This window comes from Subtercola boreus, assembly GCF_003399645.1.
Classification (GTDB): Bacteria; Actinomycetota; Actinomycetes; order Actinomycetales; family Microbacteriaceae; genus Subtercola; species Subtercola boreus_A.
Window position 1 is genome coordinate 1 of sequence record NZ_NBXD01000029.1, and the last position, 104,884, is coordinate 104,884.

Below are 104,884 nucleotides of genomic sequence, written 5' to 3' on the forward strand. Positions count from 1 at the left end.
CCGCCGTCAAGGAAGGCCTCCTCGTCGGCGTCGCAAAAATCACCGTCAACACCAAGTAACACCCCCGCACCACCCACACCACAGCAACCGAAAGCCCCCGACCACACCGGCCGGGGGCTTTCGCCGTCGCTCGAGCGAAAGCCGGGTCAGTAGGCGCGACGGTCCGCCTGGAGGTTCAGGGTGACGGTCTGGCCGGGAGTTACGGTGATGATGCGACCGCCGGGGGTCTCGGGCGAACCGTAGGTACCCGGCTCGTAGGGTTCCTGGCGGGGAAGGTACTCGATCGTGTAGTCGCCCGCCGGCAGGCCGGCGAAGGTGAAGTGGCCCGACGAGTCGACCGTGAGGTTGTAACCACGCTGGGCCAGCTCGGCGTCGACCGGGTGCAGCAGCACGAAGGCATACGGGAACACCGCGCCGGTGTCCTTTGCGCTGACCACCCCGGTGATGACGGCCTGCACGACGAGGGATGCGTTCAGGCCCGGGTAGCTACCACCGTTCGTCACCGGGACCTTTGTGGCAGTGGTGTAGGAGGTTCCGCCCACCCATTGGGAGGCAAGACCCGATCCATTCACCGGTTCGACGAGCAGGGCATAGGTCATCTCCTCGAGGGAGGTGAACTGGAAACGCCCGTCGGCGCCGGTGCGGACGGTCTTCACCCGCTGCACCGTTCCGTAGAGCGGGCCGTACGCGACGACCGCCGCACCGACGACCGGTCTGCCCGTCGCCCGGTCGGTGACGACGCCGCTGACAAGGCCGGCCGGTTTCATGGCGAAGGCGATTCCGGTGACGTCCGTGCCCGGAGCGACCCGGATGGGCGTGGGTGTCTTGCTGAAGCCGGTGGTGTAACTCTGGGTCGAGTAGTGGCTGGTGCCGCTGAAGTCATAGGACTTGAACACCAGTGTGTAGGTGCCGGGGATGAGGTTCTGAATCGTGAAGGTTCCGTCGGCGGCAACTGTCGCATAGGCGGTTGCGGTGGATGACGTCGCATAGACCTCGAAGTCCGTGAACGACTGGGCGGGGCCGCCGAGGGTCAGCGTGCCGGAGAGGCTCCCGAAGTCGGGCAGCGTGAAGTTCCTCGTCGTGGTCTGGGCGCTCCGCACGGTGAGGGGCGGGCTGTCTTCGGCCGCGCCCACACCACCGTAGAACGCCCGGGCACCGGTGGCTGTCGAGGACGCCTGCAGCGCCCACTTGCCCGGCGGCACGGCGCCGAAGGTGTACGACCCGTTGACGATCTCGGTGATCTGCGCGAGGAAGGGCGGGTCGTCTGGCGACTGCTGTGGGGCCCAGAGTTCTGCGTACCCCGCAACGATCGGGGTCTTCGGGTTGCCCGCCTCGTAGACCATGCCCGTGACCACCCCGGTCGTGTAGACCGGGGTCTTCAGCGTGTCGGTGCGGGTCGCGCTGACCGAGCCCGGATGACTGCCGACGACGGTGACCGAGACCGTCTTGCCGAGGTCGGCGACGGTCGGGGTGTAGGTGGTGGTCGTGTTGTCGATGCGTTTGCCGGCAACCGACCACTGGTAGGTGAACGAGACGGGCGCGGGCTGCCAGAATCCCACGACGGCGGTGAGCTGTTCACCGACCATGCCCGACCCGAGGATCAGTACGTTGGTGGCCTTGACGATCGAAGTGCCGGCCGCGACCGGGGCCGTCGGCACGCTCACGCGCACGGTCTGGTCGTACCCGGGGTTGAGGGCCTGCACGGTGAAGGTGATGGTCTTGCCTGCTGTCTCGGGTGCGAGCAGCAGCGTGTAGTCGCCGGCATCCGTGAGGCGTTCACCATTCGCCGACCACCAGTACGAGTAGGTGCTGAGAGCGGGCTTCCAGGTACCGACGGTCGCTGTGAGGGTCTGGCCGACCTTGGCCGTGCCGGTCACGACCGGCTGGGGCGCCGTCGAGTAGGCCGGCAGGGGCGTGCCGGTACCACTCACGGTGGGGGTCGCCTGGCTCGACCTGAACGTCGTCGTGTACCCCGGCCGGGCTGCCGTCACGGTGACGGTGATCTTCTTGCCGCTGTCGGTGGCCCGCACGAGATAGTTCGACGTGATCTCGCTGACGACCTTCACCCCACCCGAGAACCAGGTGTATTTGAAGAAGGGAACCTCGGGAACCCAGGTGCCCGTGGCGGCGGTCAGGGTCGACCCGACGGTGGCCGACCCGGCGATGGTCGGTGAGGGGCTCGAGGTGAAGGGCACGGTGGATGCTGCGGGGGCGCGTTCTGCGGGCGCGGGCGCCGGTGTCGGGGCAGGCGTGGCCGGCTCCGCCGGAGCGGAGGTGGGCGCGGGAGTCGATGTCGGAGCAGGGGTGGGCGTCGGCGCAGAGGTTGGTGTCGGAGCAGGGGTGGGCGCCGGAGCAAGGGTGGGCGTCGGGCCAGGGGTGGGCGCGACCGTGGCCGCGGCTGTTGGCACGGGCGTACCGGCGGCCGCCGATCCGACCCCGATCATCCCGCCCAGCACCAGCGTGGCCGCGGCCACCGCGGCCATTATGACGGCCGCACCTTTCGTTCGCGAGCCATAGCGACCATCACGCGCTGAGAACATCGATGTGCCCTTCAATACCCCGGGCGATCGTCGTCCGGCGCTGCAACTCTGTCAGTCCTCGAAGACAGCGTCAACAGAGCGCCCGACTCACCGGTTCACCGCTGCCGCTCAGCCGCCGATCGCATCGAGTCGTGCGACGGCCGACGTCGGCAGGACGAGGGCGGCGCCCGCAACGTTCTCACGCAGGTGGGCGACCGACGAGGTACCCGGAATGAGAAGGATGTTCGGCGAGCGCTGCAGCAGCCACGCCAGCGCGACAGCCATCGGCGATGCTCCGAGTTCGGCCGCGACCTCGCCGAGGGTGTCGGACTGCAGCGGGGTGAACCCGCCCAGCGGGAAGTACGGCACGTACGCGATGCCCTCGGCCGCCAGCGTGTCGATGAGCGCGTCGTCCTCCCGGTTCGCGATGTTGTAAAAGTTCTGCACCGTCACGACGGGAGCGATCGAGCGCGCTTCGACGATCTGGTCGGTGTCGACCGTGCTCACCCCGAGGTGGCGGATGAGCCCCTCCTGCTGCAGCTCGGCGAGGGCGGTGAAGGGTTCCGCGAGCGAACCGGGGGTCGGGCGGTCGAACCCACCGACGCGCAGGTTGACGACATCGAGCACGTCGAGGCCGAGGCGGCCGAGGTTGTCGTGCACCGCCTTGCGCAGTTGGTCACGCGACCGCGCCTGGGGCCAGCCGCCCTCGGCGTCCCGGAGCGATCCGACCTTGGTGACGAGATGCAGGTCGGCCGGGTACGGGTGCAGGGCCTCGCGGATGATCTCGTTCGTGACGAACGGGCCGTAGAAGTCGGAGGTGTCGATGTGCGTGATGCCCAGCTCGACGACCGTGCGCAACACGGCGACGGCCTCGGCGCGGTCGGCGGGCGGCCCGAAGACGTGCGGGCCGGCGAGCTGCATCGCGCCGTATCCGACGCGAGTGAGGGTGAGATCGTCGGCCAGGGTGACTGTGCCTCCGGCGAGGGGTGCGGATGTCATGGGTTTCCTTTCGTGTGACCGAACGCCGCGTGCGCGCCCGGCGGGGGGTGAATGCTACCGCCTCAGGCCAGGCCGCCTCAGGCCAGGCCGCCTCAGGCGCCGAGGCGCACGTCGGCCGCGAACGCCGACGCGTGCTCCCGGAGCACAGAGATGCGGCGCTCCCTCGCCGCCTCGGCGTCGAAGCCGATGTAGGCCATCGGTGGCAGCTTCCGCACGTTCGCCGAGCATTCGAAGTTCGCGCAGAGGAGCGTGCCGATGGTGTTTCCGTTCCGTCCGGCCGCGCCCGCCCGCTTCGCGCTGTAGAGCACGACGTCGTTGGGCAGGGTGACGTCCTGGCACCAGGCGCACTGCGCGCGGCTGCGCGGCGACGCCTCGGCCTGCTTCAGGATGACGCCGACCGGCTCGCCCTCGACCGGCACGACGAGCAGGCCGCGGCGCGGCATCCTCGGGTCACGCCAGCCGAGGTAGTCGAGCCTGTCGAAGTCGAGGTCGGCGAATCCCGCCGGCAGGGTGACGTCGTTCAGTTCTCGGCGGGACGCGTTCACGAAGGAGGCGCGCAGAATTTCTTCGCTCAGGGGGAGCATGTGATGTTTCGCCAATCGGTCAAGCCCTAGAGTGTACGCCCCAACCACCCTTGCGCGGCGGCCAGCTCGCCTTCGGTTATGCCGTGGCCGCCGGCGCGGGTGACCCGTTCGACGCGCGAACCGTGGGCTTTGAGCTGGGTCTCGAGGCGGTCGACGGATGCTGCGGGCGCCATCTGGTCGTCGCGCCCGTTGAGCAGGAGAACGGATGTCGCAGTCAGGTCGGTCGTGATGTCACGATCGCCGAGTGGGTACATTCCCGAGAAGGCGATGGCGCGGGAGAGCGTCGTGGGGTGCTGGATGGCGAGGGCGAGCGCGATGTTGGCCCCGTTGGAGAACCCGACTGCCGTGAGAGGGCGCTCGAGCAGCCCGTACTCGGTCGCTGCCCAGCCGACGAACCGAGCGAGCTCGGCGGCCCGCACGATCACGTCGTCGACGTCGAAGACGCCCTCGGCACGCCGCCGGAACCAGCGGGTGGCACCGTTCTCGCTGACGCGGCCGCGGGGAGCGAGAACGGCGGCACTCGGGTCGAGCTGTTCAGCGAGCCCGGCGATCTGCGACTCACTGCTCCCGGTGCCGTGCAGCATCAGCAGCACCGGGCCGGAGCCCTCGGAGTAGAGGTGCGGCCAGGCGGCGAGATCGGTGGTGGCCACCGCCTACGCCTCGGCGATCCCGGGGTTGTTCTCGTGCGGCAGTGTCACCGGAACCACGGAACGCTCGATCGCCTCCCGCGAGGGTTCGAGCCACGGTGGCAGGCGGAGGCTCCGACCGAGTTCGAGCAGCGGCTCGTCGATGTCGAAGCCGGGGGTGTCGGTCGCGATCTCGAAGAGCACTCCCCCGGGCTCACGGAAGTAGATCGAGGTGAAGTACTGCCGGTCGAGAATCTCGGTGACCTCGAAGCCGTGGTCGACGAGCTGCGAGCGCCAGAGCTGCTGCGTCTCGCCGTCGGGCACGCGGAACGCGATGTGGTGCACGGTGCCGCCGGCGGTCAGACCCGCCTGGGCGCGGGGGTCGGCGATCACGTCGACGATGTGGCCCGCCGACTCGGTGCCCGCGGCGAAGCGCAGGCGATCGCCCTGCTCGGAGACGAGGGTCAGACCGAGCTCCTCGGTGAGCACCCGGGCCGTACCGGCCGGGTCGTTGACCGTGAGCACCGACGAGTGCTGGCCGCGCACGGCGTACTCGGCGGGAACGGATGCCGAATCCCACGGCGTGCGCGGGTCGGTGACCGACGATGCCACGAGATCGAGTTGCAGGCCGTCGGGGTCGCGCAGGGAGAGCCTCTCCTCCGAGGAGTTCTCCGTGGTGATCGTGGAGCCCACTCCGAGTTCAGCGAAGTGGCTGCTCCACCAGCCCAGGGAGCCTGCGGGAACGGAGAATGCCGTCGTCGTCGACTGACCCGCGCCGATTCGCCCGGGCCGCACACCCTGCCAGGGGAAGAATGTCATCAGCGAACCGGGTGTGCCCGCGTCGTCGCCGTAATAGAGGTGATAGGTGCTGGGTGAGTCGAAGTTGACCGTCTTCTTCACGAGTCGGAGCCCGAGCCCCTGAATGTAGAAGTCGATGTTCTGCTGGGGGTCGCCGCCGATCGCGGTGACGTGGTGCAGACCTGATGTGGTGGCGGGCATCCTGAACTCCTCGTTCTCTGAGCGGCTTGTGTCTGAGCGGTTGCTGTCTGAGCGGTTGCTGTCTGAGCGGTTGCTGTCTGAGCGGTTGCTATTTATGCAAACGCATAGATCCGGAGACTATTCCCGTCGAACTTTTCCGGTGGAATTGAGCGTCATCAGGGTGTTGCCCCTCAACGCTCTGAGGATATGATTTGGCATCGCTTTTTCTCCCTCCTTCACGGCGGAAGATTAAGGCTCGCACCTATGGCTCTGCTCAATGAGGACACCATCACGACCCTCAAGCCCCGAACTCGACCCGTCCGCGAATCCGACGTGACGGAGTTCGCGCTTGCACTCAACCAGCTCGACATCGAGCACCGGAGGCTTCGAACCCGCTTCGCCGACCATTTCGGCCTGACGCACACCGAGTACGACGCGTTCACGTTCGTGGCCGACGAGGGCACGACCACGCCCAAGAACCTGGCGGCGAACCTCCGGTTCACCACCGGTGCAACGACAGCGCTGATCGACCGGCTCGAGAAACTGGAGTTCGTGCACCGCACCCCGAACCCGACAGACCGACGAAGCGTCCACCTGGAGCTCACTCCACACGGAGCGTCGGCCTTCGCCTGGGTCGGCGACCACTACCTCGATCTCGCCCGCACGATCATCACCGCAGGCGACACGAAGGCGCCGAAGATGACCAGCGTGCTCATCCGGGCGACCGAAGCCATCGGCTCGGCGCAACGCGCCCTGGAGTCCCCGGATGAGCGCCGCTAGAGGGGCCTAGGCCGCACTCTCCTCGCGCGCCACCTCGGCGAGGGTCGGGTAGTCGGTGTAGCCGTCGGCAGTGGAACCGTAGAGGGTCGACGGGTCGAGCTCGTTCTCCGGGTGCTCCCCCTGCCAGCGTTCGACGAGGTCGGGATTCGCGATGATCGCGCGCCCGACCGCCACGGCGTCGGCGAAGTCGCCCTCGACCAGCATGGTCGCCTCTTCGCGGGTCGTCATGTGGCTGAAACCGCTGTTCACGATGAAGCCACCGCCGAAACGGGTGCGCAGATCCTGAACGAATTCGCCGGTCGGATCGGCGTGCAGCACGCTGACGAACGCGAGCCCGAGCGGCGCGATGGCCTCGATGAGCCCACGGTAGGTCGAACGCACATCGTCGTCCTCGGTCTCGAGCACGTCCTGGATGTTGTGCGAGGGCGAGAGACGGATGCCGACACGGCCCGCACCGATCGCCTCGGCCACGGCCTCGACCACCGAGACCACGAAACGGATGCGGTTCTCGGGGCTTCCGCCGAACCCGTCTGTGCGCTGGTTGGAGACCGGCGAGAGGAACTGGTGCAGCAGGTACCCGTTCGCGGAGTGCAGTTCGACACCGTCGAGCCCGGCGCGGATCGCGCGGCGTGATGCCTCGACGAACTCGGCACGCACCACGGCGAGCTCGTCGGTCGTCAGGTCGTGCGGAACGGGGAACGGCTTCTTGCCCTCGGGCACGTGAACCTCGCCCTCGATGGCGATCGCGCTCGGGGCGACGATGCGCTCGGTGCCGGTGATGTCGGTGTGCGAGACCCGTCCGCCGTTCATGACCTGCATGACGAGTGTGCCGCCCTTGGCGTGCACGGCCGCGGCGACCCGCTTCCAGCCGGCCTCCTGCTCATCGGTCACGATGCCGGGCTGGCCCGGGTAGGAGCGCGACTCGGCACTGGGGTAGGTGCCCTCGGTGATGATGAGGCCGGCACTCGCCCGCTGGCTGTAGTGCTCCACGTTGAGATCGTTCGGCACACCGGATGCTCCCGACCGGGTGCGCGTGAGCGGCGCCATGACGAGACGGTTGGCGAGCGCGAGGTCGCCGAGTGCGAGAGGGGAGAAGAGATCCACGGGTGTCCTTTCGAGCGGGCTGCCGTTCGCAGCCTCTCAGTCCAACATCACCGCTTCCTGTCCATTCCCGACTCGTGCCGGATTGACAGGTGGGGCGTATGAATCCGCGAGTGCGGAAATATACTGGGCCTCATGACGCAGATTCGGATTCGGGATGCAGCGCTCTACCTCGGGGTCAGCGACGACACGGTGCGGCGGTGGATCGACAACGGCACGCTGGAGAGCAGCCGCGACGACTCCGGCCGCTCGGTGGTCGAGGGGCTTGCGCTGGCACAGCTGGCCGGGCGGAACGCCGTGCTGCCCGATGACCCCTCCGGGATCGGGAGGTCGGCCCGCAATCGCTTCGTGGGCCTCGTCACGGCCATCACCCTGGACACGGTGATGGCCCAGGTCGAGCTGCAGTGCGGCCCGCACCGCGTCGTGTCGCTCATGTCGAGCGAGGCCGTTCGGGAGCTCGGCCTCGAGCTCGGCTCCATTGCCGTCGCCGTCGTGAAAGCCACGACGGTCATCGTCGAGACCCCGCCCGGAAAGGCCTGAAGCCATGAGAACCACTGCTCGCTCGTTCACTCTGCTCCTGGTGGCTGCAGCCGTCGTCACCGGGGCTGCGGCATGCTCGGCCGGAGGCTCCTCGGCACCCGGCCCGCAGGCATCCGGTGCCACCTCGGCCAGCACACCCACCGCCTCCCGGGCCACCGCCCCCGAGGGAACGATCACGGTGTTCGCCGCAGCATCCCTCAAGGCCACCTTCACCCAGCTGGGCACGGAGTTCGAAACCGCCAACCCGGGAACGACCGTCACCTTCAGCTTCGCCGGTTCGTCTGACCTCGTGACGCAGATCACCGGCGGCGCGCCCGCCGACGTCTTCGCCTCGGCCGACACGAAGAACATGACCAAACTCACCGACGCGAGACTCGTCAGCGGCACCCCGGTGAACTTCGCGACGAACGTGCTCGAGATCGCCACCCCTCCCGGCAACCCGGCCGGGGTCACGAGCTTCGCCGACCTCGCGAATCCCGGCGTCAAGACCGTCATCTGTGCGCCGGTCGTGCCCTGCGGCGCCGCCACCGTGACCATCGAGACGGCGACGGGAGTGACCATCCCCGCGGTGAGCGAAGAGTCGGCCGTCACCGATGTGCTCGGCAAGGTGAGTTCGGGCGAGGCGGATGCCGGCCTCGTCTACGTCACCGATGTCCAGGGCGCCGGCGACGCCGTCCAGGGCGTGCCGTTCGACGAATCGGGCACGGCGGTCAACACCTACCCCATCGCAGCGCTCTCGGCGACGAAGAGTGCCGGCCTCGCCCAGGCCTTCGTCGACTACGTGACCGGAACCGAGGGCCAGGCCGTGCTGTCGGCCGCCGGGTTCGGCGCACCCTGATCCACGGAGTCGATCAGCGAATGAAGCATTCCCCGGGTCACGCGCGCGTTCCCCTCTGGGTGCTGGCGATCGCGACCGTCGGCGCCCTCTTCGTGGTGCTGCCGCTGGTGGCGATCGTCGTGCGCGTCAACTGGGGCCAGTTCATCCCGCTCATCACCTCCGAGTCGTCGGTGGATGCTCTGCTGCTCAGTCTTCGCACCTCGGCGGTCGCGACGGTGCTCTGCGTGGTGTTCGGGGTACCGATGGCGCTGGTGCTGGCCCGTACGGCCTTCCCGGGGCAACGGATTCTGCGCGCACTGGTGCTGCTCCCCCTCGTGCTGCCTCCGGTGGTGGGCGGTATCGCACTGCTCTACACCTTCGGACGGCAGGGTCTGCTGAAGGAGCCGATGAACCTGTTCGGCATCCAGATCGCGTTCTCGACCACCGCCGTCATCCTGGCGCAGACCTTCGTGGCGCTCCCGTTCCTCGTGCTGAGCCTCGAGGGCGCGCTCCGAACGGTCGGTACGCGGTACGAGGCGGTCGCGGCCACCCTCGGCGCCGGCCCGACGACCGTGTTGCGCCGCGTCACCCTGCCGCTCGTTCTTCCGGCGCTCGTCTCGGGCGCGGTGCTGTCGTTCGCCCGGGCGCTGGGCGAGTTCGGGGCGACGCTCACCTTCGCCGGCAGTCTGCAGGGAGTCACCCGCACCCTGCCGCTCGAGATCTACCTGCAGCGCGAGAGCGATCCCGATGCGGCGGTCGCACTCGCGCTCGTGCTGGTCGCCGTGGCCATCCTCGTGGTCGGGCTCGCCAATCAGGCCGGCGTGCGCGGGCGATTCAGCGCAGGGTCGCTCTCGTGACCCTCACGTTCAGCGCCGCCCTGCCCCAGCGTCGCTTCGACGTCTCGTTCACGCTCCGGCACGGCGAGACCCTGGCCGTGCTCGGTCCGAACGGCGCCGGAAAGTCGACACTCGTCAACCTCATCGCCGGGCTACTGGCACCGGCCTCGGGGCACGCCGAGCTGGAGGGTGAAGTGCTGTTCGGGCCCGGCGTCTCCACCCCGCCGCATGCCCGGAACGTCGCGCTGCTGGCCCAGGACGCCCTGCTGTTCCCGCACCTCAGCGTGCTCGAGAATGTCGCCTTCGGCCCCCGCAGTTCGGGTGCCTCGCGCAGAACGGCGCGGTCCACCGCGCGCACCTGGCTCGCCGAGGTCGGCGCAGCGGGGTTCGAGCACCGCCGCCCGGGAGAACTCTCGGGCGGGGAGGCCCAGCGCATCGCCGTCGCCCGGGCCCTCGCCGCCGAACCACGCCTGCTGCTGCTCGACGAACCGATGGCGGCCCTCGACGTCGCCGTCGCGCCCGCCCTCCGGTCGATGCTCCGCCGGGTGCTCGCGCACCGCACTGCGATCATCGTCACCCACGACGTGCTCGACGCGTTCTCCCTCGCCGACCGCGTGATCGTCCTCGACGGCGGTCGGATCGTCGACGACGGTCCGACGCGCAGCGTTCTCGAACAGCCGCGCGACCCCTTCACCGCCGGTATCGCCGGGCTGAGCGTGCTGCACGGCATCCGCACCGCAGAAGGCCTGCGCACCACCGACGGCGACGAGCTCCGGATCGCTGGCGGCGAAGACCTCGAGCCGGGCAGTGCGTGCACCCTCGCGATCCGGCCGTCGAGCATCCGCGTGTCGGCGTCACGCCCCGCCGGTGCGGGGAACGCCCTGCGCGTCGGGATCAGCGACGTGGAGCCCCGCGGAGACCTCGTGCGACTCCGGGCCGGAGCGCTGGCCGCCGATGTGACGCCCGCGACCGCCGCCGACCTCGACCTCGGCGCCGGGTCGACCGCGTGGTTCGCTTTCAGGGCCGAGGATGCAGTGCTGTACAGCGCGACCCGCTGAGCGCGGTACAGCACTTCTCGTAGTCGACAGTCACCGGAAGGGACGGAAGAACCTCCGCAGCTCCTCGACGTAGAGCTCGGGCTGCTCGAAGGGGGCGAAGTGCCCGCCGCGCGAGGGCTCTGTGACGCTGACGGCGTTCGCCACCCTGTCGATCCATTCCCTCGGCGGCCTGGAGATGTCGCCGGGAAAGAGCGAGAAGCCCGAGGGCACCTCCACCCGCCGCATGAGCTCGGCGGGTGGGATGGCGCCATTGGCGTTGTACATGCGCATCGACGAACCGATGGTCTCCGTGAGCCAGTAGATGGTGATGTTGGTGAGGATCTCGTCTTTCGTGTAGACCCGGGAGAGGTCGCCGTCGCTCCAGGCGCGGAGCTTCTCGACGATCCACGCGGCGAGCCCCGCCGGGGAGTCGTTCAGAGCGGCCGCGACGGTCTGCGGCTTCGTTCGGTGCAGCGCCCCATAGGCACCCTCGGTGCGAGCCCATTCCGCGGTCGTCTCGAACCACGCCTGCTCGGCGGGAGAGAGCAGTGACCGGTCGCCGTCGAACACCGCCAGTCCGGCATCCATCCTGTGCACGGCCGTGACCCGGTCGGGAGAGTTCAGGGCGAGGTACCGGCTGACGTGGCTGCCGATGTCGCCGCCGGCCGCGACGAAGCGGTCGTAGCCGAGCGTCGTCATCAGCTCGGCCCAGAGGGCGGCGACGTCACGCGAGTCCAGCGGTCGCCCCACCGGCCGGTCGGAGTAGCCGAAGCCGGGCATGTCGGGCACGATGACGTCGAACGCGTCGGCGGGGTCGCCGCCGTGCGCGCCGGGGTCGGCGAGCATCCCGACCACCTTCGATTACCGCCAGAACGAGTCGGGCCAGCCGTGGCAGAGAACCAGGGGCAGGGCCGGATGCTCGGAGCGGACGGCGCGGGCATGCACAACGTGGATGCCCCGACCACCGACCTCGGCCCGAAACCGGGGCAGACGGGCGAGCTCCCGCTCTGCGGCCGGCCAGTCGAACCCGTCGATCCAGTACGCCACGAGTTCGCGCAGGTAGACCGTGTCGGTGCCGAGCGACCACCCCGCGTCATCGGGGGCGTCGGGCCACCGGGTCGCGGCGAGCCGGCGCCGCAGATCATCCAGCTGCTCCGTGGTGGCGCGGGTCTCGAACGGCTGTACCCGTGGTGCGTCTGCTGGCATGACGCCAACGCTACGCCGGCGCCCGGGCCGCTGGGCCCTGCCCGGCGGCCCGCAGTAGAATCAGGGTGTGAGAATCTCGCTGCTGGGCGGACTGCGGGTCGAGCACGATGGCCGCGCCCTCGCGGTGGCGGGAACGATGCAGCTGGCGGTGCTCTTCCGGCTCGCCGTCGATGCGGGCACGGCGGTGAGCTACCGCGCCATCGCCGAAGACGTCTGGGGGCTGGATGCTCCGGAGAACACGAAGGCGGCCCTGCAGTCGATCGTGTCGAGGCTCCGCTCGCAGTTGCCACCCTCCTCGATCGAGTCCACCGTCGGTGGCTACCGGCTGGGTGTGGCGCGAACGGATGTCGACGCACTCGAATTCACCGATCTCGTCGCCTCGGCAGAGCGTACCGGCGAGACATCCACCGCCCGGCGGGCTCTCGACCTGTGGTCGGGTGAGCCATGGATCCCGTCGGAGAACTTCGACTGGTTCGTGCGCGACCTGGCGCGCGACCACGCCACCGCGGCGCGTCTGCGCGACAGCGGCAGCCGCAGCGGCAGCCCGAGCGGCATCGGCGACAGCGACAGCAGCCCGTTTCCGGCCGCGCTGCCCGCCCAGCTCACCACTCTGGTCGGCCGTGAGCTCGAACTCCGCACCATCGCAGACCAGCTCGCGGGTAACCGCCTCGTCACCATCATCGGCACCGGCGGGGCCGGCAAGACCCGGCTGGCCCTCGAGACCGCCGCCCGACAGGGCAGTGCGCTGCTCGTCGAGCTAGCGCCCGTCGGCCCTGACGAGGTCACCGGAGCCGTGCTGACCGCCACCGGCCGTGAGCTCCGCACGGGTGAAACCTCCGGCGAATCCAGCCGCACGCGACTGCTCGAGGCGCTGGCGGGCCGTGAGGTGCTGCTCGTGCTCGACAACTGCGAGCACGTGATCGACAAAGCGGCGGAGTTGACGCAGCAACTGCTCTCGGCGCTGCCCCGACTGCGCATCCTCGCCACGAGCCGCGAGCCCCTGGGGGTGCCCGGCGAGGCGTTCGTCGGGCTCGGGTCGCTCGCCCATCCGAACGACTCCGAGCTCCGAGCGTCGACACCCGCCGAGCTCCGGGCGTTCGCCGCCGTCGAACTCTTCTGCCAGCGCGCCCTCTCGGCGCAGGGTCGCGCGCTCGACGACGCCGGTGTCTCGGTGGCGGCCCGCATCTGCACCCGGCTCGACGGCCTGCCGCTCGCGATCGAGCTGGCCGCCGCAAAGCTCCGCACGATGGAACCTGCCGAGGTGCTCGCCGGCCTGGATGACCGGTTCTCCCTCCTGACGGGGGGCTATCCCACCGCGATGCCCCGACACCAGACCCTGAAGGCGATGATCGACTGGAGCTGGAGCCTGCTCGACGAACCCGAACGGCGCGCGCTGCTCGGTCTCAGCGTCTTTCCCGCCGGCGTCGGTGTCGGCGAGGCCCGCCTGCTCGCGACCGCGCTCGACCTGCCCGGCTCCGCGGTGTTCGATTCGCTCGTCGACCGGTCGCTGCTGCAACGCTCGCGCGGCCGCTTTCGAGAGCTCGAGACGATTCGCGAGTACGGCATCGAGCGCATCGCCTCCCAGGGCGGGCTCGCCGAGGCGAGAACGGCGCAGGCGCGCTACATGGTGGAGCGTGCGGCCGACGTCGACCGGCAGCTCCGCGGGCCCGGCATCATGGCCGCCATCGCCTGGTTCGATGACGAGGAAGACAACCTCGCGAGCGCACTGCGCTTCAGCGGTGGGGTGCCCCTGCCGAACATCGTCGTGCGGCTCACCATCTCGTGTGCGTGGTACTGGATCCTGCGCGATCGCAACGAGGAGGCCGCGACCTGGCTGGGCGTGGCCGCCGCATCTGCGTCGCTCGTGGAGGGCGACGAAGACGGTGACGAGGCGAGGCTGCTGGCCCTCCTGCATCCGCTGCTCGAAGGCTTCTCGGGCCGGGACGGTGACGAGTTCGACATCGCCCTGCTGAGCGAGAGACTGCGGGGGCTGCTCGAACCGCTGCGGTCGGTGAAGCTCGGGGCAGGCAGCCACGAAATGCTGCAGATGTTCACCCCGGCCCTGCTGGCGTTCGCCGAGGTCGCCAGCCAGCCGAACTGGCTCGCCGCCGTGCGGCTGCCCCGCGGCGAAGACCTCGGCCTGGATGCCTGGCCGACCGCGATGCTGCATGTGATGCGCGCCGCCACCGCCCAGAACCGCGGCGATGTGGGCGAGCTGGGCCGCGAATCGGATGTGGCGCTCGAACTGTCGGGCGTCGTCGGTGACCGCTGGGGCACGGCTCTCGCGCAGCGGATGCGCGCGGAGTGGCTCACCCTGCACGGCCGGCTCGAAGAGGCGCTCGACCTGGCCGATTCGTCGACCGCGATAATGCGTGGCATCACCTCGACACCCGACCTCGCCCGGGAACAGGGTCTCAGCATCCAGCTGCTCTGGCGGCTGGGACGAAGCGCCGAGGCCCGGGTTCGCCTCGCGGCGATGCTCGACGAGACGGATGCTGGCGGCGACCATCGGGCCATCCTGAATGTGCAGATCAACGCCCTCGTGCTGGAGGTCGCGCTCGGAGATCTGGAGTCGGCCGGTGCCCGGGTGCCGGTGATCGACGAACTCGTCTCGCTCTCGAAGCCGCCCACTCAGTCGGTGGCCGTGCTCGAGACCACGAAGGCGGCACTCGCCAGGAAGCGCGGCGACATCGACGGCGCCCACCGGCACCTCGGGGCGGCGGCCGAAAGGGCTCTGCAGAGCGGCGACCAGCCCGTCATCGGCGGGGTGGCGATGGGAATCGGGATGCTCGCCCTCGCCACGGGAGACGTCAGAATGGCCGTGCGGGCCGCCGACTACGCGACGGCCATCGTGGGAGCGTGCGACGCGACGCACCCCGATCTCGTTGCGATCAGCCGGGCGGCCGACGACGCGGGAATCGGGCGCCCGGGTACTGTCGTACCCGAACGCCCGCTTCCGCTCGAGGCGCTGAACGAACTGCTCGCCTGACGCCGCCCGCCACCCGCCACCCGCCGCTAGATCTTGCGGCGGTAGGCCCACGTCGCGAGCGGGAAGAACACGCCGACCAGCACGACGCAGGAGGCGAGCACCCACAGCACCTGGCCCGTGACCGTATCTCCGACCACGCCGGTCGATCCGGTCAGCAGCCCACGCATCGACTCGATCACGTGCGTCACAGGGTTGATCGCCACCCAGCCCTGCAGCCACGTCGGAAGGGTGGAGGCCGGAACGAAGGTCGACGATCCGAAGGTGAGCGGAAAGACGATCAGGAACGACAGGCCCTGCACGGCGCCGGAGCTCCTGGCGAGCATCCCGATCAGCACCGAGACCCAGCACAGGCTCACGGCGAAGGTGATGATCAGCAGCACGGCGATCGCCACATGCCACCACGGCGTCGGAAACTCGAACCCGATGATGCGGCCGAACAGCAGCGTCACGGTGATGGCGATCGAGTGACGGACGATGTCGCCGAGAACCGCACCGAAAAGCGGCGAGGAGCGGGCGATCGGCAACGACCGGAAGCGGTCGAAGATGCCCTTCTGAATGTCGGTGTTGAGGTTCACGCCGATGGTGAGCGAGGTGAACATGATGGTCTGCACGATGATGCCGGGCAGCGCGAACTGCACGTATTCACCGGTCGACCCGGCGATCGCGCCACCGAAGATGAACACGAACACCACGGTCAGGATGATCGGCTGCAGGGTGACGTCGATGAACTGTTCGGGGTTGCGCACCATCTTGATGACGGAACGCTTGGCGAGGATGAGAGAGTCGCGGAGCATCAGGCGGCCGCTCCGTTCCGGGTCTGGTCGTTCTGGGTCTGGTCGATCTGGGTCTGGTCGTTCTGGGTCTGGTCGTTCTTCGGTTGCCCGGTGAGCGAGTAGAAGACCTCGTCGAGGCTCGGCAGCCTGAGCGACAGCTCGGAGACCGAGATGCGCTCGGCCGCGAGCGCGGCGACCACGGTCGTCAACGCGGATTCGTCGGTGACCGGCACCGAGAGCAGGTCGGGCGCCGGCTGGTCGGGTTCCCTCGTGCCGTACCTGATGAGCAGTTCGCGAACGCGCGGCAGGGACGCGACATCCGTCGGCCGCACCTCGAGGGTCTGGCCGCCGACCTGGCGCTTCAACCCCCGCGGGGTGTCGTGCGCGATGATCGTGCCGTGGTCGATGACCGTGATCTCGTTGGCGAGCGCATCCGCCTCCTCGAGGTACTGCGTCGTCAACAGGATGGTCGTTCCCTGCCGCACGAGCGCTCGGATCATCTCCCACACGTCATCGCGCTTGGCTGGGTCGAGCCCGGTCGTCGGCTCGTCGAGAAAGACCACACTCGGCCGCCCGATGAGCGACGCCGAGAGGTCGAGCCGGCGGCGCATGCCCCCGGAGTAGGTCTTCGCCAGCCGGCCGGCGGCATCCGTCAGGTCGAACTCGGCGAGAAGTTCGGATGCCCGCGCCCTCGCCTGGCGCGTCGACAGGCCGAGCAGCTGCCCGATCATCACGAGGTTCTGGGTGCCGGTCAGATCTTCGTCGACGCTCGCGAACTGCCCGGTCAGGCCGATCGTGCGCCGCACGGCGGTCGCCTGGTGCACCACATCGAGCCCCGACACCACGGCGGTGCCGCCGTCGGGCTTCAGCAGCGTGGCCAGGATGCGTACCGCCGTGGTCTTGCCTGCTCCGTTCGGGCCGAGCACGCCCAGAACGCGTCCCTCCTGAACCGTCAGGTCGATACCGTTCAGCGCCCTCGTCCTGCCGAAGTGCTTGATGAGGCCGTGGGCCTCGATTGCTGCTGCCATGCGAATTCTCCTCTGCGGGTCGCGCTCTGGCGCCCTCAGTGACGAGTGTGCGGCCCGCCCTCTGTCGCACCGCTGTCAGCCGCTGTCACCCGCTGCCGCGCTGCTCGATTGCTGGTTCGGCACGAGGGTGGGTGTCTTGGGGGGAAGTGCGAATACGGTCGTGAGCATGACCCCGAAACCGCACGATTCCGGCCACACGCATGCGCACGCCGGCCCGCACGGGCCCGACCTCGCGCGACTGCTCGACCTCGACGCGATCGTTCAACGCCCGGCGCTCGAGCAGGCGCTGGCGACGGTCGCCGATCTCGTCGGGACCGACACACCTCGCCGCATCCTCGACATCGGGGCCGGCACCGGCACCGGCTCGGTCGCCCTCGCCCGGCTGTTCCCGACCGCCGAGGTCGTCGCGGTCGACATCGACGAGCGGATGCTCGAGCGGGTTCGCGCCCGGGCCCGCTCCGAGCGGGTCGCCGATCGCGTGAGCACGGTCGCCGCCGATGCCTCCGCAGACGAATGGTCTCTCGGCACCGCCGATCTCATCTGGTCGGCCGTGGCCCTGCACGAGGTCTCCGACGCCCCGAAGGCCCTCGACAACCTGTTCTCGAGCCTCCGGTCGGGCGGGCTGATCGTGATCGTAGAGATGGATGCTCCCCCTCTGGTGATCCCCGACACCGCCGCCGAGTCGGAGCCCGAGCAGGAACAGCACCTCAGGCCCGCGGAGCCCCGACGCTCACCCGCGTTCGATCATCCCGACTGGTCTGCCGGCCTCGCCGCAGCGGGCTTCGAGTCCCTGATCACCCGCACTCTCGTCACCGACCACCGGATGCCCGCAGACGGACCGGCGGGTGAGTACGCGGCGCTCGAACGGCGCCGCACCGGTCAACCCGAACTCGTGGGAGCCGATCAGCTGCACATCCGTGGCACCCGCACCCTCTGGGCGGCCCGCCGGCCCTGAACCTCTCAGCCTGCCGGGCGAAAAGCCGCGCGAAAGATGGCCCGGGCCCGCGCCGCGACGCCGGGCTGCTGGTCGGCATCCGTTCGGGCGAGCAGGAAGGCGAGCATCGAGATCGACAGCAGGATGTCTGCCGACACCACTGTGCGGGCGATCCGGTCGCGCTTCTGGTCGCGCTCGAGCACGGTGTCGATGATGTTCTCGAGCCGTCGGCCGAGGCCGACAGCACGATCGTCGTGGCGTTGGGAGGTGATCAGGTCGATCAGTGCCGTCGAGGCCATCGCCTGGTCGGCGATGCGGTCGAAGAGGTCGACCACCGACCCGTCGGGGTCGGAGACGAGCGAGTCGAGGTCGGCGATGTTCTCGTCGAAGACGGCGAGCGCGAGACTCACCCGGTCGGGAAAGTGCCGGTAGAGGCTGCCCTGGCCGACCCCCGCCCGCCGGGCCACCGCGCTGAGCGGTGCGCTGAGGCCGTGCTCGGCGAAGACATGCCGCGCAGCAGCGATGAGAGCCTCGCGGTTGGCGGGGCCGGCACTCGGTCCCCGGTTGGCCTTCGGCAGGTCTTCACGAGTGGTCGGCATTCGGGTAGCGTACTACCGGACAGAGTTGTCCGGTAGTACATCCCACGAACAGGAGCCCCTCCCCATGAGCAAGAACGAGAAACTCTCCGGCGATTCATCCATTCGCACCTGGCTCGCGGACCCTGCCGGCGGCCCGGTGCTGCGTGAACTACTCGCCGCGGGCGGTCAGGACGAGGGCGTGCTGCGGCCCGTCAGCCGGCTGGCGCTGAAGCGCCTCGTCACGATGAGCAAGGGCGCCTTCACGACCGGGATGATCGACGAACTGGTGCGGAAGGTCGAGGCGGGCGAGGTTCCCGAACCCTCCGAGACGGGCGGGGCGGGAGAGGCGGATGCCGTCGGCTCTGCGAGCGCGTCAGATGGAGCTCCCGAGTTCCCCGCCGCACAAGACGCCCCCGAACCCGAGTCCTGGGTCGAGAAGATCACCCCCGGGCGTTTCGACGGGATGACCGTCATCGTCACCGGAGCCGGTTCCGGCATCGGCCGGGCGACGGCATCCCGTATCGCCCGCGAGGGTGGCCGGGTGATCGCGGTCGACATCTCGCGCGAGCGGCTCGAGGAGTTCAGCTCCGAGCATCCTGAAACCGACGTGGTCACGGTCGAGGCCGACATCACCGACGACGCCGCCATCGCGCGCATCATCGAAGAGGCCGGCGACCGCATCGACGCACTGGCGAACGTCGCGGGCATCATGGACAACATGACGCCGGTGCACGAGCTGAGCGACGCCGTATGGCAGCGCGTCTTCGCCATCAACGTGACCGGAACGATGAAGCTCATGCGCGCCGTGGTGCCCGGGATGCTCGCCCGGGCCAAGGGTTCCATCGTCAACATCGCCTCCGAAGCGGCTCTTCGCGGCTCCGCGGCCGGAGCCGCCTACACCGCCTCGAAGCACGCCGTCGCGGGCCTCACCAAGAGCAGCGCGTTCATGTACGGCGCCACCGGAATCCGCGTCAACGCCGTGGCGCCCGGGGCCACGATCACGAACATCGAGGCGACCTTCGCCTCCGAGCTCGGGGCCCAGCGCGTGCAGATGGCCATGGCCGTGCTGCCCGACGCCGTCGAGGCCGACGCCCTGGCCGCCTCGATCACGTTCCTGCTGAGCGACGATGCCGTCAACCTGAACGGCGTCATCCTGCCCTCCGACGGCGGCTGGTCGGTGGCCTGAGGAGGGATCGCCGACGGCGGGGGTCAGCCCGCCGTCGGCAACCACACCCGCATCGTCGACGGGCCACGGTTCGCCCACGCGTAGTACGGCGTGAGCGCGACACCCTCGAGCACGCGAGCTGCCGCCGGCGCAGGCCGGCCCGACCCGGGACCGGGGCCGTCACCCGTCGGATCGGCCCCACCCGCGTACGGCCAGCCGGGGTCGTCATCCGCCCGCAGCGCCACCGTCGCCGTGACCCGGCCGTCCGCCATCACCGTGAGACCGCTGTCGAGGCAGAGGCCGGCATCCTCCGTCGACCTGCCCGCGGGCAGGTCCGACGACTCGAGCACCATCACGAGGGGACCGCGCTCGACCGCGACGGTTCCACGAACGGCGTCGATGCGGGGGTGCGGATGCACGATCCGCGGCTGCATCGGCAGGCTCAGGACGATCGTGTCACCGGCCGCGAACGCACGATCGACCACGACAGAACCACCGCCGGGCACGACGGTCTCACCTGCGACGGTGACCGTCGCAGCATCCTGTGCCCACTGGGGAACCCGTAGCGTGATCGCTGCATCGACCTCCTCGAGCACCGTCACCGTCACGATGCCCTCGTGCGGGTAGCCGCTCGAGACCTTCAGCGAGACCACCCGGGAGTCAGGCAGGGTCACCCGCACCGAGAGGTCGCCGTACTGGTGCAGCTGCACACCGTTCTGGTCTGCGGTGGCGAAGTACAGGCCTGCGCTCGCGAGCGTGCGCGCCACGTTCGTCGGGCAGCACGAAACCTCGAACCACGGAGCGCGCAGACTCGCTTCGGCCCGTTCGCTCAACTCGCCCTCGGAGGGCTCGGTGCCGGCAGCGCGCTGCTGCAGCGTGTTCGTGTAGAAGAATGCCCGGCCGTCCTGCCGGGGCGAGGCGAGGATGTTGTTCAGCAGGGTGCGCTCGATGAGGTCGGCGTAGGCGGTGTCCCCGGTCTCGAGCAGCAGCCGCCAGCTCAGCATGACGGAGCCGATGCCGGCACAGGTCTCGGAGTAGGCGCGGTCGGCCGGCAGCTCGTAGTCGTCGCCGAACGCTTCGTCCTGGTGGTGCGATCCCATGCCACCGGTGATGTAGGTACGCCTCGCGACGGTGTTGCGCCACTGCAGTGCGACGGCATCGGCGAGCGCACGGTCACCCGTCTCCGTCGCAACATCCAGCGCGCCGCTGGCGAGGTAGAGCGCCCGAACGGCGTGACCGCGCAGCACGGTGGCCGAGCGCACGGGTACGTCGTCCTGAAAGTACTCGTGACCGAAGAGGATCGTGGTGGCGAGCATCCCCCTCCCCCGGCGCTCGACGAACAGCCCGGCGAGCTCGAGGTACCGAGGCTCACCCACTGCCCGCGAGAGCTCGACGAGCGCGACTTCGACCTCGGGATGCCCGCAGATGGCCACGCGCCCGTCTGGTCCGAACTCGCGATACACGTGATCGGCGAGGCGCCGGGCGACCCGCACGAGGTCGTCGTCGGCGTACCCGCCTCGCACCCGCGCCACGGCGGCCTGAAAGAGATGCCCGAAACAGTACAGCTCGTGACCCCATTCGAGGTTCGAGTAACGATCGGGCTGTCCCGGATGCCCGAAGCTGGTGTGCAGGTAGCCGTCCGCCTCCTGCGCGGCGGCCACTCGGTCGACGAGGGCGCGGTAGCGGGCCTCGAGGGCCTGATCGGGCCGACGCGCCAGTTCCCAGGCCATGGCCTCGAGGAGTTTGTAGACCTCGGAGTCGACGAACTCGATACCGGCATGCCGCGACCCGACCGTGCCTGTGGCGACCGCGTCGAAGTTCTGGATCCAGCCGATCCGTTCCATCCACTTCTCGCAGTGCGCGAGGATGACGTCGGCGTTCAGCGCCTGGCGCTCCGCCCAGAAACCGCCATCGATCATGACCTCGTCGGGGCCGAGCGGGCGCAGGCGCGAGGCGCTCGGAGCGACCGGCCCACCCCGCAGGGCCTTCCCGGCGGCGTTCATCTCACGAACGCCAGGGAGCAGCGTGGCGGTTGTGTCAGGGGACAAGGGAGACCTGTGCTTCTTCTCGGAGGAAAACGGGAATGCGTTCAAGAGGTGCCTCGACGGTGATCGTGCGGCCCGCATCGATGAGTTCGGCGGAGTGCGCATCGCGCCAGCGACCAGTGCCGGGCAGGTACACCTGACGTTCGCGCTGGCCGGGTGCGGTGATGGGGCAGACGAGGATGTCGGGGCCGAAGAGAAACTGGTCCTCGATGAGCCACGCCCGCTCGTCGGTCGGGTAGTCGATGAACAGTGGTCGCATCGGCGGTACACCGGTGCGCCGAGCCAGGCTCATCTGCTCGTGGATGTAGGGGCGGAGCCGCTCCCGCAGCTGCAGCACCCCGGTCAGGATGCCCAACGCCTCATCACCGAACGACCACACCTCGTTCGGCCCGCCGGTCATCTCGAACCCGGTCGGCGTTCGCGGCTGGCGGTCGCCGTGCAGCCGGAACAGCGGGCAGAACACGCCGTACTGGAACCAGCGGATGACCAGCTCCCGGTACTCAGGATCTGACGCGTCGCCGCCGTGGAACCCGCCGATGTCGGTCGTCCACCACGGAATGCCCGAGATCGCGATGTTCAGCCCGGCCCGCAGCTGCTGCGCGAGCGACAGCCACGTGGCGGGAATGTCGCCCGACCACACGGCGGCGCCGTACTTCTGCGAGCCGGCCCAGGCCGAGCGGCAGAGCAGCACGGTCGGCTGCTGGTTCGCCTCGGCCATTCCCTCGGCGAAGAGCCGGGCGTTGTCGCGGGGGTAGATGTTCGCGACCTCTGCACCCGGGCCGGCCCAGAGGTGCATGTTCGAGGGGTGCGCGGGGTTCAGTTCGGGCTCGGAGGCGTCGAGCCAGAACACACGGATGCCGTGTGCGAGATAGTTCTGCTCCACCAGCTTCCACACGTACTCCCGGGTCTCGGGGTTCGTCGGGTCGTAGAATCCGACCGGCATCGGCGTGGCCATGCCCTTGTCCTGGATGCTCTGCAGGAACTCGACGCCCTGCTCGGCACCGACCAGCAGCCCTCGGTCGCGGTAGTCGGCGAAGTTCTCCGACAGCGGCGAGATCGTCGGCCAGATCGACACCATGAGTTCCACGCCGAGGGCCTTCAGCTCGGCGACCAGGGCGGGAACATCCGGCCACTCGTTCTCGTCGAAGCGGAAGTCGCCCATGGCCGACCAGTGGAAGAAGTCGGCCACGATGACCGAGAGCGGCAGGCCACGGCTGGTGTGCTCGCGCGCGACGGCGAGCAGTTCATCCTGGGTGCGATAGCGCAGCTTCGACTGCCAGAACCCGCTCGCCCACTCGGGCAGATCGGGCACATGGCCGGTGGCATCGGCAAAGCGCGAGAGGATGCCTGCGGGGGTCGGTGCGGCGGTGATCCAGTAGTCGATCTCCCGCGCCTGGGCGGCCTGCCAGCGGGTCGCGTTGTCGGCGAATTCGACGCGTCCCACGGCGGGTACGTTCCAGAGCAGCCCGTAACCGCGGTCGGAGAGCACGAACGGGATGTTCACCTCGGCGTTGCGTTGCACGAGGTCGAGAGAGAGGCCCTTGATGTTCAACCGCCCGTGGGTGCGTTGACCCAGGCCGAACAGTTTCTCCCCGTCGTAGGCCCGGAACTGCTGGTGGATCTCGGAGGCGCCGGAGCCGTTGCCGAGAAAGACGCGTGCCCCGGGCAGCCAGAAGTGCTCGCGACTCTCGGCCAGAAGTTCGGCGCCGGTCGTGGTGTTCGTGAAGGTGAGCTGGGGTTCGGGGTAGGGCTCCGCAGCGTCGAACGTCACGGTGACGGTGAGTTCACCGTTGACGAGCCGGCCGCCGGTGGCGGTCGCGGTCGCGATGGCTGCAGGCCCCTCGATGTCGCCCGCGGGCGGCACCGGCGCCGTCTCGGCGAGCGCCCCCGCACTCTCGGCGGGTAGCCGATACTGGCTCGCCCGAACGCGGGCGCTGTCGACGCCCCACGCCTCGATGCGCAGTACCTCGTGCCCGTGGCGCACCTCGAGGCAGCCCGAGGCGGCGGTGAAGGTGGCCATCAGTCTTTGACCGCGCCGGCGGTCACGCCGGCCGCGACGTAACGCTGGGCGACGACGAGAAGCACGGCTGCCGGGATGGACGCGACGACGGCTGTTGCCATGATCGAGTTCCACTCCTGGTTGTTGTTGCCGATGTACTTGTAGATGCCGAGCGTGATCGGTTGGATCTTGCCGCCGCCGTCGAGCGTCGACGCGAAGATGAAGTCCGACCAGGCCCAGAGGAAGGCGAACAGCGACACCGTCACGACGGAGTTGCGGCTGATCGGCAGCACCACCGAGCGGAAGGTGCGCCACGACGATGCTCCGTCGATCTTGGCAGCCGACATCAGCTCGTCGGGGATGGCCGACATGAAGGCGGTGAACAGCAGCACACCGAACGGCACGGCGATCGTCGAGTCGGCGAGAATCAGGCCCGGTATCGAATTCAGGATGCCCAGGTTGAGGTAGATCGCATAGAACCCCATCGCCATGATGATGCCCGGGATCATCTGCGCGATCAGGAACACGAAGCTCACGGCTCCGCCGCCGCGCGGCCGGAGTTTCGCCAGCGCGTAGCCGGCCGGGGCGGCGAGCACGAGTGTGAGCACCACCGTTCCGAGGCCGACGATCAGACTCGTACCGAGATAGGGCAACTGCTGGGAGAGCACCGCCTGGTAGCCCGAGAAGGTGGGGTCGAACGGGAACCAGGCGGGCGGGCTCTTCCGCATGTCGGCGGTCTTCGTCAGGGAGACGTTGATCATCCAGTAGATCGGGAACAGCATGAGTGCGGTGAGTACGACGCCGATCACCGTGATCCACCAGGTGGGACGCCGACGGTTCCGCTGGGCGGTCGAAGTGGCTCCGACGGTCGGTGTGGCCAGAGCGGTCATCGCTTGGCCTCCCTTCGCTGCAGGTGGATGTAGACGAGCCCGAAGACGAGCGCGACGATGATGAGGATGTTGCCGACCGCCGCCGCCGGCCCGAAGCGCGGCAGGGTCGAACCGAAGCCGAGCTGGTACGACCACGTCGACAGGGTGGTCGACGAACTGGCCGGCCCACCCTTCGTCATGATCCAGATGATGTCGAAGACCTTCAGCGTGTAGACCAGTCCGAGCAGGATCGTGATGGCCGACACGGGCCGCAGCAGCGGAAAGGTGATCCGCCAGAACTTCTGCCACGCGTTCGCGCCGTCGAGCGATGCGGCCTCATAGAGGTCGGCCGAGATGTTCTGCAGGCCGCTGTAGAGAATGACGAGGTTGAACGGGATGCCGATCCAGATGTTCGCGATCGTCACCGAGACCAGCGCCCACTGCGGCGAGGTCAGCCAGTTGACACTGCCGATGCCGAACGATTCGAGAAAGGAGTTCACGATGCCCGAGTCGCTGTTGAGCATCCACGACCAGGTGGAGGCCGACACGATCAGAGGCAGCAGCCACGGCACCAGGAACAGCGCGCGAAGCGTCGCCGACAGGCGGAACCGGTTGTAGAAGAAGACGGCGAGCGCCATGCCGATGGTGAACTGGAACAGGATCGACACCAGCACGAAGAACCCGGTGTGCAGGACCGCCGGGAGGAACGTGGGGTCGGAGAACACCTTCAGGTAGTTCTCGAGCCCGACGAAAGGTGCATTGCCCTGCACGAACGAGCGCACCGTGTAGTCGCGGATGCTCAGGTCGACGTTCTTGTAGAGCGGTAGCGCATAGAACAGTGCGAGATAGATCACCACCGGAGCAAGGAAGGCCCAGGCGGCCCACTGGGTCGCGTGGGGCCGCCGGGCCCGGCCGGCCGCCCCGGTGGGAGCGACCGGATCGGGCCGACGAGGAACCGCCGCCTCAGCCGTGACGGCGGGCGAGACGGCGGTTCTCTGCGTGACGGTCATGACTACTGGGCGGCCGCGGCCGCGGTCTGGGCGGCCTTCATCGCGTCTGCTGGCGCCTGGCTGCCCGAGAGGGCGTTCTGGAATCCACCCCACATGGCCTGCGAGATGACCGGGTACTTGGTGCCGAGGTTGTCACTCGTGCGACCACGCGCTGCGGCCACCGCAGCGACCCAGGGCGTGAGTTCGGCGTTCGCGGCGACCTGCTGGGTCTGCACGGTGGCGATCGGCGCAACGTACGACAGTGTCGTGTCGGTCGTCAGCAGGTTCGAATCGCTGGTGAGGCAGGAGACGATCTTCTCGGTGGTCGCGTAGCGACCGGTGTCGCTCTGCACGGGCGCCGCGACGAACTCTCCGCCGGTGGGTGCCGCTGCAGCCCCGCCCGCTTTGGCCGGAATCGGCACCACGCCGTAGCTCAGGCCGGATTTGTCGGCGCCGGCGAGCTGCCAGGTGCCGTTCTCGCTGAAAGCGAAGTCGCCGGTGAGAAACTCCTGCCAGCTCGTCGTCTGGGTGTTGTTGATCACGGAGTTGGGGGCGTAGCCCTCCTTCACCCAGTTCGTCCAGAGGGTCGCCGCGTCGACGGCCTGGCTCGAGCTGAGGTCGGTCAGCTCTGCGCCGGCGCCCCAGAACCACGGCAGGAACTGAAAGCTGCCCTCCTCGGTTCCGATGCCCGAGAACGTGATGCCCTGCTTGCCCGACGCCTTCACCTTCGCGAGTGCAGCGTTCAGCGAGTCCCAGTCGGTGACGCTGGCGATATCGACACCGGCGGCCGTGAGCACGTCTTTGTTGTAGTAGAGCGCCAGGGTGTTGGCGCCGATCGGCACACCGAAGGTGTCGCCGTTGCTCTGGCCGGCGGCGAGGATGTTCGCCTCGAAGTTCGTCGTGTCGAGCCCGAGTTCTTTGGTGGTGGTCAGGATGCCGGCGTCTGCCAGAGTGGAGACGACGGGGTTGTCGACGACGAGCACATCGGGCGAGCTGCCCTGCTGGCCCGCCAGAAGGGCCTTGCTGGTGAGGTCGGAGGTATCGTAACCGGTGCGCTCGATCGTCACTCCGGCCTCCGTTCCGCATTTCGCGACGAGCTTCGACCAGTCGGCGGTCTCATCGAACTGGGGGTAGGGATCCCAGAAGGTGTAGGTGCCGCCGGCGGCGGAATCGGTCGAGGCCTGGCCCGTGCCGGTGTCTGAACCGGAGCAGGCAGACAGCGCCGCGAGCGCGGCGATCGAAAGAACGGCTGCCCCGACAAGGCGCCCTCTTCTGGCGGGCTTGATCATCATATTCCTCTCTGAATGTGACGTGCTCATAGGGTACCGGCGGCAGGTCACCGAAATACCGAAAGTACTTTCGGTCACCACCATATGCGCGGTCTTCCCGCTCGTCAAGCAGGAATACGCCCGATAGGGTGAAAGAATCGGTCAAAGTTTCGAAGTCGCGGTTTCGGTGCCGGAACACAACCGGGAGTACAACGAGGGAGGTCGGAGGTGGACGGCAGAAAACGCGGCAAGGGGGCGCCGACGCTGACCGATGTCGCTGAGCTCGCGGGTGTCTCCCTCGCGACGGCGTCGAAGGCGATGAACAACGTGAGCCAGGTGCGCGCCGAGACGCGGCAGCGGGTTCTCGACGCCGCGGCCACCCTCTCGTTCACCCCGAACCCGTTCGCCAAAGCACTCAATTCGGCCACCACCGGAACGATCGGGATGCTCACGCAAGACCTCGACAACCGGTTCGTACTGCCGGTGCTGCTGGGGGCCGAAGACGCGTTCGGCGCCGGGTCGACCTCGGTGCTGCTGGCCGACGCGCGAAGCGACTCCGTGCGCGAGAGGCACCAGCTCAGCATGCTGCTCGCGAAACGGGTGGATGGGCTGCTCGTCGTGGGGCGCACGACGAACCCCCGGGCATCCCTCACTGCCGCGTTGACGGTACCGGTCGTCTACGTCTACGCGCCCTCCGTCGACCCAGCCGACCTCTCGTTCACTCCGGACAACTTCGACGCGGGGCGCCAGGCGGTCGAACACCTGCTCTCCCGTGGGCGGCGCCGCATCGCGTTCATCAATGGCGACCCCTCGTACACGGCCGCACAGGACCGCGTAGCCGGGGCATCCGCCCGGCTGGCCGAGGCCGGTCTCGAGCTCGTCGGCGGCAATGACCTCTTCGGCCCCTGGGGTGAACGCTGGGGCCGAAGGTGCACCGAGTCACTCGTCGATTCGGGGGTGGCCTTCGACGCCCTGCTCTGCGGCAGTGACCAGCTCGCGCGGGGTGCCCTCGACCAGCTGCGCGAGAGCCGCCTCTCGGTGCCCGACGATGTCGCAGTGATGGGTTTCGACAACTGGGATGTGCTCGCCGAGGAGGCCCGGCCGCCGCTCACCAGCGTGGAGATGAACCTGCAGGAGCTCGGTCGGGCCGCAGCCCAGGAGCTCGTCTCCGCCATCGGCGGAGGGAGCGCCCGGGGTGTGCGGCGCGGCTCGGTGCGCGTGGTGCCGAGGGAGTCCACGGCATCCTGGTCGCACCGCTGAGCCGCGCCCCACGGTCTACTTCGTGTAGGTCAGCGTGTTCGACACCGCCACGACCGTCACGACCGCGGCCATGATGAAGCCCCCGATATAGGGATTGTTCGTCGCCCGGTAGATCTTTCGCGTCACCACTGCGGCCACCGGCAGGATGATCAGGATCGGGAACAGCCAGATGCTGTTGATGCCCCCGAACCCGGGAATCAGGTCGCCCGTGACGAAGAAGTGGGAGTACTGCGCGACAACCAGGATCAGCGGAGCGATCGCGTTCGCGAGGGCCAGAACCGCCGTGTTGCCCCACTCGCGACCGAAGATCGTGAAGCGGTTGAAGGCGTTGATCGCCACTGAGTTCGCCAGGAAGTAGACCAGGAAGAACGGCAGGTAGATCAGTGCGATGGCGAGCTTGTTCGGAGTGAACGTCGGAATCGCCAGCACCCAGAGCCGGAAGTCGGTGGTGAAGAAGTACGCGAAGACGAACACCAGCACGAACGCCGACGCGACCACGATGAGGCCGAGAAGAATTCCCTGGCCGAACTTCTTCCAGCCGGGCAGCACACCGATCTCGCGGAGGTCCAACCCGTTCTTCCGCCCGAACGCGAGGTACGAGACGGCCATGATCACCACGGCGACCACGCCGTTGACGGAGGCCCAGAGGGCGATGATCCAGACGGCGCCCTGGGGGTTCAGCGGCGGGTCGCCGAGAAAGCTGACGGCTCCGACCGACTTGTCGGCGCTGATGATCCAGTAGCTGACACCCGACACGATGGCCGAGATGACGAGCCCGCCCCAGAACCAGAGGAGACCGCCGCGGCTGTTCGGCTGCAGCGCCGCCGTTCTCGTCGTGCGAAGACCGGCGAAGGCGCGGGTGCCGAGCAGGGCGATCGCGAAAGCGACCAGGAACATCCCGAAGCCGACGAGGCCGAGCGCGTTGAAACCCTCCTTGACCTGCCAGATCTGGGAGCCGGGCGCGATCGGATCGGGGGTACCGAGCGATTTGTCGAAGAACGTCAGCAGCGAGGTGACCTCCTGCTTCGAGAAGGGGCCCCAGGGGTGGGTCTGGGCGGGATTGTCGATCTCACGGATGGCGTCTGTGCCATCGACGGTCTGGGTGTACGTGGTGTACGACTCCTTCGCCGGCGTCCCCGAGGCGTCCGCTCCGAAGTTCAGGAACGACTGCGCGTTCGGCGTGCCGATGTACTCCCGCGGGGGTGTGAGTTCGGCACCGCTCTTGTCATAGCTCCGAAAGAAGAATTCGTCGTACTGGTCGGCCATCACGCCGACATCGCGGTTGCCGTAGTAGTTCGTGTAGGCGCCGGCCGAATCGACGTAGATCGGGTCGTTGTCGACGAGGTAGACCGACCTGATGAGAGGCGTCGCGGCCGCATCGTCGAGCGGGATGGCCCAGTTCGCGGCACGGGCACCGTTCGAATGGCCGCTGATACCGATCTTCGTCGTGTCGACGTACGGCAGGCTCGCGATCTCCTTCACTCCGTCGTACATGCCGGTTGCGGCATCCATCTCGTGGCCCTCCTGCAGCGGGTCGGAGGAGGCATGGCCGTACATGTCGATCGAGAGCACCACGTAGCCGCGGCGAGCCAGCTCGACGTAGTTGGAGTCCTGCATCTCCTTGTTGTTCCACCAGCCGTGCGCCAGCACGATCGCCGGGCGCTTGTCGGTCTCGCTGGCGCCGTCGGGAACCAGCAGGAGTGCGCTCATCGTCTTGCCCGAGCCGGTCACCCACGACATGTCGTGGATCGTGGCCGTGCCGCCCGAGGACTGCACGATCGAGGCTCCGATGGAGGAGACCAGCATGAGCACCAGCGAGAGCACGAGCCAGAACGCTGGCCTTCGCACATTCTTCTTCACGTCTTGTTACCTGCTTCATTGGGGGTGTGTGAGGGCGCGCTGAGACGGGGCGGATGCCCGTGCCGAGCGCAGCTCCCACCGTAGAAGACGGGCGGCCGCCCAGGGTCGCCCTCTCAGTGCCCCCCACACCCTCCCCCGCGGCGGAGGGCCCGGGCAGACCGGGGAGGAACGTAGGATCGACGGGTGGAACACGGGGACAACGCACTGGGAGAGTTTCTGCGGGCACGGCGGAGCCTTCTCGACCCGGCCGACTTCGCGGTTCTCGACCACGGGCAGCGCCGCGTCGAGGGGCTGCGCCGGGAGGAGCTCGCCTTTCTCGCCGGCGTGAGCACGCACTACTACGCCCGGCTCGAACAGGGGCGGGCGAGGCATCCCTCCCGGGCCGTTCTCGACTCCCTCGCGCGCGCCCTCGAGCTCGGCGACGAGGCGAAGAAGCACCTGCACGCCCTCGCTGAAGACCTGCCACTGGTGAAGGTGGCGGCCCGACGGAACGAGCGGGTCAGCCCCGAGCTGCTGCGCCTGCTCGACCGCTGGAGCGACCAGCCGGTGGCGGTGATCGGCCGTTACCGCGATGTGCTTACGTCGACGCCTCTGGCCCAGGCCCTGAACCCGGGTTTCGCGCCGGGGCACAACCTGCTGTACGAAGCGTTTCTGTCGCCCGCCGGCGAAGGCTTCTACGTCGACTGGGAGATCGTCGCCGCCGGGGCCGTCGCGGGACTGCGCAGCTCGGCGGGCTCCGACCTCGCCGACCCGCAGCTGAAGGAACTCGTCGACGAGCTCTCCCGCCGCTCCCCCGAATTCCGCCGTATCTGGGCACGCCACGACGTTCAGGAGCGCACCAGCGGCACGAAGCGCTACCTCAATCCGCTGGTCGGCCCGCTCACGCTCGAGTATCAGACCTTCCGCGTGAACGAGGCCCCCGACCAGACGCTCTTCGTGTTCTTCGCCGAGACCGGCTCTGTGAGCGAACAGGCTCTCGTGCTGCTCGCGTCGTGCGCAGAACTGAGCGACGCGAACCGGGGCTGACACCGGCTCACGAGGCGCCATGACGCGAGTGTCGGCCGTCGACTTGTAAGGTGACAGAGGGGAACGAAAGCGCCGCCCGGCGCTGTTCCGCCCGATGGAGGGACGATGGCTCGATCGGCGCGTGGGGCTGCCACGATGCAGGATGTCGCGGCTCTCGCCGGAGTGTCGGTGAAGACCGTCTCGAACGTGCTGTCGGGGTACGAGCACGTCTCGGCGAAGATGCGTGAGCGGGTCATGGGCGCGGTGGGCGAACTGGACTACGAGATCAACGTCTCGGCCCGCAACCTGCGGGTCGGCAGCACCCGGGTACTCGGGCTCGCTGTGCCAGAGCTCAGCCAGGCCTACTTCGCCGAACTCGCCGACGCGGTCATCCGGGCGGCAGGGGCCCGCGGGTACACGGTTCTCATCGAGCAGACGATCGTCGACCGGTCGCTCGAGATCAGCGCGGTGGCCGCCATGCGCCGGCACTCGATCGACGGCCTGATCTACAGCCCGCTGGCCATCGGGCCGGGCGATGTCGAGCAGCTCGACGTCGACTTTCCGCTGGTGGTGCTGGGCGAACGCGTCGAGGGCAGCCGCGCAGACCATGTCACGATGTCCAACGTGCAGGCGATGAAGGCCGCAACCCTGCACGTGCTCTCGCTCGGTCGGCGACGGGTCGCCGTGATCGGGGCGCAGCCCGACGGGCCTGTCGGAACGGCCGCCTCCCGGTTACGGGGCTACACCGAGGCGCTGGCCGACTACGGCATCGAACAGGACCCCGACCTCATCATCACCGCCGCTCTCTGGCACCGCACCTACGGCGTCGAGGCCATGGAGCGGCTGCTCGCCAGCGGCGTTCCGTTCGATGCGGTCGTCTGCTTCAACGACGCCCTCGCGCTCGGCGCGCTGCGGGCGCTGCACAAGCACGGCCGTCGTATCCCCGAAGACGTCGCGGTCGTCGGCTTCGACGACATCGAAGACTCGGCGTACTCGACCCCGTCGCTCACCACCGTCTCTCCCCGGCGCGATGAGATCGCGCAGAAGGCGATAGACATCCTGATCGATCGCATCGAGGGGCCCGACACACGACTGGCCCCGCTGCACGTCGAGACCGGATATGAGCTCATCGAACGGGAGTCCTCGGCCGGCGTGCGCGTCGAGCGCGAGGCTGCCGGGATTTCTTCCTAGGTCGAGTTGACAGTGGTGCCGACGTCGCCTACTGTCTCATTTACATCGATGTAAATTTGATGCCCACCACTCAAGAGAGTTCCCACACAGAGACGTTGGGAGCAGTAAGTAGGTACTCAGTGAAGAAGCTGATCGGAGTCGTCGCAGCAGCCGGATTGGTTGCCGCGGGGCTCTCAGGATGCGCCGGCTCCTCGAGCGACCAGGCCAGCGGCCCGGTCGCACTCACCTTCTGGCACGGCTACACCGAAGCCGACGGAGGTGTGCTCGACGACATCGTCAAGAACTTCAACGCTTCGCAGAGCGACATCACCATCACGACCCAGACGAAGACCTGGGCCGTCATCGACGACACACTGCTTCCGGCGCTGTCGTCGAAGAACGGGCCCGACATCGTCGCGATGACCTCCGACCGCCTGCCGGTCTATGCTCAGAAGAAGGCGCTCGTCGACCTCGACGACTTCTACGGCCAGTCCTCGAGCAATACCTCGGCACTCAAGGCCGAGGCCGTCGCGATGGAGACCGTCGACGGCAAGAAGTACGGCGTGCCGAGCGGGTTCGTTCCGCTCTCGGTCATCTACAACAAGACCCTCTTCGCCGCGGCTGGTATCACGGCCTTCCCGACGACCTGGGACGAATGGGTCGCCGACGCGAAGAAGCTCACCGTGGACTCCAATGGCGACGGCACCCCCGAGCAGTACGGTCTGGCCCTGCCCGACCACGCCACCGTCGGCAACGGCGTCTGGCCGAGCCTGTTCGAGGGCAACGGCGGCTCGATCACGAGTGACGACGGCACCGAGTCGACCATCGACTCCCCCGAGAACGTCGAGACGCTGACCTACTGGTCCACGGCGATCCAGAACGACAAGATCTCCCCGACCGGACTCGACGGCATTGCCTCCGACAACCTCTTCAAGGCCGGCAAGGCCGCGATGGAGGTCGGTGGCCCGTGGATGGCCGGGGTCGCGACATCCTCGAACATCGACTACGGACTTGCTGCCATCCCGGCGGGCCCGAAGGCCCAGGCCGCTTCGGCCATCGGCATCTCGCTCGGCATCACGGCGCAGACCGACGCGAGGAGCCAGCAGGCGGCAGAGAAGTTCCTCGCCTACTTCAACGACAAGACCACGGCCACGAAGTGGTCGCTCGGTTCGGGCTGGCCGCCGCTTCGCACAGACGTCAGTGCCGCCGACGTGTCGGCGAACGCCACCGTCGCGAGCCTGACCGAGATCGCTCCCAACACCGTCGCACTGCTTCCCGGCGTGGTCAACAGCACCGACGTGCTGACGGCCATCGACACCGCCACGCAGAAGGCCGTCGCCGGTGGCGACCCGAAGCAGTTGCTGAGTGACGCTTCGACGAGCATCCAGCAAGCCCTCACCAACTAGCTCGACCGACGACGTGGGGCGGGCGCGGAACACCACAGCCGCCCGCCCCACCCAGGAGCACCCATGACCACCCAGAATCTCGCGCCGTCCAGGCCATACCGACCGCCCGCCCAACTCGGCGGCCGCACCCCGCTGAACGGAACGTTCAAGCGGCGGGCCACGATCGTCGGCTTCCTCGCTCCGGCCCTCATCATCCTCGCCGCCTTCGTGGGCTGGCCGATGATCTCGGCCCTTCAGCTGTCGTTCACGGATGCGAGTGGGTTCGGCACCCCGGAGTTCGTCGGCCTCGACAACTACCTGAGGGTGTTCAGCGACACGGAGATCCTCCAGGCCATGGGCAACACCGCCCTGTACTCGGTGTTGTTCACCCCTACAGCCATCGTCGTGGCCCTGGTGCTCGCTCTCGCGATCAACAGCCCCCGCCTGCCGTTCCGCGGTTTCTTCCGCTCCACCCTCTTTCTGCCGTTCATCGTCTCGCTCGCTGTGGCCGCCTTCGCGTGGTCGTACCTGCTCGACCCGCAGATCGGTCTGCTGAACTACTGGCTGCAGGCCGTCGGCATCCGTATCGGCAACGTGCTGCAAGACCCGAACCTCGCGATGCCCACCGTGGTACTCGTCGCGGTCTGGAAGAACTTCGGCTTCTACATGGTGATCTTCCTCGCCGGTCTGCAGGACATCCCGACCAGCCTCTACGAGGCCGCACAGCTCGACGGCGCCAGCGTCTGGAAGCGGTTCACCAACGTCACCTTCCCCATGCTCAGCAACACGATGGCGTTCGTTGTGATCGTGGCGCTGATAGCCGCGCTGCAGGCGTTCGACCAGATCTACGTGCTCACCGGCGGGGGGCCGTACCGCAGTACCGAGACGATCGTCATGCAGATCTACCAGTCGGGATTCAAAGACCTCGACCTCGGCTTCGCCTCTGCCCTGTCGTATGTGCTGCTCATCGTCACACTGCTGCTCAGTCTCGCGCAGTTCCTCTTCTTCGGTCGTCGCTCAAAGGACATCAACTCGTGACCGCTCTCGCCCGCTCCGGTGTTCTGCCGGTCACCCGCACCCACTCCAGGCACCGGGGCGACCCGATGCGCTGGGTCTTCTTCGCCGTGCTGCTGGCCGTCACCTTCGCCATCATGCTGCCGGTGCTCATCATCGTCTTCACGGCCTTCAAACCCGCCTCCGAGGTGAATGCCTTCCCGCCGACGCTCTTTCCGCACCAGTGGACCCTCGCCAACTTCGAGGCGATCTTCTCCGAACTGCCCTTCGGCCGGCTGATCCTCAACAGTTTCGGTTTCGCCGGCGGCGTGACGGTCTTCGCCCTGGTCTTCGACTCCCTCGCGGCCTACGCGCTGGCCCGGCTCGATTTTCGCGGCTCCCGCATCCTGCTGATCGTCATCATCGCCAGCCTGATGATCCCGTTCCAGGCGACCCTCATCCCGATCTACCAGTTGGTGTCGCAGCTCGGCTGGGTGAACACCTTCGCCGGCCTGATCGCCCCACGGGCGGCCGATGCCTTCGGCATCTTCTTCCTCCGCCAGTTCTTCCTCTCCCTCCCCCGCGACCTCGACAACGCGGCCCGCATCGACGGCGCCTCGGAGTGGCGGGTGTTCCGAAGTGTCGTGCTGCCGAATGCGGTTCCGGCCCTTCTCACGCTCGGCATCTTTCTCTTCGTGAACAACTGGAACGACCTGCTCTGGCCCCTGGTCTTCACCACAGACCAGAACATGGGAACGATCACCTCGGGCCTCACCCTGCTCACCGGCCCGGGCGGCATCATCCCGCAGGGAGTGATGATGGCGGGCGCCCTGATGGCCGTGCTGCCGCTGGCCATCCTGTTCCTGCTCGTGCAGCGCCGCTTCATCGAGTCCGTCGCGACCTCGGGGCTCAAATGACACGCCAGACGGGCCAGTCGATGAAATGGTTCGACGACGGAGAGCTGCACTTCGCCCTGGGCATCGAAGACACCTTCGTGCCGCAGAGCCGCCCGGGTGAGCGCGCGATCGACGAATACGAACTCACCGACCACTACGCGCAGGTCGAGACAGACCTCGCGCTGGCCAAGGGTGTCGGCGCCGATCTCCTCCGCTGGGGCGTGCCGTGGTACCGCATCGCGCCCGAGCAGGGGCGATGGGACTGGTCGTGGATCGACAGGGCGATGGCCGAGTTCGAGCGCCTCGAGCTGCGGCCGATCGTCGACCTGCTGCACTACGGCACCCCGCTCTGGCTCGAGAACCAGTTCGCGAACCCCGACTATCCGCAGCACATCGCGGAGTTCGGTGCCCGCTTCGCCGACCGCTTCGCCGCCGTCGCCACGGACTATACGCCCGTGAACGAGCCGATGATCCACGCCCTCTTCTCGGGCGAGTACGCCTACTGGCCGCCCTACCTCGAGGGCCCGCGCGGCCTGGCGAGCATTGCGACGAGCCTCGCCAAGGGCTTCGTGCTGACCCAGCAGGGTATCGCCGACGTTCTTGGCGAGCGCGCGAGCTTCGTGCACGTCGACGCCGGCATGCGCTACGTCGGCGATGTGGATGCCGCGGAGCACCGGCAGACCGTCGAACGGCTCCGGCACCAGAGTTATCTCGTCGAAGACCTCGTCACCGGTAATGTGGGCCCCGATCATCCGCTGCTCGCGCAGCTGCTGAGCGGCGGAGTCACCGACACCGACCTCGACTGGTTCGCCCGCAATGCGGTTCGCCCCGACGTGATGGGGGTCAACTACTATCCCCGTCACTCGACGGAGGTCTTCGAAGCGGGGGTGCACCACGGCGGCGGTTTCGCCGATCCGAGGCCGTTCTTCGACGCCGGATGCGACGGGTTGGCCGAGGTGCTCACCCGGTACGCCGAGCGATACGGTGCGCCGGTCATGCTCACCGAGACCTGCGTCACCGGCACGGTCGACGAGCGCCTGGCCTGGCTGGACGACTCGGTGGCCACACTGCACCGGCTCCGCGGCGAGGGTCTTCCCGTCGTCGGAATGACCTGGTGGCCGCTCTTCGACATGTACGAATGGACATACCGGCACAGCACCGCCCCGCGAAAGGATCACCTGCTGACCATGGGGCTGTACGACCTCGTGGAGTCCCCCGGCGGCACCCTCGAGCGGCACCGCAACCCGGTCGCCGACCGGTTCCAGCAGCACGCAACCGCCGCCCTCGCCCCCTCATCCGCTTCAGCCTGAAAGAGACCTGCATGCTCCGCGCCCGCGTCACCGTCGATACGCACTCCGTGATCGGCCCCATCAATCCGCGCCTGTATGGCTCCTTCATCGAACACCTCGGCCGCGCGGTCTACGACGGAATCTACGAGCCCGGTCACGAGCTCGCCGACGAAGACGGTTTTAGAAGCGACGTGATCGATCTCGTGAAAGAGCTGGGCGTGACCACGATCCGCTACCCCGGCGGCAATTTCGTCTCGGGGTTCCGCTGGGAAGACAGCGTGGGTGCGGTCTCATCCCGGCCGCGGCGCCTCGACCTCGCCTGGCACTCCACCGAGACGAACGAGGTGGGGCTCGCCGAGTTCGAACAGTGGCTCACCAAGGTGGGCAGCGACCTGATGCTCGCGGTCAACCTCGGCACGCGCGGAGTGCAGGAGGCGCTCGACCTGCTCGAGTACGCGAACCTCCGGCAGGGCACCGCCCTCGCCGAGAAACGCATCGCCGACGGGCATCCGGAGCCCTACGACGTGCAGATGTGGTGCCTCGGCAACGAGATGGACGGGCCGTGGCAGCTCGGCCACCGCTCGGCCGACGACTACGGAAAACTCGCGGCACAGACCGCCCGGGCCATGCGATCGTTCGACCCGGGGCTCGAACTGGTGGTCTGCGGGTCGTCGAGCGCCTCGATGCCCACCTTCGGCGAGTGGGAGCGCACGGTGCTCAGCCACACGTACGACGAGGTCGACTACATCTCGTGCCACGCCTACTACGAAGACCGCGGCGACCGGGCGGAGTTTCTCGCCTCGGGCGTCGACATGGACCGGTTCATCGAGGCGGTCGTCGCGACGGCAGACCACGTCAAGGCCGTGCGCGGCAGCTCGAAGACGATCGACATCTCGTTCGACGAGTGGAACATCTGGTACAACGAGCGGTTCGAGAAGGTCGACAAGATCACCGGCGTCGACAACTGGCCGATCGCCCCGCGGCTGCTGGAGGACAGCTACACCGTCACCGATGCGGTCGTGTTCGGGAGCCTGCTGATCTCGCTGCTGAAACACGCCGACCGGGTGACCAGCGCCTCCCTGGCCCAGCTGGTGAACGTGATCGCCCCCATCATGACCGAGCCCGGCGGGCCGGCCTGGCGGCAGACGACCTTCTTCCCGTTCGCCGAGACCTCGGCCAACGCCCGCGGCCAGGCCCTTCGGGTGAACGTGCAGTGCGACAGCTACGCCACCGCCTCCTACGGAGACGTTCCGCTGGTCGACTCCGTGGCGGCATTCGATGCGGCGACAGGGCGCGGTGCGGTGTACCTCGTGAACCGGTCGGAGAACGAATCGGTCGAGGTGACGCTCTCCCTCGGGTCGCTGGCCAGTGCCGGGCTCTCGGCCCAGAGCCTTTGGGCCGATGACTTTTCAGCCGCCAACACGCTCAGCGACCCGTCACGGGTGGGGCTGATCGTGAACGCGACCCTGCGGGTCGAGGGCGACGAGGCGACGATCGTGCTGCCGCCGGTCTCGTGGACCCAGATCGCCGTCGCCGCGGTGCCCGCGGAGGCGTGAGGCGGCGGGGTGATGCGGCCGCGTGACTCGGCCGGCTGCGTGGCGCGGCCGCCGGGTCAGGCGGTGGCCGTCTGGGAGGCCTGGGGGTTCTGCGTGTCGATGCACGACTGCGTCACCGAGGAGGAGTCCTCGAGGCCCCGGTAGCTGACGAACGTGTCGAGCGTCGCGAACCATTCGCGGATGCGGGCAAAGATCTTCACGATCTCGCTCCTCTCTTCACACGGTGCTGCGGGTCCGTGCGGCCCACACCCACCACTCTATCGAGAAGCGTCCCCCAAATGGGTGACATTTCTGGCCGACCCCCGCAGTGAGCTGTTCCGCCTGGCCTCCCCGCGAACGCAGAAACCCCCTGCCACGCCCGGGGGGCGGTGAGCAGGGGGTCGGATTCTGGCGGTACCGGTGGGATTTGAACCCACGGTGCTCTTTCAAGCACACAACTTTTCGAGAGTTGCACCTTCGGCCGCTCGGACACGGTACCGGGGGATACTTTACGGCACCCCCGGGCGCCGCGCCAGTCGATGGCGCCGGGCACCCCCCGCTCCCCCGGGGTGTCGGCGGGCCCGGGCGTCAGCGCTCGGCGGTGGCGCCCTGCTCGCCCCGGCGCTCGGCCTCGGCCCGCGCCTTCTGCCCGGCGCGCTCCCGCTCAGCGGCGTCGACACGCGAGGCGTCGCCCGAACGCTCCATCGCCTGGGCGTGCTCGGTCTTGCCCTCGGCGATCAGGTCGTCGTCGCCGCGCGCAACCCCGACCGCTTCCGTGATCCGGCCCTTCACGGCGGCCACGGCATCCGGAATCGACACCGGAGGAAGGGTGTCGGGAATGTCGTCGGCCGACGTGTCGTAGTGCTGCAACTCGTCGTCGTCGCCGGGCGCCGAGTCGCTGGTGGCCTGTTCGGCGTGCTCGACGCAGAGCAGCGCGACCTCTTCCGCATGGGCGTGCATCACGGAGTGTGCGGCTCCCGGCATCTCCCAGAGGCGCGAGAGCGGAAGCAGGCGGCCGACCTCCTCGACCCACTCCCGCGGCGCAACCGCATCGAATTCACCCCTGATGACAAGCGTGTGGGCCCGGATGTTCGGCAGCGCCTTTTCGATCGGGTACTGCATCATCTCGGGCAGCACGCGTGAGAACCACTTGAACCCGCACACCAGGTAGGCGCTCACCGCCAGGAACTTCACCTTGAACGGCTCGTGCCAGGCCGCCTGGAGGAAGCGCAGCGCCTGCCGGGCGACCCACCTCTCCCGAGGATTCACGACCGGGCCGATGAGCACCACCGTCGAGATCTCGGGCCGGCGCGACACCAGGTCGCTGACGATCTGCGTGCCCATCGAGTGCCCCACGATGATCGGATCGTCGAGCTCCAGATCGTCGATCACCCGGCCGACGAGGTCGGCGTACTGGCGGATCGTCATTGCGCTGTCGGGATGTGGCACCCCGCCGAAGCCCGGCAGGTCGAGGGCGTGCACCGGCCCGAATTCGTTCAGGTTCGGCGCCAGGCGCTCGAAGTACGTCGACGATACCCCTATGCCGGGAACGAGCACGAAGGGCCGCACCCCGGTCGTTCCGATCGTGTTGATGCGTGCGTAGGTGTCGCCGCGCTCGGTGTAGACACGGCTCACGTCGACAGCGGTACGAGAAGCCATGCCCTCCATCGTAGGCCCGGGCTCTCGTTGACGCGGCTGGCCCCGGCGTGTAACGTCGCTCGGTTGCGCCGGCCCCGGCGCCGGGGCAGAGCCGACAGCGGCCCGGCCCCTCTGCTGCCCGATACCCACCTCGGGCTCGGCGCAACGGTGGGGTCGGTCATCCCCACCCTCGGAGCCGTCATGCCGGCAGCCGTGGGAGTCGACATCGGCTGCGGAATGATCGCGGTGAAGACGCAGTTCACGGCAACAGACATCGCGGCCCGGGGCGGCGAGCTGCGCGAATTGCGCGAACAGATCGAACGCGCCATCCCACTCTCGGCAGCGGCAACCACTTCATAGAGGTCTCGCTCGACGAGACCGGTGCGGTGTGGCTGTTCCTGCACTCGGGCAGCCGGGGAATCGGCAACCGCATCGCGCAGCACCACATCACGGTCGCACAGGCCCTGATGAAGAAGTGGTGGATCGACCTGCCCGACCGTGACCTCGCCTACCTCGTCGAGGGCACTGACGAGTTCGACCGGTACATCGCCGAGCTGCGCTGGGCCCAGCAGTTCGCCCTGCTCAACCGGGAGGAGATGATGGATCGGGTCATCCGCCAGCTCTCCGACTTCATGGGCGCGCCCGTTGCCGAGATCGAACGCATCAACTGCCACCACAACTTCACCCAGAAGGAGACGCACTTCGGTAAGAGCGTCTGGCTCTCCCGGAAGGGAGCCATCTCGGCGCGGAAAGAGCAGCTCGGACTGATCCCCGGATCGATGGGAACCGCGTCGTATGTGGTGTCGGGGCGCGGAAGCGCGCTTGCGCTCGAGTCGTCTCCGCACGGCGCAGGGCGCACGCACTCCCGCAGCGCGGCCCGGCGTGAGTTCACGCACGAGCAGCTGCGGGAGGCGATGGTCGGCATCGAGTTCCGCGACACGGCGGCGTTCATCGATGAGATTCCTGCGGCCTACAAGCCGATCGACCAGGTGATGGCCGATGCCGCCGACCTCGTCGAGGTACGGCACACGCTGCGCCAGATCCTGAACGTCAAGGGGGACTGAGCCGGGCGGGGACTGAGGCGGGGGCGGGTGCGACGAGTTCGCGGCCGCCCCCGGCAGCAATACTCTGGGTGGATGCTTTTCTTCGAACTCGACGGGCAGCCGGGTGCCGCTGTGCTGCTCCTTCACGCGCACCCCGATGATGAGACGCTCGCCACGGGCGGGCTGATGGCCACGCTCGCACGGCGGGGGTATCGCGTCGTGCTCGTCACGGGAACCCGCGGCGAGCGCGGCGAGGTCGTTCCGGGACCGCTTAAACACCTCGAAGGAACGGATGATCTGGCCGCCGTCCGCGTGGAGGAACTGCGGCGTGCGATGCTGGCGCTCGGTGTCACCGACCACCGCCTGCTCGGCGAGGCGAGCGCTCGCGCGGCCGGGCTTGCGCCTCGGACATATTCCGATTCGGGCATGCAGTGGGGTCCGCACGGCTCCGCGATCGCTGCGGATGACGCACCCGCCGACGCCCTGAGCCGCGCTCCACTCGAGGAGATCGCGGCCGACGTGCTCGCCGTGGTTCTCGAGGTCGCGCCGCTCGTCATCGTCTCGTATGACGAAAGAGGGGGGTACGGGCATCCGGATCATGTCCGCATGCACGACGTGGCCGTCGAGGTCGCCGGCTTCACGGGCATCCCGCTCTACACGATCGTCGCGGAGTGGGACGGCGGGGCGCCTCTCGAGCGAGACGCCTTTGCGATTCCCCTCGGACCGTACCGAGCACTGAAGTTCGCCGCGTTGCGGGAGCACGCGACGCAACTCACCGTCAAGGGTCCCGATGTCGTGCTGTCGGGCGGACAGCGACACACGATCGCCGACGACGAGGTGTTCCGCCTCTACGAACCTCCCGTGCTGAGGCCAGTCGCCCGGATCACAGCTCGCTGAGCATCCTGCCGGTCCGTAACGGCGAGTGTTAGGCTCGCCTTACCAGACCGGTGGACGCACCTGGTCGCCGTTTAGAAGGGTTCACTTCTCCCGATGAGCTTCATCACCTCTCCGGCGTTCGCGGAAAAAGGCTACGTCGTGCTCGACGCCTACGACCAGGCGGCCGATCCGAAAGAGTGGCTCGATCTGGAGTTCGTCGACTGGAAGTCGTCGGGCGATACTCGGTTCGCCCCTCTGGCCAGCGCTTTCGGCGAAATGGAGTGCAACGGCTTCTGGAACCACACCCCGCCCCGCACCGACAAAGACGGCGTCTGGGTGAGGGCGAACGTGGATGTCGCGCCCATCCTGAAGGCTCGCGCAGAAGAGCCCGGGGCGAACATCGGCCGCTGCCGAGTGATCGAACTGCAGCCGAACGACTACACGAATGCCATCTACAACCTGCACCAGGATGACAACAACCGTCTCAATCCCGACGGCACCGGTTGGATCGTGCGCGGCTTCTTCAATCTCTCCGACGACCCCGAGTCCGCCCTGATCCTGCGGTCGGACCGGTTCGACCCCGACACCGAGGTGCGCATCCCGCTCCCCGCCGGCGCGCAGGTCATCGTCGACACCCAGCGGTTCTGGCACGCGGTGTGGCAGAAGGGCCCCGACCCGCGCTACTGCCTCATCACCTCGTGGGAGTCGGGCCCCGAGCTCGACGCCTACATCGAGAAGTACCACGGCACCTCGAACGTCGCGAGCCTGCCCCTAGACCCCGCCGTGATCGACGGCGCGCAGGCCGAGGTGCGGCGCCTGCTCGCCGAGCGCTCGGCCCAGCTCGCGACCCAGGGTCGCAAAGACACCGGTCCGCGCGACCCGGAGGCGTAGGGCGCGCTGCGCTTGTCTGACCGCTCCTCCACACCTCAGGCCTGAGGCAGCGCACGATACTCGCCCGCCAGCCTGAGCGTCGTGCTGATCTCGCTCAGCCACGCCGCGAGATCGCTACTGACGAATCCCGAGATGCGCAGTATCGAGGCGTGGGCTTCGGTGAGACTCAGGCGCCGAGAAGTTCCCGCGCTGCTGTCGATCTGACCGGGCAGCGATACGCCCCAGAGGACTGGCTCATGGTGTGCCGCGCGGTGCCTGCTGGTTCGGCTGACAGCGTTCGACCGCGTGCCGCTCCCAGACCGAGGAGTGAGTTCGCTGGCTCCTCCACACCGGGGATGGGCGCCGAGTTCTGCACAGGGTGCGGGGCCAGCCGGTGGGTGTCGGTGGGCGCGCCTAGGGTGAAGGCATGCCAACAAAGCCGCTCAGCAATTTCAAGTGCACCGAGTGCGGGTGGAAGACCCCGCGCTGGGCCGGCCGCTGCGGTGAATGCCAGTCGTGGGGCACGGTCGTGTCGGCCGCCGAGTCGACGGGGCTGCAGGGCCAGGTGCGCGCCGTCAGCGTCGACGAGGCCAGTATCGCCCGCCCCATCACCGAGATCGAGACCGACGCCGCCATGCACTGGGCGACCGGAATCACGGAGTTCGACCGTGTGCTGGGTGGCGGCCTGGTACCGGGTGTGGCCATCCTCCTCTCCGGCGAACCCGGTGTGGGCAAGTCCACTCTGTTGCTCGAGGTCGCGGCCCGCGCCGCACAGGAGCACCTCCGCGTGCTCTACGTCAGCGCAGAGGAGTCCGTCGGACAGATCAAGATGCGGGCCGAGAGAACCCGATCGTTGTCTCCCACGCTCATGCTCGCCGCCGAGACCGATCTGGCGACCATACTCGGGCAGATCGATGCGGTCATGCCGCACCTGGTCATCGTCGACTCCGTGCAGACCGTGAGCAGCTCCCAGATCGAGGGGGCGGCCGGCGGGCCCACGCAGGTGCGGGCCGTCGCGTCGGCGCTGATCCGCGTCGCGAAGGAGCGGTCACTGCCCGTGCTGCTCGTCGGGCATGTCACGAAAGACGGTTCGATAGCGGGTCCCCGGGTTCTGGAGCACCTGGTGGATGTCGTCTGCCAGTTCGAGGGCGACCGCCAGACCTCACTGCGGTTCGTTCGTACGCTGAAGAACCGGTTCGGCCCGACCGACGAGGTCGGTTGCTTCGAGATGACGGGTGAGGGCATCCGGGAGGTCCCCGACCCGAGCGGGCTGTTCCTCAGCCGTGGGCAGGAGGCGGTCAGCGGCACCTGCGTCACCGTCGCACTCGAGGGCCGGCGGGCGCTGCCCGTCGAGGTGCAGGCTCTGGTCGTGTCCACCACGGCACCCAACCCACGGCGGGTCACGAATGGGGTCGATGCGTCACGGGTGTCGATGCTCCTGGCGGTGCTCGAGAGGCGGCTGCAGGTGAAGCTCTCCGACAAAGACGTCTACGTGTCGACCGTGGGCGGGGTCAAGCTCACCGAGCCGGCCGCCGACCTCGCCATCGCGCTGGCCATCGCGTCGGCCAACAACGACAGACCGCTCCCCCACGACTTCGTCGCGTTCGGCGAGATCAGTCTGGCGGGTGAGGTACGCCCGGTGACGTCGAGCGACCTCCGCGCGACGGAGGCCCGGCGCCTCGGGTTCTCGAAGGTGCTCGGGCCGGGGCAGACGGGGATCAGGTTGGCGTTCCACAAGGCGTTCGAGGCGACGTGAGCGGGGGCGGGTTGCGAGCACGGTGAGCCGCGATCAGGCGCCTGAGACGCGCGCCCGGCTAGACGTGCGGCACGAACGCCTGCCACGCGAGCCGCCGTGAGCTGCGCGGGTCGCTCTCGACACGGTCGGTGCCGTCGAAGATGAGGGTACGGCGCGTCTTGGCGGAATACCTCGGCCACGGAATGGTCGCCGAACCCTTTCCCGAACCCCGAGCATCCTCACCCTCCGCACCCACCGGGTTCACCGAGCCCGTGTAGGCGAACCACACCCAGTACTCCCGCATGCGCCCGCCCGCGGCGAGGAACGAACCCCGCCCGCCCAGCAGCGTCATCGTTCGCCCGAACGACCCACCCATCCGGTCGAACAGCGCGAACAGTTCGAGCCCGTGCGTCGCATCGAAGCCGGCGAGGCGCACGAGCCGCGGCGCGATGTCGAAACGGTAGAAGTAGACCGGTGCGTAGCGCGCGTGCCGCTCCGCGACCTTCACCGTGGGGTACCAGAACGCGTAGTCGCCGCCGAAATCCGCCGCAGGACGCTTCGCTGGCAACCCGGGATACTCCGCCTTGATCGCCTTGCGCGCCTTCTTCTTCGTCTTCGCGAAGATAGCCCTGATGCGCTTCGGCGTCGTCGCCAGAATGTCGAGCCGCCCGGTGAACAGGGAACCCTCCCTGTCATTCGTGCCGATGATGAGCGGAACGGGATGCGCACGCCCGGCTTTGAACGCATCCAGCGGCCGTTCGGGCAGAAAGTCGCCGTCGATGACCGGGCAGAGCGCGATCGTTCCCGGATCGGTGTCGGGCGCACGCATCGTGAGCACGTCGGTCGCCCGGATGAGATCGCGCCAGTCCGCTGTCGCCAGCAGCTCCCCCGCGTCTTCGGCCGAGGTGTTCTCGACGCTGTCGTTCGCAACCCGTTCGCTCAGCAATTCGACGTACTCGGCAGCCCATTCGCGTGTGAGGGTCGGCGGGTAGACCGCATTGGTCGGCGAACTCTGCGCAATCGCCCGCGCGAAGAGACCGGACGCCCGCGGCACCGTCATCAGCGTCGTGACAGCGTTCGCCCCGGCAGACTCGCCGAACAGCGTCACCCGCTCAGGGTCACCGCCGAACGAACGGATGTTCGCCTGCACCCATTCGAGCGCTGCAACACAGTCCCGCAGGCCCAGGTTGTTCTCGATCACCCGTTCCGGTGTCGAATACGCCGTGAAGTCCAGAAACCCGAGCGCCCCGAGCCGGTAGTTGAGGCTCACGTAGACCACTTGTCCATCGCGCGCCAGCGTGTCGCCGTTCCGCGGCACCTCCGATGACGACCCCACGCTGTAGGCGCCCCCGTGGATGAACACCATCACCGGCAACAGTGCAGCAGACTCCGGATCGCCCGAACCCGCCGGACGCACCACGTTCAGCGTCAGGCAGTCCTCGCCCATCGGAGCGTTCTTGGCCGCCCCGATGAAGTTGCCCTCACGGGACTGCGGCGCGACGGCACCGAACCGGCTCGCGTCGCGCACCCCCTCCCACCCCCGCGGAGGCTGTGGAGCCCGAAACCGCCATCCTCCGACCGGCGGCAGCGCATACGGCAGCCCCCGCCATGTCTCGATCCCCCGCTCGCGCACCCCGCGCGCCACCCCCTGCTGCGTGACGACGTCGAGCCTATACACCTCTTTCGATCCCTCGGCCCGGCGGGAGGTGAAGCGCGGTGACGACATACCGCGATGCTATCCCCGCCGCATGAACGCCGCCCGCCGCCGCCCACCCCCGAATGCGCCCGCAGCCCACGACCGCCGTCCGCGCCGCCGCTCACCCCCGATCAGGTGGCAGACCGCAGGGGCCCGGTAGTGGATGATAAGTGTTTTACAGCAACTACACAGGGGGAACCATGTCTACACAAAGTCCAGCACCGCAGCCCTACGCAGCGCCTATCGAAGCGAAGAAGGGAAATGGGTTCGGCCTGACGGCTTTGATTCTGGGGATCGTCGCATTCGTTGGATCATTCATTCCATTTCTCAACTTCGCTACGGGTTTCGTCGCCTTCATAGGAATCGTTTTTGGCATCATTGGACTGGTCGTCAAGCACCGGCCGAGGAAAGTGGCGATAGCCGGTCTCATCATCTCGGTCATCGCGCTGATCCTTTCGATTATTCTGGCTATCGCCTACACAGCGGCGTTCGCCAGTGGTGTGAGCAGTGCTATCGCAACAGCGAGCGCCGAAGCCAACATTGATGTACCGATCGTCTACGCGGTCACCGGGGATGGCACAGCCCAGATCAACTACTCGACGTACTCGAATGGAACATCGGGTTCGGAGAGCGCGAACGGTCAGACGCTGCCTTTCGAGAAGGACGTCATCGCGAAAACCGGAGGCACGTTTAACTACAGCAGCTTCAATCTCTCTGCCATCGGTGACGCCAACACCACCACAATCACCTGCACCATCACGGTGAACGGCAAGGTCGTCTCAACCCAGACAGGATCGGGTGCGTACGCGAACGCGAGCTGCAACGTTTCGGGGTCAGACCTCACCAAGTAGCGGAATCGGACGATGGAGGCCCCGGCCGGTGCTTAGCACTGCCGGGGCCTCTTCCATTCAGCCGGGCACGGGCACGAGTCAGTTCAGGATGAACTGGGTGGTGTCGGCCGAAGCGATTCCGTCGACCGAGACCTTCAGGTGGTACGACGCACCGCCCGCGGGCACAGCGGTCTGGGTGCCCCCGCAGGTGGAGGGTGACGAGCGAACCCGGTTCCACGCGAAGGGGGTCGAGGTCACAGCGACGCCCGGGGCGAGCATCGCGGGCGTATCGGACGGATCGGTCTGGCAGTCGGTCGACACCCAGTACGTCTCAGATCCGCTGGTGATCGTGTAGACCTGCTTCGAGGTGCCGGCGTTGATGGTGCAGGGGGTCGACCCGGTGTTCAGGATGCTGAACGACAGCTGCGGGGCCGCTCCAGCCGCATAACTGTTCGTGTCGGTCACAGCCGTGACGGTGATGTTGCCGGCGGTGCAGGCGGCCGAGCCGTCGGATGCCGCTGGTGCCGCTGATGCTGAGGGAGTCGCGGGGGTTGCCGAGCCGGTCGGTTGGGTCGACGACCCGGTCGCGCCGGGAGTCGCCGCGACATCCGGAGGCCCCGAGCTCGTCGGAGTCGGTGAGCCGGTCTGCGGGCTGCCTGCCGGAGTCGCTGCTCCGCCGGAACCCGGCCTCAGGATGACCAGCAGTACCACCACGACGGCCGCGACGAGCACGAGCAGGGCGACAGCGCGTCGCCGCCGGTACACCCTCGGCGAGGGTCGGCGGGGCCGGGCGGTGGACATGGTGTCAGGGTACCCGCCGAGGCTGGCAGCATCCGCGACATCGCTCGAGGTGTCGCGAGCGGGCTCCGCTGGCCGCGCCCTACCCGACCGCGTTCGCCGCCGCGAGCCTCGTGACGGCGGTGCGCGCACGCGCCGCCGAGGTCGCAGAGACCGCCGCGCGCGCCAGCGCCTGCGCTTCGGGGAGGGTGTGCAGCGCGAGTTCGGCACGAACATCCGCGATCGCTGCCGGAGTCATCGAGAGCGTCGTGATTCCGAGCCCGACAAGCACGACCGCGAGCAGCGGATCGGCCGCGGCCTCGCCGCACACCCCCACGGGCTTGTTCGCCTCGCGACCGGCCCTGCCGAGCATCCCGACCAGCCTGAGAACGGCCGGATGCCACGGATCCTGCAGGTGGGCGACCGACCCGAGCAGGCGGTCGGCTGCGAGGGTGTACTGGGTGAGGTCGTTGGTGCCGATGCTCACGAAGTCGGCGATCTCGAAGACCTGGTCGGCGAGCACGGCGAGGGAGGGCACCTCGGCCATCACCCCGGCCACCCGGATTCCGAGCTCGCGGGCGATGCTTGTGAAGTATTCGGCGTCGTCGGCGTCGGCGATCATGGGCGCCATCACCCAGAGGTCGACCCGCTCTGCGCCGGGGGTGGCGGATGCCCCGCTCGGCTGGCTCGGCCCGCCCGTCTCGGTCGCTTCACCGGCGTGCCGCCCGCGGTGGGCCGTGTCGCCCGATGCGGCGGCGCCCGCGGCACCCGTGGCACCCCCGGCGCCCCCGGCGCCCGCGGCGCTCCCGTTCACGCGAGCCTCCGCCTCTGCCAACGCCGTCAGCTGGTCGAGCAGCACCTGCTCGCTCGCCTTCAGGGCTCGGATGCCCCGCAGCCCGAGAGCCGGGTTCTCCTCGTGTGCATCGTTCAGAAAGGCGAGCGGTTTGTCGGCGCCGGCGTCGAGCACCCGCACGACGACCTTCTTGCCCACGAAGGCCCGCAGCATCCGTTCGTACTCGACGACCTGCTGCTCGACGGTCGGCGCCGAGGTGGAGTCGAGAAAGAGGAACTCGGTGCGGAAGAGCCCCACCCCCTCCGCCCCCAGCGCGAGCGCCTCCGCGGCACCGTCGGCCGAGCCGAGGTTCGCGAGCAGGGGTATCGGCGTTCCGTCGGCGAGCGCACCGGGGCTGAGGGGCGCTGCCGCGAGCGCCGCGCGCTCGGCGATGCGCGCCCGGGCATCCGCCACGTCATCGTCGGACGGCTCGGTGTCGACCGTTCCGGCGACGGCGTCGAGAACGACGAACATTCCGTCTGCCAGGTTCTCGGCACCCTGCACACCCACGATCGCGGGAATCGACTTCGACCGGGCGAGGATCGCGGTGTGCGACGTGGGCCCGCCCTCGCGGGTGATCAACCCGATCACCCTGTCGAGGTCGAGCAGGGCCGTGTCGGCGGGTGCGAGGTCGTGGGCGACGAGGATGAACGGGGTTGGCGACTCTGGCACGCCCGGCGCCGGCACGCCGCGGAGGTTCGCGATGACCCGGCGCGACACGTCATCGAGGTCGGTCGCCCGCTCGGCCATATAGCCACCCATCTGCACGAGCAGGTCGCGAAAGCCCGCATATGCCTCGAACACGGCGCGGTCGGCGGTTCGGCCCTCGCCGAGCCGGGCCTGGATGTCGTCGACGATCGTCGGATCGGCCGCCATCAGAGACTGCGCCTGCAGCACGTTCTGCGCCTCCCCGCCAGCGAGCTCCCCGCGTGCCTCGAGGTCGGCCGCGACGGCGGCAAGGGCGGCCTCGACCCGCGCGAAGGCTGATGCCACCGGCTCCACGCTCACCTCGTCGATGGGTTCATCGAGTGGTTCGGGCATCCGGAGCGTGGGCCCGACGGCAACACCACGACCGACTCCGACACCCTTCAACAGCATGGTTCTCTCCCTCGGTCGCCGCACGCGTGGGTTCAAGAATAGTGCCGCGGATGATCGGCCACCCGGGCGCCAGGAGCACCCTCGGCGGCTCCGGGCGTGTGACGATGTCTCAGTTTAGGGGACGAAAGTGCAGTAGACTGGCCTCGGGGATGATCGACCGCAGCATCCCGGGAGGAGTCCGCTTGTCCGCGCCGAACTCCGCCGAGCGGTCCTCCGCTCTGCCCCCTCACTCCCCCGCGCGAGCAGACTCTCCCGCGCCCCGGCGTTCGTCGCGGCCGCGCTACACGCGTCCCGGCAGGCTCGCCCGGCAGGCCGTGCTGCGCATCTCGACCGCGATCGTCACCGCGTTCTATGGCGTCTACCGTCTGCACCCCGTGCTCTGGCGATTCACGGCGCGGCACTATCACCCGTCGTTCGAACACTTCGCCCGGTGGAACGCCTGGGCCATCTGCCAGCAGGCCTACCTCGACGTTCCCGCCTATCGCCGTTACCTCGACGAGCACGACTTTGTCTTCGACTGGTGGAACCTCTCGTCGTACCAGCCCACGTCGAAGAAGGCGTACGTCGACCGGTACTCGGAGGAGGATCGCTGCTGGAACGGTGAAATCACGACGATCGGCACCGTGGTCGACGAGTCCAGCGGTTCGAGCGGCAAACCGTACAACTGGATGCGGTCGAAAGACGAGCTCGACACGGTGCACAAGAACGTCGCGGGCTACATCACCCTGCTGTTCGGCAGCCGCAGGCTCTTCTGCATCAACGCCTTCTCCATGGGCGCGTGGGCGACCGGCACGAACACCGGCCAGGCGATGTCGAAGGTCGCAATGGTGAAGAACACCGGGCCCGACATCGACAAGATCGTCGATACACTCGCGCATTTCGGGCCGGGCTACACCTACCTGATCAGCGCCTACCCGCCGTTCCTGAAGCACCTGCGCGACCGGCTCGACTCCGACGGCTTCGACTGGGACGCCTACGAGCTCAATGGCTTCGTGGGCGGCGAGGCGCTCACCGAGGGGCTTCGCGACTACATCGAGAAGCGGTTCGTGCGCGTGTACTCGGGGTACGGCGCATCCGATCTCACCATCGGGATGGCCGGCGAGAGCGACCTCTCGGTGTGGTTGCGGCGGAGCCTGGTCGCGAATCCGGCGCTGCGGGCGGCTGTGCTGGGGCCGGATGAAGACCGCACGCCGATGATCTTCCAGTACAACCCGCTCGAGACGTACCTCGAGACCACCGCCGACGGCGAGCTCCTCGTCACGCTCAACTCGACGGCGATCATGAGCCCGAAGGTGCGCTACAACATCGGCGACGAGGCGAAGATCGTCACCTTTCCGCAGATGGAGGCACACGTCGCGGGCTTTCCGCGGCTGGCGCTGGCGTTCGAGAGGGCATTCTCGTCGCAACGCATGAAGCTGCCGTTCGTACTTCTGTTCGGGCGAAAAGACTCGACGATCTCGTACATGGGCGCCAACATCTACCCACTCGACGTCGAGAACGGGCTCTACCTCGACAATCCGCACGCGGCCGCCATCGAGTCGTTCAAGCTCAGCCTGCTCGACATCGGCAACCTCGAGCAGCGGCCGGTCATCCACCTGCAGTTGCGCGAAGATGCCTCACTGGCTCCGGATGACCGGCAGGAGCTCCGCGCGGCATCGGCGTCGGGCGTGCTCAGGCACCTGTCGAGCGTCTCACGCGACATCGCCCAGTCGCTCGACGAAGACCCGACCGCATCGGATGTGCGCATCGAGATCCACGACCACGGCACCGGGGTCTTCGCACAGGGCTCAAGCAAGATCAAGAACGTCTACCTCGTGGACGAGGGTGATCGCGCCGGCGCCGGCGCGGGCGGAGCGGATGCGGGCGCGGGCGCGGGTGGAGCGGATGCGCACCACTGACTTCAGGGCGGCCCCCGTGAAGGCCCGCGCAGAGGCGATGGTCATCGCAGAGTTCTCCTTTCGACCATCGAGCCCCGAACTCCGTTCGCCGCACGTCGTCCGGGGCTTCGCCGGCTATGTCTGGCACAGGTCGTTCCGACGGGCCGGCGTGCGGGGTATTGTCGTGCTCTTCGACACGGGTGATCACGCCCAGGTGTACCGCAGCGCCCTTCGCCGCACTCCGGCTCGAACACGCCTCATGATCGCGGAACCGGGCGGGTACAGTAACGGGGTCTGGCGCGCGGAGGGGCACGTCATGGCGCACATCCCCACTTTCACGCCCACCTCGGTCGAGGCCGCCCGCGGTGCGACCGGGCCCCCCGTCACCGAGCCGGCTGGCGCGGAAGACGGCCCCGATCGACGTCCCGCACGCGGGCGGCGGAGGCGCCCTCGGTTCTCACCCACAGGCAGGTCGGACCGGTCGCCGGAGCGGCCCGTCGAGCGGCCTGTGACAGATGCGGGGGCAATGTTCGTCGGGGCGACGAAGTACCGCGGGCCGACAGCGCTCCTGCAGTTGTCGCGCACGTGGTACCCGATGGTGGCGCGAATGCAGACGCTGCGGGGCTACGTGTGGCACACGATCTACTGGGAGCCCCCATTCACGCTCGGAACGCTCGCATTCTTCGCTTCGCGCGACGATCTGCTGTCATTCGCCAGGCTCCCCGCCCACCGCGCTCTCATGCAGTGGATCACTCGCGGCACCCGCAACGGAACGGGCGGTTACATCCGTCTGCACCTCGCACCGGAGACTGCGGCGGAGGCGCGCGGGCCGCGTCCCGGGGGTGCGCCGTGACCGGCGGCATCACCGTCGAGCGGGTCGCCTCCGCGCACGCACTCCGCGAGTTCATCGCGATGCCGCTTCGGCTGCAGCCGCCTGACCTCGCCGTTCCGCTGGTCGAGGCCAGCATCCGGTCGTGGTTCGACGGGCGCAGCCCGCATCCCGAGCCGATCGAGCTGCTGGTCGCGCGTGACGCCGGCGGCCAGGTCACCGGACGCACGACCGCCCATACCGACCGCCGCCTCGACGCGAAGCTCGGCGAGGAGCTGCAGCTGTTCGGTGCGACCGAGTTTTGCGACCGAGAGACGGCCGCGGCACTCTTCGAGGCGCTCGATCGTCGGGCACGGGCATCCGGAGCCGCCGCACTCTTCGGGCCCGTCTCGCTGCTGCCCAACCAGGCCGGCGGCGTCATCACCTCGGGGTTCGCCGAACGCGGCTTCGTCGACTCGGCGTGGAACGACGAACAGACGCCGACCGTCTACGAGTCCGAAGGGTTTGCTCGCTGGGGGGAGGCCGACACCTGGGCCGTGGAGGTGGGCACTGTCGAGGTCACGGCCCCCACAGCCGAGGAACTCGAAGAGGCCGGGCTGCTGCTGGAGTACGGATCGAAACGCGGCATGAAGCGACTGATCCCCGAACTGCTCGGGCTTCTCAACGCGTCGTTCGCCCAGCTGCCCTACTACACCGAGATCAGCCCGGCCGAGATGGAAGCGGCGACCGCCGGCCTGGCGTTCCTCCTCGATGAGCGGCTGCTGCTGCTTGCCCGCGAGCGGGCGACGGGCCGGGCGCTGGCGTTCGTACTGGTCATCCCCGATATCACGGAATTCGTGCAGAAGGCCGGCGGGCGGCTCTCACCGCTCCGGCAGCTACAGTTGCTCCTGGCGCGGGGGCGGTATCGCGAGGAGGCAGTGCTGGTGATTCAGGGAACCGATCCGTTGCGGCAGGGGCAGGGCATCCTGAGCCTGCTGAGCAGGCAGCTGCAGGTGAACCTGCGCGACGGGGGGTATCGGATGCTCCGCAGCACCTATGTCGCCCGCGACAACCCCGGGTCGACGGCGCAGTTCGCGCGGTTCGGTGGGCGGCCGCTGCACGGGTACACGTTCTACCGCCGGCCGGTCGGGCCGACGACGGGGCCGGGAGTCGGATCGGCCGGGAGCCCGCAGAGCGGGCCGGCGACGACCGCGGGAGGCACAGCGTGAACGACGAGACCACCGAACGGCTGCTCGACGGGCTCATCCTGCTCGCGAGCCGCTCCCCCTCCCCGCACAACACGCAGCCCTGGTCGCCGCACATCGTTCGCGACGGGGCCGACCCGGTGCCCACCGTCGAGGTGTGCGTCGTGCCGAGTCGAACGCTGCCCGCGGGCGATCCGAGCTTTCGCGATGTGGTGCTCGCGCTGGGAGGCTGGGTCGAGAGCTTCGCTATCGGCGCGGCCGAGGCGGGGTACGACGCTGAGGTCGAGGCGCTGCCGCAGCTGTCGCGGCTCGAGGAGCTTCCGCTGACGGGGCCGGCCGACGCCGCGATGCCGGTGCTGCGGCTGCGGCTGGTACCGCGGCTCGCGGCGAAGGCCGGGGGTGGCCACTCCAGCCAGGGCGCCCGGGCGGGCACGGATGCGACCCGCGGCGACGCGGCGGCGCACCCTGTCGACGAGAGTGCCGCCCCGCGCCCCTTCACAGCCGACGATGTGCGTGAGCGGGCGGTGTACCGGGGGCGGCTGATCGGGCATCCGGCGACCTGGGACGACCTCTCCGATGTCGACCTGCCGCCGTGGCTGACGCTCCGCCGCCTCGACGATCGGGCGATGGCGTACCTCAGCCGCCTCGGCATCGCGTTCACAGCGTCGCGGCCGAGCATCGCGAAGGAGCTGCTGCACTGGCTGCGACTCGACCCCGCGCATCCGAACTACACGAAAGACGGGATGACCGACACGATGCTCGGCGTGCCGGCCCCGCTTGCGCGGCTTGCCGCTCCGGCGACGCGCTGGCGCAGCATCCGGAACCCGCTGCTGGGCGTCGCCGGGGTCGTGGGGCGCACCGCGGAGTCGCTCGAACGCGCGCGCACGCTGCGACCCCTCGCCCTCTCGCTCGCCGAGAGCCAGGATGAATCGCCCACCCACCTCGTTCTCGTCGCCAATGCCCGGCTCGCGGCGCTCGACGACGGCCCGCGCATCACCGCGGCGATGGACAGTCGCATCGGCGTCGCAGAACCCGACGCTCTCGAGGCCGGGCGCGCTCTGCAGCGCCTGTGGCTGCATGCGCACACGCGCGGGCTGGTCGTGTCGCCGCACTCCGAGCTCATCGATTCGCCGCTCGCGCACGGCCTGCTGCGCAAACGGCTCTCGCTGGGGCGCAGCGACGTCGCGCTCTCGGTCTTCAGCGCAGGCGTCGCCGCGGGGGCGGTGCAACGCTCCCCACGGCTGACGGATGCCCGCCCGGCGCGGGCGCGCACAGCCACCCCGCGCCCCACTGCGGCACCCCGATGACCGCGATACCGCGCCGCGTGCGCGCCTGGGGCTGGTTCATGAACCGCTTCGACTCCATGCACGTCGCCACCATGAGCCCGAGCGACATCGCCCACAACCAGACGATGCAGCACGTGCCGGCACCCGTTCGCCGGCTGCTGTTCGGTGCGCGGCACCGCGGAGTGTCGACGGATGACCGTTCCTTCCCCTCTGCGAACGGCGACGTGCCCGTGCGCATCTACCGCCCCCGCGTGACGTCCAGTGCCACCACCCTCCGTCTGGCCACGAGTCCGAGCGCAGTGAAGACCTCCGCCCGATCGTGCTCTACTTCCACGGCGGCGGTTGGACGCTGTTCGGCGGCCTCGACATGTGCGAATGGCTGCCGAGCCGCGTCGCCGCCGAACCCGGCGCCATCGTGGTCGCTGTCGACTACCGGCTCGCCCCCGAGCATCCGTTCCCGGCAGCCGTCGACGACTGCTACGCCGCACTCGAATGGGCCGCTGCCAACGCCACCGGCCTCGGAGCCGACCCACACCGCCTCGCCGTGATCGGCGACAGCGCCGGAGGCAACCTCTCGGCCGTCGTCAGCCTGCTCGCCCGCGACCGCGGCGGCCCGCACATCGCAGCCCAGGGCCTGATCTACCCGGTCACCGACACCGTTCTCGATGACCGCTCCATGCGCCTGAGTGCCACCAACCCCGTGCTGCACCGGGCCGACATGCGCGCCTTCCTCGACCACTATCTGGGCACCGACCCGGAGGCTCCGGAGCGAACGGATGCCCGGGCCGCCCCGACCCTGGCCGAGAACCTCAGCGGGCTGCCTCCGGCACTCGTGCAGGTCGCGGCGCACGACGTGCTGCGAGACCAGGCCGTGCTCTATGCGGAGCGCCTCATCGCGGCAGGCACCCGCACCGATGTGAGCATCTACGCCGATGCCGCGCACGGCTGGGTCACCTACCCGACCATCATGCGCGTCTCGAAGCGTGCGACCGCCGAGCTCATCGCCTTCCTCCGCAAAGCACTCGCACTCGGCGCATGACGCGAGGGGAGAAGCACGACGGCGAGGAACAGGGTTTCGATGCCGACCGCTGGCTCCTCATCGACGGCCGCCGCTGGCGCCGCACCGAACCGTCTCTTCCCGACGACATTGTGGCGGCGCTGAAGTCGCACCTCGGGCGCGGGCGCTCCGGCGTGCGCACCGCCAGGAGAGCCGGCGACGAAGCCGGCACAGCCGCCGCCCGCCGCCGCAACGGCCTGGCCAAGCTCGGCCTCGGCGAGCGCGGCCCGTACTGGTGGGAGGTGCCCGAGAAGGAGCGACTCGCCCAGGCCCGGCAGGCGCTTCGCGATCTCGACGACATGGATATGTCCGAAGACACTTGACAAGCAGACACAAACGGCGGTAAAACAAACAAAGCAAATACTGTATTTGTTTGTTTCACCTCGAACGCCCGACAACGGAGTCTGCTGTGTACGCCACCGAACGCCACCAAGCCATCCTCGACCAGGCCCGTCGAGACGGCCGTGTCGACGTTCGTGAACTCAGCGAGAACCTCGCCGTCACACCGGAGACCATCCGCCGCGACCTCACCACCCTCGAACGCCGGGGACTCGTGCAACGGGCCCACGGCGGCGCCATCCCCGTCGACCGGCTGGGCATCGAGCCCGGTGTCTCCGACCGCGAGGGCCGTCTGTCGACCGAGAAGAGCGCCATCGCGCGCGCCGCCCTCAGCGAGGTGCCCGACGGCGGTTCCATCATCATCGACGCCGGCACCACCACAGTCCGTCTCGCTGAACTGCTCCCCGTCGACCGTGAGCTCACCGTCGTGACGCACTCGCTGCCGGTGGCCATGCTGCTCTCGACGAAGCCGAACATCGACCTGCACTTTCTCGGCGGCCACATCCGCGGCCGAACCCTCGCCGCCGTCGGTCCCTGGATCCAGAACGCCATCGCCTCCGTCTCGGTGGATGTCGCGTTCATCGGCATCAACGGGATCACCGTCGAGCGCGGCCTCACCACCCCGGACCTCGACGAGGCTGTGGTGAAGTCGACTCTCGTCGCTGCCGCCCGCCGCGTCGTCGTGCTGGCCGACCACAGCAAGTTCGGCCGCCAGGACTTCGGCCTCGTCGCCCCGCTGAGCGCGATCGACACCGTCATCACCGACGCCGGCCTCGACGGCGAGTTCTACGACGAGATCGTGGTCTCGGGAACCGACGTGGTGCGCGCATGATCGTCACCGTCACCGCCAATCCGAGCATCGATGTGACCCTCACGGTCGACACTCTCGTCGTGGGCGAGGTGAATCGCGCGACCTCGGTGCGCCGCGACCCCGCCGGTAAGGGCGTGAACGTCTCCCGCGCACTCGCCCAGAACGGCATCGCCACCCGCGCCGTGCTACCCGCCGACGCGGTGAACGGCTACGAACTCGAACGGATGCTCGCCGCCCGGTCGATTCCGAGCGTGAGCACCATCATCTCCCAGGCCATCCGCACCAACGTCACGGTTGTCGACAGCACCGGAACCACGAAGCTGAACGAGCCCGGCCCCGAGGTCAGCACCGCAGAGCTCGCCCGCCTGATGACGCTCATCACCGAGCAACTGACCCTCGGCCCCGCCTGGCTGGTCGGTTCGGGCAGCCTGCCCCCGGGCATCCCGAACCGCTTCTACTGCGACCTCGCAGAACTCGCTGCGAGCTTCGGCGTTCCGTTCGCCGTCGACACCTCGGGCGCGGCCCTGGCCGAGACCGCTCGGAGCGGCACGGCCAGCTTGCTGAAGCCGAACCTCGAAGAGCTCGAGGAGCTCGTGGGCCGGGAGCTCGCCACCATCGGCGACGTCGTCGACGCGGCCCGCCCCTTTCTCACGATGCCCGGATCGGCCATGCTCGTCAGCCTCGACGCCGACGGCGCCCTGCTCGTGAGCGACACAGATCTCTGGTGGGCGGGCTCCCGGCCCGTGGCACCGGTCAGCACGGTCGGCGCCGGTGACAGTGCCCTGGCCGGCTATCTCAGCGTGACCGACGGCGCGTTCGCTGCACGCCTCGGCGCCGCCGTCGCCTGGGGAACTGCCGCCGTGCAGCTGCCCGGGAGCCAGGCGCCCTCACCCGCCGACATCCGCCCCGAAGATGTTCGGCTCATCGAAAACCCACCCCCCACCACACCGCTAGGAGAACTCACACTATGGCTTCAACCACGCCCCTGACCGAGGCCGGACTGGTCATCGTCGACCTCGCTGCCCCGACCAAAGACGAGGCGACGCGCCAGCTGGCGCAGACGCTCTTCGACCAAGGCCGAGTCTCCGATCTCGACGGATTCCTCGCCGACGTCCGAGCGCGCGAAGCACAGATGGCGACGGGCCTGCCCGGCGGCATCGGCATCCCGCACGCCCGCTCGTCGCACGTCACCGTCGCCAGCGTCGCTGTCGGCGTCAGCCCCGCGGGTGTCGACTTCGGAGCCGAAGACGGCCCCGCGCACCTCATCTTCCTGATCGCTGCGCCCGACGGCGCCGACCAGAACCACTTGGTCATTCTCGCCCAGCTCGCCCGCAAGCTCGTGCACGATGACTTCCGCCAGTCCCTCCGCGACGCGGGCACGCCCGAAGCCGTCGCCGAGATCGTCACCAGAGAGGTCGTTCTCCCGTGAGAATCGTCGCCGTCACCTCCTGCATCGCAGGAATCGCACACACCTACATGGCCGCCGAGGCCCTCGAACAGTCCGCCAAGAAGTCGGGCTACGACATCCAGGTCGAGACCCAGGGCGCAGCCGGCTCGAACCCGCTGTCGGCCGCCACCATCGCCGCCGCCGACGTCGTCATCTTCGCCGCCGACCTCGAGGTGAAGGACAAGGCCCGCTTCGCCGGAAAACCCACCGTCACGGTCGGCGTCAGCAAGGCGCTGGCGGATGCTCCCACCGTCATCCAGCAGGCCGTCGACCTCTACGAGTCCACGCCGGCAACCCCTGCGGGCACCGCTGCCGCGCCGGCCGCAACAGTCGGTGCGGCGGCAGCGGCGGCATCCGGACCCTCCCTGGCGACCAAGGTGCCCAAGGGTGCCGGCGTCGGCACGCGGATCCGCCAGTACCTGATGACCGGTGTCTCGTACATGATCCCGTTCGTCGCCGCCGGTGGCCTGCTGATCGCGCTGAGCTTCATCATCGGCGGCTACGAGATCGTGAGCGTGAAGCCCGCCGACATCATCGGCAACTTCAACGCGTTCTCGTCGCACGACTGGGCCGCCCTGATGTTCCTCGTCGGGGCTGCGACCTTCGGGTTCCTGGTGCCGGTGCTCTCGGGGTTCATCGCCTTCGCGATCGCCGACCGCCCGGGTATCGCGCCCGGCATCGTCGGCGGCGCCATCGCGCTGACCGTCGGCGCCGGCTTCCTCGGCGGGCTCGTGTCGGGATTCGTCGCCGGTTTCATCGCGCTCGGCATCAGCCGGATCAAGCTGCCGGCCGCCTTCCGATCGCTGATGCCGGTGATCATCATCCCGCTGCTCGCCACCTTCGCGACAGGGCTGATCATGTTCGTCATCCTCGGTGCGCCCCTCAAGGCGGTCAGCACCGGCCTGAGTGACTGGCTGAACAGCCTCTCGGGCGGCAACCTGATCCTGCTGGGCATCCTGCTCGGCCTGATGATGGCGTTCGACATGGGCGGGCCCGTCAACAAGGTCGCCTACGCCTTCGCCACCACGGGCCTCGCCTCGGTCGCCCTCGACGGCGACCCCAACTCGGTGCAGTTCAAGATCATGGCGATCGTCATGGCCGCCGGCATGACGCCGCCGCTCGGGCTCGCCCTCGCCACCGTCATCCGCAGAAAGCTATTCACGGTGGCCGAGCGGGAGAACGGCAAGGCCGCGTGGGTGCTCGGTGCGTCGTTCATCACCGAGGGCGCCATCCCGTTCGCCGCGGTCGACCCGCTGCGCGTCATCCCGTCACTGATGGTCGGATCGGGGGTCACCGGCGGTCTCGTCGCCGCGTTCGGCTCGACCCTGCGCGCCCCGCACGGCGGAATCTGGGTGACCCCGCTCGTCGGCCAGCCGTTCCTGTACGTGCTGGCTATCCTGATCGGCACCGTCGTGACGGCGCTGCTGGTGATCGTGGCGAAGAACCTCAAGCGCTCGGCCGTTCCCCTGACCGACCCGCTCGAAGAGAGCTACGCGCGGGAGACCGCCATCGCCTGACCCGCCCGCCGAATCGGGTTCGAATGGACACGGTTCCGGCCATCCGCCGCAGATCGCGGAGAGGATGCCCGGGATCGTGTCCATTCACGTTTCGCGGTCACTCGAGCGGAAGGTCGCTCTCGGCCACGGTCGCATTGTCGGCCCGGAACGAGAACCGCGCGCGCACCTGCTCACCGTTGAGAACGCGCGGCAGCCAGTACTTCGCATCGTCCCACATCAGGTCGAACGGAATGTCGTCGAGCGCGAACCACCGCGGCGCCAGCTCTTCTGAAGGCTCCGGATGCCCGTGCCAGACGGTCGCGACGAACACGGTCGACTCCTGGCTCCACGCGGGCCTGTGCGGAAAGGCGTAGCTCAGAAAACCGGCCTCGCGGAGGTCGGACGGCGCCACGCGGATGCTCGTCTCCTCCTCCACCTCCCGCACGATGGCCTCGAGCGCACTCTCGCCGGGCTCGATCTTGCCGCCCGGGCCGACCATCTTGCCGACGCCCAGCCCGGTGAGCTTCTGGCCGAGCAGAACCTCGGTCCCGCCATCCGGGGCCGTGCGCAGCAGGTAGCAGACGCAGACCTGGTACGGGGTGGCCGGCACGGCGGGCTCGGCATGCTCGGCGGCGGTCATGGCTCGGTGTTCCGGCAACTCAGAGGTGCTTCAGCATGCGGGTGTTGCCGAGCGTGTTCGGCTTCACCCGAGCGAGGTCGAGGAACTCGGCGACACCTTCGTCGGGCGATCGCACCAGCTCCATGTACACCTCCGGCGCGACGAGCGAGAGCGGGGAGGCCGTGAAGTCGTGCCGCTCGAAGAACGACACCTCGAACGTGAGGCAGAAGAGGCGACTGAGCCCGAGCTCGCGGGCGTCCTCCTCGATGCGTTCGAGCAGGGCGTGGCCGACCCCCCTGCCGAGATGCTCGCGATCGACGGCGAGCGTGCGAACCTCACCGAGATCTTCCCAGAACACATGCAGCGCACCGCACCCGATGGGGGTGCCCTGCTCATCGACCGCGATGCGGAACTCCTGCACGGCCTCGTAGAGCACCACCGAGTCCTTGCCGAGCAGCACCCGCTCCTGCACCAGGGGCTCGGTCAACTTCTGGATCCACGGCACATCGCTCGTGCGCGCCCGTCGCACCGTGACGCCCGGGCGCTTCGCGGTGCCCCGCTCGGCGCCCCGGGGCCCGCGCTCCGCGCCGCCCCCGCTCTCAGCGCCGCCACCGCTCTCAGCGCCGCCCCCGCTCTCAGCGCCGCCCCCGCTCCCAGCGCCGCCCCCGCTCCCAGCGCCGCCCCCGCTCTCAGCGCCTTCGCCTGGTCGTTGAGCGCCGACATCCGTACCCATGGCATGTGCGGGTGTGGCGTCTGCAGGCATCTTCTCGGGCATCCTCCATCTTCCCGCACCCACCCCCATCCACGAAAACGCCCCCTCCCCGCTTCGTGAGACAGGTGCGCGCTTGTGAGACCGGCGGGCGCGTCTCACAAGCGCGTACCTGTCTCACAGACGGCCTTGGCGGCGGGGCGGGCGCGGGGCAGCGGGCGGGAGGGGGCGCGAGGGCGGCGGGGGACGACGAAGGGGCCGCCCACGTCAGTGGACGGCCCCTTCGGGAGGTGCGGCTAGACCTTGTCGATCGAGATCGCGTCGGCTGCGGTGATCTCCGCGAGCGGCTCGGGCGATGTCGTCAGGAAGGTGAACTCACCCTCGACGAAGTCGACGAAGATGTGGTCGCCCGCATTGAGTTCACCCTGCAGGATGCGCTCGGAGAGCCGGTCCTCGACCTCGTTCTGCATCGCGCGGCGCAGCGGCCGGGCACCGAGCGACGGGTCGAACCCGACCTCGATGAGGCGCTCCTTGCTCGAGAGCGACAGCTCTATGGTGAGGTCGCGGTCGAGCAGACGATCGCGCAGGCGGCCGATGAACAGGTCGACGATCTGCAGCAGCTCCTCTTTCGACAGCTGCGGGAACACGATCGTGTCGTCGACGCGGTTCAGGAACTCGGGCTTGAAGTGCTTCTTCAGCTCTTCGTTGACCTTGCCCTTCATTCGGTCGTAAGACGTCGAGACGTTCGTGGTCGACTGGAAACCGATCGGCGAACCCGTGATGTCTTTCGTACCGAGGTTGGTGGTCATGATGATCACGGTGTTCTTGAAGTCGACGACGCGGCCCTGGCCATCGGTCAACCGACCCTCTTCCAGAATCTGGAGGAGGGAGTTGAAGATGTCGGGGTGCGCCTTCTCGATCTCGTCGAACAGCACCACGGAGAACGGCTTGCGGCGCACCTTCTCGGTGAGCTGTCCACCCTCTTCGAAGCCGACGAACCCGGGAGGGGCACCGAACAGCCGCGAAACGGTGTGCTTCTCGCCGTACTCGCTCATGTCGAGCGAGATGAGGGCGTTCTCGTCGTCGAACAGGAACTCGGCCAACGCCTTGGCGAGCTCGGTCTTACCGACACCCGTGGGGCCGGCGAAGATGAACGATCCCGAGGGGCGCTTCGGGTCTTTCAGGCCCGAGCGGGTGCGGCGGATGGTGCGCGACAGGGCCGCGATCGCCTCCTCCTGGCCGATGACCCGCTGGTGCAGGGCCTTCTCCATGAACATGAGCCGCGAGGACTCCTCCTCGGTGAGCTTGAAGACCGGGATGCCGGTGGCCTGCGCCAGCACCTCGGCGATCAGCCCCTCGTCGACGATGCCCGACGCCTTGACGTCGCCCGACTTCCACTTCTTCTCGAGGCGCAGACGCTCACCGAGGAGGTTCTTCTCCTCGTCGCGGAGCGCGGCGGCCTTCTCGAAGTCCTGCTCCTCGATCGCCGCCTCCTTGCGACCGCGGACGGTCGAGATGCGGTCGTCGAACTCGCGGAGCTCCGGCGGGGCCGAGAGGATCGAGAGGCGCAGGCGCGCGCCGGCCTCGTCGATCAGGTCGATGGCCTTGTCGGGCAGGAAGCGGTCGGCGACATAGCGGTCGGCGAGGTTCGCCGCAGCCACGATGGCGCCATCCGTGATAGAGACCTTGTGGAAGGCCTCGTACTTGTCGCGCAGCCCCTTGAGGATGTTGATCGTGTGGGGCAGGTTCGGCTCGGCGACCTGGATGGGCTGGAACCGGCGCTCGAGCGCCGCATCCTTCTCGAAGTGCTTGCGGTACTCGTCCAGCGTGGTCGCGCCAATGGTCTGCAGCTCACCGCGGGCAAGCAGCGGCTTCAGGATGCTCGCCGCGTCGATCGCGCCTTCTGCGGCACCCGCACCGACCAGGGTGTGGATCTCGTCGATGAAGGTGATGATGTCACCGCGGGTGCGGATCTCCTTCGTGACCTTCTTCAGACGCTCTTCGAAGTCACCGCGGTAGCGGCTGCCGGCGATGAGCGAACCGAGGTCGAGCGTGTAGAGCTGCTTGTCTTTCAGCGTCTCGGGAACGTCGCCGCGAACGATCGCCTGGGCGAGGCCCTCGACCACCGCGGTCTTGCCGACGCCGGGCTCACCGATGAGAACGGGGTTGTTCTTCGAACGGCGAGACAGGATCTGCATGACCCGCTCGATCTCTTTCTCACGCCCGATGACCGGGTCGAGCTTGTTGTCGCGCGCGGCCTGCGTCAGGTTGCGCCCGAACTGGTCGAGGATCTGCGAGCCCTTGTCGGGAGCCTGGTCGTTGCCGCCCACTGCCACCGCCTCCTTGCCCTGGTACCCGCTCAGCAGCTGGATGACCTGCTGGCGAACTCGGTTCAGGTCGGCGCCGAGCTTGACGAGCACCTGCGCGGCGACGCCCTCGCCCTCGCGGATGAGGCCGAGCAGGATGTGCTCGGTACCGATGTAGTTGTGGCCCAGCTGCAGCGCCTCGCGAAGCGACAGCTCGAGCACCTTCTTCGCACGCGGCGTGAAGGGAATGTGGCCGGTGGGCTGCTGCTGGCCCTGGCCGATGATGTCTTGCACCTGCTCGCGCACGGCGTCGAGCGAGATACCGAGGGACTCGAGCGCCTTGGCAGCGACGCCCTCACCCTCGTGGATCAGCCCGAGCAGGATGTGCTCGGTACCGATGTAGTTGTGGTTGAGCATCTTGGCCTCTTCTTGGGCCAAAACGACGACGCGACGGGCACGGTCGGTAAATCTCTCAAACATGCTGACTCCTTGGGTACCGGGGCAGAGACGGTATCCGGTACATAAATGTTAACGAGAGGGGGCTGTTCCTGCTGCCCTGTTCGCCGTGGGCAGATAAATGCGTCGGATGCGGACGGATACACTGATTTTCGTCGCGCTGAGGCGGCGCCTGCCCCCGGGGCAGATCATTGGGGGAAAACACCATGCCGATCGTCACGCCTGCGCGCCTTCGGGCCGCGACCGCTTCTCTTGTGGCCCTGGCCGTGGTGGCCCTGGTCACGGTCTCCGCTGTCCCGGCCGCGCACGCCGACACCGACAAGTACGGCAATACGATCCTGACGCCGATCTCGGAACACCTCGACCAGACCGGGGTGGTGCAGCTGCACTACCCGACATCGTTGGCCGGCTACACGATCGATGCGTCTGCGAGCGACCCCGCCGACGTCGAGGTGCCCGCACTGCAGAGCACCGTGATCGCTCTGGACGGCTCGGCCGAGATCCGCAACTTCGCCGGGGCGATGCGCGTCAGAATCCTCTCCTACACCCCTCCCGCCCCTCCCGCCACCTGGCCGCCGACACCCCAGCCCCTCGTCGACAAGAGCGTGGGCGTCTACCGCGACCAGACCGTCTCGTACAGCTATGTTCCCGAGACCGACAGCTATGCCCCGGATGCCGCACTGCCCGGCCCCGTCATCCCGACGACGGCGACAGAGGCCCAGCACCTCATCCCGGTCACGAACTCGGTGGTCACACCCACGTCAGACGGGCCCGGCAGCGACCTCACCCTGGCCTTCAGCCGGATCACCCAGAACGGCGTGGGCAACTACACCGGCTACAGCAATGCAGTGACGAACTACGTGTACGACAGCACTCGCGAGCTTCTCGGCACCTCCCTCATCGCCCAGAGCCAGTATTCGATCACCGTTCCGGGGTCACACACCACCGGCGGGCAGTTCGTCGCCTCGTTCGACAGGTACGGGCTGCTCGTCACGTCGTACGGCATCCCGGCGACAGCGACCCCGACGCCTGTTCCCACGCCGACCATCACTCCGGCGCCGCCCCTCAGCACGGTCGACCAGCATCCGCTCGACACCGGCGTCATCACAATCGAGTTCGGCGCAGCCTTCGCCGGGTACACGATCGTGTCGACGACCGAAGACCCGACCGGGCAGGATGACCGGAGCATCGTGAGCGCGGTCGCCGACGCCGACGGAACGGTGTCGCTCACGCTCTTCGCCGGGTACGCCGACATTGACCTCTTCGCACCCGGCACGCAGGTGAGCGTCGACACCGGCCCTCTGAACGGGCGGCTCAAGCGGTATGACGTGGGGGTGTACCGGGCGCAGACCGTGGTCTATTCGTACAACCCGATCTACGGCGGTCAGTACGCCTTCGTCACGCAGCCGGGTGCTGCAGTCATCCCGGAGTCCTCGGATGTCGCTGGAGTGCTGTTGACGAACTCGACCTTCACCGTCAGCCCTGACCAGTGGAACCCCGGAGACGACGTCACGCTGCAGTTCAGCAATGCAGTGCCGACCGGAGTCGGGTACCCGACCGACGGCGTGCAGCTCGCGCACTACGTCTACGACTTCTCGGGGCCCGTGCCGCTCGGGCAGTCGTTCGAGTACTTCCCCGATGGCACGTACTCGTTCACCGTGCCGGGCGCCTACACCGTCGGCGACACGTATGCCGCCTCGTTCGACCGCTTCGGGCGGCTGTATTCGTACCTGCCGCTCAAGCGCGTCGGGCCCGCGCCGACGGCTACGCCCACGCCGACCGCGACCCCCACCCCGACAGCGACGCCGACACCCACGGCCACGCCGACGCCGACGGCCTCGCCGACACCGACACCCACCGTGACGCCCACTCCCGACCCGACCGTCACTCCGACACCCGACCCGACGGCCACTCCTGACCCGACCGTCACGCCCACCCCCGACCCGACTGTCACTCCGACGCCCGGCCCGACGGTGACTCCGACACCCACCGTGACGCCGACACCCGACCCCACCGTGACGCCGACACCCGACCCGACGGTCACGCCCGAGCCCACGGCCACGCCGACGCCCGACCCGACGGTGGCGCCGACCCCGGGCCCGACCGACCCGCAGCCCACCGCGACCGCCGGCCCGACAGTTACGCCGACGGTGACCCCGACGGCGACAGCCACACCCACCGGGACGGCCACACCGTCTCCGACCTCGACCGCTGTCGCACCCGTCCCGCCGGGCACCGACCCCGGAACACCGCCGGCCTCGGGCACAGCCGCGCTGCCGGGATCCTCACCGAGCGACCCGAGCGACCCGTCCTCGACGAGCGCCCGGGATGCCGCGGGACTCGCCTCCACCGGCCAGGCCGGGTTGCTCGGCGCAGCGCTGACCGGGCTGTCGATCCTGCTGCTCGGTATCGTGGCCGCACTCGTCACCCGGCGCCGACTGAACACCCCGCGGGGCTGACGCTCCCACAGGCAGAACCGCACGAACGAGAAAAGGGCTGGGCCGGCATCCGCCGGGCCCAGCCCTTTCGTCTCACACCGTCTGCCGGCTAGACCTCCGAGTAGCGGTACTGCGCTCTGATGAAGTACTCCTGGTTGCTCGTCAGCCCCGAGCGGAGGCCCGAGTCACCGATCGCCAGCGCCACGTTCACCCAGTGCTGCAGGCCCTCAGCGTCAGGCGTGCGCCCGAGGTACTTCTCGTACATCAGCGTCACCCGCTCGCCGATGGTCTCGCGCTCGTTCCAGAACTGCTTGATGACCCAGTCGCGGCCGCGCGTGGCGGCGAGGTTGCCCCAGAACGCCCAGTCCGACGGTGACCCGTCACGGTGCAGCAGGTCTTTGTAGAGCGCTGCGGCGAACGACGTGTTCGTTCCACCGTGGTTGGTCAGGTACTCCTGCGAGGCGTAGAACGACGTCTCGATGTCGTCGGTCGTGATGCGCCCGGCCTTCATGTTGTTCAGCCAGTCGGCGCGGCCCTTCGCATCGGCTCCGCGGCCCAGGATGTTCTTGTACGCCGCATCGATACGGATCAGGCGGTACTCGTCACTGTTCACGAACCCGTCTGCGACCGCCGAGGGCGGTGTGCCGTTGTAGAGCAACCGTACCCAGCCTGTCGCCTCGCCGACCGACGGGAGTCGGTTCAGAAAGTCGTAGTAGAGCGCGTTGACGACCGAGTTGTCGGCCACACCGTACTCGTCGCCGAAGCCGGGGATCGGGTTGATCAGGTGGCTGATCAGAACGTTCGACGTGACCTTTCCGTTGCCGGTGACAACGAACGGGTCACCGAACGAGACCGGCGAGTGCACCGAAGACCCGTCGTTGAAAGCGAACGTCAGGTACCGGGGGTACGACGGAGTGTTCGCGAAGATGACGTACGAGATGTAGTTGCCGTCACCGTCGATCGGCAGCTCGGCGACGCGGTTCCAGTGGTTGGCCTGGTTCGGGTCGGGCACATCGATCGACACCGAGGTGTGGGCCGGATCCGGAGCACCGGTGCACTGCTCGCAGGTCACCGTACCCTGCACGACGCCCGACGGCGACATGGTCCAGTCGGCCGTACGCGCCTGTCCGTCGGCGACGGCGACCGATGTACCGTACGGGTTCAGGATGGTCGCGCCCCACCACTGCAGGCCGAGAGACCCTTTGACGTCGGCGAACTGCAGCCAGTACGTGTCGGCCGTGAGGCCGGGTACCGTGTAGCGGCCGTCGCCGTCGGCGGTGACGGTGTCGAAAAAGGCTACGTCGCCGTCTGCGGTGAACGTCAGCACTGCGACGTCGGCCCCGGAGACGGGACTCCCTGAGACGCTCGAGACCACCCGGCCCGTGATACTGCCGGTGCCGACCGCGTCGGTGGAGCCGTTCGGGCTGGCCGCCTGCTTCGCTGCAGCGGCATCCGTCGCACCCTTCGGCAGATCGAGCGGATGCGTGGCCGGCGTGATGGTCTCGGTGTAGCCGGCGGCGGGCCGGTCGCTCTGTGCCGAGAGGGGCACAGGCTGCCCCACCGGCTCGGTTGCGAACGCGGGTGTTGCCGAAAAACCGGCTCCCACGATGACGATGGCGGCGATGGCCGCAGTGAACTTCTTCACGATCCCCCTCATACGGTGCCGAATACCCCACCCGGCAGTGCTCGAAACCTATCAGAAGCCTGAGTACGGGAATCGAACACCACAGTGACGGTTCGGTCACGATCGCAGTGCGTCAGAGGCCGCGCTTGGCCCGCTCTTCGGCCTCGATGCGGGCGAGAACCTTACGTTCGGACTTGTCGGAGCGCATGATGGCGCGCATCACGAACCAGAACAGCAGCCCGATCGCCAGGGTCGGGAGAAGGGCACCGAGGGCCGCGAGCACGTCATTCATCGTGCGTCAACACTACCCCGGGCATCCTGAACGATCACTTGACAAGCGGGAACAGGATGGTCTCACGGATGCCGAGGCCAGTGAGGGCCATCAGCAGGCGGTCGATGCCCATGCCGAGGCCACCCGAGGGCGGCATGCCGAACTCGAGAGCGCGCAGAAAGTCTTCATCAAGTCGCATCGCTTCGTCGTCGCCGGCAGCGCCCAGGCGGGCCTGCTCGATGAAGCGTTCGCGCTGGATCACGGGGTCGACCAGCTCGGAGTAGGCCGTGGCGAGTTCGAAGCCGCGGATGTAGAGGTCCCATTTCTCGACGACACCCGGGATGCTGCGGTGCGCGCGGGTGAGTGGACTGGTCTCGAGCGGGAAGTCCATGACAAAGGTGGGGCGCACCAGAGAACCCTTGACGAAATGCTCCCAGAGCTCTTCGACGTACTTGCCGTGGTTCGGCAGGTGGATCTCGATGCCTTCCCGGTCGGCGAGCGCCCGGAGGTCGTCGGTCGTGGTCGCCGGCGTGATCAGGATGCCAGCTGCCTCGCTCAGAGACTCGTACATGCTGATGCGATCCCAGTTGCCGCCGAGGTCGTACTCTGTGCCGTCGGCCCAGGTGACGGTCGTACCACCGGAGACCGCGATCGCGGCGTTCTGGATGAGCGTCTGCGTCAGCTCGGCCATGGTGTTGTAGTCGCCGTAGGCTTCGTAAGCTTCGAGCATCGCGAACTCGGGGCTGTGCGTCGAGTCGGCGCCCTCGTTCCTGAAGTTGCGGTTGATCTCGAAGACCCGGTCGATTCCGCCGACGACGGCCCGCTTCAGAAAGAGCTCGGGTGCGATCCGGAGGTACAGCTCGGTGTCGAAGGCATTGCTGTGGGTCGAGAACGGGCGGGCCGCCGCTCCCCCGTGCATGGTCTGCAGCATCGGAGTCTCGACCTCGATGAAGGCACGGTCGTCGAACGTCTTGCGCATACTGGCGACGGCGAGCGCGCGGGTACGCACCATCTTGCGCGCGTCGTCGCGCACGATGAGGTCAAGGTAACGGTTGCGCGCCCGCGTCTCCTCGTTGAGTTCGCCGTGCATGTTGGGCAGCGGCTGCAGCGACTTCGAGGCGATGCTCCACTCGGCGACCATCACGCTGAGCTCGCCCGTTCGGCTCGAGATCACCTCGCCACTCATGAACAGGTGATCGCCCAGGTCGACGAACTCCTTGAAGGCAGCCAGGGACTCGTCGCCGACGATCGCCAGCGAGAACATGCCCTGGATGCGTGCGCCGTCGCCCGACTGCAGGCTCACGAAGCAGAGCTTGCCCTTGTTGCGCAGATGAACGACGCGGCCCGCGACGCCGACGGTCTCGCCTGTGGTCTCGTCGGCGGTGAGCTCGCCGTACTTCGCGCGCACGGCCGGAATCGTCGTGGTCACAGCGACCGCGACGGGGTAAGGGTCCACGCCGGTGTCGAGCATCCGCTCGCGCTTCGCCATACGGATGATCTGCTGCTCGCTCGCGGCGGCCTCGGCTGCGGCGGCCTCAGCATCCTGCTCCTCGGCGGCCTTGACGGCGTCGAGGTCGATGCCGTCGGCGGGCTCGGGCTGGGCGTGCTTGGGGTGTGCGGTCATGCGGCGGCGGCTCCTTGAAAGTCGCACCCAGTTTACGGTGGCGCCGAGGACCCCGGGTGCGAGCGGCCTCTGCGCCAGCCGAGCGGGGGCGACGGGGCCAGCCGAGCGAGCGGCGTCAGCCGAGGTAGATGGACTCGTTGTCGATGAGGCGGGTGGCGCCGACCCGAGCGGCGACCAGCACGATCGCCCTGCCGCGGTAGTTGTCGTCGACCGGTCGGAAGGTGGCGGGGTTCACGACGCTGAAGTACTCCAGCTGGACGAGTGGCTCGCCCATTCCCGCCGACTGGGCGGCCGCGATGACCGCGTCGATTCCGCTGACCGCGGCAGACTCTGCCGCTTCGAGTGTTCGCGAGAGCACCCGTGCCGCGAGCCGTTCGCGCTCATCGAGGAAACGGTTGCGGCTCGAGAGGGCGAGCCCGTCGTCTTCACGCACCGTCTCGACGACCTCGACCGTTACCGGAATGTTCAGGTCGCGAACCATGCGGCTGACGACGAACACCTGCTGGGCATCCTTCTGCCCGAAGAGCACTGCGTGGGGCTGCACGATGTTCAGCAGCTTGTCGACCACCACGAGCACGCCGTCGAAGTGCCCGGCTCGGCTCCGGCCCTCGAACCGATTGCCGACATCGCCGGCGGAGATCTTCGTCTGGGTCTTGCCGTCGGGGTACATCTCCGAAGCGGTCGGGGCGAAGACGATCGACGCCCTGCCCTCCCGGTCGACGCCGGCGAGCGTGTCGAGGTCGGCGTCGAGGTCGCGCGGGTACCGGTCGAGGTCTTCTGTCTCGCTGAACTGCAAAGGGTTCACGAAGACCGAGACGACCACCACGTCTGCGACATCCTGCGCCCGGGCGACGAGCGCGAGGTGCCCGTCGTGCAGGGCACCCATGGTGGGAACCAGAGCCACGCGGGGTTCCGCGACTCCTCGGCCCCGGGCATCCTGAACCGCGGCAGCGACCGCAGCGCGCACCTCGACAATGGTGGCGGCGAGTGTCGGCACGGTATCTCCTTTACTGCACGGGCGAGATCGCTCCGCTGGGCCCGATGGGCGGGCCGGATGCTCGTGCACCCGCCCCGCGCCCCGCAATCGTCTGATCGCCGGCCGTGAGGCGACACCCGACGCCGCGCAGACGAACCGCCGCGGCCCCCGAAGTGACGCCCCCAGAATGTTACCCGGGTTGCCGCACCCCGCCGTACCCGTGGAGCGGGTCCCGCTCGGGGCCGCCTTCACACCGCCCGCCGTCACGAACCAAGCGGTAGGCCCAGTGCGTCTTCGGGGCCGACCGCACGCTGCAGTGCGTTCTCGACCGATGACCGCACCAGGGGAGCAAGAAACCGGCCCGGTGAACCGATGCCGATGCCGCTCAGGATGCCGGTGGCCTGGTTCACGATGGAACTCGAGAAGGTGGTCGCCGTCTCGATCGCATCGGCGTAGGCGGTGCGATCCTGCTCCGCCACGACGATCGGCTCCCCGCCCATCTCGACGACGAGCGCCTGACCGATCGGCAGCACGGGCGCTGGTGCGGTCACGGCGAAGTAGGCCCCTGCGAGCCGGGCGATATCGATGCTCGACCCGGTGAAACTCATCGCGGGGTGCAGCGCGAGCGGAATGGCGCCGGCCGAGAGCGCCGGTGCCAGCACTCCGATGCCGAACTGCGCGGCCGTGTGGATGACCAGCTGACCCGGCTGCCACGCCCCCGCCGCCGCGAGCCCTGCAACGAGCGACTCGAGCTGGTCGGAGGGAACCGCCAGCAGCACGAGTTCACTCCGCTCGATGAGCTGCGGGATCTCGAGGATCGGAGCGCCGGGCAACATCACCTCGGCCCGGTCGCGGCTCGCCTCGGAGACCGCGGCCACCCCGACGATCGCGTGCCCCGCACCGGCCAGGGCTGCGCCCAGAACCGGCCCGACGCGTCCGGCCCCGATGATGCCGATGCCGAGACGTCCGGAGCGCTGCTGGGGTGGGGCCATGCGTTCCAGTGTCACACAGCGGCCGCGCTCACACAGCCCAGCGGTGGGTAACGTCGGCGCGGAGGGCCTCGACGGCGGCCTCGGAGACATCCGTGAATGCTGTGAGAGCGGAGGCGCGGTCGATCACGCCGAGCTCGGCTCGCACCGGCCCCGAGATCGTGGTGAAGTGCAGCTCGGCGAGGTCGAGCATGCGGCGCACCGGGCCCTGCGACACCCGCACGCTCTGCAACCGGGCCAGGGGCAGCACGGTCAGTCGCCGCCAGAAGAAGCCGGTGCGCAGCAGTACGGCATCGCCGGAGCGGGCGAACCCGGTGCGCCGCCAGGAGAACGGTCTCAACCACTGCGCCCGCCGCGGCGTCGACGAGAACGCGGATGCTGCGACCGACGCCGCACCCGGCCCCGCGGAATCCGCAGCCGCGCCCGGCCCCGCCGCACCCGGCCCCGCGGAATCCGCAGCCGCGCCCGGCCCCGCCGCACCTCCGCCGCGCGCCGTCAGTCCCGCCAGAACCAGGCCCTGCGTCTCAACACTCGCCAGCCCCGGCAGCAGCAGCGCCAGCACTTTCTCGACGTCGGCGATGCGCCCGACCGGCAGCAGCAGAGTGTGGGGCGCCGACGACGACCCGCGGCCCGACGCGTGTCCCGCCCTGTTGATGCGGATCACCCACCAGCCCATCGGCCGCCACAGAATGGGCTGCGTCACCTCGATCGCGTGGATTCGCCCCGGCGGCAGCGTGTCGTTGCTGGTGGTGAAGAGTCCGAAGCCGACCCGTACGCCGTCGGGGGTCGCCGCAATCGAGTAGCGCACCGACTTCGAGAACCGCCGAACGTAGTACCCGAGCGAGCCGAGCACGCTGGGAAGCAGAAGGAACAGCAGGAAGTATCGGTGCCAGACGACGGTCGAAACGAAGAGTGCAGCGATGACGAGCAGCAGCACGACGGTGAACTCGCTCACGACGAGCGATCCGAGCAGGCGAAGCGGCGAGATCTTCACGACCGACTCGGGTGGCGCCATGGCAGGGTCGAGCTCCGGCCCGAGCAATTCGTTCACGCGACGGTTCAGGATGCCGGCTTCGCCGGTCGACACCGCGCTCCCGCTCACCGCGCTCCCGCTCACCACTCCCCGCGCCTCCGCACTCACGGCAGCCTCTGCGCGCTGCACCCCCGACGCGCGCCGCAGGATCTCACGGCGCAGCTCGTCGACCTGGCTCGATCCGAGGTAGGAGAGCTCGACCTTGGCATCCTGCCCGGCGACGTTCAGCTCGATGCGGGCCGCGCCGAACAGCCGAGCGAGCAGCGGGCGGGTGATGTGGATCCCCTGGATGCGGTCGAGTCGGGCCTGACGGTTGTGACGAAAGAGCACCCCGCTGCGCACCTCGACGGCATCCTCGCCGATGCGGAAGGTGTGCATCCGCCAGGCGAGGGCGAATGCAGCGATCGCGAGCAGCAGCACTCCGATCACGATGAGGATCGCGACACCGGTCTGCCCGGTCTCGTAGATGGCGGTGATCGGGTCGCCGCCGAAGGTGCGACCGGAGTCGCCCGAACCCTCGCCGCCGCCCCCGCCCGGCCCGGTCGGCCCGCCCGTCTGGCCGATGACCAGCTCGACGAGGCGCTCGCGCAGGTTGCCGATGACGAACGCCAGAATGGCGACGAACGCGATACCGCCCTTCAGGAGCGGCGACGCCCAGTGCAGCCGGTGCCACTCCCCGTCGGTCAGGAGTTCGACGGCCCGCCGCACGACGTCGCTCACAGGCCCGACCGGCGTGACTCTGCCAGTGCGACCAACCGGTCGCGCAACTCGTCGGCCTCGGCCTCGGGCAGCCCCGGAATCACGACCCCGGTCGCAGCCGCGGCCGTCACGAACTTGAGGTCGCTCAGCCCGAGGGCGCGCCCGAGCGGTCCGCGGTTGACGTCGATCAGCTGCATGCGCCCGTACGGAACCGCGACGATGCGAAAGAACATGATCCCGCGACGAAAGAGCAGATCGTCTTCTCGCAACTGGAATCCGATCGCACGGGCCCGGCGGGGAGCCACCACGAGCAGCACCAGCATTATCGCGAGCGAGACCCCGAGCATCCACCACCCGAACCACGCCCCGAAGACGTAGACGAAGAACAGGCTGATCGCGGCGAGCACAACACCGGTCACGAACGAGCCGGCGATCTCGATGCCCACATACCTCGGACTGACTCGCCGCCACTCACCGTCGTGGGCCAGCCGGCGCGACCCGCGCACCCGACGCGCCCTGCGCGTGGGACCCGCTTCGTCGGACACGCCCGAGCCGCCCCCCTCGGCGTCGCTCACGGCTCAGCCCAGCCGGCGGTCGGGTACCGCTTCAGGATGATCGGGGTCACGGTCGTCCGGTGGCAGCGTGCAGAGCTTCTCGGCCACCAGGCCGCACACGAGGAAGACGACACCGGCGATTGCGGCACCGATGCTCAACCAGAGCGAGGCGACGGCCGGCACGACCGCCCGCGACAGCAGGTAGACGACCACGCCGAACCCCACGCCCGCGATGAGGGAACCGACCATGCTCGACGCCTTCGCCAGCACGACGACCCTCATCGCGCGGAACGGATCGATCGGGCGCTGGTTCGTTCCCCTGATCGCCCGGCCGATGGGCAGGGCCAGCGCGAGCACGATCGCCCCGGCCGCGACGAGGGTGATCGACAGCGACAGGGGCAGCGCAATGATCGGCCGGCCCGTCGATGCAAGCGCGATCTCGACGACGAACCCCACGAAACCCCCGAAAATGGCGAGCAGAACGAGGGTGAGCGGCCGGGTGCGCCTCACGGGGTCCACCGGGCGATGAGTCGCGGACTCTCGTACGTCGCCGCCAGGAGCGGCCCGATCGCACCGCGCCCCGGCAGATCGGCCCCGGGCTGGATCTCGTACCAGGGGGCCAGAACGAACGCCCGCTCGAAGGCGCGAGGATGCGGCAGGGTCAGGGTGTCGTCGTGCTGCTCGAGCCCGGCGAACGTGACGATGTCGAGGTCGAGGGTGCGGTCGCCCCACCGTTCCAGCCGCACCCGGTCGTGCGCCTGCTCGATGACCTGCAGCGCATCGAGCAACTCGTGCGGTTTCAGTGCCGAACGCACGAGGATGACCGCGTTGATGTACGACGGAGCGTCGAGGTCGACTCCTTCGGGCTTCAGAGCATCGGTCTCGTAGAAGCTCGACACCTCGTCGACGACCACACCGTCCAGCTGGTTGATCTCGGCGATCGCCTGCCGGAGTGTCGCCTCGCGGTCACCGAGGTTGCTGCCCAGCGCGATGACCGCCGGCAGGGTCACCCGCAGCTTCTCGCGCCTCACGCCCGGCTCCGGGTGATGGTGATCGCGACGTCGTCGAACGGCAGACCGATCGGCGCCTCGGGCTTGTGCACGGTCACGCGCGTGACGGTGACCCGCGCAAACGCCAGCGCAACGACGGCGATGCGCTCCGCGAGGGTCTCCAGTAGGTCGACGGGGTTCTGGGCCACCGCATCGTGGACAGCGTGCGCGAAGACGCCGTAGTTGACCGTCTGGCCGAGGTCGTCGGCCGCCGCCGCAGCGCGGGTGTCCAGCCACACCGTGACGTCGACGACGAAAGGCTGGCCGTCACGGCGTTCGTGGTCGTACACACCGTGGTTCGCCTGCACGGCGAGGCCGGTCAGCGTGATCGAGTCGAGTTCATCAGGCACTCTGGCGAGAATAGTGGATGCCGCACCCCCGTCACTCATGCGGCACCCCGTTTCCACGCCTCAGCGACACCGAGGGCGGCCTTCGTCGTCTCGACATCGTGCACCCGCACGGCCCATGCGCCCTGCTGGGCAGCCAGGGCGGCGACGACGGCAGAGGGGAAGTCCCGCGCCTGCATCGGCGCGCCCTCCTCGACGAGTTCACCGATAAAGCCCTTGCGGGAGGCGCCGACGACGACAGGCAACCCGAAGGCCGTGAGACGGTCGAGGTGACCCAGAACCTTCCAGTTGTGCTCCGACAGCTTCGCGAACCCCAGACCCGGGTCTACCAGGAGGCGTGCCGGGCTGACCCCGCGAACGATCAGCTCGGCGACGCGGTACTCCAGCTCCGCCGCGACCTCGGCCACCACGTCGCCGTAGACAGCCTTCGAGTTCATGATGGCGCTGTGGCCGCGCCAGTGCGAGACGATCAGCGGAACGTCGAGGCTGATCACGGCCTCCGTCATCGCCTCATCGGCGAGGCCGCCCGACACGTCGTTCACGATCAGGGCACCGGCCTCGACGGCGAGCCGCGCGGTCGAAGCATTCATCGTGTCGACACTCACTGCCAGACCCTGTTCGGCGAGGTTCCGGATGACCGGCAGCACCCTCGCCTGTTCCTCCGCCACAGCGATCCGCTCGGCCCCGGGTCTGGTCGACTCACCGCCGACGTCGATGATGTCGGCTCCGGCGGCCGCCAGCTCGAGCCCGTGCGCCACGGCGGCTTCGGCGCGCAGCCAGCGCCCCCCGTCGCTGAACGAGTCGCTCGTGACGTTCAGGATGGCCATGATGAGGGTGCGGCCCTCTGGCAGGCCGGCGTAGGTGGCGCGGGGCAGCTGCCCCGCCGAACCCTGCCTGCGGCGGGAGAAGGCTGCCCCGACCTCGCTCACAGCGAGACCTCTCGGCCCGCGCGGCCGGCCGCCGCCGTGACGGCAGCGGCAGAGCCAGCGGCAGCGGCCATACCCGCACCCGCACGCGCACCGAAGGCACTTGCCCCGATCAACCCCATCAGCTCCGCCCGGGCGGCGGGCTCCGAGAGCGTGCCACGCGACGCGACCGTCACCGTGGTGCTGCCGGCCTGCTGGGGCCCGCGCATCGTGACACAGCCGTGCGACGCCTCAAGGACGACGAGTACTCCCGCAGCATCCAGCGCTTCAGAGAGGGTGGACGCGATCTCCTCGCCCAGTCGCTCCTGCAGCTGCGGGCGGTTCGCCAGCACCTCGATCACAGCGGGGATGCGACCGAGACCGATCAGCCGGTCATCCGGAACATAGGCTACGTGGGCGACCCCCCGGAACGGCAGCAGGTGGTGTTCGCACACCGAACGGAACGCGAGGCCCCGCACCAGTACGGGCTCTGGCGGAGCGCTTCCGTCGAACGGGTACGTCTCGCCGAGCGCCTGCCGAGCATCGGCACCCACACCGGCGAAGAACTCGGAATACGCCTCGGCGACCCGCCGGGGTGTGTTCACGAGCCCTTCGCGCTGGGGGTCTTCGCCGATGGCTTCGATCAGCTCGAGCACCGCCGCCTCGATCCGCTGCCTGTTCACCGCCACCGAACCGCGGGCCGGCTGCTACGCCGTGGCCGGGCGGGGCGGCGCCTGAGGCGCACGCTTCGGCTTCAGCTCGACCTCGGGCTCGCTGGTGATGCCTCCGTCGACGGCGCCCAGGTCGATCGGAGCCTTCGCGGCCCGGAAGTCGATCGGAGGGATCGTCGACACGGGGCGTCGCTCGCTCGAGAGCCACTGCGGCCGAGGCGGAAGGTGCCGAACATCCTTGAAGATGTCGGCCAGCTGGTGCTGGTCGAGCGTCTCGTGCTCGAGCAGCTGGGTTGCGAGGTGATCCAGGATGTCGCGGTTGTCGTTCAACACCTGCCACGCTTCGTCGTGCGCAGCTTCGATGAGCTGGCGCACTTCGGCGTCGACCTGCTGGGCGAGGTTGTCGCTGTAGTCGCGCTCGTGGCCCATGTTGCGACCGAGGAACATCTCACCGGAGGCGCTGCCGAGCTTGACGGCACCGACGTTCGACGACATTCCGTAGTCGGTGACCATCTTGCGGGCGGTGTCTGTCGCCTTCTCGATGTCGTTCGACGCGCCGGTGGTCGGGTCGTGGAAGACCACCTCTTCGGCGACACGACCGCCCATGGCGTAGGCCAGCTGGTCGAGCAGCTCGTTGCGCGAGACCGAGTAGCGGTCTTCGAGCGGCAGCACCATGGTGTAGCCGAGCGCCCGGCCGCGGGGCAGGATCGTGATCTTGGTCACCGGGTCGGTGTTGTTCATGGCCGTGGCCACCAGAGCGTGACCGCCCTCGTGGTACGCCGTGATCAGCTTCTCTTTGTCGCGCATGATGCGCGTGCGACGCTGGGGGCCGGCCATGACCCGGTCGACGGCCTCGTCGAGGGCGCGGTTGTCGATGAGCTGCGCGTTCGAGCGAGCCGTCAGCAGGGCAGCTTCGTTGAGCACGTTCGCCAGGTCGGCTCCGGTGAAACCGGGCGTCTTGCGGGCGAGCACCTCGAGGTCGACCCCGGCGGCCAGGGGCTTGCCGCGGCCGTGCACCTCGAGGATCTGCTTGCGACCCATGAGGTCGGGTGCGTCGACGCCGATCTGGCGGTCGAAGCGGCCCGGACGGAGGAGCGCGGGGTCGAGGATGTCGGGGCGGTTCGTCGCGGCGATGAGGATGACGTTCGTCTTGACGTCGAAGCCGTCCATCTCGACGAGCAGCTGGTTGAGCGTCTGCTCCCGCTCGTCGTGCCCGCCGCCCATACCGGCGCCGCGGTGGCGACCCACCGCGTCGATCTCGTCGATGAAGATGATCGCGGGCGAGTTCTGCTTGGCCTGCTCGAAGAGGTCGCGAACGCGACTCGCACCGACACCCACGAACATCTCGACGAAGTCGGAGCCCGAGATGGAGTAGAACGGTACGCCGGCCTCGCCGGCGACAGCACGCGCGAGGAGCGTCTTACCCGTTCCGGGCGCGCCGTAGAGCAGCACACCCTTGGGGATGCGCGCTCCGACCGCGAGGAACTTCGACGGGTCCTTCAGGAAGTCCTTGATCTCTTCGAGCTCTTCGATGGCCTCGTCGTTGCCCGCAACATCCTGGAACGTCACCTTGGGTGTGTCTTTGGAGACCAGCTTGGCCTTCGACTTGCCGAACTGCATGACCTTGTTGCCGCCGCCCTGCATGCCCGAGAGCATCAGCCAGAAGAAGGCGCCGATGAGGAGCACCGGGAGCAGGATGCCGAGCAGCGAGAGGAACCAGTTCGTCTGCGGAACCTGGTCGTTGAAGCCGTCGGTGGGGGCTGCGGCCGTGACGGCGTCGATCACCTCTGATCCGCGAGGCGCCACGTAGTAGAACTGCACCTTCGAGCCGTACTTCGCGTCGGCCGATGCCAGAGTCAGGTCGACCCGCTGCTCACCGTCGATGATGAGGGCTTCGGAGACCTTGCCGTCTTTCAGGAACTGCAGGCCCTGCTGGGTCGAGACCTGCTGGAAACCCGACCCGGTGATCAGGCCGAAGCCGATCCAGAGCGCAATGGCGCCGAGCACGACGTAGGGAATCGGAGACCGGAGAACGCGTCTGAGGCTCATATCTTTCTTCGGTTCTTGAGGCAAAACCGGCACCTTTCTGGTCACCAAGTACTCGGCAAGGCTACCCGTGCCGGGCTGAACGGGGCCTGCGTGTTCCCCGTGGGCTTAACTTGCGAGGGCTTTGTCGCGGGCGCCTGCGCCGAGCCCCAGTGCGGGCAGCACCACGCCGTCGATCAGAGCGACGAGAAAGGCCCGGTCGACCGGCTTCTTCAGCACGAGGGAGCGATAGGTGGCCATGGACGGGCTGATCATCGAGATCGTCTCGATGTCGCACTCCCCCGAGATCTCGCCCCGCTCGACCGCCCGGTTGATGAGCAGCCTGTTGACGGCGGCGCGTGGCTCGACGATCGCAGCGTTCGCGGCGTCGGCGAGCTCGGGGGCCCGGGCGATCATCGACATCATGCCGGCCATGATCTGCATCTTGCGCTCGCTCTCCTCGATGGAGTGCGGGCGGATCAGTGCGATGAGGTCACCCCGCAGCGTTCCGGTGTCGGGCAGCGACGACGGGTCGAGGTCGACCTTCTTCATGCAGGCGACAGCGTCGATCACGAGTTCGGCCTTCGACGGCCAACGACGGTAGAGCGTCGCTTTGCCGGCCTTGGCCCGGGCGGCGACCATGTCGATCGTCATGCCGTCGTAGCCTGTTTCGGCGAGCACCTCGAGTGCGGCATCCAGAATCTCGGGGTCTCGGGTGTGGTCGCGCTTGCGGCCGAGCCGCGGCGCTTCGTCGGCGACCGCTCCCGGGGTCTCGGGGTCGAGCTGCGTCATTGCGGCACCCACCTTTCTTCGTACTGACGACATAGAGGTTACGCGAGTATTAATTCAGGAACTCACTGGTTCCGATACTTGACAGTACCGTATATAGTTCCAAACATGTCCCAGACTTCTGCAACCGCGCCGGCCGCGGTCTCCTCCCGCCGCTGGTGGACGCTGACCGTCGTCGCGCTCGCCCAACTCATGGTGGTGCTCGACTCCACCGTCGTCAACATCGCCCTCCCGGCCGCCCAGGCCGACCTCCAGTTCAGCAACGGCGACCGCCAGTGGATCGTCACCGCCTACTCCCTCGCCTTCGGCAGCCTGTTGCTGCTGGGCGGTCGCGTCTCCGACCTCATCGGCCGCAAGCGCACCTTCATCATCGGGCTCATCGGGTTCGCGGCGGCCTCCGCCCTCGGTGGCGCGGCCGACAGCTTCGGGATGCTCGTCTTCGCCCGCGCGCTGCAGGGTGCTTTCGGCGCTCTGCTCGCTCCCACGGCCCTCGCCGTGCTCACCACCACGTTCACCATTCCGAAGGAGCGTTCGCGCGCTTTCGGAATCTTCGGGGCCATCGCCGGCGCCGGCGGAGCCATCGGCCTGCTGCTCGGCGGATTTCTCACCGAGAAGTTCGACTGGCGCTGGAACCTCTACATCAACGTCTTCATCGCCGTCATCGCGGTCATCGGTGCGGTCATCTTCGTGGCGAACGCCAAGCGCGAGGGCGCCCGGCCGAAGCTCGACATCCCCGGCACGATCCTGGTCTCGGCGGCACTGTTCAGCCTCGTCTACGGGTTCTCCAATGCCGAGACAGACGGCTGGGACTCCCCGCTGACCTGGGGCTTCCTCACCGCCGCCGGCGTTCTGCTGGTCGCGTTCGTGCTCTGGCAGCGCCGGGCGGCACATCCGCTGCTGCCGCTGTCGATCATCCTGGACCGCAACCGCGGTGCGGCCTACAGCTCGGTTCTCATCGCGGGGGCGGGGATGTTCGGCATCTTCCTCTTCGTCACCTACTACCTGCAGGCCTCGCTCGGGTACTCGCCCATTCAGACGGGGCTGTCGTTCCTACCGATGATCCTGATGCTCGTGCTGGCCGCCCAGCTCGGCAACAACATCTTCCTGCCGCGCTTCGGTCCGAAGGTGCTGGTTCCGATCGGCATGCTGCTCGGCATGACAGGCATGATCTACCTCACTCACCTCACGACGTCGAGCAGCTACGCGGCCGACATTCTGCCGCCGCTGATGATCCTCGGGTTCGGTATGGGCACGATCATGCCCGCGTCGATCCAGACCGCGACGCTGGGTGTCGACCGCCGGTTCGCCGGTGTCGCCTCGGCGATGGTGAACACGAGCCAGCAGGTCGGCGGCTCCATCGGCACCGCGCTGCTCAACACCCTGGCCGCGACGGCCGCGACGAACTACGTGGCGTCGCACCTTCCGGCCTCGGCCGCTGTCGCTGCGGATGCCGCCGTCGCGAGCTACGCGACGGCCTACTGGTGGGGTGCCGGCTTCTTCGCCGTCGGCTTCGTGCTCTCGGCGCTCCTGTTCCGCCGCAAGCCGCGCCCCACGGCCGACGGCACCGGCGCAACATCCGGAACAGCCGCCTCCCCGTCCACCTCCCCCGACTCGGCCCCGGAGCCCGTCGTCGCCCACTGACCCGTCCCGGCAGTTTCATCGATAGGTCGAAATCTCTCCGAAAACGCAGGTTTTGGGAGAGATTTCGACCTCTCGTTCGTCTAGCTGTAGATGTGGGGGGCGAGGACGGCTATGTCTTTGAGGTTTCTGTACTTCTCGGCGTAGTCGAGGCCGTAGCCGATGACGAAGTCGTTCGGAATGTCGAAGCCCACGTACTTCACATCGAGCTCGATGCGCACAGCGTCGGGCTTTCGCAGCAGTGCGCACACCTCGACGGATGCCGGCCCGCGCGAGCGCAGGTTGGCGAGCAGCCATGAGAGAGTCAGCCCCGAGTCGATGATGTCCTCGACGATCAGAACGGTGCGGCCCTCGAGCTCGGAGTCGAGGTCTTTCAGGATGCGTACCACCCCGCTCGACTGGGTGCTGGTGCCGTAGGAGCTGACGGCCATCCAGTCCATCGTGATCGGGAGGCGGAGCTCCCTGGCGAGGTCGGCCATCACCATGACAGCGCCCTTGAGCACACCGACCAGCAGAACGTCCTGCCCGGCATAGTCGGCCTCGATGCGGCGGGCCAGCTCGGCGATCTTCGCGTGGATCTCGGCTTCGGTGATGAGAACGTTCGTGAGGTCGCCTGAGACGTCGCTGGAATCCATGGGGAGAGCCTAGCGAACGCGGGTCGAGGGGTGGGGTGGGTTGGCCTCAGTGGCGGGTGAACACGAGGCTGCCCGCAACGCGGGTGACGCGGATGCCCGGTAGGTCGACCCCGCTCTGACCGTGCCACTGCGTCACGAGGCGAAGCGCACTGAGGGTCTGGGCCCGGCTCAGGCTCACTCCGAACTCACTCGCCACGACGAAGCGCACGACACGCTGAGCGAGGGCCGGCGGATTCGACGCGAGACCATGCACATCGACCGCGATGCCGGCCTCGGCGTGCTCGACGATCTCGGCGGCCCATTCGGCGGCCAGGGCATCCAGAGCCTCGTCGTCTTCGCGCAACTGGTCGGCGGTTCGGGCAAGCGCCTCCGCAATGCCTGGCCCGAGCTCGGTTTCGAGCATCGGAAGCACGGTCTGACGCACCCGCACGCGAGTGTAGGCCGGGTCGAGGTTCTGTGGATCGTGCCAGGGTTCGAGGCCCAGGTCGACGATCGACTGGTGTACGAGCTGTCTCCGGATGCCCAGCAGGGGTCTGCCGTACGCCCCGTTGACCGCGCTCATGCCCGACAGGCTCGACGGTCCCGAGCCGCGGGCGAGCCCGAGCAGCACCGTCTCGGCCTGGTCGTCGAGGGTGTGTCCGAGCAGGATCTGTGTCGCCCCGGTGGCCTCGCGGGCGGCGCCCAGGGCGACGTACCGCGCCGCACGTGCGGCGGCCTCGGGGCCATCGGGGCCCGCCGGGTCGACGTGGACGCGGGTGACGATGACGGGGTCGAGACCCAGGGCGCGGGCGTGTGCGGCCGCTGCCGCGGAGACCTCCGCCGAGCCGGGCTGCAGGGCATGGTCGACGATGACGGCTCCGGCGCGGAGCCCCGCGCGCGGCGCCTCGAACGCTGTCGCTGCGGCGAGCGCGAGCGAGTCGGGCCCCCCGCTGAGCGCCACGAGCACCAACGGGGCGGCGGCGGCCTCGGCGGGCAGGGGCTGCCGAGCATCCGGAGCCTGCGCGTGAAGCGCACCGAGCGCCTCGCGAACGGCCCGCCGCACGTCTGCCATCGCCGGGGTCAGGCGGGGGCGGCGGTCGGGCGGGCGCATCCAGTAACGTTATTGCAGTTTCGCCAACACAGAAGGAGCAGCTGCCATGGGCACCTACGACGCCGTCATCGAGATTCCCAAGGGAAGCCGCAACAAGTACGAGGTCGACCACGTGACCGGCCGGGTGTACCTCGACCGCGTGCTGTTCACGAGCTTCGTCTACCCCACCGACTACGGGTTCTTCGAGAACACGCTCGGGCTCGACGGCGATCCGGTCGACGTTCTCGTGCTACTGGAGTACCCGGTGTACCCGGGCGTGGGCATCAAGGTGCGCCCCGTCGGCGTGTTCAACATGTCCGATGAGGCGGGAATCGACTCCAAGGTCATCGCTGTGCCCGCAAAAGACCCCCGCTGGGCGCACATCACCGACGTCGACAGCATCCCGTCGCAACTGCGCAGCGAGATCGAGCACTTCTTCGAGCACTACAAAGACCTCGAACCCGGCAAATGGGTCAAGACCGAGGGCTGGGGTTCGGCCGAAGACGCTGAGCAGATCATCCAGAACGGCATCACCAAGCTCGCCGAAGAGGGCTCTCACTAGCCCCCCACTGTGCGGGCTAGAAGCCGGCGCCGTACTGGCCCAAGACCTGGCGGGGGTTCTGCGCGGTGCCGTTGAGGCGGGTCTCGAAGTGCACGTGGCAGCCGGTCGATGCGCCCGTCGTGCCCGCCTTGGCGATGAGCTGGCCCTCGACCACGCTCCAGCCCGAGCGCACCACGAGTGAGGTGTTGTGCCCGTAGACCGTCGTACGTCCGCCACCGTGGTTGATCGTGACCGCGTTGCCGAGGCCGCCGTTCGGGCCGGCGAACGTGACGGTGCCGGCGGATGCCGCGTAGACGTTGGCCCCGCAGGTTCCGCCCGGACTCACCAGGTCGATACCCGCGTGCAGGCGCCACACCGCGTCGATCGGGTGGAAACGGTTGCCGTACTCGCTGGTCACCCTGGCACTCGGCAGGGGGCTGCTCCAGCCCTGGCCACCCGGCCCGATGATGATGGGGGCCGAGGCGCCGCCACTGCCGTCGCCACCGCCACCGCCCCCGCCGCCGCTGCCGCGCTGGCGCTCCGCCGCCTCCCGCGCCTCGCGCTCCGCCCGCGCCCGCTCCTCCGCGATGCGCGCGCGCTCGAGCACGCCCGCCCGGAAGTCGGCCTCCGTCACCGCGCGGTTCTGGGTGAGAACGTCGAGCTGCGTGGCGAGTTCGACCCGGCGGCTCTGCTCCTCGGCGAGCATGGTCTCGACGGCGAGCTGGGCGGCCGACGCCTCGGCCAGAGCCTGCTCGGCGGCGAGGCGCAGAGCGGAAAGCGCCGCCTCGGCCACCGCCGCCTGGCTCGCGATCGCTGCCGCGCTGTTGCGGCTCTGGGCCGCTGCCTCGTAGATCTGTGACGTCTGTTCGGTGAGTTTGCTGAGGGCTCCGAGCTGGTAGAGCAGAGCATCCGCATCGCCGCTGCTCTTGCTGCCCAAGAGCGCGAGTGACAGGTTCGAGCTGCCGGAACGGGCCAGTTGTGCGGCCAGAGCCCCGGCTCGCCGACTGGATGCCTCCGCCTCCTCAGCGGCCGCGCCCGCCCTCTCGTCGAGTTCGTCGCTCAGTCGCACCCCCTCGTCGAACGCGATCTGGGCCGTCTCGTACTCGGCTCCACGCTGTTCGGAGAGGGCCCGCGTCGCAACCGTCTCAGCCTCGAGCCCCGCGATCAGGCCCCGGATGCGCGTGATTTCGCCCTGCTTCGACGCTTCGTTCGAGCGGGCCGCGAGATCATCCTCCCAGCTAGGGTAATCGGCGGCACCGGCCGGCTCGGGGGCCAGCCCGTCGCCGAGCACGAGTGCAAAGCTGACGATGGCGGCCTGGAGCAGGCGGCGCAGGGGGCGGGTGGAGCCGGGCCGGCGAGCCGGAGAGCGATTACGGCTGCTCGCTTCGGTGGGGGCGGGATGATCGGTCACAACCTGGTCCTGTCGAATCGGTGGGGCCGGGCATCCGTCGCCCGCGGGGGTTTCGGCCACAGTAAACGCCCCGGCTGGGAACGTCGCCCACCGCGCCGGTGTGTTCGAAGTGCGCAGAACCCGCACAGTTTCGGTGGCCCTCACGGCGGATTGGCGGGGAGCCCTCACGGTGTGGCATACTCGTTGAGTTGTCAAAGCGGCCCCATCGTTTAGCGGCCTAGGACGCTGCCCTTTCACGGCAGTAGCACGGGTTCGAATCCCGTTGGGGTCACGCGTACTGGCTGGAGATCTCGGCTAGTATGACTCCGGTGCTGTTTTGCAACACGAAAAATTTCACACGTTTGGCCCTGTAGCGCAGTTGGTTAGCGCGCCGCCCTGTCACGGCGGAGGTCGCCGGTTCAAGTCCGGTCAGGGTCGCAAAGGTCGACAAGCCCTTCCCTCGGGAAGGGTTTTTCGCACCTCGGAGGGGTTTCACCTCTTCGGCTCTGTAGCTCAGTTGGTAGAGCGTTCGACTGAAAATCGAAAGGTCACCGGATCGATGCCGGTCGGAGCCACTGAACCCCCGCTGAGGCTTCTACTCACGGGGGTTCTTTTCGTCTGACCCGCCGGCCGGTCTGAACGGGAGTCGGGAGCGGGAATGGTCGAGTGCGAAGTCGCGATCGTCGGTGCGGGGCCGGTGGGGTTGATGCTCGCGGGCGAGCTGGCGCTGGCCGGGGCCTCGGTCGCGCTGCTCGAGCGACGGCCCAGCCAACACCTCGCTGGGTCGCGGGCGGGCGGGCTGCAGTCCCGAACGATCGAGGTGTTCGATCAGCGTGGCATCGCCGAACGATTTCTCTCAGAGGGCACGACCGCGCAAGTGCAACGTTTTGCCGAGGTGGCGCTCGACATCGGCGACTTTCCGACGCGGCATCCTTACGGCCTCGCGCTGTGGCAGAACCGTATCGAGGGCATCCTCGCGGAGTGGATCGCCGAGCTCGGGGTGGCGACGGAGTACGGCTCGGAGATCACGTCGGTCGAGCCCGGTGAGGCGGGGGTTCTCCTGCGGCGTGACGGCGGGCATCCGATTCGGGCACAGTATCTCGTCGGCTGCGATGGCGGGCGCAGCATCGTGCGGAAGGCGACGGGAATCGAATTCGCCGGGTGGGATGCCACGGTGAGCAACCTCGTCGCTGAGGTCGAGTACTCCGGCCAGCCCGAGTGGGGCATGCGGCGGGATGAGCGGGGCACTCACGGCATCGGGCCGCTGGTGCCCGGCGGCAGCACGATCCGGGTCGTCGTCACCGAAGACGGGCTACGACCGGGTGCCGGCCGGCCGACGCTCGCCGACCTGAGCGCGGCGATGCGGGCGGTCTGGGGGTCGGACTTCGGGGTGCACAGCCCCACATGGATCTCGCGGTTCACGGATGCCGCGCGCCAGGCGACGGCGTACCGGGCGGGGCGCATCCTGGTCGCGGGCGACGCTGCGCACGTGCACTACCCCGCTGGCGGGCAGGGGCTCAACATCGGCGTGCAGGATGCGGTGAACCTCGGCTGGAAGCTCGGGCTCGTCGTGCGGGGGCTGGCGCCCGAAGCACTGCTCGATACGTACGGGGCCGAACGCCATCCGGTCGCGGCGCAGGTGCTGCGCGATTCGCTCGCACAGGTGGGGCTGCGGCGCTCAGACGAGAGGTCGCGGGCGGCTGCGGAGGCCGTGGCCGAGCTGCTGTCGCTCGACGGGGGCCGCAGGCGGTTCGCCGCGCGGCTGTCGGGGCTGGGGGTGCAGTACGGAGCGGGTGCCGCGGGCGCTGGCGCTGGCGCGGGTGCCGGAGCCGGTGCCGGTGCCGTCGGGCATCCGCTCGTCGGGCGACGGATGCCCGATCTCCCCCTGCTCGTCGACGAAGAGCCCCGGCAGACATACGAGCTGCTGCACACGGCACGGCCCCTGCTGTTGATGTTCACCGCACACATCGAACCGCCCGCCCTCGGCCCGCGACCCGACCTCGTAACGGCCGTGGCGGCGGAGTACACAGGCCCGTGGGAGCTGCCCGAGATCGGCGAGGTGCCGGCGCCCGCCGCGGTGCTCGTACGGCCTGACGGCTACGTGGCCTGGGTCGGATCCGGCACCGATGATTCCCTCACCGCAACCCTCCGGGCGTGGTTCGGGAAGAGTCAGACGGTGGCGAGGAGGCCCGCGGCCGAGTCGAGAGCCCCCGGAACGAGTCCGTAGTAGTGCCAGGTGCCGCGCTTCTGAACAGAGAGGTAGCCGGCGTCGACGAGCACCTTGAGGTGGTGCGAGACGGTGGGCTGCGAAAGACCGAGCGGGTCGGTGAGGTCGCAGACGCACGCCTCGCCGCCTTCGTGCGCCGCGACCAGGGACAGCAGGCGCAGGCGCGACGGGTCGGCGAGCGCCTTGAGCGACCGGGCGAGCGACTCGGCATTCCCCGACGAGATGGCCTCGCGCGTGAGCGGCGCGCAGCAGGACTGTAGATCGCGAACGGGGATGAGCTGGGCTGCGGGCATGCACCCGATCCTGCCACATACATTGACAAACATCGATGTATAGACGCAGACTGACTGCATCGACACTCGTCGATGTTCGAAGGAGGTTTGTGATGGATGATTGTTGCGACCCGTCTGTGTGCCCGCCGGAGTGTCTAGCCGGCTGCACAGGTGGCTGCTGCTGAATATTCGGCCGCCACGCCCGCTCCGGTGGCGGCCGAACCCCTCCTCCCTCCACTCGCCGAAGGACACGCCATGACCCAACCGACCGTACTGTTCGTCTGCGTGCACAACGCCGGAAGATCGCAGATGGCCGCAGGGTATATGCGGCAGCTCAGCGGCGGAAAGGTGCGGGTGCTTTCAGGCGGATCCGAGCCGGGCACGTCGATCAACCCCGTCGCGGTGGCGGCAATGGCCGAAGAGGGCATCGACATCGCGGGTGAGGTGCCGAGCATCCTGCAGACCGCAGACGTTCAGGTGTCTGACGTCGTGATCACGATGGGCTGCGGGGATGTCTGCCCCATTTTTCCCGGCAAACGGTACGAGGATTGGGCGCTCACCGACCCGGCCGGCCGGGCGATCGACGAAGTACGACCCATTCGTGACGACATTCGTCGGCGCATCGAGGTGCTGCTGGGCGAGCTCGACCTGGAGGGCTAGGAAGGCAGCGACATCCGCGCCGCCCTCCCCCGCCCACCCGGGGCCGGTCAGCCGGCCGTCGCCGCCGCGTAGGGAGCCGCGAAGGTGCGCTGTCCAGCGGGCGATGTCACGACGACCGTCGCCGAACCAGACGCGATCTTCGTCAGCCGTGTCGGGAAGGCCTGCGTCACGGTGGCACCCGGCGCCACCTTGACCTGAGTCTTCGTTCCGTAGGCGGTCTTGAGCTGGATCGTGACCGGCACCGCCGAGGTGTTCGTCGCCGACACGGTGAGGGTCACCTTCTGGTCGACGCTCGACGTCGCTGCCGTCACCGTCGCCGTCACGGAGGCCGCTGATTTCACGACGGTGATGACCGGCAGGCTGACCGTCGAGGAACCACCGCGCACAGCCGAAACGACCACGCGGCCCACGTTGCCGGCGGCGATGGTCGGCGTGAGAGCGACGCCGTCTGCCCCCGTCACGACGTTCGCCGCCAGCGCTCCGCCGGCGAACGTCGCGGGCCCGGTGATCCTGAACGTGATGCGCTCGCCGCCGGCCGGGGTTCCGGCCCTGTCGACGAGCTTCGCCCCCAGCCCGGTCACGGTGCCCCCCGGCGCGATGGTGCTCGCTACTCCCAGCGGCTTGAGGCTCAGGACGCCCACCGGCACGGTCTGCACGGGAAGCGGAGTGCAGGCGATCGTTCCGCTGCGCAGGGCATTGCCGTCGTCGTTCGTGTCGTCGGACCAGTAGACGGGCTTGAGACCCGAGACGCACTGGGTCTGCGGGGCGATGGCGAAGCCCTCGTTGTTGTAGTTCGGCATGCCCGTCGGGCGCTCGTACACGTGGGTCACGGCGAAGCGCCCCTGGGTCGCGCCACTGTCGGCGATCGCGAGTGTCGCCGACCGGCCGTTGCAGGTGTCGTCGCACTCGGCCCAGAAGTTTCCCGTCTCGGGCTCGAACTCCAGGTCCATCACACCGGTGAAGCCGCTGGCGATCGTTGCGACCCGGGTGTAGCCGCCCGTCACCTGGTTGAGGGCGTACGCATAGATGGTCCCGTTGGCCTCGAGTCCGACGAAGAACAGGCCGTCTCCGTGGTCGGCATACGTCGACGGGGAGTAGGCGGCGCCGGTCTTCTCGTCGATGAAGCCCTTCGAGACGAGAAACGCGTCGGAGATCCAGGAGATGGCTTCGAGACCGCTGTTCGGGGCGACCGCCGGCAGGTCGGCCGTGAGGTTCCACTCCATCGTCGCCGAGAGGGTGGTGCCTGTGGCGGCGGTGTCGAACTTGAGCACCTCCGGGCGGCTGACGGTGTTCGCACTGTTGTTGCGCTCGGTCGAGACGTAGGCTCCGCCGTCCGGGCCGGCTGCGGTGAACGTCACGCCCTCGGTGTCGGGGTCGCCTGTGCCGTCGGGGTAGCGCAGGGCCTTGCCGCCCGCCCAGTCGGACGAAGCATCCGGAGCCCACGTCGTCCCGTTGTACGTCAGTTTGTAGAGGGTGCTCGGCCCGTTCTTGACAGCCCAGAGCGTTCCGGGTGCTGCGGTGCCCGAGGGGTCGTAGGCAAGCCCGCTCAGGTTGCCCCCGAGCACGCCGTTCGGGTCGGCGGTGGCGACGGATGCCCCGCCCGGCCATGCCTCGGCCGCCGGCCCGGTGGGCGGTGCGGTCGTGCCGCAGTCGTTGACCGCGCCCTTCGTCGAGGAGGAGGTCGTGGTGAAGGCTCCGGTGCCGTCGGGGCAGCGACCGTACGTCGTTGCGGCGTGGGACGTCCAGGAGTACGAATCGACGAGGGTTGTGCCATCCGGGGTGAACAGCCGGGCCGAGTCGGATGATCCCAGCCCGAACGACGGGTCGACATCGGCGGCGTAGTACCCGCCGGGCGCGATCGAGGTGCCCCCGGCGATCACGAACGAGTGCGTGTCATCGCTGTCTTTCACGATGAAACCCGACACGTCGGCATCGACGGGGCCGGTGTTCGTGAGCTCGACCCAGTCGCCCGGCGTACCGCCACTGGACTCGACCTCGTTGATCTTCACGACCGCTGCGGCCTGCGGTTCGATGGCGGCGGGCGCACCGGCCGCAGTGGCCGCCTGCGGTGCGATGAACGATGCCGTGAGCACGGCGGCGGCGAGAACGGCCCCCGCGGGAAGGCGCCAGGTGACAGCCACGATGATTCCCCCTAGATTGTGCGCCGACCGAACGTCGTCGCCTCCAGAATTCTCACCGGCGCCCGCGTCGCCGATCTGGACGCCAGGTGAACAACCGGGGTCAGAGCCGGGTGCGCTGGAGCGAGTGGATCGCCCGGTCGAGCCACTCCGCGAGCATCATCCGCTCGACCTCGCTGAGCGCATCGAGCTCCGGGGAGATGGCGCGCGCCCCGACGAGGGCTGCCAGCGGCGCGGAGCCGAGATGCTCCTCCCCCGGCACTACCTCGGCCAGGATCTGCGCGAGAACCGCCTCGTACATACTGTCGGCGAGCCCAGCATCCCGGAGCCCCGGCGCTGTCGCAAGAAGCGTCTGAATGCATCCGATGCCGGCCGCCTGCACGAGGTCGACGGCACGGGACTCCGCGACGCGGAGCCGACCGGCGACCGCGACGCGGTGGATGCGCGCTTCGAGCACACGCTTGCCCGACTCGGCGGCGGGCGAACTCCGGCCACGCGCCGGGTCGCTCAGGAGCCGGAACAGTTCGGGGTTAGCGACGCCGAACTCGATCTGTGCTCTCCAGCCCGCCCGCAGGTCGTCGAGCGGGTCGACGTCGTCGGCCGACGCCGCCTCGACGATTGCGGCCTTCGTCGACACGAACGTGGCCAGCACGAATTCGGCCACAGCGTCGAGCAGTCCGTCTTTGTCACCGAAGAGGCGATAGATCGTCGGGGCCTGCACCCCGGCGGCCTCGGCCACTCTGCGGGTGGTGACGCCGGCCGGTCCCTGCTCTCGCAGGAGCTGGGCGGCGACCTCCACGATGCGCGACCGGGTATCGCTGCGGGTGCCGGTCTCGATGCTCACGTAGCAACGGTAACAGGATGTTGCTTCCGCCGTGTTATCAGTGTTAGCATTTTCATGTTTTCACTGATAACAGAAAAGGCACACCATGATCATCGTCACTGGCGCCACGGGCGCCCTCAACGGCGCCACCGTCGACCACCTGCTCGAACGGATGCCCGCGAGCGATATCGCCGTGGCCGTTCGCGACACCGGGAAAGCCGGCCGGTTCGCCGACCTCGGAGTGAGGGTGAGACAGGGCGACTACGCCGACCCGGCCTCCCTGCCCGGGGCATTCGCGGGGGCCGACCAGTTGCTGCTCGTGTCGTCGAGCGACCCCAGAGCCGATGCGGTGAGCCTGCACCGGGCCGCCATCGAGGCAGCAGCCGCGGTGGGGGTGGGGCGCATCCTGTACACGAGCCACCAGGGCGCAGCGCCAGACACACCCTTCGGTCCGGGCCGCGACCATGCAGCGACCGAGCAGCTGCTCGAGGACTCCGGAGTCGCCTGGACGTCGCTCCGCAACGGGTTCTACGCCCACAGCCTCAGCTGGCTGCTCGGCCCGTGGCGGGAGACCGGCGTGATCGCCGTCCCCGTCGACGGCGCGGTCTCCTGGACAGCACGCGAAGATGCTGCTGAGGCCGCCGCCGTGATCATCGCCGCCGACGGCGCACAGGACGGCCCCGTCACACTCACCGCACGCGCGGCACCGACGTTCGAACAGATCGCCGATACTGCCTCGGAGCTGGCGGGGCAGACGGTTCGCCTCGAGGTGCTGGGCGAGAACGAGTGGGTCGCCGCTCAGGTGGAGGCTGGCCAGCCGGAATTCGTGGCTCGCTTCATGCTGGGCATGTTCCAGGCGGCTGAACGGGGATTCTTCGCCGGTACCGATCCCCTGCTCGCCGACCTGCTCGGCCGGGAGCCGATGACCGTGCGCGAGGTGCTGGGCCAGGGGCCCGCAGCGCACTGAAACAGGGTCGGCCCCGACGTGCTCGACGGCGTCGGCGGCTCGTCAGCGCTCCAGCAGCGCAGACCGCTCCGGGTGCTCGTCGAACCACTGCCCGACGTACTGGCACATCGGCACGATGCGCAGCGCAGTGTTCTGCTCGACGTCGTCGACCGCGAAGGTGACGACCTCGTTCGCGTATCCCTGGCCGCGCAGCTTGGGGTCGGTGAAGGTGTGGGTGAACGAGATGCTCGTGTCACTCTCGACGTAGTCGGCGGCACTCACCAGCGCTCCGTCGATGCGCAGCAGATAGCGATGACGGTCGGTGTCGTGGAGGATTTCGCGGGCCATGCTGCAACCCTACGCCGCGACAACGACGAAGCCCCCTGGCTCTCTGGGAGAGGCAGGGGGCTCTGACGCGCGTGACGCGTGCGAGCGTCTTCGGGGACGCTCGCGGTAGCTAGGTATTTCCTACTCTATGCAAACGCACGCGTCGCCCCCAGACCCAGAATGGGTGCCCCCCGAGGTGGGAGGGGCTCGCCCAGGCACCGACTCAGGATGCTGCGGGGTGGTGCTCGGCGAACATCCAGTCGTCTCATCGGCCCTCCATAGCCTGCCGGGCCATGCTCGAAGAAGCGGAGCACACGGTGCCCGCCACCCGACGAAAGGAGAGAGAGCGATGTCACGGTACCTGACCGGAATCCGACCGGTGCTGAGCGTGCTCGGAATCGTGCTGTCGGTGGTCGTGGGTTACAACACGTGGGCGCAGATCGACGCCACCAACCCCGAGACCGCCACACACGAGACCGCCTCCTAGAGCACCGCGGTGCCCCGCCTCAGCCGCGCGGCTGGAACGCCGACAGCGGGGCGCTCGGACCCTGGCCCTGTGACTCCGTCATGTCGACGGTCGAACCGTCGGGTGCGAAACGCCATCCGAGCACGCGCCAGCCCTGCACGCTGACCGCGATCTTCTCTCCGTCGACCGTTGCCGAACCCGGCAGATCGAGGGGTCCCTCGAAGAACCAGTACTCGGCCGCAGCCAGCTCCTCCGGCGTCTCGATGAGGCGTCGGCCCACCGTCGTGTACAGAAAGTCGGGGGCCGGATGGTCGTCGAAGACGGCGAGCCTGTCACCGGTCAGCAGGGCTCGGTAGGGCGCCCGCTCGTCTGACTCGTTCTGCCCAGCGCACGAGATGCGCACAGCGGCGGCGGCGAAGATCGCCTCCACGCGGGACCGGAGCTCACCGATGGTCGTCGGAACGGTGTTCACATCGACGGGGTGGTCGTCGGGCACCGCCGCCGCCGCGTCTGCCAGTGCCCGGTAACCGGCCCTCTCGGCGAGCACGGCCTCGGCCCCCAGCACCTGAGCATTGTCGAACGGACCGAGGGTGCCCACCAGATCGTGCTCCCAGGTGGCGATGAGCCGCTCCGCCCGGTCGAGGAGGGCCCGGAACGACGCTGCAGTCTCATCGCCGGGAACATCGCCGGCCGCACGGGCGTCTGCGGCCGCCCCGGCAGCCCGAAGCCGGTACACATCATCGACGGTCGCCCCGTGCGCCGCAGGAGGGTCGCCCGCGGAGAACGTACGAGTGCCGGGCAGACTGCCCGTCTGCCCTGCTGTGGAGCCGAACGCGTCGGCGACCAGCACTGCACCGACCGCGGGGTCGAGTTCCACGCGGCCGGTCGCAACCAGGCGGCCGGCCGCCACCTCGAACGGAACCACGAGAATGACCCGCGAGGCGCACAGCACCTTCACCTCGTAGTGGCCGTCGTTCGCGTCGAGCAGGTGCCAGTCGCCACCCCAACCGGAACCGCTGAGGTTGTTCCATCCCCGCACACCGTCGAATGAGATCGCCAACTCGTAGCCGAGAACAGATCCGTCATTCGCGGTGAAGGCGTAGCGGCTCTCGATACCCGACGCCCGGGCAAGGCGCGCTCCCTCCCTGAAGAGATGGGCCTCGTACTGGTGCGCCTCGGCGTCTGTGAGCGTGAAGATCGTCGTCACCAGGGCGGGTGCGTCGGGCTCGTCGATTGTGTCGAGGGCCAGCAGGGCGACCCCGTGCATCCATTCGTTGTCCACAGCGAACCGCTGGTCGTCGTCGAGGGAGACGATCGACAGGACTCCGTCGTGCAACAGTTCATCGACCCCGTCGAGTTCGGAGACGACGCGCACGGTGAAGCGCGTCGCTCCGGCGTCGGGGCTGTCGACTCCGTCGACCCAGTGCTGCAGGTCGACGGAGGCGAAGCTGTCGGCGGCGAGCTCATCGAGAGGCTGGCGATGCTCGAACCAGAGCGCACCGCCCGGCCGATTCATGACCCACACCAGTTCGGCTCCGGCGGGAACCGGGCCCAGCAGGACGAAACGCAGAAGCGGGTTCCAGCCTTCCGGCCGGAACCCGCTGAATGCACCCGCACGAGCGCGGAGGGTGTGATGAACAATCGAGGCCATTGAGAAATAGTCACCTATTTCTCCCGACGATGCAACCGCCTGAACACCCTTTTGTCGAACGCCATGCGTCAGGGCGTCGCCATGCGTCAGGGCGACGGCATGCGTCAGGGCGTCGGCATGCCACCGTTCACGTGCAGCGTCTCACCGATCACGTAGCTCGACTCGGGCGACGCCAGGAAGACGTAGGCGGGCGCGAGCTCTGCGGGCTGGCCCCAGCGGCCGAGAGGTGTCTCTTCGCCGACCGTCGGCAGCGCCTCGGTGGGCTGGCCGCCCGCCGTCTGCAGCGGGGTCCAGATCGGGCCGGGCGCGACCACGTTCACTCGCACGCCCTTCGGCGCGAGCTGCTGCGAGAGCGCCTTGGAGAACGTGTTGATCGCGGCTTTGGTCGAGGCGTAGTCGACAAGCGTCTCCGACGGCGAGTAGGCCTGGATCGACGAGGTGTTGATGATGGTCGAACCGGCGCCGAGGTGCGGAAGGGCTGCCTTCGTGATCCAGAACATGGCATAGACGTTGGTCTTGTACGTCTCGTCGAACTGCTCGTCGGTGATGTCGGCGAGCGCCTCAGCGAACTGCTGCTTGCCCGCGTTGTTCACGAGGATGTCGAGTCCGCCGAGCCCTTCGACGGCGTCGGCCACGAGGCTGCGGCAGAACTCGGGGCTCGTGATGTCACCGGGGAAGCCGATGCCCTTCTGGCCGGCCTCCTCGATCAGCTTCAACACCACTGCGGCATCCCCCTGCTCCTCGGGCAGGAACGAGATCGCCACATCGGCGCCCTCTCGCGCATAGGCGATGGCGACGGCCGCGCCGATGCCCGAGTCGCCACCCGTGACGAGAGCCTTGCGCCCGATCAGACGACCGCTGCCCCGGTAGGTCTTCTCGCCGCGGTCGGCCTTGTCGTCGAGCTTGGAGTCGAGCCCCGAGCCCTCCTGGTACTGGGCCGACTGGTCGATGTCGGCGAACATCTTGGCGGGATCCTGAGACGTGTACTGGTCATCGGTCATGCTTCGACGTTACGGGCGGTCACGGTTCGCCGGGGAGGGGTTGCGATTTTCGTGCCGAGGCGGCACGGTGCGCGGCGGCCTATCATTGGGGCTCATGGGCGACACCGATTTCGACCCCGACCTCGACACCGACACCGACACTGGCGGCGACACTGGCGGCGGCATCGCCTCGCGGCTCGGGCTGGGCCTTGCGGCGATCGGCCGCCCCGCGTACATCACGGTCGGGCGTGACAGCGATCTCGGCTCGGCCGACGACCGCTCGATCGACGCGATGCAAGACCGGGCGCACCGCCTGCTCGAGGAGGCCTGGCTGCTCGGCGTCCGCTACTTCGATGCCGCCAGGTCGTACGGGCACGCCGAACGGTTTCTCGGATCGTGGCTCGCCGAGCATCCGGCCCGTCGTGACGCGCTCACGATCGGATCGAAGTGGGGCTACGAGTACGTCGGCGACTGGCGACTCGATGCTGACGTTCAGGAGCGCAAAGACCACGGGCTCCGGATGCTCGAACAGCAGTGGCCCGAGACGCTGGAGGCGCTCGGCGGAGCGCCTGACGTGTACCTCATCCACTCACTCACGCCCGAAAGCCCCGCGCTCGACGACCCTGCGCTGCTCGACCGACTGCGCGAGATCGCGGCGAGCGGGGTGCGGGTGGGGTTCTCGACGAGCGGACCGGAGCAGGCTGCGGTGATCGACCGCGTGCTGGCGCTGGCCGACTCGCCGTTCACGGCGGTGCAGAGCACCTGGAACCTGCTCGAGCCCTCGGCCGGGCCGGCGCTCGCGCGCGCGAACGACGCGCGGTGGCTGGTGGTCGTGAAGGAGGTTCTGGCGAACGGCCGCCTGACGGCGCGGGGGGCGGAGGTCGCTCAGAGCGCTGGGCTGCCCGCGGGCGGCACCGGCGGCGGGGTCGCGGCGCGCGGGGCGGAGGTCGCGGCAGCGGCCCTCGCGGCGGCCTCCGGGCAGCCGCTCGCGGGGCTCGCCATCGGCGCGGCGGTCGCGCATCCGTGGGCCGACATCGTGCTGAGCGGCGCCGTCACCGGGGAACAGCTGCGCGAGAATCTCGCGGCCCGGCCGCCGGGCGTCGACCTCGACGAAGACGCCCTCGCGGCCCTCGCCGAACCGCCCGGGCAGTACTGGGCTGCGCGCAGCGCCCGCCCCTGGACCTGACCGAGCACCCGGCCATCCCGCGAAGCACGCCCCCTTCGTCGATCGAAAATCACCGGCGCGATTCTCGCGGTCGACGGCGGAACGAGCGCATCGACAGGCCAGACGCACGTCGCGTGACACGATTCGCTCGACGGGGGGGATGACGCGGGGCCCGCAGAGGACTAGCGTCGGCACAGAGGAGAGCCCGGGCCCGGGCATCCTCCCAACACCGTCGTTGTGGCCCCGGGGGGCGGCGCGACCGGCAGGAGGACACGTGTTCACGTTCCCGGGAAAGCGACAGGGACGCACCCGCCGTCCGAGGCCGGCCCTCGCACTCGCACTGGCGGCCCTCGTGATAGCCGTCACGCTCGCACCGGCCGTCGGCCAGGGGCATCCGGAGTCTGCCGCTGCAGCAGCAGCCGGCGCCCGCATCGTCAGCGTTCCCTCGGGACGATGCCTCGACGTGACCGGCAACACCGCCACCCCGGGCACGGTGATGAACATCTACGACTGCAACAACCAGGCGAACCAGTCCTTCACCCGCAGCACCGCAGGGGAGCTGAAGACCTTCGCCGACACCCGCTGCCTCGACGTCTCCGGCCAGGTCACGACATCCCCCGCCCGCGCGCAGATCTGGACCTGCAACGGCGGTTCGAACCAGAAGTGGACCCTGAACGCGAACGGCACGATCACCGGAGTGCAGTCCGGGCTCTGCCTCGACGTCACCGGTGGCAAGACCGCCAACAGCACCCTCGTCGGCATGCTCACCTGCAATGGATCCGCCGGCCAGAAGTGGTCGACGACCCTCGCCCCCGACACCACCCCGCCGAGTGTGCCCCAGGATCCGCACATCGGTGTGCTCACCTGCGACACCGCGACCTTCGGCTGGACCGTGTCGACCGACAATGTGGGAGTGACCTTCTACGACGTCTACCATGACGGCCAGTTGATGACATCCGTCGCCGCACCCGAGCGCCGAACGACCCTGACTGTCGTCGGCGGCGTCACCTGGGGTCTGTATGTGAACGCGCGGGACGCGGCGGGAAACGTCTCGCAGGCCAGCGCGACCGTGCGCATCACCCCGCCGAACTGCCAGGCCGACACCCAGCCGCCGACCGCACCGACGGGGCTCACGGGGTCGGCCTCCGGCACCACGGTCACGCTGAAGTGGACCGCCGCCATCGACAACATCGGCGTGCGCGCCTACGACCTCTACCGCAATGGCGCCAAAGTCGGCTCCGTGACCGGTACGGCATCCGTCGCCCCCGGCACCACCTTCGTCGACAGTGCCCTCGCCCCGAACACGAAATACACCTACTCGGTGGTCGCGAGAGACGGGCAGGCCAATGTCTCGCCGAACAGCACCGCTGTGGCTGTCACGACGGGCACCGGATGCGCCCAGGCCGTGTGCGCCGTGACCCAGATCGCGACGGACACCGACATCCCCTGGGGCCTCGTGACCCTCGCCGACGAAACGATACTCTACGGCCGCCGCGACGCGCACGACATCGTGCACCTCGACCCGGCGACCGGAGCGAAGACCACCGTGGGCACCGTGCCGAACGTCGAGAACACCGACGGCGAGGGCGGCCTGCTCGGGCTGGCGATCGCGCCCGATTTCGCGACCACGCACTGGCTGTACATCATGCACACCTCCCCCACCGACAACCGCATCGTGCGCATCAGGGTCGAGAGCGACAAGCTGGTGCTCTCGAGCGAGCAAGTGCTGCTCAGCGGCATCCTGCGCAACAAGTTCCACGACGGCGGTCGGCTGCGCTTCGGCCCCGACGGCATGCTCTATGCGAGCACCGGGGATGCCCAGAACGGCGACAACGCACAGAACCTCGCCTCGCTGAACGGCAAAGTGCTGCGGATGAACGCCGACGGCTCGGTCCCTGCAGACAACCCCTTCGGCACCTACGTCTGGAGCTACGGCCACCGCAACCCGCAGGGTCTCGCGTTCGATTCGCAGGGCCGGCTGTGGGAGCAGGAGTTCGGCAACAGCGTGATGGACGAGACGAACCTCATCGTGAAGGGCGGCAACTACGGCTGGCCCGCCTGCGAGGGAACGACCGGCACCTGTGGCACCGCCGGCTTCATTGCGCCGAAGCAGACGTATCCGACCTCTGAGGGGTCCTGCTCGGGCATCACGGTGGTGCGGAACATTCTGTACGTGGCCTGCGAGCGCGGAACGCGGCTGTACCGCGAGGTGATCTCGGGATCGTCCCTCACGAACGTGACGGTTCTCTTCAACGGCACCTACGGTCGGCTGCGCACGGTCGAGCCTTCGCCCGACGGCGGGCTCTGGCTCACCACCAGCAACCTCGGCAACAAAGACAGCGTTCCGAACAACAGCGATGAGAAGTTGCTGCGCGTGACGCTGGGCGGGTGAACCGCCTAGGTTGGAAGGGTGCCCCGCCGATTCCGGTTCCGACGACAGAAGAGTGTCGTCGAGGTGCCCGAATACGCGGCCACGATCATCCTGAACCAGGCGATCTCCAAGCTCGACACGCTGGCGGTGATCTCGCTTGCCGTCGATCGGCCGGTCGAGAATGCCAAACAGGGGCGTCCGCTCATTCCGCTCGTCGAGGGAGCATGGGTCGAGGTCGAACTGCCGAAACTGGGCGAACCTCCGCCCCTCGCCATCGACGTCTACAGCACCGTGGGCACTGACCACGCGAGGTTCGAGGCGCTGAGACTGGTCGCGACGCTGCGTCGGCAGACGGCGTGGGATGTTCGGCCTGACTTCGGCCCGAGCGACGACGACTGACCCGGCGGGTGGGTCGCGGCATCCGGAGACCGGCCGCCGCCTCCACCCGGCGTGCTCTCAGGCCTGCAGCACCCCGTCGATGAAGCCGGTCACGACCGCCAGCACCTCGTCCCTGTTCGTCTCCTTGAAGACCTCGTGGCGGGCGCCGGGGAAGATGTGTTCGGTGAGGGCGGATCCGGCGATGACCTCGATACCCGCCCTGCTGTCGGCCAGGGCGACGAGCTGGTCGTCCTCGCCCTGCACCCAGAGTGTCGGCAGCGCGCCGAGGTCACCCGATCGGGCGATCAGCGCCAGGCTCGCGTTCAGCGCCTGCAGAGTCGGGCGCTGGAACGCCCCGTGCCACACCAGGGGGTCGGCGACGTAGGCCTCGCCGACGGAGGGATCGCGCGACAGGGTCGACGGGTCGATGGGGGTGTCGGGAATCGGGTCGAGCGGCAGCAGATCGTCCACCACCTGCCAGCGGCCGAGCACGGGGCCGGAGAGCACCAGCGCGGCGAGCTGCTCTCCGTAGCGCTGCGCGTACCGCGCGCCGATCATGCCGCCCATCGAGTGCCCGATGAGCACGACCGGCAGGCCGGGGGTGTCGGCGCGGGCGCGCTCTGCGAGGGTGTTCACATCGGTCACGACGTCTTCGAAGTCGCGCACCACCACCCGGTCGCCCGCGCTCTTGCCGTGGCCGACGTGATCGACGCCGTACACGATGCCACCGTGCTCGACCAGCACATCGGCGACATACTCGTAGCGACCGATGTGTTCGCCGTAACCGTGCACCAGCAGGGCGATGTAGCGGGGCGGAGCAGCGCTGCCCGGTGCCGCGCGCCACGTTCGGGCGACGCGTTCTCCGTCGAGAGCGTCGAAGGTCCATTCGTTCGAGGTTGCCATGAGACGAATGTACGCTCGGCTCTCCCGTTCGCGAAAGGGTCGGGCGGGTCCGCGGGACGCGGCATCCGGATGCTCGGCGGTCGCCGGGCGCGGGTCGCCGGGCGCGGGTCGCCGGGCGCGGTGGCAGGGTGCACGCGTCGGCGTCGAGCCCGCGCACCTGCCGCCACAGCGCCCTGCGCCACGGCGCCCCGTCGCCACGTCGCTATCGCGCGCGGAGGTGGTCGAAGCTCAACGGCGCAACGGCGCTACAGGCCCTACGGGCGCTACAGCGCCCGGAGGTGGTCGAACCGCTGCAGGATGAGCCCCTCCCGCAGCGCCCACGGGCAGATCTGGGCGGCGTCGAGGCCGAGCCCGCTGAGCGCCGCCTCTGCCACCAGGGCCGCAGCGAGCATCTGGCGGGCGCGAATCTCTGAAACCCCCGGCAGCTCTGCCCGGTCGGCGGCCGACATCGCCGCGAGCCGGTTGGCCCAGAGCGTGAGGTCGGAGAGGCGCAGCTCGCGCTTGACGTAGGGTCCGGCTGCGCGTGGTGCGGCGCCGGTGATGCGCGCCAGCGACCGGAACGACTTCGACGTCGCCGCCACCAGCGTCGCGGGGTCGAGCCGGGTGAAAGCGGCGATCGGCTCGGCGAGCGTGGCACGGATGTACTTACGCGCCGCCTTGACGCTCTTCGCGCTCGGCGGGTCGCCCTCGAGGAGGTCCCACGTGAGCCGTCCGGCCCCGAGGGGCACCGACAGCGCCAGCTCCGGATGCTCGTCGGCACCCATCGCGAGCTCGAACGAACCGCCCCCGATGTCGAGGTTCAGGATGTTGCCCGCACCCCAGCCGTACCACCGCCGCACCGCGAGGAACGTCGCAGCCGCTTCATCCGGCCCGCTCAGTTCGGCGAGACGTATGCCCGTTTCGGCATACACGCGGGCGAGCACCTCCTGGCCGTTCGCCGACTCGCGGATGGCCGATGTGGCGAACGCCAGCAGGTCTTCGGCGTCGTTCGTGCGAGCGAACTCGGCCGCCTCGCCGATGAAGTCGAGCAGCTCGCGCTGCCCCTCTTCGCTGATCGCGCCGCGCTCATCGAGGTACGCCACCAGCTGCAGGGACCGTTTGTGCGAGCCGAACGGTAGCGGACGGGCACCCGGATGCGCGTCGATGAGAAGGAGGTGAACAGTGTTCGATCCGATGTCGAGAACGCCAAGCCGCATCCCTCGAACCTATCGCCTCCTCCGTACCAACCTCACTTTGCGCAAAGGCACCCAAACCCTGCGGGTTGGGTGCCTTTGCGCAAAATGGACGGGCGTGACGCCCGATCAGGCCAGGCCGAGCTGCTCGAGCATGCCCTTCTGGTCGCTGCTGCCCCAGCGCTCGACGAGCTTGCCGTCTTCGAACCGGCTCAGCTGCATGCCGCGCACACTGATCGACTTGCCGGTGGCCGCGTTTCCCATCAGCGGACCCTGGTGGGTGCCGGTGAGGGTGTAGGCGAAGGCCACGTCGGTGTCGTTCGCGACGAGCCGCTCGACTTCGATGTGCAGGTCGGGGAACGCCGTGATCATCTCGCCGAAGAACGCCTTGTACCCAGCCGGGCCGGGCTCCTGGCCGGGCGCCGGGTCGTTGTCCACGGCATCCACAGCGACGAGATCGTCGAGCAGGTCGAGCTGGTTGCTGTTCACTGCTTCGCCGAACTTCTGCTGGGCTTGGATGTTGGTCTCTTGGCTCATGGCTTCACTCTTCTCGTGTGTGTTTCGTCAGATGTGATGGGGAAGCCCTGCGTGACCACTCCCCTGTCATTCGACCCCAGATCCGACCGGCCCACCAGACGCTTGCGTTCAGGCCGCGCCCGTGCGAGACGCCGCCCGTCAGGCGACCATTTGCCCTCACCGCCCGGCACTGGCAGGCTCAGCGGTGTGAGTGATCCCCTCGACAACAGCGTCTCCCCGTCTCTGGCCGCGCCAGGCTGGTATCCGACAGCCCCCGGCTCGCCGACCTTCCGGTGGTGGGATGGCGTTCAGTGGACCGAACACCTTCAGAACCTCAGCCAGCTCACCCCGCAGCCGACGAGCACGGTCACCAAGGCGACGCCGGTGTACAACGTGTTCATCTGGCTCTTCGTGCTGCCTCTTCTCAGCGTGATCGCGCTGCTCTTCGTCGACTTCGGCTCGCTGATGGCGGACTCCATGCGGCAGTCGCTCGCGAACCGCGGCACGTCGAACCCCTTCTCGAACCCCACGATGACCAGCCCGGTGTATCTGCTCGTGCAGGGCCTGAGTTGGGTGATCTTCGCAGCCAGCGTCGTGCTGGCCGCATTCGATTTCAAACGCCTCGGCCAAGTCGGTTTCGCCCGCCGTTTTCATTGGGCCTGGGCATTCCTCGGCATCTTCTAGACCATCGGGCGCACGGTGATCGTGCGGCGGGAATCCGGCCGGGGCATGGCCGTCGTCTGGGTCTTCATCGCCGTCACCGTGCTGAACCTCGTCGTGGTGGTCGCGAAGTTCGTCGCCGCGGTGCCTGCGGTGAATGCGGTCGTCAACCAGTACCGGTGACAGCCGCAGGCAACGCGACCTGCGCCGGCCGGGAATGGCGAGCGTGAGCGACCCTTTCACCGGATCGGCGGCGGCGGCGGTCTGGCTGGGCCCGGGCTCGGCGGCAGCTGTTCAGCCTCTGGGCCCGGGTACCCGGTAGCGCAGAAACACGACGCCGTTCGCGAAGGGGCGCTGCTCCTTCAGCTCGAGCGCCAGCCGCAGCCCGTCGGGAAGAAACCGTTTGCCCCCGCCCACGATCACGGGCGAGACGAACTGCTGCACCTCGTCGACGAGCCCCGCGGCGAGCGCCTGGGCTGCGAGCGCCGGCCCACCGATGACCAGGTCTGCGGATGCCTCCTGCTTGAGTTCGGCAACCGCGTCGGTGTCGAAGCGGGGCTCGATACGCGTCCGCGCTGAATAGACGCTCGTGAGGGTGCTGGAGTACACCACCTTCTCGGCGGCCCGCCACAGCGCGGCGTAGTCGACCATCACCGGCGGCTCACCCTCGAGCGACATCGTCTCCCACACCCGCATCGTCTCATACAGACGTCGGCCGTACAGGTGGGTGCCGATGGTGCGCTGCGTATCGTTGACGAACGCATGCACTTCTTCGTCAGGTGCGCTCCATGCGAAGGAGCCGCTCTCGTCTTCGATGTACCCGTCGAGCGAGGTGATGCTCGAGTAGATCAACCTGGCCATGGCCGAGCATAACCCCGAGCATCCGCCGCCCGCCAGCGCGCCTGCGCGGTTTCCACAGCGGGGCCGACTGGCCGGTTGTGCACGGATCGTAGCACGGGGGCCCACCCCCTTCCCCCGACACGGCACGGTGGACCATGACCTCCACACCCGACCTGCCCCTCATCACCACCGGCGCTCTCGAACACGCCGGCGGCGACCGACGGAGCATTGCACGCGCCTCGACGCGTGGTTCGGTTCACCGTGTTCGGCGCGGCGTGTACGTTCCGGCCGAGGCCTGGCGCGAGCTCGACGCGGTCGGTCGCTATCGCGCGCTCTGCCAATCGGTCTCCCTGGTCGGGCGGGCCCGCCCCGTGCTGTCGCACTGGTCAGCCGCCGCGGTGCACGGACTGCCGATCGTCGGGGAGTGGCCGAGAGAGGTACACCGCTTGATCGAGCGAACGTCGGGCGGGCGGTCCACGGCCGAGACGATCGCACACCCCACCCGGCTCGACTGTGCGGATGTCGTCGAGATGAAGGGGATGCTCGTGACCTCCGTCGCGCGTACGGTCGTCGATCTCGCAGCAACGTCGAGTTTCGCCTCCGCCGTGACGACTGCGGACTTCTCCCTGCACCGCAAGCGCCCGGCCCGCGTCATGAAGGCCGACCTGTATGCCGCCTTCGAGCAGGCGCGGGTGACCCGGTTTCAGCGCCGGATCGAGAGCGTGCTGCAGTTCTCGACCAGTCTGGCCGACTCGCCGGCGGAGTCCGCCAGCCGCGCCAACCTCCACCTCGGCGGTTTCGAGGTTCCGGAGCTTCAGAGAGAGTACTTCGATGCAGACGGCTTCATCGGGGCGACGGATTTCGCCTGGCCGGGTTACCGTCTGGTGGGCGAAGTCGACGGTCGACAGAAGTACCTCAAACCGGAGTACCTGAAGGGCCGCACGCCCGGCGAAGTCGTCTACGAGGAGAAGGTGCGCGAAGACCGACTCCGCGCGCTGTCGCTCGGAGTGGTGCGCTGGGACTGGTGGCGGGCCATCGACCCCGCTCGGCTGCACCCGTTCCTGCGCGCCGCCGGAGTACCGCTCCGCGCCGCACGCGGCCGCTGACGCGGCGCGGGCTCGCGGTGCGGGTAGCGGCGCGGGGCTCGCGGCGGGGGGCTCGCGGTGCGTGGCCCCCGGGTGCGGGTAGCGGCGCGGGGCTCGCGGTGCGCGGCCCCCGGGTGCGGGTAGCGGCGCGGGGCTCGCGGTGCGCGGCCCCC

94 protein-coding genes, 4 tRNA genes and 2 pseudogenes are annotated in these 104,884 nt (G+C 68.6%); 47 read left to right on the top strand and 53 right to left on the bottom strand.

Annotated features, from left to right (window positions below; translation table 11 throughout):
- Positions 1-146: 146 nt before the first annotated feature.
- The 5 genes from B7R24_RS14185 to B7R24_RS14210 all read right to left on the bottom strand — a co-directional run bounded on the left by B7R24_RS14185 (position 147) and on the right by B7R24_RS14210 (position 5,727).
- Positions 147-2,483, bottom strand: a complete 2,337-nt coding sequence (locus tag B7R24_RS14185) for a carboxypeptidase-like regulatory domain-containing protein (protein WP_216364030.1) — start codon at positions 2,481-2,483, stop codon at positions 147-149.
- A 165-nt stretch (positions 2,484-2,648) separates the two neighbouring features.
- Positions 2,649-3,518: an oxidoreductase gene (locus B7R24_RS14195; RefSeq protein WP_116419641.1), complete on the bottom strand. Its 870-nt coding sequence runs from the start codon at positions 3,516-3,518 to the stop codon at positions 2,649-2,651.
- A gap of 92 nt (positions 3,519-3,610) precedes the next feature.
- On the bottom strand, positions 3,611-4,102 hold the full coding sequence (locus B7R24_RS14200) for an FBP domain-containing protein (RefSeq protein ID WP_116419642.1): 492 nt from the start codon (positions 4,100-4,102) through the stop codon (positions 3,611-3,613).
- Between the two features lie 26 nt (positions 4,103-4,128).
- The gene (locus B7R24_RS14205) at positions 4,129-4,752 is read right to left on the bottom strand and encodes an alpha/beta hydrolase (RefSeq protein ID WP_253259517.1); all 624 of its coding nucleotides are present in this window, start codon (positions 4,750-4,752) and stop codon (positions 4,129-4,131) included.
- Positions 4,753-4,755: 3 nt separating this feature from the next.
- Entirely contained in the window at positions 4,756-5,727 is a 972-nt protein-coding gene (locus B7R24_RS14210) for a ring-cleaving dioxygenase (RefSeq protein ID WP_116419643.1), read from the bottom strand.
- A 17-nt stretch (positions 5,728-5,744) separates the two neighbouring features.
- Here B7R24_RS14210 and B7R24_RS18460 point away from each other — a divergent pair, with 17 nt between their 5' ends.
- Together B7R24_RS18460 and B7R24_RS14220 are read left to right on the top strand one after the other, a co-directional pair.
- Positions 5,745-5,876, top strand: a complete 132-nt coding sequence (locus B7R24_RS18460) for a pentapeptide repeat-containing protein (RefSeq protein WP_116419644.1) — start codon at positions 5,745-5,747, stop codon at positions 5,874-5,876.
- 94 nt (positions 5,877-5,970) lie between these two features.
- Entirely contained in the window at positions 5,971-6,486 is a 516-nt protein-coding gene (locus tag B7R24_RS14220; protein ID WP_172582876.1) for a MarR family winged helix-turn-helix transcriptional regulator, read from the top strand.
- A 6-nt stretch (positions 6,487-6,492) separates the two neighbouring features.
- On the opposite strand, the gene B7R24_RS14225 is transcribed toward B7R24_RS14220, so the two are convergent.
- Entirely contained in the window at positions 6,493-7,590 is a 1,098-nt protein-coding gene (locus B7R24_RS14225; protein ID WP_116419646.1) for an alkene reductase, read from the bottom strand.
- 132 nt (positions 7,591-7,722) lie between these two features.
- Here B7R24_RS14225 and B7R24_RS14230 point away from each other — a divergent pair, with 132 nt between their 5' ends.
- Genes B7R24_RS14230 through B7R24_RS14245 form a run of 4 tightly spaced genes read left to right on the top strand, consistent with a single transcriptional unit; the run spans position 7,723 to position 10,838 of the window.
- Entirely contained in the window at positions 7,723-8,127 is a 405-nt protein-coding gene (locus tag B7R24_RS14230) for a TOBE domain-containing protein (protein ID WP_116419647.1), read from the top strand.
- A 4-nt stretch (positions 8,128-8,131) separates the two neighbouring features.
- The gene (gene modA / locus B7R24_RS14235; protein WP_116419648.1) at positions 8,132-8,965 is read left to right on the top strand and encodes a molybdate ABC transporter substrate-binding protein; all 834 of its coding nucleotides are present in this window, start codon (positions 8,132-8,134) and stop codon (positions 8,963-8,965) included.
- 20 nt (positions 8,966-8,985) lie between these two features.
- On the top strand, positions 8,986-9,801 hold the full coding sequence (locus B7R24_RS14240) for an ABC transporter permease (RefSeq protein WP_116419649.1): 816 nt from the start codon (positions 8,986-8,988) through the stop codon (positions 9,799-9,801).
- Positions 9,798-10,838: a sulfate/molybdate ABC transporter ATP-binding protein gene (locus B7R24_RS14245; protein ID WP_116419650.1), complete on the top strand. Its 1,041-nt coding sequence runs from the start codon at positions 9,798-9,800 to the stop codon at positions 10,836-10,838. The genes B7R24_RS14240 and B7R24_RS14245 overlap by 4 nt, the downstream gene beginning before the upstream one ends.
- A 30-nt stretch (positions 10,839-10,868) precedes the next feature.
- On the opposite strand, the gene B7R24_RS14250 is transcribed toward B7R24_RS14245, so the two are convergent.
- Entirely contained in the window at positions 10,869-11,663 is a 795-nt protein-coding gene (locus B7R24_RS14250; protein WP_253259515.1) for an alpha/beta fold hydrolase, read from the bottom strand.
- 15 nt (positions 11,664-11,678) lie between these two features.
- Positions 11,679-12,023 carry an epoxide hydrolase N-terminal domain-containing protein gene (locus tag B7R24_RS18165; RefSeq protein WP_253259514.1) on the bottom strand — a complete coding sequence of 115 codons (345 nt, stop codon included), beginning with the start codon at positions 12,021-12,023 and terminating at the stop codon, positions 11,679-11,681.
- 67 nt (positions 12,024-12,090) lie between these two features.
- On the opposite strand from B7R24_RS18165, the gene B7R24_RS14255 reads away from it, so the two are divergent.
- The gene (locus tag B7R24_RS14255) at positions 12,091-15,012 is read left to right on the top strand and encodes an AfsR/SARP family transcriptional regulator (protein ID WP_116419651.1); all 2,922 of its coding nucleotides are present in this window, start codon (positions 12,091-12,093) and stop codon (positions 15,010-15,012) included.
- 26 nt (positions 15,013-15,038) lie between these two features.
- Here the strand turns inward: B7R24_RS14255 and B7R24_RS14260 are convergent, their stop codons facing one another.
- Both B7R24_RS14260 and B7R24_RS14265 read right to left on the bottom strand, forming a co-directional pair.
- Entirely contained in the window at positions 15,039-15,806 is a 768-nt protein-coding gene (locus B7R24_RS14260; protein WP_116419652.1) for an ABC transporter permease, read from the bottom strand.
- Complete coding sequence (locus tag B7R24_RS14265; protein WP_116419653.1) at positions 15,806-16,813, bottom strand: ATP-binding cassette domain-containing protein; 1,008 nt, start codon at positions 16,811-16,813, stop codon at positions 15,806-15,808. The genes B7R24_RS14260 and B7R24_RS14265 overlap by 1 nt, the downstream gene beginning before the upstream one ends.
- Positions 16,814-16,979: 166 nt before the next feature.
- Here B7R24_RS14265 and B7R24_RS14270 point away from each other — a divergent pair, with 166 nt between their 5' ends.
- A complete protein-coding gene (locus tag B7R24_RS14270) occupies positions 16,980-17,768 on the top strand; it encodes a class I SAM-dependent methyltransferase (protein ID WP_172582842.1) in 789 nt (262 codons plus the stop codon).
- Between the two features lie 5 nt (positions 17,769-17,773).
- On the opposite strand, the gene B7R24_RS14275 is transcribed toward B7R24_RS14270, so the two are convergent.
- The gene (locus B7R24_RS14275; RefSeq protein WP_116419654.1) at positions 17,774-18,346 is read right to left on the bottom strand and encodes a TetR/AcrR family transcriptional regulator; all 573 of its coding nucleotides are present in this window, start codon (positions 18,344-18,346) and stop codon (positions 17,774-17,776) included.
- Between the two features lie 64 nt (positions 18,347-18,410).
- Between B7R24_RS14275 and B7R24_RS14280 the strand changes: the two genes are divergently transcribed.
- Positions 18,411-19,511: an SDR family NAD(P)-dependent oxidoreductase gene (locus B7R24_RS14280; protein ID WP_116419655.1), complete on the top strand. Its 1,101-nt coding sequence runs from the start codon at positions 18,411-18,413 to the stop codon at positions 19,509-19,511.
- A gap of 23 nt (positions 19,512-19,534) precedes the next feature.
- Here the strand turns inward: B7R24_RS14280 and B7R24_RS14285 are convergent, their stop codons facing one another.
- Genes B7R24_RS14285 through B7R24_RS14305 form a run of 5 tightly spaced genes read right to left on the bottom strand, consistent with a single transcriptional unit; the run spans position 19,535 to position 26,681 of the window.
- A complete protein-coding gene (locus B7R24_RS14285; RefSeq protein WP_116419656.1) occupies positions 19,535-21,493 on the bottom strand; it encodes a glycoside hydrolase family 127 protein in 1,959 nt (652 codons plus the stop codon).
- Between the two features lie 34 nt (positions 21,494-21,527).
- Positions 21,528-23,555, bottom strand: a complete 2,028-nt coding sequence (locus B7R24_RS14290) for a glycoside hydrolase family 31 protein (protein WP_116419657.1) — start codon at positions 23,553-23,555, stop codon at positions 21,528-21,530.
- On the bottom strand, positions 23,555-24,424 hold the full coding sequence (locus B7R24_RS14295) for a carbohydrate ABC transporter permease (RefSeq protein ID WP_116419658.1): 870 nt from the start codon (positions 24,422-24,424) through the stop codon (positions 23,555-23,557). The genes B7R24_RS14290 and B7R24_RS14295 overlap by 1 nt, the downstream gene beginning before the upstream one ends.
- Positions 24,421-25,413, bottom strand: coding sequence for a carbohydrate ABC transporter permease (locus tag B7R24_RS14300; RefSeq protein ID WP_116419659.1), 993 nt, complete (start codon positions 25,411-25,413; stop codon positions 24,421-24,423). The genes B7R24_RS14295 and B7R24_RS14300 overlap by 4 nt, the downstream gene beginning before the upstream one ends.
- 2 nt (positions 25,414-25,415) lie before the next feature.
- A complete protein-coding gene (locus tag B7R24_RS14305; RefSeq protein ID WP_253259475.1) occupies positions 25,416-26,681 on the bottom strand; it encodes a sugar ABC transporter substrate-binding protein in 1,266 nt (421 codons plus the stop codon).
- 207 nt (positions 26,682-26,888) lie between these two features.
- Between B7R24_RS14305 and B7R24_RS14310 the strand changes: the two genes are divergently transcribed.
- Positions 26,889-27,920 carry a LacI family DNA-binding transcriptional regulator gene (locus B7R24_RS14310; protein ID WP_253259476.1) on the top strand — a complete coding sequence of 344 codons (1,032 nt, stop codon included), beginning with the start codon at positions 26,889-26,891 and terminating at the stop codon, positions 27,918-27,920.
- Between the two features lie 15 nt (positions 27,921-27,935).
- Here the strand turns inward: B7R24_RS14310 and B7R24_RS14315 are convergent, their stop codons facing one another.
- Positions 27,936-29,780, bottom strand: coding sequence for a dienelactone hydrolase family protein (locus B7R24_RS14315; RefSeq protein ID WP_253259477.1), 1,845 nt, complete (start codon positions 29,778-29,780; stop codon positions 27,936-27,938).
- A gap of 183 nt (positions 29,781-29,963) precedes the next feature.
- Between B7R24_RS14315 and B7R24_RS14320 the strand changes: the two genes are divergently transcribed.
- From B7R24_RS14320 to B7R24_RS14350, 7 genes are all read left to right on the top strand, one after another.
- A complete protein-coding gene (locus tag B7R24_RS14320) occupies positions 29,964-30,806 on the top strand; it encodes a helix-turn-helix domain-containing protein (RefSeq protein ID WP_116419661.1) in 843 nt (280 codons plus the stop codon).
- A gap of 105 nt (positions 30,807-30,911) precedes the next feature.
- Positions 30,912-31,976, top strand: a complete 1,065-nt coding sequence (locus tag B7R24_RS14325; RefSeq protein WP_253259478.1) for a LacI family DNA-binding transcriptional regulator — start codon at positions 30,912-30,914, stop codon at positions 31,974-31,976.
- A gap of 119 nt (positions 31,977-32,095) precedes the next feature.
- The gene (locus B7R24_RS14330; protein ID WP_116419663.1) at positions 32,096-33,361 is read left to right on the top strand and encodes an ABC transporter substrate-binding protein; all 1,266 of its coding nucleotides are present in this window, start codon (positions 32,096-32,098) and stop codon (positions 33,359-33,361) included.
- A gap of 63 nt (positions 33,362-33,424) precedes the next feature.
- Positions 33,425-34,378, top strand: coding sequence for a carbohydrate ABC transporter permease (locus B7R24_RS14335; protein ID WP_116419664.1), 954 nt, complete (start codon positions 33,425-33,427; stop codon positions 34,376-34,378).
- Entirely contained in the window at positions 34,375-35,250 is an 876-nt protein-coding gene (locus B7R24_RS14340; RefSeq protein WP_253259479.1) for a carbohydrate ABC transporter permease, read from the top strand. Before B7R24_RS14335 ends, B7R24_RS14340 begins: the two co-directional genes overlap by 4 nt.
- Positions 35,247-36,539, top strand: a complete 1,293-nt coding sequence (locus B7R24_RS14345) for a family 1 glycosylhydrolase (protein ID WP_116419665.1) — start codon at positions 35,247-35,249, stop codon at positions 36,537-36,539. Before B7R24_RS14340 ends, B7R24_RS14345 begins: the two co-directional genes overlap by 4 nt.
- Positions 36,540-36,550: 11 nt before the next feature.
- On the top strand, positions 36,551-38,074 hold the full coding sequence (locus B7R24_RS14350) for an arabinosylfuranosidase ArfA (RefSeq protein ID WP_116419666.1): 1,524 nt from the start codon (positions 36,551-36,553) through the stop codon (positions 38,072-38,074).
- 56 nt (positions 38,075-38,130) lie between these two features.
- On the opposite strand, the gene B7R24_RS17655 is transcribed toward B7R24_RS14350, so the two are convergent.
- From B7R24_RS17655 to B7R24_RS14360, 3 genes are all read right to left on the bottom strand, one after another.
- Positions 38,131-38,274, bottom strand: a complete 144-nt coding sequence (locus B7R24_RS17655) for a hypothetical protein (protein ID WP_172582843.1) — start codon at positions 38,272-38,274, stop codon at positions 38,131-38,133.
- A 188-nt stretch (positions 38,275-38,462) separates the two neighbouring features.
- Positions 38,463-38,552, bottom strand: a tRNA-Ser gene (locus B7R24_RS14355).
- A gap of 89 nt (positions 38,553-38,641) precedes the next feature.
- On the bottom strand, positions 38,642-39,712 hold the full coding sequence (locus B7R24_RS14360) for an alpha/beta fold hydrolase (protein ID WP_253259480.1): 1,071 nt from the start codon (positions 39,710-39,712) through the stop codon (positions 38,642-38,644).
- Between the two features lie 111 nt (positions 39,713-39,823).
- Here B7R24_RS14360 and B7R24_RS14365 point away from each other — a divergent pair.
- The 4 genes and pseudogenes from B7R24_RS14365 to radA all read left to right on the top strand — a co-directional run bounded on the left by B7R24_RS14365 (position 39,824) and on the right by radA (position 44,236).
- Positions 39,824-40,755: pseudogene (locus tag B7R24_RS14365) on the top strand (RtcB family protein).
- A gap of 72 nt (positions 40,756-40,827) precedes the next feature.
- Positions 40,828-41,631, top strand: coding sequence for a PIG-L family deacetylase (locus B7R24_RS14370; RefSeq protein WP_116419668.1), 804 nt, complete (start codon positions 40,828-40,830; stop codon positions 41,629-41,631).
- 93 nt (positions 41,632-41,724) lie between these two features.
- Entirely contained in the window at positions 41,725-42,501 is a 777-nt protein-coding gene (locus tag B7R24_RS14375; protein WP_116419669.1) for a hypothetical protein, read from the top strand.
- Between the two features lie 406 nt (positions 42,502-42,907).
- Positions 42,908-44,236, top strand: a complete 1,329-nt coding sequence (gene radA, locus B7R24_RS14380) for a DNA repair protein RadA (RefSeq protein ID WP_116419670.1) — start codon at positions 42,908-42,910, stop codon at positions 44,234-44,236.
- Positions 44,237-44,294: 58 nt separating this feature from the next.
- Here the strand turns inward: radA and B7R24_RS14385 are convergent, their stop codons facing one another.
- On the bottom strand, positions 44,295-45,941 hold the full coding sequence (locus tag B7R24_RS14385) for a carboxylesterase/lipase family protein (RefSeq protein WP_116419671.1): 1,647 nt from the start codon (positions 45,939-45,941) through the stop codon (positions 44,295-44,297).
- Positions 45,942-46,081: 140 nt separating this feature from the next.
- Between B7R24_RS14385 and B7R24_RS14390 the strand changes: the two genes are divergently transcribed.
- Complete coding sequence (locus tag B7R24_RS14390) at positions 46,082-46,762, top strand: DUF4190 domain-containing protein (RefSeq protein WP_147304056.1); 681 nt, start codon at positions 46,082-46,084, stop codon at positions 46,760-46,762.
- Positions 46,763-46,840: 78 nt separating this feature from the next.
- Here B7R24_RS14390 and B7R24_RS14395 read toward each other — a convergent pair whose 3' ends face one another.
- Together B7R24_RS14395 and B7R24_RS14400 are read right to left on the bottom strand one after the other, a co-directional pair.
- Positions 46,841-47,542, bottom strand: a complete 702-nt coding sequence (locus tag B7R24_RS14395; protein ID WP_116419673.1) for a hypothetical protein — start codon at positions 47,540-47,542, stop codon at positions 46,841-46,843.
- A gap of 79 nt (positions 47,543-47,621) precedes the next feature.
- Positions 47,622-49,448 carry a phosphoenolpyruvate--protein phosphotransferase gene (locus B7R24_RS14400; protein WP_116419674.1) on the bottom strand — a complete coding sequence of 609 codons (1,827 nt, stop codon included), beginning with the start codon at positions 49,446-49,448 and terminating at the stop codon, positions 47,622-47,624.
- 149 nt (positions 49,449-49,597) lie between these two features.
- Between B7R24_RS14400 and B7R24_RS14405 the strand changes: the two genes are divergently transcribed.
- The 10 genes and pseudogenes from B7R24_RS14405 (at position 49,598) to B7R24_RS14450 (ending at position 59,795) form a co-directional block, all read left to right on the top strand.
- Entirely contained in the window at positions 49,598-51,346 is a 1,749-nt protein-coding gene (locus tag B7R24_RS14405) for a phenylacetate--CoA ligase family protein (RefSeq protein ID WP_216364031.1), read from the top strand.
- Positions 51,333-52,178, top strand: coding sequence for a hypothetical protein (locus tag B7R24_RS14410; RefSeq protein ID WP_147304057.1), 846 nt, complete (start codon positions 51,333-51,335; stop codon positions 52,176-52,178). The genes B7R24_RS14405 and B7R24_RS14410 overlap by 14 nt, the downstream gene beginning before the upstream one ends.
- Positions 52,175-53,362 carry a hypothetical protein gene (locus B7R24_RS14415; protein ID WP_216363710.1) on the top strand — a complete coding sequence of 396 codons (1,188 nt, stop codon included), beginning with the start codon at positions 52,175-52,177 and terminating at the stop codon, positions 53,360-53,362. The genes B7R24_RS14410 and B7R24_RS14415 overlap by 4 nt, the downstream gene beginning before the upstream one ends.
- Positions 53,359-54,645 (top strand): hypothetical protein, encoded by a 1,287-nt coding sequence (locus B7R24_RS14420; RefSeq protein WP_116419676.1) that lies wholly within the window; start codon positions 53,359-53,361, stop codon positions 54,643-54,645. Before B7R24_RS14415 ends, B7R24_RS14420 begins: the two co-directional genes overlap by 4 nt.
- 283 nt (positions 54,646-54,928) lie before the next feature.
- Positions 54,929-55,663: pseudogene (locus B7R24_RS14425) on the top strand (alpha/beta hydrolase); the annotation flags it as partial.
- Positions 55,660-56,004, top strand: coding sequence for a biopolymer transporter Tol (locus B7R24_RS14430; RefSeq protein WP_116419678.1), 345 nt, complete (start codon positions 55,660-55,662; stop codon positions 56,002-56,004). The pseudogene B7R24_RS14425 and the gene B7R24_RS14430, both read left to right, overlap by 4 nt.
- Before the next feature lie 86 nt (positions 56,005-56,090).
- Complete coding sequence (locus B7R24_RS14435; RefSeq protein ID WP_116419679.1) at positions 56,091-56,852, top strand: DeoR/GlpR family DNA-binding transcription regulator; 762 nt, start codon at positions 56,091-56,093, stop codon at positions 56,850-56,852.
- Positions 56,849-57,820 (top strand): 1-phosphofructokinase family hexose kinase, encoded by a 972-nt coding sequence (locus B7R24_RS14440; RefSeq protein WP_116419680.1) that lies wholly within the window; start codon positions 56,849-56,851, stop codon positions 57,818-57,820. The genes B7R24_RS14435 and B7R24_RS14440 overlap by 4 nt, the downstream gene beginning before the upstream one ends.
- Positions 57,799-58,260 (top strand): PTS sugar transporter subunit IIA, encoded by a 462-nt coding sequence (locus B7R24_RS14445; protein WP_116419681.1) that lies wholly within the window; start codon positions 57,799-57,801, stop codon positions 58,258-58,260. Before B7R24_RS14440 ends, B7R24_RS14445 begins: the two co-directional genes overlap by 22 nt.
- Positions 58,257-59,795 (top strand): PTS fructose transporter subunit IIC, encoded by a 1,539-nt coding sequence (locus B7R24_RS14450; RefSeq protein WP_116419682.1) that lies wholly within the window; start codon positions 58,257-58,259, stop codon positions 59,793-59,795. The genes B7R24_RS14445 and B7R24_RS14450 overlap by 4 nt, the downstream gene beginning before the upstream one ends.
- A 97-nt stretch (positions 59,796-59,892) precedes the next feature.
- Here the strand turns inward: B7R24_RS14450 and B7R24_RS14455 are convergent, their stop codons facing one another.
- From B7R24_RS14455 to B7R24_RS14465, 3 genes are all read right to left on the bottom strand, one after another.
- On the bottom strand, positions 59,893-60,414 hold the full coding sequence (locus tag B7R24_RS14455; RefSeq protein WP_116419683.1) for an 8-oxo-dGTP diphosphatase: 522 nt from the start codon (positions 60,412-60,414) through the stop codon (positions 59,893-59,895).
- Positions 60,415-60,433: 19 nt separating this feature from the next.
- Positions 60,434-60,922, bottom strand: a complete 489-nt coding sequence (locus B7R24_RS14460) for an amino-acid N-acetyltransferase (protein ID WP_116419684.1) — start codon at positions 60,920-60,922, stop codon at positions 60,434-60,436.
- A 476-nt stretch (positions 60,923-61,398) separates the two neighbouring features.
- Positions 61,399-63,888 (bottom strand): ATP-dependent Clp protease ATP-binding subunit, encoded by a 2,490-nt coding sequence (locus B7R24_RS14465; protein ID WP_116419685.1) that lies wholly within the window; start codon positions 63,886-63,888, stop codon positions 61,399-61,401.
- A gap of 182 nt (positions 63,889-64,070) precedes the next feature.
- On the opposite strand from B7R24_RS14465, the gene B7R24_RS17860 reads away from it, so the two are divergent.
- Complete coding sequence (locus B7R24_RS17860) at positions 64,071-66,323, top strand: hypothetical protein (protein ID WP_216363712.1); 2,253 nt, start codon at positions 64,071-64,073, stop codon at positions 66,321-66,323.
- 88 nt (positions 66,324-66,411) lie between these two features.
- Here B7R24_RS17860 and B7R24_RS14475 read toward each other — a convergent pair whose 3' ends face one another.
- The 14 genes from B7R24_RS14475 to B7R24_RS14535 all read right to left on the bottom strand — a co-directional run bounded on the left by B7R24_RS14475 (position 66,412) and on the right by B7R24_RS14535 (position 79,861).
- Positions 66,412-67,947 carry a DUF4214 domain-containing protein gene (locus B7R24_RS14475; protein WP_172582846.1) on the bottom strand — a complete coding sequence of 512 codons (1,536 nt, stop codon included), beginning with the start codon at positions 67,945-67,947 and terminating at the stop codon, positions 66,412-66,414.
- Positions 67,948-68,059: 112 nt separating this feature from the next.
- The gene (locus tag B7R24_RS17660; protein ID WP_172582847.1) at positions 68,060-68,218 is read right to left on the bottom strand and encodes a hypothetical protein; all 159 of its coding nucleotides are present in this window, start codon (positions 68,216-68,218) and stop codon (positions 68,060-68,062) included.
- 34 nt (positions 68,219-68,252) lie between these two features.
- A complete protein-coding gene (gene lysS, locus B7R24_RS14480; RefSeq protein WP_116419687.1) occupies positions 68,253-69,821 on the bottom strand; it encodes a lysine--tRNA ligase in 1,569 nt (522 codons plus the stop codon).
- A 115-nt stretch (positions 69,822-69,936) separates the two neighbouring features.
- Positions 69,937-70,818, bottom strand: a complete 882-nt coding sequence (gene panC, locus B7R24_RS14485; RefSeq protein WP_172582848.1) for a pantoate--beta-alanine ligase — start codon at positions 70,816-70,818, stop codon at positions 69,937-69,939.
- 242 nt (positions 70,819-71,060) lie between these two features.
- A complete protein-coding gene (locus tag B7R24_RS14490) occupies positions 71,061-71,789 on the bottom strand; it encodes a Rossmann-like and DUF2520 domain-containing protein (protein WP_116419688.1) in 729 nt (242 codons plus the stop codon).
- A 28-nt stretch (positions 71,790-71,817) separates the two neighbouring features.
- Positions 71,818-73,539 (bottom strand): PH domain-containing protein, encoded by a 1,722-nt coding sequence (locus tag B7R24_RS14495; RefSeq protein WP_116419689.1) that lies wholly within the window; start codon positions 73,537-73,539, stop codon positions 71,818-71,820.
- Positions 73,536-74,006: a PH domain-containing protein gene (locus B7R24_RS14500; RefSeq protein ID WP_116419993.1), complete on the bottom strand. Its 471-nt coding sequence runs from the start codon at positions 74,004-74,006 to the stop codon at positions 73,536-73,538. The genes B7R24_RS14495 and B7R24_RS14500 overlap by 4 nt, the downstream gene beginning before the upstream one ends.
- Positions 74,007-74,096: 90 nt before the next feature.
- A complete protein-coding gene (locus B7R24_RS14505) occupies positions 74,097-74,582 on the bottom strand; it encodes a DUF3180 domain-containing protein (RefSeq protein ID WP_116419994.1) in 486 nt (161 codons plus the stop codon).
- Positions 74,579-75,103 (bottom strand): 2-amino-4-hydroxy-6-hydroxymethyldihydropteridine diphosphokinase, encoded by a 525-nt coding sequence (folK, locus tag B7R24_RS14510; RefSeq protein WP_116419690.1) that lies wholly within the window; start codon positions 75,101-75,103, stop codon positions 74,579-74,581. The genes B7R24_RS14505 and folK overlap by 4 nt, the downstream gene beginning before the upstream one ends.
- Complete coding sequence (folB, locus tag B7R24_RS14515) at positions 75,100-75,510, bottom strand: dihydroneopterin aldolase (protein ID WP_116419691.1); 411 nt, start codon at positions 75,508-75,510, stop codon at positions 75,100-75,102. The genes folK and folB overlap by 4 nt, the downstream gene beginning before the upstream one ends.
- Positions 75,507-76,295: a dihydropteroate synthase gene (gene folP, locus B7R24_RS14520; protein ID WP_116419995.1), complete on the bottom strand. Its 789-nt coding sequence runs from the start codon at positions 76,293-76,295 to the stop codon at positions 75,507-75,509. Before folP ends, folB begins: the two co-directional genes overlap by 4 nt.
- 98 nt (positions 76,296-76,393) lie before the next feature.
- Complete coding sequence (gene folE / locus B7R24_RS14525; protein ID WP_437123534.1) at positions 76,394-77,056, bottom strand: GTP cyclohydrolase I; 663 nt, start codon at positions 77,054-77,056, stop codon at positions 76,394-76,396.
- A gap of 24 nt (positions 77,057-77,080) precedes the next feature.
- Positions 77,081-79,093 (bottom strand): ATP-dependent zinc metalloprotease FtsH, encoded by a 2,013-nt coding sequence (gene ftsH, locus B7R24_RS14530; RefSeq protein ID WP_116419693.1) that lies wholly within the window; start codon positions 79,091-79,093, stop codon positions 77,081-77,083.
- A 105-nt stretch (positions 79,094-79,198) separates the two neighbouring features.
- Positions 79,199-79,861 carry a TetR/AcrR family transcriptional regulator gene (locus B7R24_RS14535; protein WP_116419694.1) on the bottom strand — a complete coding sequence of 221 codons (663 nt, stop codon included), beginning with the start codon at positions 79,859-79,861 and terminating at the stop codon, positions 79,199-79,201.
- A 105-nt stretch (positions 79,862-79,966) separates the two neighbouring features.
- Here B7R24_RS14535 and B7R24_RS14540 point away from each other — a divergent pair, with 105 nt between their 5' ends.
- Positions 79,967-81,499: an MFS transporter gene (locus B7R24_RS14540; protein WP_116419695.1), complete on the top strand. Its 1,533-nt coding sequence runs from the start codon at positions 79,967-79,969 to the stop codon at positions 81,497-81,499.
- Between the two features lie 80 nt (positions 81,500-81,579).
- On the opposite strand, the gene hpt is transcribed toward B7R24_RS14540, so the two are convergent.
- Together hpt and tilS are read right to left on the bottom strand one after the other, a co-directional pair.
- Positions 81,580-82,131 (bottom strand): hypoxanthine phosphoribosyltransferase, encoded by a 552-nt coding sequence (gene hpt / locus B7R24_RS14545; protein WP_116419696.1) that lies wholly within the window; start codon positions 82,129-82,131, stop codon positions 81,580-81,582.
- 46 nt (positions 82,132-82,177) lie between these two features.
- Positions 82,178-83,221 (bottom strand): tRNA lysidine(34) synthetase TilS, encoded by a 1,044-nt coding sequence (tilS, locus tag B7R24_RS14550; protein ID WP_116419697.1) that lies wholly within the window; start codon positions 83,219-83,221, stop codon positions 82,178-82,180.
- Positions 83,222-83,267: 46 nt separating this feature from the next.
- Here tilS and B7R24_RS14555 point away from each other — a divergent pair, with 46 nt between their 5' ends.
- Positions 83,268-83,762 (top strand): inorganic diphosphatase, encoded by a 495-nt coding sequence (locus B7R24_RS14555; protein ID WP_116419698.1) that lies wholly within the window; start codon positions 83,268-83,270, stop codon positions 83,760-83,762.
- A 16-nt stretch (positions 83,763-83,778) separates the two neighbouring features.
- Here B7R24_RS14555 and B7R24_RS17665 read toward each other — a convergent pair whose 3' ends face one another.
- The gene (locus B7R24_RS17665) at positions 83,779-85,152 is read right to left on the bottom strand and encodes a M23 family metallopeptidase (protein WP_172582849.1); all 1,374 of its coding nucleotides are present in this window, start codon (positions 85,150-85,152) and stop codon (positions 83,779-83,781) included.
- Between the two features lie 198 nt (positions 85,153-85,350).
- Here B7R24_RS17665 and B7R24_RS14575 point away from each other — a divergent pair.
- The 4 genes from B7R24_RS14575 to B7R24_RS14590 all read left to right on the top strand — a co-directional run bounded on the left by B7R24_RS14575 (position 85,351) and on the right by B7R24_RS14590 (position 87,358).
- Positions 85,351-85,423, top strand: a tRNA-Glu gene (locus B7R24_RS14575).
- 72 nt (positions 85,424-85,495) lie between these two features.
- A tRNA-Asp gene (locus B7R24_RS14580) sits at positions 85,496-85,569 on the top strand.
- Positions 85,570-85,633: 64 nt separating this feature from the next.
- Positions 85,634-85,706, top strand: a tRNA-Phe gene (locus B7R24_RS14585).
- 83 nt (positions 85,707-85,789) lie between these two features.
- The gene (locus tag B7R24_RS14590) at positions 85,790-87,358 is read left to right on the top strand and encodes an FAD-dependent monooxygenase (RefSeq protein ID WP_116419701.1); all 1,569 of its coding nucleotides are present in this window, start codon (positions 85,790-85,792) and stop codon (positions 87,356-87,358) included.
- Here B7R24_RS14590 and B7R24_RS14595 read toward each other — a convergent pair.
- Positions 87,301-87,651 carry an ArsR/SmtB family transcription factor gene (locus tag B7R24_RS14595; RefSeq protein WP_116419702.1) on the bottom strand — a complete coding sequence of 117 codons (351 nt, stop codon included), beginning with the start codon at positions 87,649-87,651 and terminating at the stop codon, positions 87,301-87,303. The genes B7R24_RS14590 and B7R24_RS14595 overlap by 58 nt on opposite strands.
- 234 nt (positions 87,652-87,885) lie before the next feature.
- On the opposite strand from B7R24_RS14595, the gene B7R24_RS14600 reads away from it, so the two are divergent.
- A complete protein-coding gene (locus tag B7R24_RS14600; RefSeq protein ID WP_116419703.1) occupies positions 87,886-88,290 on the top strand; it encodes an arsenate reductase ArsC in 405 nt (134 codons plus the stop codon).
- Between the two features lie 47 nt (positions 88,291-88,337).
- On the opposite strand, the gene B7R24_RS14605 is transcribed toward B7R24_RS14600, so the two are convergent.
- Complete coding sequence (locus B7R24_RS14605; RefSeq protein ID WP_216363713.1) at positions 88,338-90,431, bottom strand: lamin tail domain-containing protein; 2,094 nt, start codon at positions 90,429-90,431, stop codon at positions 88,338-88,340.
- Between the two features lie 100 nt (positions 90,432-90,531).
- A complete protein-coding gene (locus B7R24_RS14610; RefSeq protein ID WP_116419704.1) occupies positions 90,532-91,272 on the bottom strand; it encodes a TetR/AcrR family transcriptional regulator in 741 nt (246 codons plus the stop codon).
- A gap of 85 nt (positions 91,273-91,357) precedes the next feature.
- Here B7R24_RS14610 and B7R24_RS14615 point away from each other — a divergent pair, with 85 nt between their 5' ends.
- The gene (locus B7R24_RS14615) at positions 91,358-92,218 is read left to right on the top strand and encodes an NAD(P)H-binding protein (protein ID WP_116419705.1); all 861 of its coding nucleotides are present in this window, start codon (positions 91,358-91,360) and stop codon (positions 92,216-92,218) included.
- A gap of 42 nt (positions 92,219-92,260) precedes the next feature.
- Here the strand turns inward: B7R24_RS14615 and B7R24_RS14620 are convergent, their stop codons facing one another.
- The gene (locus B7R24_RS14620; RefSeq protein WP_116419706.1) at positions 92,261-92,545 is read right to left on the bottom strand and encodes a GNAT family N-acetyltransferase; all 285 of its coding nucleotides are present in this window, start codon (positions 92,543-92,545) and stop codon (positions 92,261-92,263) included.
- A 328-nt stretch (positions 92,546-92,873) separates the two neighbouring features.
- On the opposite strand from B7R24_RS14620, the gene B7R24_RS17670 reads away from it, so the two are divergent.
- Positions 92,874-93,011: a hypothetical protein gene (locus tag B7R24_RS17670; protein ID WP_172582850.1), complete on the top strand. Its 138-nt coding sequence runs from the start codon at positions 92,874-92,876 to the stop codon at positions 93,009-93,011.
- A gap of 19 nt (positions 93,012-93,030) precedes the next feature.
- Here B7R24_RS17670 and B7R24_RS14625 read toward each other — a convergent pair whose 3' ends face one another.
- Together B7R24_RS14625 and B7R24_RS14630 are read right to left on the bottom strand one after the other, a co-directional pair.
- Positions 93,031-94,641, bottom strand: a complete 1,611-nt coding sequence (locus tag B7R24_RS14625; protein ID WP_116419707.1) for a hypothetical protein — start codon at positions 94,639-94,641, stop codon at positions 93,031-93,033.
- Positions 94,642-94,745: 104 nt separating this feature from the next.
- Complete coding sequence (locus tag B7R24_RS14630) at positions 94,746-95,642, bottom strand: SDR family oxidoreductase (RefSeq protein ID WP_116419708.1); 897 nt, start codon at positions 95,640-95,642, stop codon at positions 94,746-94,748.
- A gap of 94 nt (positions 95,643-95,736) precedes the next feature.
- On the opposite strand from B7R24_RS14630, the gene B7R24_RS14635 reads away from it, so the two are divergent.
- From B7R24_RS14635 to B7R24_RS14645, 3 genes are all read left to right on the top strand, one after another.
- Positions 95,737-96,807 carry an aldo/keto reductase gene (locus B7R24_RS14635; RefSeq protein WP_116419709.1) on the top strand — a complete coding sequence of 357 codons (1,071 nt, stop codon included), beginning with the start codon at positions 95,737-95,739 and terminating at the stop codon, positions 96,805-96,807.
- Between the two features lie 253 nt (positions 96,808-97,060).
- A complete protein-coding gene (locus B7R24_RS14640; RefSeq protein WP_216363714.1) occupies positions 97,061-99,178 on the top strand; it encodes a PQQ-dependent sugar dehydrogenase in 2,118 nt (705 codons plus the stop codon).
- A gap of 18 nt (positions 99,179-99,196) precedes the next feature.
- Positions 99,197-99,556 (top strand): hypothetical protein, encoded by a 360-nt coding sequence (locus tag B7R24_RS14645; protein WP_147304058.1) that lies wholly within the window; start codon positions 99,197-99,199, stop codon positions 99,554-99,556.
- A gap of 57 nt (positions 99,557-99,613) precedes the next feature.
- Here B7R24_RS14645 and B7R24_RS14650 read toward each other — a convergent pair whose 3' ends face one another.
- The 3 genes from B7R24_RS14650 to B7R24_RS14660 form a co-directional block, all read right to left on the bottom strand.
- Complete coding sequence (locus tag B7R24_RS14650; protein WP_116419712.1) at positions 99,614-100,438, bottom strand: alpha/beta hydrolase; 825 nt, start codon at positions 100,436-100,438, stop codon at positions 99,614-99,616.
- 263 nt (positions 100,439-100,701) lie between these two features.
- Positions 100,702-101,634, bottom strand: a complete 933-nt coding sequence (locus tag B7R24_RS14655; protein WP_116419713.1) for a Ppx/GppA phosphatase family protein — start codon at positions 101,632-101,634, stop codon at positions 100,702-100,704.
- Positions 101,635-101,739: 105 nt separating this feature from the next.
- Positions 101,740-102,147 carry an ester cyclase gene (locus B7R24_RS14660; RefSeq protein ID WP_116419714.1) on the bottom strand — a complete coding sequence of 136 codons (408 nt, stop codon included), beginning with the start codon at positions 102,145-102,147 and terminating at the stop codon, positions 101,740-101,742.
- 186 nt (positions 102,148-102,333) lie between these two features.
- Here B7R24_RS14660 and B7R24_RS14665 point away from each other — a divergent pair, with 186 nt between their 5' ends.
- Positions 102,334-102,810: a DUF2510 domain-containing protein gene (locus B7R24_RS14665; RefSeq protein WP_172582851.1), complete on the top strand. Its 477-nt coding sequence runs from the start codon at positions 102,334-102,336 to the stop codon at positions 102,808-102,810.
- Positions 102,811-103,080: 270 nt separating this feature from the next.
- Here B7R24_RS14665 and B7R24_RS14670 read toward each other — a convergent pair whose 3' ends face one another.
- Positions 103,081-103,647 (bottom strand): dihydrofolate reductase family protein, encoded by a 567-nt coding sequence (locus B7R24_RS14670; protein ID WP_116419716.1) that lies wholly within the window; start codon positions 103,645-103,647, stop codon positions 103,081-103,083.
- Positions 103,648-103,781: 134 nt separating this feature from the next.
- On the opposite strand from B7R24_RS14670, the gene B7R24_RS14675 reads away from it, so the two are divergent.
- Positions 103,782-104,732 (top strand): type IV toxin-antitoxin system AbiEi family antitoxin domain-containing protein, encoded by a 951-nt coding sequence (locus B7R24_RS14675; RefSeq protein ID WP_116419717.1) that lies wholly within the window; start codon positions 103,782-103,784, stop codon positions 104,730-104,732.
- Positions 104,733-104,884 lie beyond the last annotated feature (152 nt).

Excerpts from the sequence above, each read along its gene's own strand:
- B7R24_RS14185 (WP_216364030.1), bottom strand. The coding sequence starts at position 2,483 with ATGGCCGCGGTGGCCGCGGCCACGCTGGTGCTGGGCGGGATGATCGGG.
- B7R24_RS14195 (WP_116419641.1), bottom strand. The coding sequence starts at position 3,518 with ATGACATCCGCACCCCTCGCCGGAGGCACAGTCACCCTGGCCGACGAT.
- B7R24_RS14200 (WP_116419642.1), bottom strand. The coding sequence starts at position 4,102 with ATGCTCCCCCTGAGCGAAGAAATTCTGCGCGCCTCCTTCGTGAACGCG.
- B7R24_RS14210 (WP_116419643.1), bottom strand. The coding sequence starts at position 5,727 with ATGCCCGCCACCACATCAGGTCTGCACCACGTCACCGCGATCGGCGGC.
- B7R24_RS14220 (WP_172582876.1), top strand. The coding sequence starts at position 5,971 with ATGGCTCTGCTCAATGAGGACACCATCACGACCCTCAAGCCCCGAACT.
- B7R24_RS14230 (WP_116419647.1), top strand. The coding sequence starts at position 7,723 with ATGACGCAGATTCGGATTCGGGATGCAGCGCTCTACCTCGGGGTCAGC.
- modA (WP_116419648.1), top strand. The coding sequence starts at position 8,132 with ATGAGAACCACTGCTCGCTCGTTCACTCTGCTCCTGGTGGCTGCAGCC.
- B7R24_RS14240 (WP_116419649.1), top strand. The coding sequence starts at position 8,986 with ATGAAGCATTCCCCGGGTCACGCGCGCGTTCCCCTCTGGGTGCTGGCG.
- B7R24_RS14250 (WP_253259515.1), bottom strand. The coding sequence starts at position 11,663 with ATGCTCGCCGACCCCGGCGCGCACGGCGGCGACCCCGCCGACGCGTTC.
- B7R24_RS18165 (WP_253259514.1), bottom strand. The coding sequence starts at position 12,023 with ATGCCAGCAGACGCACCACGGGTACAGCCGTTCGAGACCCGCGCCACC.
- B7R24_RS14260 (WP_116419652.1), bottom strand. The coding sequence starts at position 15,806 with ATGCTCCGCGACTCTCTCATCCTCGCCAAGCGTTCCGTCATCAAGATG.
- B7R24_RS14265 (WP_116419653.1), bottom strand. The coding sequence starts at position 16,813 with ATGGCAGCAGCAATCGAGGCCCACGGCCTCATCAAGCACTTCGGCAGG.
- B7R24_RS14270 (WP_172582842.1), top strand. The coding sequence starts at position 16,980 with ATGACCCCGAAACCGCACGATTCCGGCCACACGCATGCGCACGCCGGC.
- B7R24_RS14275 (WP_116419654.1), bottom strand. The coding sequence starts at position 18,346 with ATGCCGACCACTCGTGAAGACCTGCCGAAGGCCAACCGGGGACCGAGT.
- B7R24_RS14280 (WP_116419655.1), top strand. The coding sequence starts at position 18,411 with ATGAGCAAGAACGAGAAACTCTCCGGCGATTCATCCATTCGCACCTGG.
- B7R24_RS14285 (WP_116419656.1), bottom strand. The coding sequence starts at position 21,493 with ATGAACGCCGCCGGGAAGGCCCTGCGGGGTGGGCCGGTCGCTCCGAGC.
- B7R24_RS14290 (WP_116419657.1), bottom strand. The coding sequence starts at position 23,555 with ATGGCCACCTTCACCGCCGCCTCGGGCTGCCTCGAGGTGCGCCACGGG.
- B7R24_RS14295 (WP_116419658.1), bottom strand. The coding sequence starts at position 24,424 with ATGACCGCTCTGGCCACACCGACCGTCGGAGCCACTTCGACCGCCCAG.
- B7R24_RS14300 (WP_116419659.1), bottom strand. The coding sequence starts at position 25,413 with ATGACCGTCACGCAGAGAACCGCCGTCTCGCCCGCCGTCACGGCTGAG.
- B7R24_RS14305 (WP_253259475.1), bottom strand. The coding sequence starts at position 26,681 with ATGATCAAGCCCGCCAGAAGAGGGCGCCTTGTCGGGGCAGCCGTTCTT.
- B7R24_RS14325 (WP_253259478.1), top strand. The coding sequence starts at position 30,912 with ATGGCTCGATCGGCGCGTGGGGCTGCCACGATGCAGGATGTCGCGGCT.
- B7R24_RS14335 (WP_116419664.1), top strand. The coding sequence starts at position 33,425 with ATGACCACCCAGAATCTCGCGCCGTCCAGGCCATACCGACCGCCCGCC.
- B7R24_RS14345 (WP_116419665.1), top strand. The coding sequence starts at position 35,247 with ATGACACGCCAGACGGGCCAGTCGATGAAATGGTTCGACGACGGAGAG.
- B7R24_RS14350 (WP_116419666.1), top strand. The coding sequence starts at position 36,551 with ATGCTCCGCGCCCGCGTCACCGTCGATACGCACTCCGTGATCGGCCCC.
- B7R24_RS14360 (WP_253259480.1), bottom strand. The coding sequence starts at position 39,712 with ATGGCTTCTCGTACCGCTGTCGACGTGAGCCGTGTCTACACCGAGCGC.
- B7R24_RS14370 (WP_116419668.1), top strand. The coding sequence starts at position 40,828 with ATGCTTTTCTTCGAACTCGACGGGCAGCCGGGTGCCGCTGTGCTGCTC.
- B7R24_RS14375 (WP_116419669.1), top strand. The coding sequence starts at position 41,725 with ATGAGCTTCATCACCTCTCCGGCGTTCGCGGAAAAAGGCTACGTCGTG.
- radA (WP_116419670.1), top strand. The coding sequence starts at position 42,908 with ATGCCAACAAAGCCGCTCAGCAATTTCAAGTGCACCGAGTGCGGGTGG.
- B7R24_RS14385 (WP_116419671.1), bottom strand. The coding sequence starts at position 45,941 with ATGTCGTCACCGCGCTTCACCTCCCGCCGGGCCGAGGGATCGAAAGAG.
- B7R24_RS14395 (WP_116419673.1), bottom strand. The coding sequence starts at position 47,542 with ATGTCCACCGCCCGGCCCCGCCGACCCTCGCCGAGGGTGTACCGGCGG.
- B7R24_RS14400 (WP_116419674.1), bottom strand. The coding sequence starts at position 49,448 with ATGCTGTTGAAGGGTGTCGGAGTCGGTCGTGGTGTTGCCGTCGGGCCC.
- B7R24_RS14405 (WP_216364031.1), top strand. The coding sequence starts at position 49,598 with ATGATCGACCGCAGCATCCCGGGAGGAGTCCGCTTGTCCGCGCCGAAC.
- B7R24_RS14410 (WP_147304057.1), top strand. The coding sequence starts at position 51,333 with ATGCGCACCACTGACTTCAGGGCGGCCCCCGTGAAGGCCCGCGCAGAG.
- B7R24_RS14430 (WP_116419678.1), top strand. The coding sequence starts at position 55,660 with ATGACGCGAGGGGAGAAGCACGACGGCGAGGAACAGGGTTTCGATGCC.
- B7R24_RS14440 (WP_116419680.1), top strand. The coding sequence starts at position 56,849 with ATGATCGTCACCGTCACCGCCAATCCGAGCATCGATGTGACCCTCACG.
- B7R24_RS14445 (WP_116419681.1), top strand. The coding sequence starts at position 57,799 with ATGGCTTCAACCACGCCCCTGACCGAGGCCGGACTGGTCATCGTCGAC.
- B7R24_RS14455 (WP_116419683.1), bottom strand. The coding sequence starts at position 60,414 with ATGACCGCCGCCGAGCATGCCGAGCCCGCCGTGCCGGCCACCCCGTAC.
- B7R24_RS14465 (WP_116419685.1), bottom strand. The coding sequence starts at position 63,888 with ATGTTTGAGAGATTTACCGACCGTGCCCGTCGCGTCGTCGTTTTGGCC.
- B7R24_RS17860 (WP_216363712.1), top strand. The coding sequence starts at position 64,071 with ATGCCGATCGTCACGCCTGCGCGCCTTCGGGCCGCGACCGCTTCTCTT.
- B7R24_RS17660 (WP_172582847.1), bottom strand. The coding sequence starts at position 68,218 with ATGAATGACGTGCTCGCGGCCCTCGGTGCCCTTCTCCCGACCCTGGCG.
- lysS (WP_116419687.1), bottom strand. The coding sequence starts at position 69,821 with ATGACCGCACACCCCAAGCACGCCCAGCCCGAGCCCGCCGACGGCATC.
- B7R24_RS14490 (WP_116419688.1), bottom strand. The coding sequence starts at position 71,789 with ATGGCCCCACCCCAGCAGCGCTCCGGACGTCTCGGCATCGGCATCATC.
- folB (WP_116419691.1), bottom strand. The coding sequence starts at position 75,510 with ATGAGTGACGGGGGTGCGGCATCCACTATTCTCGCCAGAGTGCCTGAT.
- folP (WP_116419995.1), bottom strand. The coding sequence starts at position 76,295 with ATGGCCATCCTGAACGTCACGAGCGACTCGTTCAGCGACGGGGGGCGC.
- ftsH (WP_116419693.1), bottom strand. The coding sequence starts at position 79,093 with ATGAGCCTCAGACGCGTTCTCCGGTCTCCGATTCCCTACGTCGTGCTC.
- B7R24_RS14535 (WP_116419694.1), bottom strand. The coding sequence starts at position 79,861 with ATGACGCAGCTCGACCCCGAGACCCCGGGAGCGGTCGCCGACGAAGCG.
- B7R24_RS14540 (WP_116419695.1), top strand. The coding sequence starts at position 79,967 with ATGTCCCAGACTTCTGCAACCGCGCCGGCCGCGGTCTCCTCCCGCCGC.
- hpt (WP_116419696.1), bottom strand. The coding sequence starts at position 82,131 with ATGGATTCCAGCGACGTCTCAGGCGACCTCACGAACGTTCTCATCACC.
- tilS (WP_116419697.1), bottom strand. The coding sequence starts at position 83,221 with ATGCGCCCGCCCGACCGCCGCCCCCGCCTGACCCCGGCGATGGCAGAC.
- B7R24_RS14555 (WP_116419698.1), top strand. The coding sequence starts at position 83,268 with ATGGGCACCTACGACGCCGTCATCGAGATTCCCAAGGGAAGCCGCAAC.
- B7R24_RS14590 (WP_116419701.1), top strand. The coding sequence starts at position 85,790 with ATGGTCGAGTGCGAAGTCGCGATCGTCGGTGCGGGGCCGGTGGGGTTG.
- B7R24_RS14595 (WP_116419702.1), bottom strand. The coding sequence starts at position 87,651 with ATGCCCGCAGCCCAGCTCATCCCCGTTCGCGATCTACAGTCCTGCTGC.
- B7R24_RS14600 (WP_116419703.1), top strand. The coding sequence starts at position 87,886 with ATGACCCAACCGACCGTACTGTTCGTCTGCGTGCACAACGCCGGAAGA.
- B7R24_RS14615 (WP_116419705.1), top strand. The coding sequence starts at position 91,358 with ATGATCATCGTCACTGGCGCCACGGGCGCCCTCAACGGCGCCACCGTC.
- B7R24_RS14620 (WP_116419706.1), bottom strand. The coding sequence starts at position 92,545 with ATGGCCCGCGAAATCCTCCACGACACCGACCGTCATCGCTATCTGCTG.
- B7R24_RS17670 (WP_172582850.1), top strand. The coding sequence starts at position 92,874 with ATGTCACGGTACCTGACCGGAATCCGACCGGTGCTGAGCGTGCTCGGA.
- B7R24_RS14625 (WP_116419707.1), bottom strand. The coding sequence starts at position 94,641 with ATGGCCTCGATTGTTCATCACACCCTCCGCGCTCGTGCGGGTGCATTC.
- B7R24_RS14630 (WP_116419708.1), bottom strand. The coding sequence starts at position 95,642 with ATGACCGATGACCAGTACACGTCTCAGGATCCCGCCAAGATGTTCGCC.
- B7R24_RS14635 (WP_116419709.1), top strand. The coding sequence starts at position 95,737 with ATGGGCGACACCGATTTCGACCCCGACCTCGACACCGACACCGACACT.
- B7R24_RS14650 (WP_116419712.1), bottom strand. The coding sequence starts at position 100,438 with ATGGCAACCTCGAACGAATGGACCTTCGACGCTCTCGACGGAGAACGC.
- B7R24_RS14655 (WP_116419713.1), bottom strand. The coding sequence starts at position 101,634 with ATGCGGCTTGGCGTTCTCGACATCGGATCGAACACTGTTCACCTCCTT.
- B7R24_RS14660 (WP_116419714.1), bottom strand. The coding sequence starts at position 102,147 with ATGAGCCAAGAGACCAACATCCAAGCCCAGCAGAAGTTCGGCGAAGCA.
- B7R24_RS14670 (WP_116419716.1), bottom strand. The coding sequence starts at position 103,647 with ATGGCCAGGTTGATCTACTCGAGCATCACCTCGCTCGACGGGTACATC.
- B7R24_RS14675 (WP_116419717.1), top strand. The coding sequence starts at position 103,782 with ATGACCTCCACACCCGACCTGCCCCTCATCACCACCGGCGCTCTCGAA.